Source organism: Agromyces aurantiacus (assembly GCF_016907355.1).
GTDB classification, from domain to species: domain Bacteria; phylum Actinomycetota; class Actinomycetes; order Actinomycetales; family Microbacteriaceae; genus Agromyces; species Agromyces aurantiacus.
Map to the genome: position 1 here is coordinate 2482135 of NZ_JAFBBW010000001.1, position 113878 is coordinate 2596012.

Sequence of the window (113878 nt, forward strand, 5' to 3'; positions counted from 1 at the left end):
GACGGCCTGCGGCTTCTCGATCTTCGCGATGACGGGCAGTCGCCGCTCCTCCTCGTGCATGATCTCGTGCACGCGGTGGATGTCGGCGGCGTTGCGCACGAAGGACAGCGCGATGAGGTCGGCGCCGAGCTTGAGCGCCCAGCGCAGGTCGGCCTCGTCCTTCTCGGAGAGCGCCGGCACGTTCACGGCCACGCCCGGCAGGTTGATGCCCTTGTTGTTCGAGACGGGACCCGCGACGATCACCTTGGTCGTGACCACGGTGCCGTCGGTCTCCAGCACCTCGACGCGGACCTTGCCGTCGTCGATGAGCAGGTGGTCGCCCGGCTCGACGTCGTGGGGCAGGCCCTTGAACGTCGTGCCGACGATCTCCTTGGTGCCGAGGATGTCCTCGGTGGTGATCTTGAAGATGTCGCCCTCGGCGAGCTCGTGCGGCCCGTCGGCGAACTTGCCGAGGCGGATCTTGGGGCCCTGCAGGTCGACGAGCACGGCGACGGCGCGGCCGGAGTCGTTCGCCGCCTTGCGCACGTTCTGGTAGACGCCCTCGTGGACGTCGTAGCTGCCGTGGCTCAGGTTCATGCGGGCGACGTCCACCCCCGCGTCGATGATCGCGCGGATCTGCTCGTAACTCGATGTTGCCGGTCCGAGCGTGGCGACGATCTTCGCTCTTCTCATGGTGGTGTCTGCTCCAGGGGTTGCGCGCCGAAGCGCTGGTACGGACTACGTGAGGCGCCGGATGACGCGGGTCAGACGGCGAAGGCTCGCGCCGTCGCGGGAATCGGGCTCGGCAGCTGCGTCTCACCCTCAAGGTAGCGGTCGACGGCTGCGGCCGCAGCACGGCCCTCGGCGATCGCCCACACGATGAGCGACTGGCCGCGGCCGGCGTCGCCGGCGACGAACACGCCGGGCTCGGCCGTGGCGTAGTCGGCACCGCGCGCGAAGTTGCCGCGGTCGGTGGCCTGCAAGCCGAGCTGCTCGGCGGCCGCCTCGGTCTCGGGTCCGGTGAACCCGAGCGCGAGGAGCACGAGGTCGGCCGGGATCTCGCGCTCGGTGCCCGCCTTGGGCACGCGGCGCCCGTCGAGGTACTCGGTCTCGGCGACGCGGATGGCGCGCACCTCGCCCGCGTCGTTCGCGAGGAACTCGACCGTCGACGCGAGGTACTGGCGCACGCCGCCCTCCTCGTGCGCGCTCTGCATCTCGAACAGGGTCGGATGCATCGGCCAGGGCTGCTCGCTCGGACGCGTCGTGCTCGGCTGCTTGCCGATCGCGAGGTTCGTGACCGACAGGGCGCCCTGGCGGTGCGCGGTGCCGATGCAGTCGGCGCCGGTGTCACCGCCGCCGAGGACCACGACGTGCTTGCCCTCGGCCGAGATCTGGTCGAAGACGTCCTCGCCCGCGACCCGGCGGTTCGCCTGCACGAGGTACTCCATGGCGAAGTGCACGCCGGGCAGGTCGCGGCCGGGGATGGGGAGGTCGCGCGGCTCGATCGCGCCGGTGGCGACCACGACCGCGTCGTAGCGCCGACGGAGCTCGTCCCACGAGAGGTCGACGCCGATCTCGACGCCGGCGCGGAAGCGGGTGCCCTCGGCGGTCATCTGCGCCAGGCGCGCGTCGAGGTGCTTCTTCTCCATCTTGAAGTCGGGGATGCCGTAGCGCAGCAGGCCGCCGATGCGGTCGTCGCGCTCGTACACCGCGACGGTGTGGCCGGCACGGGTGAGCTGCTGCGCGGCGGCGAGCCCGGCCGGGCCGGAGCCGACGACCGCGACGGTCTTGCCCGTCAGGCGGCCCGGGGGCTGCGGCTGGACCCAGCCGTTGCCGAACGCCTGGTCGATGATCGAGACCTCGACCTGCTTGATCGTGACAGCGGGCTGGTTGATGCCGAGCACGCACGCCGACTCGCACGGCGCGGGGCACAGCCGTCCGGTGAACTCCGGGAAGTTGTTCGTCGCGTGCAGCCGCTCGATCGCCGCGCGGCCCTCGCCCCGCCACATGAGGTCGTTCCACTCGGGGATCAGGTTGCCGAGCGGGCAGCCCTGGTGGCAGAACGGGATGCCGCAGTCCATGCAGCGGCCGGCCTGTCGGCGCAGCTGCGCCGAGTCGCCCGCCTCGTAGACCTCTTTCCAGTCCATGATGCGCACCGGCACGGGGCGCCGCTTGGGCAGCTCGCGCTCGGTGACCTTCAGAAAGCCCTTCGGGTCAGCCACCCGTCACCTCCAAGATCCGAGTCCACACCACGTCGCCGTCGGGGTCGAGTCCCTCGTCGACGGCGCTCTGACGCGTGCGGAGCACTGCGGCGTAGTCGCGCGGCAGCACCTTCGTGAAGCGGTCGAACGCGGCGTCCCCCTCGGCGAGGAGGGCCGCGGCGACCGCGGAATCGGTGTGCTCGAGGTGCTGCTCGAGCAGGTCGCGCACGATCTCGTGGTCGGCGCTGCCGAGCGGATGCAGCTGCAGCTCGCCGCTGGCGAGCGCCTCGCGGTTCACGCGCGACTCGGCGAGGTCGAGCACGTAGGCGGTGCCGCCCGACATGCCCGCGCCGAGGTTGCGTCCGGTCGCGCCGAGGATCAACGCGAGGCCGCCCGTCATGTACTCGAGCGCGTGGTCGCCCACGCCCTCGACGACGGCCGTGGCGCCCGAGTTGCGCACCAGGAACCGCTCGCCCACGATGCCGCGGATGAACATGCTGCCCTGCGTCGCGCCGTAGCCGATCACGTTGCCGGCGATCACGTTGCGCTCGGCGACGAAGCCGGCCTCGCGCGACGGGCGGACGATGATCTGGCCGCCCGAGAGCCCCTTGCCGACGTAGTCGTTGGAGTCGCCCTCGAGCCGCAGCGTGATGCCGCTCGGCAGGAACGCGCCGAACGACTGCCCGGCCGAGCCGGTCAGCGTCACGTCGATCGAGCCGGTCGGCAGTCCCTGCGCGCCGTGGCGCACGGTGACCTCGTGGCCGAGCATCGTGCCGACCGCGCGCTCGGTGTTGCGGATCGGCAGCTCGATCTCGACGCGGCCGCCCTGCTCGAGCACGAGCTGGCTGCGGCGGATGAGCTCGTTGTCGAAGTGCTCGTCGAGCTCGTGGTCCTGCGCGCGGCCGTTGCGGCGCGGGTCGGACTCGGAGAAGTCGGGGCCGACGAGCACGGGCGTGAGGTCGAGGCCCGACGCCTTCCAGTGCGCGACCGCGCGGTCGACGTCGAGCAGCTCTCGGCGCCCGATGATCTCGTCGAGCGAGCGGTAGCCGAGCTCGGCGAGGTACTCGCGCACCTCCTGGGCGATGAACTCGAAGAAGTTCACGACGAACTCGGGCTTGCCGGTGAAGCGCTTGCGCAGCTCGGGGTTCTGCGTCGCGACGCCGACCGGGCACGTGTCGAGGTGGCAGACGCGCATCATGACGCAGCCCTCGACGATGAGCGGGGCGGTCGCGAAGCCGAATTCCTCGGCGCCGAGCAGCGCGCCGATCACGACGTCGCGGCCGGTCTTGAGCTGCCCGTCGACCTGCACGACCACGCGGTCGCGCATGCCGTTGAGCATGAGCGTCTGCTGCGTCTCGGCGAGGCCGAGCTCCCACGGCGTGCCGGCGTGCTTGAGCGAGTTCAGCGGGCTCGCACCGGTGCCGCCGTCGTGGCCCGAGACCAGGATGACGTCGGCGAGCGCCTTGGCGGTGCCGGCCGCGACCGCGCCGATGCCCGACTGGCTGACCAGCTTGACGTGGATGCGGGCGTTCGGGTTCGCGCGCTTGAGGTCGAAGATCAGCTGCTTGAGGTCTTCGATCGAGTAGATGTCGTGGTGCGGCGGCGGCGAGATGAGCCCGACGCCCGCAGTCGCGTGACGCGTGCGGGCGACCCACGGGTACACCTTCGTCGGCGGCAGCTGCCCGCCCTCGCCCGGCTTGGCGCCCTGGGCGAGCTTGATCTGGATGTCCTCCGCGTGCGTGAGGTACATGCTCGTCACACCGAACCGTCCGGAGGCGACCTGCTTGATCGCGCTGCGCCGCTCGGGGTCGAGCAGCCGATCGAGGTCCTCGCCGCCCTCACCCGTGTTCGACTTGGCGCCGAGGCGGTTCATGGCGATCGCGAGGGTCTCGTGCGCCTCCTTCGAGATCGAGCCGTAGCTCATCGCGCCCGTGGAGAAGCGCTTGACGATCGACTCGACCGGCTCGACCTCGTCGATCGGGACGGGCGGGCGCACGCCGGTCTTCAGCGCGAACATGCCGCGCAGGGTCATCAGCTGCTCGGCCTGCGAGTCGACCAGGCCGGTGTACTCGCGGAAGACGTCGTACCGCCGGTTCCGCGTCGAGTGCTGGAGCCGGAAGACCGTCTCGGGGTTGAACAGGTGCGGCGAGCCGTCGCGGCGCCACTGGTACTCGCCGCCGGTCTGCAGGCGCTCGTGCGCGCGCACTGCGGCATCCGCAGGGTAGGCGACCGCGTGCCGCGCGAGGTTCTCGGACGCGATCACGTCGATGCCGACACCGCCGAGCTTGGAGGTGGTGCCCGTGAAGAACTCGTCGATGAACTCCTGCGAGAGCCCGACGGCCTCGAAGGCCTGGGCGCCCGCGTACGACGAGATCGTCGAGATGCCCATCTTCGACATGATCTTCAGCACGCCCTTGCCGAGCGCGGTGATGACGTTGCGCACGGCCTGCTCGGGCGTCACGGCCGCGAGCACGCCCGATCGGACGAGGTCCTCGCAGGTCTCCATCGCGAGGTACGGGTTCACGGCCGACGCGCCGTAGCCGACCAGGAGCGCCACGTGGTGCACCTCGCGCACGTCGCCCGCCTCGACCACGAGGCCCACCTTCATGCGGGTCTCGGAGCGGATGAGGTGGTGGTGCACGGCCGACAGCATGAGCAGCGACGGGATCGGCGCGAGGTCCTTGGTCGAGTCGCGGTCGCTCAGCACGATGAAGGACGCGCCCTCGTCGATCGCCTCGTCGACCTCGCGGCACAGCTCGACGAGCCGCTCGCGCAGCCCGTCGGGGCCCTCGTCGACGCGGTAGAGGCCGCGCAGCGTGCGCGTCGCTCGCGCGCCGGACGCCGCGGTCATGTGCACGATCTTCGCGAGCTGGTCGTTGTCGATCACGGGGAAGTCGAGCGAGACCTGGCGCGCGTGCTCGGGGCCGGCCGAGAGCAGGTTGCGCTCGGGGCCGAGCGAGGTCGCGAGCGAGGTGACGACCTGCTCGCGGATCGAGTCGAGCGGCGGGTTGGTCACCTGCGCGAACTGCTGGGTGAAGTAGTCGAAGAGCAGGCGCGGGCGCTCGGACAGCACGGCGATCGGCGTGTCGGAGCCCATCGCGCCGATCGGCTCCTGGCCGGTGGCCGCCATGGGCGCGAGGAGGATCTTGACCTCTTCCTCGGTGTAGCCGAACGTGCGCTGGCGGCGGTTGACCGACGCCGGCGGGTGCACGATGTGCTCGCGCTCGGGCAGGTCGGCGAGGCGGATGCGCCCCTCGTCGAGCCACTGGCCCCATGGGGCGGATGCCGCGAGCTCGGACTTGATCTCGTCGTCCTCGATGAGCCGGCCGGCCTCGGTGTCGACGAGGAACATGCGGCCCGGCTGCAGCCGGCCCTTGCGGACCACCTTGCGCTGCGGCAGGTCGAGCACGCCGATCTCGCTCGCGAGCACCACGAGGCCGTCGTCGGTGACGAGGTAGCGGCCCGGACGGAGCCCGTTGCGGTCGAGCGTCGCGCCGACGAGGGTGCCGTCGGTGAACACGATCGCGGCGGGACCGTCCCACGGCTCCATGAGCATCGAGTGGTAGTCGTAGAACGCCCGTCGGGCGGGGTCGATCTCGGCCTGCTTCTCCCACGCCTCGGGCACCATCATCATGACGGCGTGCGGCAGGCTGCGGCCCGCGAGCGTGAGCAGCTCGACGACCTCGTCGAAGGAGGCCGAGTCGCTCGCGCCCGGCGTGACGATCGGCATGAGCGGGTCGAGCTCGCCGAGCAGCTCGGAGTGCAGCTGCGACTGGCGCGCGCGCATCCAGTTGCGGTTGCCCTGGATGGTGTTGATCTCGCCGTTGTGCGCGATCATGCGGAACGGCTGCGCGAGCGGCCACGACGGGAACGTGTTGGTGGAGTAGCGGGAGTGCACGAGCGCGAGCTTGGAGGCGAAGCGCTCGTCGGAGAGGTCGGGGTAGAACGGCTCGAGCTGGAGCGTCGTGACCATGCCCTTGTAGACGAGGGTGCGGCACGAGAGCGACGCGAAGTAGAGCTCGAGCTCGCGCTCGGCGCGCTTGCGGAGCCGGAAGGTGAGCCGGTCGAGCGCGATGCCCGACACGTGCTCGCCCTCGGACGTGCTCGCCGAGCTGCGCACGTACAGCTGCTGGACCACGGGCATCGCGGCGCGCGCGAGCGTGCCGAGCTCGTCGGGGCGCACGGGCACCTCGCGCCATCCGAGCACCTCGAGGCCCTCGGAGGCGGCGATGCGCTGCAGCTGCTGCTTGACGGCGCTGCGCGCGGTCGGGTCGACCGGCAGGAAGGCGTTGCCCACCGCGTAGCTGCCGGCGGGCGGCAGGGGGAAGCCGACGACCTCGCGCAGGAACGCGTCGGGCACCTGCGTGATGATGCCCGCTCCGTCGCCCGTGCCCGCGTCGGAGCCGACCGCGCCGCGGTGCTCGAGGTTGCGCAGGGCGTCGAGCGCCGCCGTGATGATGTCGTGGCCGGCCGTGCCGCGCAGCGTCGCGACCATGGCGAGCCCGCAGGCGTCCTTCTCGTCGGCCGGGTCGTACATGCCCTGCGCGGGCGGTACGGTTCCGAACCGTGAGTGGGGAGGGGGAAGCGACACGTTGGACCGTCCTCGGTATCTCGGTAGCAACGGGGACGTCGTCGGCCCACGAAGGAGGATTCGCGGCGCGAGGTGCGGCGCCAGCGGCGGAGAACGGGGTGGTGGCGTGGCCCCTAGACGGAGGCCGAGCGGCTCGAGCTTGTGGCAGCCGTCTCGCCGGGTTCGTTCTCACCCTCGACGCCGTCGTCGAGAGAGTCTGAGTCGGACTCGGTGTTGTCGTCCGAGTCTACCTCAGCATCGGCGGGCTTCCATTCACGGCCCGGCCGGTACACGCTCGGCTCGACGCCGGGGTGCCGGCGGCGCTGGACGAGGATGATGACGAGGCCGATCACGATCGCGGCGAAGGACGCCCAGACGTTCGACCGGATGCCGAGGAACATCTCGCTCGGGTCGACGCGGATCGTCTCGAAGACCGCGCGGCCCGCGCCGTACCAGATCAGGTAGGCGCCGAACATCATGCCCCAGCGCAGGCGGAAGAACCGCTCGAGGCCGAGCAGCACGACGACCCCGACGACGTTCCAGATGATCTCGTAGAGGAAGGTCGGGTGGAACAGCGTGCCGTCCTCGAGGCCGGCCGGGAACGCGGGGTTGCTCGATTCGATCTCGAGGCCCCACGGCAGGTCGGTGGGCCAGCCGAAGAGCTCGTGGTTGAACCAGTTGCCCAGGCGCCCGATGGCCTGGGCGAGCAGGAGGCCCGGCGCGACGGCGTCGGCGAACGACCAGAAGCGCAGGCCCGTGAGACGGCAGGCGATGATGACGCCGATCGCGCCGCCGATGAGCGAGCCGTAGATGGCGTTGCCGCCCTCCCAGATCGCGAAGACCCTCCACCACTCCTGACCGGCGAAGTAGTCGTCGGGGTGGGTGACGACGTGGTAGAGCCGGGCGAAGACGATGCCGAGCGGCACGGCCCACAGCACGACGTCGAGCACGATGCCCGGCTCGGCCCCGCGCTTGGTCAGGCGTCGCGAAGTCCAGATCGTGGCGATGATGATGCCCGCGAGGATGCAGAGCGCGTACATCTGGATGTTGAGCGTGCCCCACGGGACGGGGATCTCGAGGGTTCGCCACTCCGGGTCGGGGCTCGGGATGCTGATCGGTGCGATCACGCCGGCGTCTGCCTTTCGTCGATGGTGCGGGGGCGCCGTGGGCGGCGGCCCCGTCGAGACTACTTCACTTGCGTGCGGTGCCGCGCGCGAGCTCGGCCGCGAGCCGCCCGGCCCCGGCGACCCCGCCGTCGGCGAGGGCCTTCACGAGCGCCGAGCCGACGATCGCGCCCTCGGCGTACTCGAGCACCTCGGCGACCTGGGCCGCGGTCGAGATGCCGACGCCCACGCAGGCCGCGTCGGATCCGGCCTCGTGGAGCCGCGCGACGAGCGTGCGAGCCGCTCGGTCGACATCGGCGCGCGCGCCCGTGATGCCCATGGTCGAGACGGCGTACGTGAAGCCGCGGCTGGCGGCGACGGCGCGTCGCAGGCGCTCGTCGGTCGAGGTCGGTGCGGCGAGGAACACGCGGTCGAGCCCGGTCCGCTCGGATGCCGCGAGCCAGTCGCCCGCCTCGTCGGGGATGAGGTCGGGGGTGATCAGGCCCGCTCCGCCGGCGGCCGCGAGATCGTCGGCGAAGCGATCGACGCCGTACTGCACGACGGGGTTCCAGTAGGTCATGATCAGCACGGGCGCGTCCACGCGCTCGGTGATGCGTCGCACGGCCTCGAACCCGTCGGCGAGTCGGAACCCGTTCGCGAGCGCCTGCTGGGTCGCCGCCTGGATGACGGTGCCGTCCATGACGGGATCGGAGTAGGGCAGCCCCATCTCGAGGGCGTCGACGCCGTTCTCGACGAGCGCCACGGCGGCCTCGACGCTCTCGTCGAGCGTCGGGAAGCCCACCGGGAGGTACCCGATCAGGGCGCCCGCGGCCTCCTCGTTGCGGCGGCGGATGACCTCGCCGACGTTCCTCACTGCTCGCCTCCGTCGTACAGGCTGAAGTACTTCGCCGCGGTGTCCATGTCCTTGTCGCCGCGCCCCGAGAGGTTCACGAGGATGGTCGCGTCGCGCCCGAGCTCGCGGCCGAGGTCGATGGCGCCCGCGAGCGCGTGCGCGGACTCGATCGCGGGGATGATGCCCTCGGTCCGCGAGAGCAGCCGGAGCGCCTGCATCGCGGCGTCGTCGGTGACCGGACGGTACTGCGCGCGGCCGAGCGCGGCCAGCCACGAGTGCTCGGGCCCCACCCCGGGGTAGTCGAGGCCCGCCGAGATCGAGTGCGACTCGATGGTCTGGCCGTCCTCGTCCTGCAGGAGGTAGCTGCGCGCGCCGTGGAGCACGCCCGGGCGCCCCTTCGAGATCGTCGCGGCGTGCCGCGGCGTCTCGACGCCCTCGCCGCCCGCCTCGAACCCGTAGAGCGCGACGTCGGCGTCGTCGAGGAACGCGTGGAAGATGCCGATCGCGTTGGAGCCGCCGCCGACGCACGCGGCGACCGCGGTGGGCAGTGCGCCGGTGAGGTCGATGACCTGCTGGCGCGCCTCCTCGCCGATGATCTTCTGGAAGTCGCGCACCATCTCGGGGAACGGGTGGGGACCTGCGACCGTGCCGAAGATGTAGTTGGTGGTCTCGACGTTCGTGACCCAGTCGCGCATGGCGTCGTTGATCGCGTCCTTGAGCGTGCGCGACCCGGTCTTGACCGCGACCACCTCGGCGCCGAGCAGCCGCATGCGCGCGACGTTCAGCGCCTGGCGCTCGGTGTCGACCTCGCCCATGTAGATCGTGCAGTCCAGCCCGAACAGGGCCGCCGCCGTCGCGGTCGCGACGCCGTGCTGGCCGGCGCCGGTCTCGGCGATCACGCGCTTCTTGCCGATGCGCGTGGTCAGGAGCGCCTGGCCGAGCACGTTGTTGATCTTGTGCGAGCCCGTGTGGTTGAGGTCCTCGCGCTTGAGGACGACCCGCGCACCGCCCGCGTGCTCGGCGAACCGCGGCACCTCGGTGATGATCGAGGGCCGGCCCGTGTAGCTGCGGCCCAGCTCGTCGAGCTCGCGCTGGAACTCGGGATCGAGCTTGGCGAGCGTGTACGCCTCGGAGAGCTCGTCGAGTGCGGCGATCAGGGATTCGGGGACGAACCGCCCGCCGAACTCGCCGAAGTAGGGACCGGTCTGGGCACGGAGGGCCATGTCATACCGCCAGGAATGCTGAGAGGTTCGCGATGGGGTCGCCCGTGACGAGGGCCTCGCCCACGAGCACGGCGTCGGCGCCCGCGGCACGGTAGTGCGCGACATCCGCCGCCGACAGCACGGCCGACTCGGCCACGCGGATCGCCCCGTCGGGGAAGCGATCGACGAGGCGTCCGAACAGGTCGCGGTCGAGCTCGAACGTGGAGAGGTCCCGGGCGTTCACGCCGATGAGCCGGGCGCCGAGCTGGGCGGCGCGGTCGAGCTCGTCGGCGGAGTGGGTCTCGACGAGGGCCGTCATGCCGAGCTCGGTGATGAGCCCGTGCAACTCGGCCAGGGTCGCGTCGTCGAGCGCGGCGACGATGAGGAGCACGAGGTCGGCGCCCGCGGCGCGCGCCTCGAACACCTGGTACGGCGTCGCGATGAAGTCCTTGCGCAGCACGGGCAGCGAGACCGCGGCCCGCACCGACTCGAGGTCGGCGAGCGAGCCGCCGAACTTGCGGCCCTCGGTGAGCACGCTGATCGCGCTCGCGCCGCCGAGCTCGTACGTGCGCGCGAGCGCGGCCGGATCGTCGATCGACGCGAGCGAGCCGCGCGAGGGGCTCGAGCGCTTGATCTCGGCGATGACCTTCACGCGCGCTCCGGGCGCGAGCGCGTCGAGCGCGTCGATCGCGGCCGGGCGGGCGAGCGCGGCCGCCTCGACGTCGGCCAGCGACCGCTCGGCGCGGCGCGACTCAGCGTCGGCGACGGCGTTCGCCGTGAGCTCGGAGAGCACGCGTCAGTGCGCCTTGGGCGCGGTCTTCGCGCCGTCGACGCCGTAGCCCGCGCGGGCGAGCGCCCACCCGGTCAGCGCGCCGACGACGAGCAGGCCCGCGGACGCCCACACGAGCCACTGCAGGTCGAGGAAGAACGCCAGCGTGCCGATGGCGAAGGCCACGAGCATGATCGTCACGGCGGTCCACGCCGCGGGCGAGTGTCCGTGGCCGGGGTCGGCGTGCTCAGTGCTCATGGTGCTCCTTCTCGTGCTTCGGATCGTGGGAAAGTCTAGCGGGTGCCGTCGTGCGGCTCGTCCGCGGCGTCGGTCGGGTCGTCGCCGCGACTGAGGCCGTCCCAGTCGTCGACGGCGCGGTCGGAGGCGGGGGCGGGCTGCGCGCCGTCGGCCGCGAGCCGGGTGCCGCCGCCGTACCGGCGGGAGGTCGGCCACGCCCGGCCGGTGACGACCACCGCGAGGCCCGCGAGCGCGACCAGCGCACCGCCGACGACGGCGACGACCGGCCACGCCGTCTGCGTGAGACGGTCGACGAGCGCGGCGGTCGGCTCGGCGCCGGCGACGCCGGTCGCCTCCGCGATCGCGCCGGACGCGGCGCCCACGGGATCGGCCATCGAGAGCGAGGCGGCCAGCACGAGGCATCCGCCCAGCACCACGGCGAGCAGGCCGAGGACGAGCCTGATCAGGGGCCCGGCGATGGCGAGGGCCCCCGCGAGTGCGAGGCCGGCGAGCGCGAGGGCCGCGATCGCCGGTGAGGCGACCGCGCCGCCGACCTCGAGCGTCGTGGCTCCGCCGGCGGCGGCGCCCGCGACGAGGACGACCTCGAACCAGGTCTGGCTCCACGAGAGCAGCGCGAGCCCGGAGCCGGCGAGAATGCCGAGGATCGCGGGCAGCTTCATGCGTTCCGGTCTCACGCGGGCTCCGAGCCGACGCGCCGCATGGCGTTGGCGACGGCGACCGCGCGCAGCGGGGCCGCGGCCTTGTTGACCGACTCCTGGTACTCGGACTCGGGGTTCGAGTCGGCCACCAGGCCGCCGCCCGCCTGCACGCGCGCCACGCCACCGGAGATCGTCGCGGTGCGGATGGCGATCGCCAGGTCGGCGTCGCCGCCGAAGCCGAAGTAGCCGACCACTCCCCCGTACACGCCGCGCTGGGCGGGCTCGAGCTCGTCGATGATCTCGAGCGCGCGAGGCTTGGGTGCACCCGAGAGCGTGCCGGCGGGGAACGTCGCGCGGAACACGTCGATCGCGTTCGCGTCGGCGCTGAGGTCGCCCTCGACCGACGACACGAGGTGCATGATGTGGCTGAACCGCTCGACGCGCATGAACTCCGTGACCTCGACCGAGCCCGCGTCGCACACCTTCGCGAGGTCGTTGCGCGCGAGGTCGACGAGCATGAGGTGCTCGGCCTGCTCCTTGGGGTCCGCGACGAGCTCGGCCTCGAGGTCGGCATCGTCCTCCGGGGTGGCGCCGCGCGGCTTCGACCCGGCGATCGGGTGCGTGTACACCCGGCCGTCCTCGACCTTGACGAGCGCCTCGGGCGACGAGCCGACGATCCAGTAGGGCTCCCCCGCCGAGTCCTCGAGGTGCAGCAGGTACATGTACGGGCTCGGGTTGAGGCTGCGCAGCACGCGGTAGACGTCGATGGGGTGGGCCGTTGCCTCCTGCTCGAACCGCTGCGAGATGACGACCTGGAAGATGTCGCCCTCGCGGATGTACTCCTTCGAGCGCTCGACCGCGGCGAGGAAGTCGGCCTTCTCGGTGCGGTGGCGCGGCTCGGCGGCGCGCGACAGGTCGATCTCGGCGAGGTACGCCTCGGCGGGCTGCGCGAGCGCGGCCTGAAGCCGGTCGAGCCGAGCCTGCGCGTCGGCCCACAGCGCCTCGGCCGCCTCGCCGAGGTCGTTGAGCACCGCCGCGACGAGTTGCACGGTGCCCGTGCGGTGGTCGATCACCACGAGCTCGGACACGAAGGCGAACGCCTGCCCGGGCACGGCGAAGTCGGCGGGCGGGCGATTCGGCAGGTGCTCGATCTGGCGGATCGCCTCCCACCCGATGAAGCCGACGAGTCCGCCCGTGAGCGGCGGCGCGCCCGGCACGTCCGCGGTGGCCCACCGCTCGTAGAGCGCCTCGAGCGCGGCCAGCGGTGCGAGCCCCTCGGATGCGTCGCCGAGTGCGCGCTCGCGCGGCAGGCCCGTGTCGATCCAGTCCACCGTGCCGTCGCGCTCGGTGAGCACGCCGTACGAGGCGGCGCCGACGAACGAGTAGCGCGACCAGATGCCGCCCTGTTCGGCGGACTCGAGCAGGAACGTGCCGGGACGGTCGCGCGCGAGCTTGCGGTAGATGCCGACGGGCGTCTCGCCGTCGGCGAAGAGCTCGCGGACGACCGGGACCACGCGGCGGCCGGGCAGCAGCGCGGCGAAGTCGTCGAAGCGGGTGCTGGCGGTGCGTGCGGCCGTCATCGGGCTCCTCCGGGCGGGGCGGGATCGGGGGCGTCGGTCGCGCCGGCCATGCCCTCGACCACCGGGAGCGGATCGCCGTCGAAGCACGTGCGCGTGCCCGTGTGGCAGGCGACCCCGACCTGCTCGACCTTCACGAGCAGCGTGTCGGCGTCGCAGTCCAGCGCGGCGGCCTTCACGTACTGGGCGTGGCCGGAGGTGTCGCCCTTGCGCCAGTACTCCTGGCGCGAGCGCGACCAGAACGTCACGCGCCCCTCGGTGAGGGTGCGGCGCATGGCCTCGCGGTCCATCCAGCCGAGCATGAGCACCTCGCCGGTGTCCCACTGCTGGATGACGGCGGGCAGCAGCCCGTCGGAGTTGAACGCGGCGCGGTCGACCGCGGTCGCGTCGGGCGCCCACGTCTCGGTGTCGAACTCGAGCTCCTCGTCGCCGGTCCCGGTCATCGGACGATCCTCCCGTCGGCCGCGAGTGCGTGCTTGACGTCGCCGATCGTCAGCTCGCCGTTGTGGAACACCGAGGCCGCGAGCACGGCGTCGGCGCCGGCGGCGATCGCGGGGGCGAAGTGCTCGACCGCGCCGGCGCCGCCCGAGGCGATCACCGGCACCGACGAGAGCTCGTGCATGAGGCGCACGAGCTCGAGGTCGAAGCCCTGCTTGGTGCCGTCGGCATCGATCGAGTTGACCAGCAGCTCGCCCGCGCCGAGCTCGATCGCCCGGCGCGCCCACGCGAGCGCGTCGAGGTCGATCTCGGTGCGGCCGCCGTGCGTGGTGACCACGAAGCCCGACTCGGTGCGGTCGGAGCGCTTGACGTCGAGCGAGAGCACGCACACCTGCGCGCCGAAGCGGTCGGCGATCTCGCCGATGAGCGCGGGGCGCGCGATGGCGGCGCTGTTCACGCCGATCTTGTCGGCCCCGTGGCCGAGCAGCCGCGCGACATCCTCGTTCGATCGCACCCCGCCGCCCACGGTGAGCGGGATGAAGACCTGCTCGGCGACCTGGCGCACCATGTCGTAGGTGGTCGCGCGGTCGTCGACCGTGGCGGTGACGTCGAGGAAGGTGAGTTCGTCGGCGCCCTGCTCGGCGTAGCGGGCCGCGAGCTCGACGGGGTCGCCGGCATCGCGGAGGTTCAGGAAGTTGACGCCCTTGACGACGCGGCCGCCGGCGACGTCGAGGCACGGGATGACACGGACGGCGAGGCTCATGCGCGGCTCCCTACAGTCGTGCCGCGTGGATCGCGCTGACCAGGATCGCGCGCGCGCCGAGGGCGTAGAGCTCGTCCATGACGTGGTTCATCTCGGTGCGCGGGATCATGACGCGCACCGCGACCCACTCGGGATCGTGCAGCGGGGAGACCGTCGGCGACTCGAAGCCGGGCGCGACCTCGGTCGCCGCCTCGAGCTGCGCCACGGGCACGTCGTAGTCGAGCAGCACGTACTGCCGGGCGACGAGTACACCCTGCAGGCGACGCACGAGCGTCTGCGTGCCGGGCCGCTCGACGCCGGAGCCGATCAGCACCGCCTCGGACTCGAGGATGACGGGCCCGAAGATCTCGAGGCCGGCCTTGCGCAGCGTCGACCCGGTCGAGACCACGTCGGCGACCGCGTCGGCCACGCCGAGCCGCACCGCGGACTCGACCGCGCCGTCGAGCTTGACGAGCTTGGAGGTCACGCCGTGCCGGGCGAGGAAGTCGCCGACGAGCCCGGGATAGCTCGTGGCCACCCGCACGCCCTCGAGGTCGGCGAGCTCGGCGAACGCACCCGGCGCACCCGCGAAGCGGAACGTGGAGTCGCCGAACCCGAGCGGGGCGATCTCGGTGGCCTCGGACCCCGAGTCGAGCAGCAGGTCGCGGCCCGTGATGCCGACGTCGAGTGCGCCCGAGCCGACGTAGGTCGCGATGTCGCGCGGACGGAGGTAGAAGAACTCGACCCCGTTGCGGGGGTCGGCGACGATGAGCTCCTTCGGGTCGCGACGGCCGGTGTACCCGGCCTCGTAGAGCATCTGCGCGGCGGTCTCGGAGAGCGAGCCCTTGTTGGGCACGGCGATTCGGAGCATTCCCTGGCTTTCGTGTCGACGGAACGGATCTGCGGTCATGTGCGTGATCACAGATGTCGGTACACGTCGGCCGGGGTGAGTCCCTTCGCGAGCATGAGCACCTGGAGGTGGTAGATCAGCTGCGAGATCTCCTCGGCCGTCTCGGCGTCGCTCTGGTACTCGGCGGCCATCCAGACCTCGGCGGCCTCCTCGACGATCTTCTTGCCGATGGCGTGCACGCCGGCGTCGAGCTGGCGGACGGTGCCACTGCCCTCGGGGCGGGTGCGGGCTTTGTCCTCGAGCTCGACGAAGAGGTCGTCGAAGGATTTCACCCGTCCAGCCTACCGATGCGCGTGCGGGTGCGACGCCACGGCGTCGCGCAGGAGCGTGATCTGCTCCTCGGGCACGCCCCGGAACACCGCCGAACCCGCGACGAACGTGTTCGCGCCCGCTTCGGCCGCGATCCCGATGGTCTCGGCCGCGATGCCGCCGTCGACCTGCAGCCAGACGTCGAGGCCGGCGTCGGCGACCGCGTCGGCGACGCGCCGGAGCTTCGGCATGGTCTCGGGCATGAACGACTGCCCGCCGAAGCCGGGCTCGACCGTCATCACGAGCACCTGGTCGAACTCGTGCAGCACCTCGAGGAAGGGGTCGACGGGCGTGCCGGGCTTCAGGGCGATGCCCGCGCGCGCGCCGATCTCGCGCAGCCGGCGGGCGAGCGCGATCGGGTCGCGCGCGGCCTCGGCGTGGAAGGTGACCGACGCGGCGCCGACCTCGGCGTAGCCGGGGGCCCAGCGGTCGGGGTCCTCGATCATGAGGTGCACGTCGAGCGGGATGGGGGTCACCTGCACCAGCCGCTCGACCATGGGCAGCCCGAACGTGAGGTTGGGCACGAAGTGGTTGTCCATGATGTCGACGTGCACGAGGTCGGCGCTCGAGATCCGGCCGAGCTCGCGTTCGAGGTTGGCGAAATCGGCGGCGAGGATGCTCGGGTTGATGCGCGTCGACATGGCACCGAGCCTACCGGCGCGGCAGGGCCGGATGCGGAGATCAGCGCTTGCGCACGAGCGCGATGAACATCGCGTCGGTGCCGTGCCGGTGCGGCCACAGCTGCACCGTGCGGCCGTCGCCGGCGAGGTCGAGCGGAGGTCGCGACAGCGCCTGCACGATTCCTGCCGTGTCGAGCTGCTCGGCCGCGGCACCCCAGCGCTCCAACGCGCGACCGAGCGTGCCGTGGGTCTCGGCGGTGTGCGGCGAGCACGTGACGTAGGCGAGCACGCCGCCGGGCGCGAGCGCGCGGAACGCGGCATCCGCCAGGTCGCCCTGCAACGCCGTGAGCTCGGCGACGTCGGCCGGCGTCTTGCGCCAGCGCGCCTCGGGCCGGCGCCGCAGCGCGCCGAGCCCGGTGCAGGGCGCGTCGAGCAGGATCCGGTCGAAGCCGCCGGGTGCGCCGAGCGCGGCCGGGTCGAGTTCGCGTCCGTCGCCCTCGTGCACGGGCACCTCGAGGGGCACGGGCGCAACGGCTCGGCGCACGAGCTCGGCGCGCGCGGGCACGACCTCGTTGGCGACGAGGCTCGCACCGCCCGCGAGCGCCTCGGCGGCCAGGAGCGCGGTCTTGCCGCCGGGGCCGGCGCACACGTCGAGCCAGCGTTCCCCGTCGCGCACGGGCGCGACCCGGCTGAGCGCGAGTGCCGCGAGCTGCGAGCCCTCGTCCTGCACGCGCACGCGACCGTGGTGCTCGGCGACGAGCGCGAGCGGACGGTCGGCGGTCAGGCCGACCGGCGAGTACCGATCGGGCTCCCCCAGCGCCTCGGGGTCCCCGGCGAGGCCGGGCAGCGCCGCGAGGTTCACGCGCGGCGACGCGTTGTCGGCCTCGAGCAGCGCGACGAGCTCGTCGCCGCGGCCCTCGCGCTCGAGGCCGGCACGGAGCGCGCGGACGACCCAACGCGGGTGGGAGTGCACGGCGGCGAGCGCCTGGTCGGGCGAGCCGGCCTCCTCGGCGACGAGCTCCCGCCACCCGTCGGACTCGCGGCGCGACACGGTCCGCAGCACGGCGTTGACGAAGCCGGCGGCGGCCGGGGCGACGCGGCGCGCGAGGGCGACCGACTCGTTCACCGCGGCGTGCGTGGCCACGCGCGTCGAGAGCAGCTGGTGGGCGCCGAGGCGGAGCACGTCGAGCACCGGCGCGTCGACGGCATCGACGGGTCGTCCAGCGGCGATCGCGATCACGGCGTCGTAGAAGCCCTGGCGCCGGAGCGTCCCGTAGGTCAGCTCGGTCGCAAGGGCCGCGTCGGCCTCGGAGAGCCGCGCGCGCTCGATCCGCGCCGGGAGCAGGAGGTTGGCGTACGCGTCGGAGTCGCGCACCGCGGCGATCACGTCGTACGCCACGAGGCGTGCCGGCGACACGGCGTCGCCGCGGCGTCCGCCGCGATCACCGGGTCGGCGTCGGTCGCCGCCCGCCCGCCGCCCCGCTTCGCTCACCGCGCCACCGCCCGCTCGACGCCGAGGCCCCGCCACCAGTCCGACGCGGCCATCGCGGTGCGGCCCGCCGGCTGCACGCGCCGCAGCTCGAGCGCGCCGTCGCCGGTGCCGACGAGCAGTCGGCGGGCGACGAGACGCAGCTCGCCGGGTGCCAGCACCGGCGTGTCGCCGTGCGTCGCCACCGGCACGGCGTCGAGGACCTTCAGTCGCACGCCCTCGACCTCGGTGTGCGCGCCGGGCTCCGGCGTCACGCCGCGGTAGCGCGCGTCGACCTCCGCGGTCGGCCGGGCCCAGTCCAGTCGGGCGTCGTCGATGGCCAGCTTCGGCGCGAACGTCGCCTCGCCCTGCTGCGGCACCGCCACGGCGCGGCCGGCGGCGATCGCGTCGACGACCTCGGCCACCAGGTCGGCACCCGACGCGGCGAGCGACTCGAGCGCGAGTCCCGCCGTCTCCCCCGGGGCGACCGGACGCGTGCGCACGGCGTAGACGTCGCCCGCGTCGAGCTCGGGCACCAGCCGGAAGACGCTCGCGCCGAGCTCGGCGTCGCCCGCGATGAGCGCGTGCTGCACCGGCGCCGCGCCGCGCCAGGCCGGGAGCGCGGAGAAGTGCAGGTTGATCCAGCCGTGCGCCGGCGTGGACAGCAGCGGTTCGCGGACGAGCCCGCCGTACGCCACGATCACGCCGAGGTCGGGCCCGAGCGCGGCGATCCGCTCGGTCGCCTCGGCGTCGAGCCGCCGCGCGTCGATCACCGGGATGCCGAGCCGCTCGGCCGCCTGCGCGACCGGCGACGGCGTGAGCACGCGCTTGCGGCCGAGCGGGGCGGGAGGCCTCGTGACCACCCCGACGACCTCGTGCGGCGACTCGGCGAGCCGGTCGAGGGTCGGCACGGCGGCGGCGGGCGTTCCCGCGAACACGATCCGGAGGTGACGCATCCGTCCATCATCCCAGTCGGGCGGACGGCGCGCGCCGCAGGCCCGCGGTGACCGGGCGGGGTCAGGGCAGGTCGGGGTCGTCCATGCGCACCCGCAGGGTCGGCGGACGGCCCGGACGCCGGCCGGCGACGGGGCGCCTGCGCTCGGTCGCCGCACGGATCGCCTCGGCCTTCAGGCCCGCCGCGACCTCGGCGCCCTGCGCGTACCCGAACCGCACGATCGCCCGCTCGAGGCCCTCCTCGGCGGGCGCGGGGCCGAGCACGTCGACGCCGTCGATGCCGTGAAGGCGCTCGAGTCCCTCGGCGAGGCGCTCCGGACTCGAGACCACCGACGCCATCCGGACAGCCGGGGGGAACCGCAGCGCCCGGCGGGTCTCGAGCTCCTCGGCCGCCCACGCGGGCTGGGTCCAGGTCGCGAGCGCCGTGCCGATCGCACCGCCCACGCCCACGAGGAACACCGGGGCGCCCGGCGCCGCGAGGGCGGCCGCGTCGGACCACCAGCGCAGGCAGTCCTCGGCGACGCGCAACGACTCGCGCAGCAGCATCCGCTCGCCGTCGAGCAGCAGGACCGCACGGTAGCCGCCGTCGGCGATCGGCTCGGCGCCGCGCGTGGCCACGACGAGCTGCGGCTCGGCCGTGACGCGCAGGAGCGGGCGCTCCCCGTCGGAGACCACCACGCGCGAGCGCGGGAACGCCCGGCCGAGCTCCTCGGCCGTGCGACTCGCGCCGACGACGGCCGCGCGCAGCCGCGTGCCCTCGCACACGCGGCAGCGCCATCCGCTCGCCGACGTGCCGCACAACGTGCACTGCGCGGGGCCGCCCGCCCGCGGGACCGCCAGGGCCCCGCCGCACGCCGTGCAGCGCGCGGGCTCGCGGCAGCGGTCGCACACCAGCAGGGGCGCGTGCCCCGGACGGGCGACCTGGACGAGCACGGGTCCGTGCGCGATCGCCTCCTGCGCCTCGCGCCATGCGGCGGACGGGATGCGCGCACCGCCGCTCTCGGGCGCCGCCTGCTGCTCGGTGAGCACCACGCGCGGCCGGGCGCCGCGCCGGAGGGGCACGTCGTGCACCCAGCCCACCTCCACGAGGCGCTGCACGTCGACGCTGCGCGTGTGACCGAGCAGCACCAGCGCGGCGCCCGACTGCTCCTGCCGGATCAGCGCGGCATCGCGCGCGTGCACGCCCGGCGCGAGCGGCTCGGACTGCAGCGGGTCGCCGTCGTCGAACAGCGCGATCAGGCCGAGCCGGGCCGCCGGGGCGTACACCGTCGACCGGTTGCCGATCACCACGCGCGCGGCCTCGCCGGTCGCGTCGAGGAACGCCCGGTACCGATCGGGACCGGACTGCCGGGCGTCGGTGCGCAGCACGCGCCGGCGATCGACGAGCGCGGCGAGCGCCGCCTCGAGCTGCTCCTGGTCGCGGTAGTCGGGCACCGCGAGCAGCGAGGACCGGTCGTGGGCGAGCACGTGCGCCGCGGACTCGGCGAGCGTCACCGCCCAGGCGCCGACCCACGTGCCCGAGGGCAGCCGGACGGGGCGTGCATCGGCGGCCAGCGCCATCCGCTCGCCCGCCGCGAGGCCGCGCTCGACGCGGCCCGGCTCGTACCCGTCGATCGCCGGTGCCGACCCGGGCAGCGGCCCGGGATCGACCGGATCGGCGCGCCACGCCTTCTCGGCGCGCACGTAGCGGGCGGGGATGGCGATGCGCAGGATGTCGCTCGCGTTGCCGGCCGCCCGGTCGGCGGCCGCGCGGGCGAGCCGCCACACGTCGGGCATCAGCAGCGGCACGTCGGTCACGACGTCGTCGACCTCGCTCAGCTCGCCCCGGTACTCGGAGCGCTCGGCGAGTTCGACGACCCACGCGTGCGCGATCCGCCCGCCGGAGCGCAGCGGCACGCGGACCCGCACCCCTGGCGCGACCGCGCTCGCGAGCCGCTCGGGCACGCGGTAGTCGAGCAGCGTGTCGAGCTGCGGCAGCGGCGAGTCGACGAGCACCCTCGCCACCGGCCCGCCGGCCACGTCAGAGCCCGGCGGCGGCGCGGAGGTCGTCGACGCGGTCGAGCCGCTCCCACGTGAACGCGGGCAGCTCGCGGCCGAAGTGGCCGTAGGTGGCCGTGTCGGCGTAGATCGGCCGCAGCAGGTCGAGGTCGCGGATGATCGCGGCGGGACGCAGGTCGAACACCTCGCGGATCGCCCCGATGATGCGCTCCTCGGGCACGTGCCCGGTGCCGAACGTCTCGACGTAGAGGCCCACGGGCGCCGCCGCGCCGATCGCGTACGCGACCTGCAGCTCGAGCCGGTCGGCGAGGCCCGCGGCGACGGCGTTCTTGGCGACCCAGCGCATCGCGTACGCGGCCGACCGGTCGACCTTCGACGGGTCCTTGCCGCTGAACGCGCCGCCGCCGTGCCGGCTCGCGCCGCCGTAGGTGTCGATGATGATCTTGCGGCCCGTGAGCCCGGCATCGCCCTGCGGGCCGCCGATCTCGAAGCGGCCGGTCGGGTTGATCAGCACCTTCAGGTCGGGGCGCGACAGCTCGACGCGGTCGAGCACCGGCCGGATCACCAGCTCTTCGACCTCGGCGCGCAGCTGCTCGGTCGACACGCTCGGCGCGTGCTGGGTCGAGAGCACGACCGTCTCGATGGTGCGCGCGGTCTGCCCCTCGTACCCGACGGTGACCTGCGTCTTGCCGTCGGGGCGCAGGTAGTCGAGCTCGCCGTCCTTGCGGACGCGAGCGAGCCGCTCGGCGAGCCGGTGGGCGAGCCAGATCGGCACGGGCATGAGCTCGGGCGTCTCGCGCACGGCGTAGCCGAACATGATGCCCTGGTCGCCCGCGCCCTGGCGGTCGAGCTCGTCGATGCTCGCGCCCTCGCGCGACTCGTAGGCGTGGTCGACGCCCTGCGCGATGTCGGGCGACTGGCCGCCGATCGACACCGACACGCCGCATGACCGGCCGTCGAACCAGACGTCGGACGAGTCGTAGCCGATCGAGGTGATCCGGTCGCGCACGATCGCGGGGATCTCGACGTACCCCGACGTCGAGACCTCGCCGGCCACGTGCACGAGCCCCGTGGTCACGAGGGTCTCGACGGCGACCCGGGCATGCGGGTCGACCGCGAGCAGCGCGTCGAGGATCGCGTCGGAGACCTGGTCGCAGATCTTGTCGGGGTGGCCCTCGGTGACGGATTCGGAGGTGAACTGGCGCAGTGCGCTCATGCGGGGTGGGATTCCTTCGTCGTGGATGCGGCGCGGGCGTCGTCTCCCCGGGCGAGCCGGGCGGCGACGACGTCGAGGATGCCGTGCGCCACCGACATCTTGCTCCCGGAGGCCTCGGCGAGGACCTCGTCGGACGGGCCGATGATCGAGACCGCGTTCTCGTCGGCGGCGAACCCCTTCGACCAGCCGACGTGGTTGACCACGAGGAGGTCGGCGCCCTTCGCGCGCCGCTTGCCGCGGCCGAGCTCGAGCAGGCGTTCGGAGTCGGGCTCGGTCTCGGCCGCGAACCCCACCAGCAGGGTGCCGTCGTGCGGCGCGGCGCCGAGCTCGGCGAGGATGTCGGGGTTGCGCACCAGTTCGAGCGTCATCCGCTCTTCGCCGTCGACCTTCTTGATCTTCGCCTCGCTGACGCTCGCGGGCCGGAAGTCGGCGACTGCGGCGGCCATCACGACCACGTCGGCGGCGGCGGCCGCCTCGACCATGGCCTCGCGCAGCTCGAGCGCCGTCGACACCGCGCGCACGCGGCATCCGCCGGGCTCGCCGACCTCGAGGTTCGCGGCCACGAGCGTGACGTCGGCGCCGCGCGCCGCCGCCGCTTCGGCGATCGCGACGCCCTGCTTGCCGCTCGAGCGGTTGCCGAGGAAACGCACGGGATCGAGCGGCTCGCGCGTGCCGCCCGCCGAGACGACGATGCGGCGACCGGCGAGGTCGCGTCCGTGCGGGCGCGGCTCGGACGCCGAACCGGACGAGGGCGACGCGTGCCGGTCGGCGACCTCGAGTGCGGCCGCGACGATCACATCGGGCTCCTCCAGCCGGCCGGGGCCGCTGTCGCTGCCCGTCAGCTGGCCGACTGCGGGTCCGACGATCGTCACGCCGCGCGCGCGGAGCGTCGCCACGTTGGCGCGCGTCGCCGGATGGTTCCACATCTCGGTGTGCATCGCCGGGGCGATGACGACGGGCGCCTCGCTCGCGAGCACCGTGTTGCCGAGCAGGTCGTCGGCCAGGCCCGCGGCGAGCTTCGCGATGCTGTTCGCGGTCGCCGGGGCGATCACGATGAGATCGGCCGCCTGCCCGATGGCCACGTGGCGCACCTCGGCGACGCCCTCGTAGAGATCGGTGTGCACCGGGTTGCGCGAGATCGCCTCGAGCGTCGGCCGCCCGACGAACCGCAGCGCCGACTCGGTCGGCACGACGTGCACGTCGTGGCCGGCGAGCACGAGCGAGCGCACGACCGACACGGCCTTGTACGCCGCGATGCCGCCGGTGATGCCGACGACGATGTTCAGCGCCATGCGCGCCTGCCGGCTACTCGCCGATCGGGCGGAGGCGCAGCTTGTCCTCGTTGATCTCGTGGAGGGCGACCGTGAGCGGCTTGTCGTCGATCGACGAGTCGACGAGCGGGCCGACGTTGTCGAACAGGCTGCCCTCGTGGAGGTCGGCGTAGTAGTCGTTGATCTGGCGGGCCCGCTTGGAGGCGAAGATGACCAGCTGGTACTTCGAGTCGACCTTCGACAGCAGGTCGTCGATCGGCGGGTCGATGATGCCGGACAGCTTCTCAGCCATGGAGGGCTCCTTCTGGGTGAGGCGCACCGTCGGTGCGCGGAAGATCGTGGCGCGAGGCAGGCTGACGCCGGCCCCGTCGAGGCCGCATCAAGTCTACGACCTTCTGGGCGGCCTCGCGGACCTCGTGGTTGACGACCTGGTGGTCGAACTCCTCGACGGCCGCGAGTTCGACCTTCGCGGTCTCGAGCCGGCGCTGCTGTTCGGCTGGGCTCTCGGTGCCGCGACCGACGAGCCGGCGAACGAGTTCGTCCCAGGTCGGCGGCAGCAGGAAGACCAACGTCGCCTCGGGCATCGCCCGGCGCACCGAGCGCGCACCCTGGATGTCGATCTCGAGCAGCACGCTGTGGCCCGCGGCGATGGCCTGCTCGACGGGCCGGCGCGGAGTGCCGTACCGCGACGCGTTGTGCACCGTCGCCCACTCGAGGAGCTCGCCGTCGGCGATCATGCGGTCGAACTCGTCGTCGGTGACGAAGTAGTAGTGCTCGCCCTCGACCTCGCCGGGGCGGGGCGGCCGGGTCGTCGCCGAGACCGAGAGCTTCACGTCGGGGTGGTGCTCGCGGATGTACCCCGCGACCGTGCCCTTGCCCACGGCGGTGGGGCCCGCCAGCACGACGAGGCGGTCGCCCGTGCCGCCGTGCTCGGCGACCCACTCGGCCGTGAACTCGCGCAGGCGCCGGCGCTGGAGCCGCCCGAGGCCGCCGAGGCGCTTCGAGTTCGCGATCTGCAGGTCGTCCATGATCCGCGTGCACTTGGTCTGCCCGATCGCGGGGATCGAGGTGAGGAACTCGGTGACGCGCAGGCGTCCCTCCACGCCCTCGGGCTCCTCGAACGCGGCCCGCAGCACGTCGAGCGGGCTCCGCGCACCGGACGCGACCTCGTGCTTCACGGCGGCTCGCGCGCGCCGGGCGGCGACGGCCGCGCGCGACGCGGCGACGCGGTCGACCTCGGGCGGAGCGGATGCCACGGGGCGATCAGACACGGGCGGCTCCGATCTCGTCGACGCGGCGCACGATCGCCTCGGCCAGGCCGTCGGGGCCCTCGCCGAGCAGCGAACGCGACTCGCTGACGATCACGCCCGCCGCCAGCGAGCCGTAGATCGCGTCGAGGTCGCGCACGTCGGCCCCCTGGTGGCCGAAGCCCGGCGCGAGCACGGGCAGCGTCGGCACGGCCGGATCGGCCGAGGTGTCGATGCCGGTCGAGCCGAGGTCGACGGTCGCGCCGAGCACGACGCCGATCGAGCCCATGGGCCGGTCGGTCGCATCCTCGCGGGCGGCGTTCCACGCCGCGACGCCCGCGCAGATCGCGCCGGCGACCGTGTCGCCCTCGCGGCTGGACTGCTGCAGCACCGCGCGCTGGATCGCGGCCGCTTCGGGGTTGGAGGTCGCCGCGAGGACGAACAGGCCCTTGCCCGCGCCATCCGCCCGGCGCATGACCGACTCGATCGAGCCGAGGCCCTGGAAGGCGCTGATCGTCATGGCGTCGGACTCGAGGCTCGAGCCGGGCCGCAGCCAGGCCTCGCCGTAGGCGTCGACGCTCGTGCCGATGTCGCCGCGCTTGACGTCGGCGATCACGATGAGGCCGGCGTCGCGCGCCTCGGCCAGCACGCGCTCGAGCGCAAGGTAGCCGGCCGCACCGTGGCGCTCGAAGAACGCCACCTGCGGCTTGACGATCCCGGCTCGCCCGGCCGCGGCGTCGATCACCCGCAGGCCGAACTCGCGCACGCCGCCCGCCGAGTCGTCGAGGCCCCACCGGTCGAGCAGCGACGCATGCGGGTCGATGCCGACGCACAGGCGGCCCCACGCGGCGAACGCGCCGTGCAGGCGCTCGCCGAACGAGACGGTTCCGTTCACGCGACCACCTCGGCGGCGGCGCGACGCGCCGTGTACTCCTGCAGGCTCGTCACCTCGAACCCGCCCTTGACGGCGTCGAGCGAGGCGACGGCGGCCGAGAGCTCGGCGATCGTGGTGAAGAGCGGGATGTCGGCGGCGACGGCTGCGGCGCGGATCTCGTAGCCGTCGGCCCGCGCGGATCGTCCGCTCGGGGTGTTCACGACGACGTCGATCTCGCCGCGGTGGATCAGCTCGACCACCGAGGGCGCGGACTCGTCGTGCTTCTCGCTGAACTTCAGCACCGTGCCGGCCTGGATGCCGTTGCGACGCAGCACCTCGGCGGTGCCCTCGGTCGCGACGAGCTCGTAGCCGAGCTGCAGCAGCCGCAGGGCCGGCAGGACGATCGCGCGCTTGTCGCGGTCGGAGACCGACACGAACACGCGGCCCGAGAGCGGCATGCCGCCGTAGGCGGCCAGCTGGCTCTTGGCGAACGCGGTCGGGAAGTCCTTGTCGATGCCCATGACCTCGCCCGTCGAGCGCATCTCGGGGCCGAGCACCGAGTCGACCATGATGCCCTCGCGGGTCCGGAACCGGTGGAACGGCAGCACGGCCTCCTTCACGGCGACCGGCGCGTCCAGCGGCACGCGCGAGCCGTCGACCTCGGGCAGCAGGCCCTCGGCGACGAGCTCGCGGATCGTCGCGCCGACCATGATGCGCGAGGCGGCCTTCGCGAGCGGGATGCCGAGCGCCTTGGAGACGAACGGCACGGTGCGGCTCGCTCGGGGGTTCGCCTCGAGCACGTAGAGCACGCCGGCGCCGATCGCGAACTGCACGTTCAGCAGGCCCTGCACGCCGATGCCCTCGGCGATCGCGCGGGTCGCCTCGCGCACGCGGTCGATCTCGGCACGGCCGAGCGTCACGGGCGGCAGCGTGCAGCTCGAGTCGCCGGAGTGGATGCCGGCCTCCTCGATGTGCTCCATCACGCCGCCGACGTAGAGCTCGGTGCCGTCGTAGAGCGCGTCGACGTCGATCTCGATCGCGTCGTCGAGGAACCGGTCGACGAGCAGCGGATGCGTCGGGCCGACGATGCCCTGGCCCTCGATGCGCGCGAAGTAGTCGTGCAGGGAGGCCGTGTCGTACACGATCTCCATGCCGCGACCGCCGAGCACGTAGCTCGGGCGGACGAGCACCGGGTAGCCGATCTGCTCGGCGACCTGCACGGCGCCCGCCAGGTCGGTCGCGGTGCCGTTGCGCGGGGCCAGGAGGCCTGCGGTCTCGAGGATGCCCGCGAACTGGCCGCGCTCCTCGGCCAGGTCGATCGCCTCGGGGCTCGTGCCGAGGATCGGAACGCCCGCGGCCTCGAGGCCCTTCGCGAGGCCGAGCGCCGTCTGGCCGCCGAGCTGCACGACGACGCCGACGAGCTCGCCCGACTGCGCCTCGGCGTGGATGACCTCGAGCACGTCCTCGAGCGTGAGCGGCTCGAAGTAGAGGCGGTCGCTCGTGTCGTAGTCGGTCGAGACGGTCTCGGGGTTGCAGTTGATCATGATCGTCTCGAACCCCGCGTCGGAGAGCGCGAACGACGCGTGCACGCACGAGTAGTCGAACTCGACGCCCTGGCCGATGCGGTTCGGGCCCGAGCCGAGGATGACGACCTTGCGGCGCTCGCTCGGCGCGACCTCGGTCTCGAGGTCGTAGCTCGAGTAGTGGTACGGCGTGAGCGCCGGGAACTCGCCCGCGCACGTGTCGACGGTCTTGAACACCGGTCGGATGCCGAGGATGTGCCGCACCTCGCGCACGTCGGCCTCGCCGAAGCCGCGGAGCTGGCCGATCTGCGCGTCGGAGAACCCGTGCTCCTTCGCGAGCAGCATGGTCTCGGTGTCGAGCGCCGGAGCGGCCGCGACGTGCTCGGCGACCTCGTTGATCAGCGCGATCTGGTCGAGGAACCACGGGTCGATCTTGGTGGCCTCGAAGGCCTGCTCGATCGTGGCGCCCTTGCGCAGCGCCTGCTGCACGAGCACGATCCGGCCGTCGGTGGGCACCTGCGCGGCCTCGAGCAGCTCGTCGGCCGAACGGGGCTCGTCCTCCCAGTGGAAGCTCGAGCCGCGCTTCTCGAGCGAGCGCAGCGACTTCTGCAGCGCCGTCGTGAAGTTGCGCCCGATGGCCATCGCCTCGCCGACCGACTTCATGGTCGTCGTGAGCGTCGGGTCGGCGGCCGGGAACTTCTCGAACGCGAACCGCGGCACCTTGACGACGATGTAGTCCAGCGTCGGCTCGAAGCTCGCCGGGGTCACCTTCGTGATGTCGTTGGGGATCTCGTCGAGCCGGTAGCCGATCGCGAGCTTCGCGGCGATCTTCGCGATCGGGAAGCCCGTCGCCTTGGACGCGAGCGCGGACGAGCGCGACACGCGCGGGTTCATCTCGATGACGATGATGCGGCCGTCGACCGGGTCGACGGCGAACTGGATGTTGCAGCCGCCGGTGTCGACGCCGACGGCGCGGATGATGTCGATGCCGATGTCGCGGAGCTTCTGGTACTCGCGGTCGGTCAGGGTGAGCGCCGGCGCGACCGTGATCGAGTCGCCCGTGTGCACGCCGACCGGGTCGACGTTCTCGATCGAGCAGACCACGACCGTGTTGTCGGCGGTGTCGCGCATGAGCTCGAGCTCGTACTCCTTCCAGCCGAGGATGGACTCCTCGAGGAGCACCTCGGTGGTCGGCGAGTCGTGCAGGCCCTGCGTCACGATGCGGACGAGGTCCTCCTCGGTGTATGCGAAGCCCGACCCGAGGCCGCCCATGGTGAACGAGGGGCGGACCACGAGCGGGTAGCCGAGGTCCTGCGCGAACTCCTTGGCCTGCTCGAGCGTCGTGGCGACGTGCGAGCGGGCGACATCCGCGCCGGCCTCGATCACGAGGTCCTTGAAGAGCTGGCGGTCCTCGCCCTTGCGGATGGCGTCCACCTTCGCGCCGATCAGCTCGACGCCGTGCTTGTCGAGGATCCCCGCGTCGTGCAGCGCGATCGCCGCGTTCAGCGCGGTCTGCCCGCCGAGCGTGGGGAGCACGGCGTCGGGCCGCTCCTTGACGATGATCGACTCGATCACCTCGGGGGTGATGGGCTCGACGTAGGTGGCGTCGGCGAAGTCGGGGTCGGTCATGATCGTCGCCGGGTTCGGGTTGACGAGGATGACGCGCACCCCCTCGGCGCGCAGCACCCGGCACGCCTGGGTGCCCGAGTAGTCGAACTCGGCCGCCTGGCCGATGACGATCGGGCCCGACCCGATCACGAGGACGGAATTGATGTCGTCGCGCTTGGGCATTACTGCGCGTCCTCCTGGCTGGTCTGCTGGTTCTTGCTCGCGATGACCATCTCGCGGAACCGGTCGAAGAGGTAGTTCGCGTCGTGCGGGCCGGCGGCCGACTCCGGGTGGTACTGCACGGAGAACGCGGGGATGTCGAGGCAGTTCAGTCCCTCGACGACGTTGTCGTTGAGGCCGACGTGGCTGACCTCGACGCGGCCGAAGCCCTCCGCCGAGTCGCTGACGCGGTCGGTCGGCGCGGCGACGGCGAAGCCGTGGTTGTGTGCGGTGATCTCGACCCGGCCGGTCTCGCGGTCGAGCACGGGCTGGTTGATGCCGCGGTGCCCGAAGGGCAGCTTGTAGGTCTCGAAGCCCAGCGCACGCCCCAGCAGCTGGTTGCCGAAGCAGATGCCGAAGTACGGCAGGCCCGCTCGCAGCGCGCTGCGCAGCAGCTCGACGTGGCGATCGGATGCGCCGGGGTCCCCGGGGCCGTTGGAGAAGAACAGCGCGTCGGGGTGCAGCGCCAGGACGTCGTCAGCGGTCACGGTCTGCGGCAGCACGTGGACGTCGAAGCCGCGTTCGGCGAGGTACTTCAGGGTGGACGTCTTGACGCCGAGGTCGAGCACGGCGACCGAGCCGACGCGCTCGCCGACCGCGTCGAGCGAGTAGAGCTCGGCGGTCGACACCGCGCCCGAGAGGTTGCGGCCGGCCATCTGCTCGCCGCCCTGCACGAGCTCGAGCTGCTCGCCGGGCGAGAGGAACGCGTCCTCGCCCGAGAAGATCCCGGCGCGCATGGCGCCGAGCGAGCGGATGTGCCGCGTGACGGCGCGCGTGTCGATGCGGCTGATGCCGACGATGCCGGCCTCGGCCAGGTCGTCGTCGAGGCTGCGCTGGGATCGGAAGTTCGACACGACGCGCGAGGGGTCGCGCACGACGAAGCCCGCCACCCAGATCCTCGCGGACTCCATGTCCTCGTCGTTCATGCCCGTGTTGCCGATGTGCGGCGCGGTCATGAGCACGATCTGCCCGGCGTACGACGGGTCGGTGAGGGTCTCCTGGTAGCCGGTCATGCCGGTCGCGAAGACGGCCTCGCCGAAGGTGCGGCCGCGCGCGCCGTACGCACGGCCCTCGTAGCGCGTGCCGTCCTCGAGCACGAGCACGGCCCGGTCGAGGTCGATCGGGACCGGAACGGACCCGGCGTCGGTGGTGGTGGCGTCGTCGGGAAGGGGGTTCGGGGTCTCAGGCATCCGAGGCCTCGCTCTCTGCGTTCGATGCGTCGGGCCGCGGCGCCTCGGGCGCGGCGGCGATGTCGTTCAGGGCGGCGACGAGCCGGGACGAGTCGCCCGGGTAACGGCACCGCAGGTAGCTGTCGACCCTGGTCGGCGCCTCGGGCTCCGACCGGTCGTCGACGATCCAGGTGAGGGCGACCAGGCCCTCGGGCTCGACCCCGCGATCGATCGCGTAGGTCGCGGTCCCGGCCGCCGCGAGGCGCTCGGCCGGGATGAAGCTCGGCAGCTCGCCCGCGACGCGCAGCAGCACGCCCTGGGGGTGCAGCTCCACGCGCGCCGAGCCGCGGAACGCCAGCCCCTCGACCGCGAGCCGCTCGAGCGGCTGGGCCTCGGGGGTGGTCGCGACGTAGAGCGCCTCGACCTCGAGGGTCGGCGTGCCGAGCCCGGCGGGCGTCGGGTACGCCGCGAGGGTCTCGTCGCGGACGGTCCGTCGGCGCCACGAGCGCAGCATGAGCCAGCCGGCGACGCCCACGAGCGCCACCGCGATGACCGTGCCGACGATCCAGCCGCTATCCACGTGCGACCTCCGCGGTCCCCGCGAGGCGGGCGGCCGCCGCGGCGATCTCGTCGGCGGGGCGGACCGTGCCGTCGAGCACGGTCGGCACGCCGCGGTGGAACGTCGCGACGACGCGGCCGGGGAGCGTGCGACCGAGGTAGGGCGAGTTCGCGCTGCGGCCGGCGAGCCGGTCGACGGCGAACTCGGCCGAGGCGGCGGGGTCGACGAGCGTGAGCTCCGCGCTCGATCCCGCCGCGATCGGCTCGCCGTGCCCGCTCAACCGCCCGATGCGTGCGGGCGTCGTGGAGAGCACGCGCGCGACGTCCGCCCAGCCGAGGAGGCCGGGGTCGACCATCGTCTGCTGCACGACCGAGAGCGCCGACTCGAGCCCGACCATGCCGTTGGCCGCGGCATCCCACTCGCACTCCTTCGCCTCGACCGGGTGCGGCGCGTGGTCGGTCGCGACGATGTCGATCGTGCCGTCGGCGAGCGCGGCGCGCAGCGCCTCGACGTCCTCCTGCCGGCGCAGCGGCGGGTTGACCTTGTAGCGGGGGTCGTAGCCCGCGACGAGCTCCTCGGTGAGGAGGAGGTGATGCGGCGTGACCTCGGCCGTGACGTCGATGCCGCGGGCCTTCGCCCAGCGGATCACCTCGACCGATCCGGCGGTCGAGACGTGGCACACGTGCAGGCGCGAGCCGACGTGCTCGGCGAGGAGCACGTCGCGCGCGATGATCGACTCCTCGGCGACCGCGGGCCAGCCGGCGAGGCCGAGCTCGCCCGAGAGCGCGCCCTCGTTCATCTGCGCGCCCTGCGTGAGGCGCGGCTCCTGGGCGTGCTGCGCGATCACGCCGTCGAACGCCTTGACGTACTCGAGCGCGCGGCGCATGAGCAGGGGGTCGAACACGCAGAAGCCGTCGTCGCTGAAGACCCGGACACGGGCCCGCGAGGCGGCCATCGCGCCGAGCTCGGCGAGCTGCTCGCCCTTCAGGCCGACGGTGACCGCGCCGATCGGCTGCACGGTCGCGTACCCCGCGGCCTCGCCGAGCGAGAGCTCCTGCTCGACGACGCCCGCGGTGTCGGCGACGGGGAAGGTGTTCGCCATCGCGAAGACGGCGGTGAACCCGCCCGCGGCGGCCGCCTGCGTGCCGGTCAGCACCGTCTCGCTCTGCTCGTAGCCCGGCTCGCGCAGGTGCGTGTGCAGGTCGACGAGGCCGGGGAGGGCGACGAGCCCGTCGGCGTCGATCACCGTCGCGCCCGCGGCATCCGCCACCGAGCCGACCTCGGCGATGCGCCCGCCGTCGAGCAGGATGTCGGCGCGCTCGCCCGTGGGCAGGGCGGCGCCGCGGAGGAGGAAGGACTCGCCCATCACGCCTCACCCCGCTCGCCGGACAGCAGCAGATAGAGGGCGGCCATTCTCACTGATACTCCGTTCGCAACCTGCTCGCGCACCGTGGACTGCGACGAGTCGGCGGCGCGGGCGGCGATCTCGAGCCCGCGGTTCATCGGGCCGGGATGCATCACCATGGTAGTCGTCGGCAGCTGGGCGAATCGGTGGTCGTCCAGCCCCCAGGTGCGCGCGTACTCCCGGCTGTTCGGGAAGAACGCGCCGTGCATGCGCTCCGCCTGGATGCGGAGCATCATGACGACGTCGGGCGCGGCCGCGAGCGCGCGGTCGAGGTCGTACTCGATCGCGGCGGGCCACCCGGTCACGTCGACCGGGACGAGCGTGGGCGGCGCGACGAGGGTCACCTCGGCGCCGAGCGTCTCGAGCAGCCACACGTTCGAGCGCGCGACGCGCGAGTGCAGGATGTCGCCGACGATCACGACGCGCACGCCGTCGAGGTCGCGACCGCGCGACGCCGTGCCGTGCAGGCGCCGGCGCATGGTGAACGCGTCGAGCAGCGCCTGGGTGGGGTGCTCGTGCGTGCCGTCGCCGGCGTTGACGACGCCCGCGTCGATCCATCCGCTCGTCGCCAGGGTGAACGGAGCGCCCGATGACGGATGCCGGATCACGACGCCGTCGGCGCCCATCGCCTGCAGGGTCTGCGCCGTGTCCTTCAGGCTCTCACCCTTCGAGACGCTCGAGCCCTTGGCGCTGAAGTTGATGACGTCGGCCGACAGGCGCTTCGCCGCGGCCTCGAACGAGATGCGCGTGCGCGTCGAGTCCTCGAAGAAGAGGTTCACGACCGTGCGGCCGCGCAGCGTCGGCAGCTTCTTGACCTCGCGCTCCTGCACCGCCGCCATGTCCTCGGCGACGTCGAGCAGTGCGATCGCGTCGTCACGCTCGAGGTCGCGCGTGCTCAGCAGGTGCCTCATGCGTCGCCCCCCTCGATGGTGACGGCGTCCTCCCCGTCGACCTCGGCGAGCCGCACGTTGATGCGCTCGCGCGCGGAGCTCGGCAGGTTCTTGCCCACGTAGTCGGCGCGGATCGGGAACTCGCGGTGGCCGCGGTCGACGAGCACGGCCAGGCGCACCGCGCGGGCGCGGCCGAGGTCGGCGAGGGCGTCGAACGCGGCGCGGATGGTGCGGCCGGAGTAGAGCACGTCGTCGACGAGCACCACCACCCGGCCGTCGACGCCGTCGCCGGGCACCTGGGTGGGGTGCGGCGCGCGCACGGGATTGCGGCCGAGGTCGTCGCGGTACATCGTCACGTCGAGCGCACCGGCGGGCACGTCGACGCCGGCGATCCGGGACACGATCCGGGCGAGTCGCTCGGCCAGCACCACGCCGCGCGTGGGGATGCCGAGGAGGACGAGATCGTCGGCGCCGCGATTGGCTTCGAGGATCTCGTGGGCGATGCGGGTCAGCGCCCGCTCGAGGTCAGCCTGCTGCAACACGGTGCGCACAGCGATGCGGACTCCCTTCTCCGCCTCACGGGACGGGCTTCAAGGTTGTCGGTCGATCGATCCTACCAGCGGCGACCTCCGCATGACGGACGCCCCCCGGACGGGTGCGGTCGCGACGACCCCGCATTCCGATACGGTTCGGGAATGCGATCGCTCCCGGGCCGACCCGTTGCCGTGACCCTGGCGCTGATCGCCTCGGCGTGGGCGTTCCTCCTGCTCCCCCCGCAGCAGCTCGCGTTCTCCGGTGCGTACGCGATGCCACGCTGGCTGTTCGAGCTCGACCGCCTTGCAGGCTACGACGGCGTGCGCGAAGCGCTCGCCGCACTCGGCTGGAGCGACTTCTACCTCGTGTTCGGCGCCGCCGCCGCACTCTCGTTCCTGCTCATCTGGTTCGCGACCGGGCCCGCGTTCGCCGCGCTGGGCTGGTCGGGACGCGTGCTCGGCGGGCTCGTGCTCTTCGGCGGCGTCGTCACGGTGCTCAGCTACCTGAACCATCCGGCCGATGCGCCGCTGCGCTGGATCTGGGGCGGCGAGGCGTTCGTGCTCATGGCCGTCGGCGTCTGGGCGCTGGTGGTCGCGTTCGTCGCGCCTCGCGACGCGTCGATCCCGCGGTGGGAACGGATCCTCCTGGGACTCACGCTCCCGATCCTCGTCGCCGCGACCCTGCTGCTCTCCTACTGGCCGCACGGCACGCTGGTGGGGCTCGGCCTCGAGGCGGCCGCCCTCGCGGCCTGGGGCGCGCGCGCCGATGCGCCCACGGTCGCCCGGGCGGACGAGCCGAAGGCGGTGGCCGCGCGCTGATCCCGCACGTCATCCGCCCCTCTTCGGGGGCCGCGCCCGGGCGGCAGGGCGTGATGCGATCGTGCATGGCCGAGATCATGCTGGCCGTGATGCCGTTCGCAGGCCATGTCGCACCGCTCGCCGCGGTCGCGTCGGCGTTCATCGACGCCGGCCACGGCGTGCGGGTCTACACGGGCCGCGCCTATGCGGAGCGGTTCGCCGCCACCGGCGCCGAGGTCGTGCGCTGGAGCCGCGCCCCGGATTTCGACGAGCACGACCTGCCCGCCACCTTCCCGGCGCTGCGCGGGCGCAAGGGCGCTCGCCAGGCGCTCGCCAACGTCGAGCACGTGTTCATCCGGACGGCCGCCGCACAGGGCGATGACCTTTCGGCTGCGTACCGCGCGCGGGCGTGGGACGTCATCGTCGCCGACGGCCTGAGCCTCGGCGCGCGCATCGCATCCGAACACACGACGACGCCGTGGGTGACCGTGAGCATCGTGCCGCTCACCATCCCCACCCCGGAACTGCCGCCGCCCGGATTCGGCCTGCCCCCGGCACGGAGACCGCTGGGGCACGCCCGCGACCGGCTCCTCCACGCGGCTCTCCGCCTGGGCACGCGCGGACTTCGCCGCGCCTACGACGAGCAGCGCGCGGCCGCCGGACTGGCCCCGTCGTCGATCCCGTTCGAGGTGGTGTTCTCCTCACCCGACCTCGTCTGCGCTTCCGGGATCCCGGAACTGGACTGGCCCAGGCGCTCCTGGCCCGTGCCCGTCGAGTACGTGGGCGCACTGGCGCCGACCGGCCACGGCGACACGGCGCCGCCCGAGTGGTGGGCGGACCTCCCCGAAGACCGCCCCATCGTCCTGGTGACCCAGGGCACGCTCAACGTCGACCCCGACGACCTCATCCGGCCGACGCTCGCCGCACTCGGCCGGCAGCCGGTGTCGATCGTGGCGACCACGGGTCGCGCCGACGCGCCCGGCCTGCCCTTCCCGGCCCCGCCGAACGCGTACGTCGCCGGCCTGGTCGACTACGCAGCGCTGCTCCCCCGCATCGACGCGATGGTCACGAACGGCGGATGGGGCGGAGTGCTCGCCGCGCTCTCGCACGGCGTGCCCCTGATCGTGGCCGGCGGCGACCTGGACAAGCCCGAGATCGCGGGCCGGGTCGCGTGGAGCGGAGCCGGAGTCGACCTCCGGACCGGGACGCCGAGGGCGGGCGCCGTGCTCGCGGCCTGGCGACGGGTGTCGGCCGACCCGCGCTATCGCGAACGGGCCGAGGCGCTCGGCCGCGCACTGCGGCAGCACGACGGGCCGCGAGAGGTCGTCAGCCGCACCGTGGACCTCCTGGATCGGCGACGCGCGGAGGGGCGACGATGACGCCCGAGCGTCAGCCCTTCGCGTGCGAGATGGCCGCGAGCAGCCCGTTGACGAAGCCCGCGGAGTCGTCGGTCGAGAGCACCGTCGCGGCCTCGACCGCCTCGCTGATGGCGACCGGGTCGGGGACCTCGTCGTTGTAGACGATCTCCCACACGCCGATGCGCAGCAGCGCACGGTCGACCGCCGGCATCCGCTCGAGGGTCCAGCCGCGCGAGTGCGTGGTGATGAGCTCGTCGATCTCCTCGCGGTGGTCGACCACGCCGTCGACGATCTCGCGGGCGTACAGCCAGGAGGCCTGGCGCTCGGGCTCGTTCACCGCGCGCTCGGCCTCGGCGGCGAGCAGCTGCTCGACCGGCACCTGGCGCATGTCGGCCGCGTAGAGCAGGTCGAGGGCGCGCTTGCGCGCCTTCGTGCGGGCGCTCACTAGTCGTTCACGCGGCCGAGGTACTCGCCCGAGCGGGTGTCGACCTTGACCTTCGTGCCGGTCTCGAGGAACAGCGGCACCTGGATCTCGTAGCCGGTCTCGACCGTGGCGGGCTTCGTGCCGCCGGTCGAGCGGTCGCCCTGCAGGCCGGGCTCGGTGTAGGTGATCTCGAGCACGACCGACGCGGGCAGGTCGATGTAGAGCGGGTTGCCGTTGTTCAGCGCGATCGTGACGGCCTGGTTCTCGAGCATGAAGTTCGCGGCGTCGCCGACGATCGCGGCGGGGACCGTGACCTGGTCGTAGTCGGTCGTGTCCATGAACACGAAGCCGTCGCCGTCGTTGTAGAGGTAGGTGAAGTCGCGACGGTCGACGTTCTCGATGTCGACCTTCGCGCCGGCGTTGTAGGTCTTGTCGACGACCTTGCCGGTGACGACGTTCTTCAGCTTGGTGCGCACGAACGCGCCGCCCTTGCCGGGCTTGACGTGCTGGAACTCGACGACGCTCCAGAGCTGGCCGTCGATGTTGAGGACGACGCCGTTCTTGATGTCAGCGGTGGATGCCATGGGTGTTTCCGTTCGATGGAGGACGGGAAGTCGAAGGCGCACGAGCGGGCGTGCGACCGATCGAGTCTAGTCGAGACCTATTGATGACGCAGGATCCAGTCGACCGCGAGGCGGTAGGAGTCCGCGCCGAATCCCGCGATCACGCCCGTCGCGACCCCCGAGATGACGCTCGTGTGCCGGAACGTCTCGCGCGTGTGCGGGTTCGACAGGTGCACCTCGACGAGCGGCACGCCCGCGGTCCTCAGCTGCGCCGCGGCATCCCGCAGCGCGTAGCTGTAGTGCGTGAAGGCCGCCGGGTTCAGCACGACGGGCAGGCGCCGGTCGACGGCCTCGTGGATCCAGCCGATGAGCTCGGCCTCGTCGTCGGTCTGGCGCAGGTCGATCTCGACGCCCTCGGGCACGGATGCCGCGAGGCCGGCGCCGATGTCGGCGAGCGACTGCGATCCGTAGACCTCCGGCTCGCGCGAGCCGAGCCGGCCGAGGTTGGGCCCGTTGAGGACGAGGATGGCGGTCACGACGCGATCTCCTGGTAGGCGGCGAAGAGCAGCGACTGGTCGGGCGCGAGCATCACGGTGGGCTTCGCGAGGTCGTCGAGCACGATGAAGCGCAATTGGCCCGCGCGGGCCTTCTTGTCGCGCTGCATGGTCGCGAGCAGCGTGTTCCACCGCCCGGCGGGGTAGCTCGTCGGCAGGCTCAGCAGCTCGAGCACGCGCTTGTGCCGGTCGGCGACGTCGTCGGAGAGCCGGCCGGAGAGGCGCCCGAGCTCGGCGGCGAACGCCAGGCCGACCGCGACGGCGGCGCCGTGACGCCACTGGTAGCGCTCGGCGTGCTCGACCGCGTGCCCGAGCGTGTGACCGTAGTTCAGGATCTCGCGGAGGCCCTGCTCGGTGAAGTCCTCGCTCACCACCTCGGCCTTCATGCGGATGGCGAGCTCGACCACGCGCCGGAACTCGGGCGTTGACGGGTCGGTCGCGACATCCGGGTCGGCCTCGATGACGTCGAGGATCTCGGGGTAGCGGATGAACCCCGCCTTCACGATCTCGGCGAACCCCGCGAGGATCTCGTTGCGCGGCAGCGTGTCGAGCAGCTCGAGGTCGCAGAGCACGGCGGCGGGCGCGTGGAACACGCCCACGAGGTTCTTGCCCTCGTTGGTGTTGATGCCGGTCTTGCCGCCGACCGCGGCGTCGACCATGCCGAGCACGGTCGTCGGTACCTGCACGATGCGCACGCCGCGCAGCCACGTGGCCGCGACGAACCCGGCGAGGTCGGTGACGGCTCCCCCGCCGAGGCCGACGATCACGTCGGTGCGCGTGAAGTCGGCCTGGCCGAGGATCTGCCAGCAGAACGCGGCGACCTCGACGCGCTTGGCCTGCTCGGCGTCGGGCACCTCGGCGAGGAGCACCTCGTACCGGCCGAGGAGCGACTCGCGCACCGCCGCGGCGCGCGCGCCGAGCGTCGGCGGGTGCACGATGAGCACCTTCGCGGCGGCCGTGCCGATGGCGTCGGCGAGGCCGTCGAGCACGCCGCGCCCGATCACGACCTCGTAGCCGGCCTCGCCCCCGACGCGGATGGTGGTGGCCTCGTCGGTCATGCCCTCGCTCCTGCCCACTCGGTGATCTCGTCGACGATCCGCGCGACCGAGCGACGCGAGGTGTCGATGGCGAGCCCGGCGACCTGCTCGTACAGCGGCCGCCGCTCGTCGCGGATGCGGATCCAGCGCTCGACGCCGCCCTCGGCGAGGAGCGGTCGCGTGCCGCCGGTGAGTCGCGGGGCGACCGCCTCGGCGGACACCTGCAGCCACACGACCGCGAGATGCGCGAGGTCTGCCCTCGTGTCGGCGTCGAGCACGGCGCCGCCGCCGAGCGAGACGACCGCCTCCTCGCGGAGCGCCTCGGCGACCACCTCGCGCTCGATCACGCGGAAGTAGGCCTCGCCCTCGCGGGCGAAGATCTCCTCGATCGGCCCGTAGCGCTCGGCGATGCGCTGGTCGGTGTCGACGAACGGCGCGCCGACGGAGGACGCGAGCCGGGCGCCCACGCGCGACTTGCCGGCCCCCATGGGCCCGACGAGCACGATCGGCAGCGGCACCGCGCGCGTCGCGCGCGCGGCCGCCGGCTCACCCGGGACGCCCGTGTCAGGCACGGACGGCGTCGGGCGTCGCGACCTCGCTCGTGAGCGCGTCGGGGATCGCCGCCAGGTAGGCCTCGAGGTTGCGGCGGGTCTCGGCGACCGAGTCGCCGCCGAACTTCTCGAGCACGGCGTTGGCGAGCGTGAGGGCGACCATGGCCTCGGCGACGACGCCGGCCGCGGGCACGGCGCACACGTCGGAGCGCTGGTGGTGCGCGGGCGCCGGTTCGCCGGTCGCCACGTCGACGGTGGGCAACGCGTGCGGCACGGTCGCGATGGGCTTCATGCCGGCGCGCACGCGCAGCACGGTGCCGGTGGACATGCCGCCCTCGGTGCCACCCGCGCGGTCGCTCGCGCGCACGATGCGCCCGTCGGCCAGGTGCAGCTCGTCGTGCGCGGCCGAGCCCCGCCGAGTCGTCGTGAGGAAGCCGTCGCCGACCTCGACGCCCTTGATGGCCTGGATGCCCATGAGCGCGGCCGCGAGCTGCGCGTCGAGTCGGCGATCCCAGTGCACGTGCGAGCCGAGCCCGGGCGGAAGCCCGTAGGCGAGCACCTCGACCACGCCGCCGAGCGTGTCGCCGTCCTTGTGCGCCGCATCGACCTCGGCGACCATGCGCGCACTCGTCTCGGGGTCGAAGCAGCGCAGCGGGTCGGCGTCGAGGGCGTCGACGTCGGCGGGAAGCGGCAGCGCGCTGCCCTCGGGCACGCGCACCGGGCCGATGGCCACCGTGTGCGAGACGAGCCGCACGCCGAGCTCCGCAAGGAATGCGCGCGCCACGGCGCCGAGGGCGACGCGCGCGGCGGTCTCGCGCGCGCTCGCGCGCTCGAGCACCGGACGGGCCTCGTCGAAGCCGTACTTCTGCATGCCGACCAGGTCGGCGTGACCGGGACGCGGGCGCGTGAGCGGCGCCCCACGCCCCTTGCCGAGCGTCGCGGGGTCGACCGGCTCGGGGCTCATGACCTGCTCCCACTTGGGCCACTCGGTGTTGCCGACGCGCAGCGCGACCGGGCTGCCGAGCGTCAGGCCGTGCCGGACGCCGCCCGAGATCGCCAGCTCGTCCTGCTCGAACTTCATGCGCGCGCCACGGCCGTAGCCGAGCTTGCGTCGCGCGAGGTCGGCGCGGATGTCGTCGAGCGTGACGGGGATGCCGGCGGGGAGTCCCTCGAGGATCGCGACCAGCTCGGGGCCGTGCGATTCACCGGCGGTGAGCCAACGGAGCATGCCCACCATCCTCCCACAGCGGGGTCAGAGGCTCCGACGCATGACGTCGAGCACGGCCGCCTCGTCGGGCAGTCGGGCGAGGGGGTCGTCGTTCACGAAGATGCGCACCTGCAGCAGCGCCTGGTGCAGGAGCATGTCGAGTCCGTGGGCGACGCGACCGCCGTGCTCGAGCCAGGAGGCCGCGAGCGCGGTCGGCCATGGCGCGTAGGCGACATCGAGCAGCGGGCCCTGCGCGAGCTCGGCGGACGGGACCACGCCGAGGTCGGTCCCGCCGGGCACCGTGCTGACGACGAGGTCGGCGGGCACCGGCTCGGCGAGCCGCGAGATCGGCCGTACCTCCATGACGAGCCCGAGCGCGTGACCGAGGTCGACCACGGATGCCGCGCGCCCGGCGTCCCGCACGCACACCTCGACGCCGACCGCGCCGAGTTCGGCCATCGCGATGAGCGCCGACGCGGCCGTCGCGCCGCCGCCCACGAGGACGCCGTGCCGGATGGCGTGGACGCCGGAGTCCGCGAGTGCCCGGACGATCCCGCCGATATCGGTGTTGAACCCGAGACGCCGGCCGTCGTCGGCGAGCAGCAACGTGTTCACCGCCCCGGCGCGCTCGGCGAGCCGTTCGACCTCGTCGGCGATCGCGAGCGCCTCGGGCTTCAGCGGCATCGTGAGCGACAGGCCGCGCCATTCGGGTCCGAGGCCGTCGAGGAAGGCCGCGAGGCCGCCCTCCCCCACCTCGACGCGCTCGTAGGTCCAGTCCGTCAGGCCGAGCAGGTCGTAGGCGGCACGATGCAGGCCCGGGCTCTTCGAGTGCGCGATGGGCGACCCGAGCACGGCGAGCCGGCGCGGTCCGGCCGGGGCGTCCGGAACGGCGCGCCCCGCGGCATCCGGTGCCTCGCCCGTCACCCGTTGTCCTCCAGGTACTGCAGGAACCGCTGCACCGCGGCCTCGTGCTCCTCGAGCGTGGCGGAGAAGACCGTCTCGCCGGTCTCGAGGTTCACCGTGACGAAGTAGAGCCACGGTCCGTCGGCCGGATGCAGCGCCGCGTCGATCGCGACGTCGCCGGGGTTGCCGATCGGGCCCGGCGGCAGCCCGGGGTGCACGTAGGTGTTGTAGGGGTTCGACGCGTCGGCTCGCTCGGCATCGGAGGTCTCGACGGTCGAGTCGTCGCCCAGGCCGTAGTGCACGGTGGAGTCGAACTGCAGCAGGCCGCTCTCGAACAGCGCCGGGTCGAGGCGGTTCTTGATGACGCGCGACACCTTGTACGAGTCCTCCTCCGATCCGGACTCGCGCTCGATGAGCGAGGCGACCACGATGGTCTCCCAGCGCTGCTCCGCGGGCACGCCCGCCTCGTCGAGCGCCTGGAACGTGCGGTCCACGAGCGTCTTCACGACCTGCTGGGCGGTGACATCGGGCGGGAAGGTGTACGTCGCGGGGAACAGGAAGCCCTCCACCGAGGTCGCCTGCGCCGGCAGACCGAGCGCCTGCGGGTCGGCCGCCGCGGCCTGCAGCTCCTCGAGCGGGATGCCCGTGGCCGCCGAGGCCGCCGCCAGCGCGTCGCGCGCCCAGAGGCCCTCCTGGATCACGAACGTGTTCTCGAGCTTGTTCGCGGGGTCGAGCAGGGCGTCGAGCGCGGACTTCGCGCTCATCTCGCTCGCGAGCCGGTAGGCGCCCGGATAGAACGTGGGGTGCGGCGAACGGCTCGTCACCTCGTCGATGAACGCCTCCGCCGAGGCCACCACGCCCTCGTCCTCGAGGTTCGACGCGATCGTCACTCCGCCATCGCCCTCGTTGATCATGAACACGACCTCGCCGGAGCCCGAGCCGGAGTAGTCGGCCGGGGGCTCGAAGCGCTCGAGGAACGCGGCGACGGGCGCCTGGAGGAAGAAGAACCAGGCGCCGGCGCCGATCGCGACGAGGACGAGGAGGGCCACGAGACAGCCCATCGCGCGGCGGCCCCGACGGCGGCGCGGCCGGCCGTGCTCGTCGACCTCGTCGGCCGCGGCGGCGCGGCGGTCGGCGCGCGAGGGCCGCGGCGCGGGGTCGTCGTCCCACGGCGCGAACAGGTCGGACGCGTCGGTCGCCGGGTCGCCCTGGCGGGCGGCGGGTCTCCGGCCGTCCGCGGCGCGGACGCGCTCCTCGCCCTCGACGACGGGCTCCTCCCACGGGGCACGCTCGTCGGGTACGGCGCCGCGGGCGGCGCGCTGCTCGTGGGCGAGGCGCTCCTGCTCGGCCCGCCACTCGGCCTGGGCCTGACGCTCCTGCTCAGCCCGCCACTCGGCCTCCGCCTGACGCTCCTGCTCGGCCCGCCACTCGGCCTGGGCCTGACGCTCCTGCTCGGCCCGCCACTCGGCCTCCGCCTGACGCTCCTGCTCGGCCCGCCACTCGGCCTCCGCCTGACGCTCCTGCTCGGCCCGCCACTCGGCCTCCGCCTGACGCTCCTGCTCGGCCCGCCACTCGGCCTCCGCCTGACGCTCCTGCTCGGCCCGCCACTCGGCCTCCGCCTGACGCTCCTGCTCCGCCCGCCACTCGGCCTCGGCACGCCGTTCCTCGAGCTCGGCGATCCGACGGCGCTCGGCCTCGGCGGCGGCGGCGCGTTGCTGCTCCAGCTCGCGCAGCTCCCTCCGGCTCGGCGGTGCCGAGCCGCCTCGCGCGCCCGCCTGAGCGGCGCCCGGCTGGGTCGCGGAGGGATACGGCTGATCGGTGCCGCCGTGTCGCCCTGGGGGGAGCTGGGTCACGGGGTCAGAGCCCTTCGTCGGGGAGGATGGTGCGTCCGGGAGCGGAGCCCGACGCCCGTTCGGCGTCGATGGCATGTTGCAGAATGATAACGGCTGCGGCTTGGTCGATGATGGGACGCTGCTTCCGACTCGACTTCCCCGCCGCTCGGAGCGCCTGCTGGGCGCTGACCGTCGACATCCGCTCGTCGACCAGCCGGACCGGCAGCCCGCGGGCGGCCAGTCGCGCCGCCACGTCGACGGCGTCGGCGGTCGACGCCGTCGGCTGGCCCGACAGCGACAGCGGATGACCCACGACGAGCTCGATCGCCGCGTGCTCGCCCGCCAGCTCGAGGATCCGTCGAACGTCGGCATCCTCGCCCTCGGGGCTGCGCGGCACGGTCTCGACCGGCACGGCGAGGATCGCGGACGGGTCGCAGCGCGCGACGCCGATCCGCGCGCGACCGACGTCGATGCCCAGCCGCGCACCGGGGCGCACGGTCAGCGCCCGATCGACGCGCGCGCGGCCGTGAGCGCCGCCGGGATCGCGGACAGGTCGTTCCCGCCGCCCTGCGCGAGGTCGGGCTTGCCTCCGCCCCCACCGCCGAGGGCCGCCGCCATCGCCTTCGCGACCGCGCCGGCGTTCGCACCGGCGTCGCGCGCCGCCGGCGAGGTCGCCGCGATCGCGAGGGGCTTTCCGCCGACCTCTCCGACGAGCGCGACGACCGACGCCGCATCGCCGAGCCGGCCGCGCACCGCCGTCGCGAGCGAGCGCAGCTCGTCGCCGGAACCGAGGCGGCCGACCGACTCGAGCACCACGAGCAGGTCGCCGACGCGTTCCGCCTTCGCAGCGAGATCGGGCACGCGATCGGTGAGCGCCTTGGCCTCGTAGGCCTGGATCTTCTTCTCGGCCGCCTTGAGGCTCGCGACGAGCTCGCCGACGCGATCGACGAGCGACTCCGGCCGGGTCTTCAGCGTCGAGGTGAGCTCCTGGACGAGCGCGCGCTCGGCGGCGAAGCGCCGGAACGCGTCCTGTCCGACGAGGGACTCGACACGGCGGTTGGAGGCGCCGACCGAGGACTCGCCGATGATGTTGATCATGCCGACCTCGGCGCTGCGGGTCACGTGCGTTCCCGCGCAGAGCTCGCGCGACCACGGGCCGCCGATGTCGACGACTCGCACGACATCGCCGTACTTCTCGCCGAACAGCGCCATCGCCCCGAGCGCCTTGGCCTCGTCGATGGGCATCTCTCGCGTGACGACCTCGAGGTTCTCGCGCACGGCGCCGTTCGCGATCTCCTCGATCTCGCTCCGCGTCTCGGCCGAGAGCGCCTGGTTCCATCCGTAGTCGAGGCGGAGGTAGCCCGCCTTGTTGAACGAGCCGGACTGGTGCGCCTGCGGGCCCAGCACTTGTCGCAGGGCCGCGTGGACGAGGTGCGTGCCCGAGTGGGCCTGGGTCGCGCCGCGCCGGTAGTCCTCGTCGACGAGCGTGGTCGCGGGCACGCCGACGCCCACCTCGCCCGCGGTGACGCGGACGGTGTGGCTGATCAGGCCCTTCACCGGCTTCTGCACGTCGAGCACCTCGAGCTCGAAGCCGTCGCCGACGATGCGACCCTGGTCGGGCGCCTGCCCACCGGACTCGGCGTACAGCGAGGTCTCCGCGAGGATCACCTCGGCGGTCTGGCCCGCCGTGGCCGCGAGCGCCGGCCGGCCGTCCACGAGGATGCCCAGGACGGTGGAATCGGTCGTCAGGTCGGTGTAGCCCGTGAAGACGGTCTCGCCCTTCGCGCGGAACTCGCTGTACACCGACAGGTCGGCCAGCACCTTCTTCTTCGACTTCGCGTCGGCCTTCGCGCGCGAGCGCTGGTCGGCCATGAGGGTGTCGAAGGCGGGACGGTCGACCGCGAGCCCGGCCTCCTCGGCCATCTCGAGCGTGAGCTCGATCGGGAATCCGTACGTGTCGTGCAGCAGGAAGGCCGTGTCGCCCGCGAGCCGGTCGGAGCCGGACTCCTTGGTCTTGGCCACCGCGGTGTCGAGGATCGACGTACCCGCGGTGAGCGTGCGCAGGAACGTCGCCTCCTCGCCGACCGCGAGGCGCTCGATCTGCGCGTAGTTCGTCGCGACCTCGGGGTAGGCGGCCTTCATCGCGTCGCGCGAGGCGGCGAAGAGCTCGTGGAACGTGGGGCCCTCGACGCCGAGCAGGCGCATGGCCCGGATGCTGCGGCGCAGCAGGCGACGCAGGATGTAGCCGCGGCCCTCGTTCGACGGCGTTACGCCGTCGCTCATGAGCATGAGCGACGAGCGGATGTGGTCGGCGATGACGCGCATGCGCACGTCGTCCTCGTGGTCGGCGCCGTACCGGCGGCCGGAGAGCTCGGCGGCCCGGTCGAGCACCGGGCGCACCTGGTCGATCTCGTACATGTTGTCGACGCCCTGCTTGATGAAGGCGACGCGCTCGAGTCCCATGCCGGTGTCGATGTTCTTCTTCGGAAGTTCGCGCACGATCGTGAAGTCGGTCTTCGACTTCACGTCGGCGATGAGGTACTGCATGAACACGAGGTTCCAGATCTCGACGTAGCGGTCGTCGTCGGTCGCCGGCCCGCCGTCGATGCCATACGCAGGCCCGCGGTCGAAGAAGATCTCGGAGCAGGGGCCCGCAGGCCCGGGCTGGCCAGTGTGCCAGTAATTCGTGTCCTTGCCGAGGCCCTGGATGCGCTCGTCGGGCAGGCCCGCGACGCGCCGCCAGATCTCGCGCGCCTCGTCGTCGTCCTCGTAGACGGTGACCCAGAGGTCCTTCGGGTCGAAGCCGTACCCGCCATCCGCCTCGGGCGTGGTGAGCAGGTCCCACGCGAACGAGATGGCGCCCTCCTTGAAGTAGTCGCCGAAGGAGAAGTTGCCGTTCATCTGGAAGAACGTGCCGTGGCGGGGGGTCTTCCCGACCTCTTCGATGTCGTTCGTGCGGATGCACTTCTGCACGCTCGTGGCGCGGTCGTACGGCGCCGGCACCACCCCGGTCAGGTAGGGCACGAACGGCACCATGCCGGCCACCGTGAACAGCAGCGACGGGTCGTCGGACACGAGCGAGGCCGACGGCACGACCGTGTGGCCGCGCGCGGCGAAGAAGTCCAGCCAGCGCTGGCGGATCTCGGCAGTCTGCATGGTTCCGTTCTGGTTCCTGGGGAAGGTGGAGCGCCCCGCGGATGCGGGCGTCGACGGGGGTGCGGGCTAGCGGCCTTCGACGGGCTGCGCCTCGGCGGCACGGAGCTCGGCCTCGCGGGCGCTGTACCCCTCGGCGACGGCACGGCCGAAGGCGCGCGCCTTCGCGTCGAGGCCGGCGAAGAACTCGCGGCCCTGCGCGGTGCGGTTGACCTGGTGCGCGACGGCGAAGCCCGTCGCGACGCCGACGGCGAACCACAGGATGCTCTTCACGTGTCACTCCTCGATGGGGTCGGGGCCCGGCGGCGTGCGGATGCGCACGCGTCCTCCCAGTCTAGGGCGTGGAGCGCACCGCGCGCCGGGACGACGAACGGGGCCGCGGCGAACCGCGACCCCGTTCGTGCAGCCGTGCGACTAGCGCGCGGCGTAGTACTCGACGACGAGCTGCACGTCACAGGTGACGGGCACCTCGGCGCGCTTCGGGCGACGCACGAGCGTGGCCTGCAGCTTGTCGAGCTCGACCTCGAGGTAGCCCGGGGTCTTCGGGAGCACGTCGACGTGACCGCCGGCCGCGGCGACCTGGAAGGGCTCGGTGCCCTCGGAGCGCTGCTTGACGCCGATGACCTGGCCCGGCTTCACGCGGAACGAGGGGCGGTCGACGATCTTGCCGTCGACGGTGATGTGGCGGTGCACGACGAACTGGCGGGCCTGCGAGATCGTGCGGGCGAAGCCGGCGCGGAGCACGAGCGCGTCGAGGCGCATCTCGAGCAGCTCGACCAGGTTCTCACCGGTCAGGCCGTCGGTGCGGCGGGCCTCGTTGAATGCGATGCGCAGCTGCTTCTCGCGGATGCCGTACTGCGCGCGGAGGCGCTGCTTCTCGCGGAGGCGGACGGCGTAGTCGGAGTCCTGCTTGCGCTTGGTGCGGCCGTGCTCGCCGGGGGCGTACGGGCGCTTCTCCATGTACTTGGCGGCCTTCGGGGTGAGGGCGACGCCGAGCGCACGCGAGAGGCGGGTCTTGCTTCGGGACTGGCTGGTCACGATGTCCTTTCGGAGGATTCTCGAACGGTGTGGTTCCGGGCGCGCGAGGCGCCGGAAAGACTTGTCAGAGGGGTTCGCCACGGGAGGACCGGCTACAGGTCGCACCCCTTCGCCGTGGAATCCGCGCAGCCGCACGCGAGAACCTGGCTTCAGGCCAGCGACGATCCTATCACGGCGGGTCGGTCAGCGCTCGCCGCGCACGATGCGTCGCAGCTTGGCGAGCCGCGCCGAGACGTCGCGCTCGTTGCCGTGCTCGGTGGGCGAGTAGTAGACGGCACCGCGCAGCGGGTCGGGCAGGTACTGCTGCGGCACGACGCCGATGGGGTCGTCGTGCGGGTAGGCGTACCCCTTGCCGTGCCCGAGCCGCTTGGCCCCGGGGTAGTGCGCGTCGCGGAGGTGCTTGGGCACGCGACCCGCCTTGCCCGCCCGCACGTCGGCGATCGCCCGGTCGATGCCGAGGTAGGCCGCGTTGGACTTGGGTGCCGTCGCGAGGTGCACGACCGCCTGCGCGAGCGGGATGCGCCCTTCGGGCATGCCGATGTACTGGACCGCGTCAGCGGCGGCGACCGCGACGCCGAGCGCGGTCGGATCGGCCATGCCGATGTCCTCCGACGCGAGCACGATGATGCGGCGCGCGATGAAGCGCGGATCCTCCCCCGCCTCGATCATGCGCGCGAGGTAGTGCAGCGCCGCATCGACGTCGCTGCCCCGGACCGACTTGATGAACGCCGAGATGACGTCGTAGTGCTCGTCGCCGTCGCGGTCGTAGCGCAGCAGCGCGCGATCGACCGCACGTGCCACGACCTCGACCGTGATGAGCGGTCGGACGTCTCCGGGAGTCGCCTCCCCGCCCTCTGCACCGTCGCCGCCCTCCGCCTCCTCGGCGGAACCGGCCCCCTGGGCGGCTTCACTGAGCGCCGAGACGGATGCCGCCTCGAGCGCGGTCAGCGCCCGTCGCGCGTCGCCCGAGGCGAGCCGGACGATCGCGGCCCGGGCCTCGGGCGCGAGCTCGACCCTGCCGCCGAGCCCGCGCGGGTCCTCCACCGCGCGGTCGACGAGCATGGCGAGGTCGTCGTCGTCGAGCGTCTCGAGCGTGAGCAGCAGCGAGCGCGAGAGCAGTGGCGAGATGACCGAGAACGACGGGTTCTCGGTGGTCGCGGCCACGAGGATCACCCAGCCGTTCTCGACGCCGGGCAGGAGCGCATCCTGCTGCGCCTTGGTGAAGCGGTGGATCTCGTCGAGGAAGAGCACCGTCGACACCCCGTAGAGGTCGCGATTGGCGCGCGCCTCCTCCATCACCTGCCGGACGTCGCGGACGCCCGCGGTGACGGCGGAGAGCTCGACGAACTTGCGGCCCGACGACCGGGCGATGGCCTGCGCCAGCGTGGTCTTGCCGGTGCCCGGCGGCCCCCAGAGGATGACGGAGACCGCGCCGGACTCGCCCGTGCGGTCGGCCGCGAGGGCGACGAGCGGCGAGCCGGGCGTGAGGAGGTGCGACTGCCCGGCGACCTCGTCGAGGCTCCGCGGGCGCATGCGCACCGCGAGGGGGGTCGCGCCGGAACGCAGCCCCGGAGCCGAATCCACCATGCGAACCAGCGTAGCCGCGGCATCCGACACCGCCGTCCCGACCGGGACCGGGATTGGCACGCCGGGCACGCCGGGCCGTAGAGTCCTCGGCAGGATCCCCCCGAAGGAGCAGCGTGGCAGCGAACGACCGTCAGGCGCGCGAGGAGCGTGCGCGCCTCCGCACCTACCAGGCCCGCCAGGAGGTGCACCGCCGCTCGGTGCGCCGTCGGAAGCGCGACGACGTGATCGCGGGCATCGCCCTCGTCGTCGTGCTGGCGCTCGCGACGGGAGCGCAACTGCTCTACTTCAGCGCCGGACCGGGGGCCCCCGAGGCCGCCACGCCCACCCCGACGCCGACCGCCACGCCCGTGCCGGTGCCGTCGGCCGACCTCGCCGAGGACCGCACGTGGGTCGGCGCGCTGACCCTGAACGACACCGCCCTCTCGATCGAGCTCGACGGTGCCGCTGCGCCGCAGGCCGTCTCGAGCACCATCAGCCTCGTGCAGTCGGGCTTCTACGACGGCCTCACCTGCCATCGCCTCACGACCGAGGGCATCTTCGTGCTCCAGTGCGGCGACCCGAACGGCGACGGGTCGGGCGGCCCGGGCTACAGCTACGGCCCGATCGAGAACGCCCCCGAGGACGGCGTCTACCCCGCCGGCACCATCGCGATGGCCCGCCAGTCCGGCAACGCCGAGAGCCAGGGCAGCCAGTTCTTCATCGTCTACGAGGACACCACGCTGCCCGCCGACGCGGCCGGCGGGTACACCGTCATCGGCCGCGTGACCTCCGGCCTCGACGAGCTCCGTGCGGACATCACCGACTACGGCACCGCCGACGGCTCCACCGACGGCGCCCCCGTGCGCCCGGTGAGCATCACGGACTTCGCGGTCGAGTAGCGGCCGCGAACGGGTCCCGCCACCGCCGGCACGCGGTCCCCTCACGGGGCGGACGCGCTTCCGAGGGTGCAATAGGCTTGATGCCGTCATCCGCCGCGCACGCGGCATCCGACGAACGACAGGGTGAATCAGTGACCGATTCAGCACAGCAACCGTGGGGCCGCGTCGACGAGACGGGCACCGTCTTCGTGCGGACCAGCGAGGGCGAGCGCGAGGTCGGGCAGTACCCCGATGCCACGCCCGAGGAGGCGCTGGCGTACTTCGAGCGCAAGTACGCCGACCTCGCCGGCGCGGTCGGGCTGCTCGAGCAGCGGGTGCGTCGCGGTGCTCCGGCGGCGGATGTCGCGAAGGCCGTGGCCACGCTCCAGGAGAGCGTCGCCAACGCCCACGCGGTCGGCGACCTCGAGTCGCTCACGCGCCGCCTCGACGCCCTGTCGGGCACCACCCAGGAGCTCACGGCGCAGCAGCAGGCCGAGGCGAAGGCCGCGCTGCAGGAGGCGATCGCCGAGCGCACGCGCATCGTCGAGCAGGCCGAAGCCCTCGCCGCGCAGGACCCGGCCAAGACGCAGTGGAAGCAGACCAGCGCCGAGCTCGATGCGCTCTTCGCGCAGTGGCAGCAGCACCAGCAGAACGGTCCGCGCCTGCCGAAGGGCGAGGGCAACGAGCTCTGGAAGCGGTTCCGCACCGCCCGGTCGACCATCGAGGCGCACCGCAAGGCCTTCTTCGCCGAGCTCGACGCCGCCCACCGCGACGTGCGTCAGCGCAAGCAGCGGCTCATCGAACGCGCCGAGGCGCTCGCACCCCGGGGCGCCGACGGCGTCGCGGAGTACCGGTCGCTCCTCGACGAGTGGAAGCTGGCGGGCCGCGCCGGCAAGAAGGTCGACGACGCGCTGTGGGCGAAGTTCAAGGCCGCCGGCGACGTGCTCTTCCAAGCGAAGGCCGAGGTCGACGCGAAGGACGACGAGGAGTACCGCGCGAACCTCACCGAGAAGCTCGCGCTCCTCGACGAGGCCGAGAAGCTGCTGGCCTCGAAGGACGCCCGAGCCGCGCGCAGCGCACTGAACGGCATCCAGCGCCGCTGGGACGAGGTCGGCCGCGTGCCGCGCGACCAGGTCCGTCCGGTCGAGGACCGGCTGCGCAAGGTGGAGAACCACGTGCGTGCCCTCGAGGACGAGCGCTGGGAGCGCGAGGACCCCGAGAAGAAGGCGCGGTCCGAGGGCATGCTCGGCCAGCTGCAGGAGGCGATCGCGAAGCTCGAGTCCGAGCTCGCGGACGCCGAGGCGGCGGGCGATGCGAAGGCGGCGGCCTCGGCGCGCGAGGCGCTCGACGCGCGGCGTGCGTGGCTGAAGGCCGTGGGCGGCTGACGACCGGCGAGTCCCACTCCCCCGCGTCGCACGCCGGCTGCGGAGGTTCTCCACAGGTTCCGGCGGCCGCGGGTCCCTCCTGCGCCGGATGGCGGAGCATGGGCGCATGGCCAGGCTTCCCGCGGTGCTCGGCACCGACGACCTCCCCCTCGCCGAGCTCTGCGCGGCACGCCTCGACGGCGAACTCGTGCGCATCGGCACCGGATGGTGCCCGGTCGACGAGCCCGACCTGCCCGCGCTGCGCGCCGCAGCGGTGGCCTCGCGCCTGCCGCCGCCGCTGATCGTCGAGCGTCGATCGGCGGCGTGGGTGCACGGGGGCCTGCCCGCCCCGCCCGCCGTCGCGCAGTTCTGCGTGCCGCACGAGTCGCGGGTCGCCGCGCGCAACGATCCGTCGAGCACGGTGCGCGAGGTGACGATCACTGCGGCCGAGGTGGTCGAGCTCGGCCGGATCCGGTGCACGAGCCTCGACCGCACCGTCTTCGACCTCGCGCGCGACACGTCCGAGGACGACGCGGGCGCCATCGCCGTCGTGCGGGCGCTGCTGGCCGTCGACCCGACATCGGCAGGTCGCGTCCGCGCGCGGATCGGATCGGCGCGACGGTTGCCGCACCGGGCGGTGGCGCAGCGGCGCCTCGACACCGCCGCCGGGCCGGTCGATCAGCCGTCGCTGACGCGGTAGACGTCGTAGACGGCGTCGATGCGCCGCACGGCGTTCAGGACCCGGTCCAGGTGCGTGGTGTCGCCCATCTCGAAGACGAACCGGCTGAGTGCCAACCGGTCGGTTCCGGTCGAGACGTTGGCCGAGAGGATGTTCACGTGGTGCTCGGAGAGCACGCGCGTGACATCCGAGAGCAGGCCGGCGCGGTCCAGCGCTTCGATCTGGATCTGGACGAGGAACACGCTCTTCGAGCTCGGCGCCCACTCGACGTCGATCATGCGCTCGGGCTCGCGCAGGAGCGACTGCACGTTGTGGCACGAGGACTGGTGCACCGACACGCCGGAGCCGCGCGTGATGAAGCCCACGATCTCGTCGCCGGGCACCGGCGTGCAGCAGCGTGCGAGCTTGACCAGGATGTCGGGCGCCCCACGCACCAGCACCCCCGAGTCGCTGTGGCGCGGGAGCGGACGGGTCCGAACCGGGATCGGCAGGTCGGGCTCATCGACATCGTCGACGTCGCGGACGAGCGCGACGACCTTCTCGATGACCGACTGCGTCGAGACGTGCCCCTCGCCGACGGCGGCATACAGCGACGACACGTCGTCGTAGCGCAACTGCGCCGCGACCTCGGCGAAGGACTCCTGGCTCATCAGCTTCTGGAGTGGGAGGTTCTGCTTTCGCATCGCCCGCGCGATCGCGTCGCGGCCGTGCTCGATGGCCTCGTCGCGGCGCTCCTTCGTGAACCACTGCCGGATCTTGCTGCGCGCCCGCGGGCTCTTGACGAAGTTCAGCCAGTCCTTGCTCGGGCCGGAGTCGGGGTTCTTCGACGTGAAGACCTCGACGACGTCGCCGCTGTTCAGGGTGCTCTCGAGCGGCACGAGCCGGCCGTTGACCTTCGCGCCCATCGTGCGGTGACCGACCTCGGTGTGCACCGCGTAGGCGAAGTCGACCGGCGTCGCACCGGCGGGCAGCCCGATCACGCGGCCCTTCGGGGTGAAGACGTAGACCTCCTTCGCGCCGATCTCGAAGCGCAGCGAGTCGAGGAACTCGCCCGGATCGGCGGTCTCGGCCTGCCAGTCGGAGATGTGCGCGAGCCACGCCATGTCGGCCTCGTCGCGCGGAGGCGTCGCCTCGGCACGCCCGCCCGCCATCCGCTCCTTGTACTTCCAGTGGGCCGCGACGCCGTACTCGGCGCGCTGGTGCATGTCGTGCGTGCGGATCTGGATCTCGACGGGTCGGCCCTTCGGGCCGATCACGGTCGTGTGCAACGACTGGTAGAGGTTGAACTTCGGCGTCGCGATGTAGTCCTTGAACCGGCCGGGAAGGGGCGTCCAGCGCGCGTGGATCGACCCCAGCACCGCGTAGCAGTCGCGGACGGAGTTGACGAGCACGCGGATGCCGACCAGGTCGTAGATGTCGTCGAAGTCGCGGCCGCGCACGATCATCTTCTGGTAGATCGAGTAGTACTGCTTCGGCCGCCCGACCACTTTGCCGCGGATGCGCGCCGCCTTGAGGTCGTCGGAGACCATGTCGATGACCGACTGCACGTACTCCTCGCGCTGCGGCGTGCGCTGCTTCACGAGGCTCTCGATCTCGGCGTAGAGCTTGGGGTAGAGCACGGCGAACGAGAGGTCCTCGAGCTCCCACTTGATGGTCTGGATGCCCAGTCGATGCGCCAGCGGGGCGTAGATCTCGAGCGTCTCGGTCGCCTTGCGGGCGGCGGACTCGGCGGGCACGAAGCCCCACGTGCGCGCGTTGTGCAGCCGATCGGCGAGCTTGATGATCAGCACGCGGATGTCCTTGGACATCGCGACGATCATCTTGCGGACGGTCTCGGCCTGCGTGGAGTCGCCGTACTTGACCTTGTCGAGCTTGGTGACGCCGTCGACGAGCATCGCGATCTCGTCGCCGAAGTCGGCCCGGAGCTGGTCGAGCGTGTAGGCGGTGTCCTCGACGGTGTCGTGCAGCAGCGCCGCCGCGACGGCCTTGGAGCCGATGCCGAGGTCGGCGAGGATCTGCGCGACCGCGATCGGGTGGGTGATGTACGGCTCGCCGCTGCGGCGCTTCTGGCCCTCATGCGCCCGTTCGGCGACGGTGTACGCGCGCTCGATGACGGAGAGGTCGGCCTTGGGATGGTGCATGCGCACCGTGCGCATGACCGTGTCGACCGCGCCGGTCGGCAGCGCCTTCGAGAAGATCCGGGGCACCAGACGGCGCAGCGACGCCGTCGAGTTGACTCCGGTCTCCGTCATCGCCGCACCTCCAGACCTCAATTATCACCGCTCCCGAGACGGGCGCGCGCCACCGAGGCGGAGGCGAGCGGGCTCAGGCGACCGGAACGGCCTCGACGTCGGAGCCTGCGGCGCCACCGGCGCGTGCACGCTCCTTCAGCACCTTCTGGTCGTGGCGCTTGATGTCGGGCTCGCCCTCGCGCAGCTGCGAGTAGAGCGGCGCGGCGATGAACACCGTCGACCAGGTGCCGACGATGATGCCGATGAGCAGCGCGAGCGAGATGTCGCGCAGCGTGTCGGCGCCGAGCACGCCCGCACCGATGAACAGGATCGCGGCGACGGGCAGCGCGGCCACCACGCTCGTGTTGATCGATCGCACGAGGGTCTGGTTCACCGCGAGGTTCACGGACTCCGCGAAGGTGCGCCGCGACTCCTTGCCGTCCTCGGCGGTGTTCTCGCGGATCTTGTCGAAGACCACGACGGTGTCGTACAGCGAGTAGCTGAGGATCGTCAGGACGCCGATGGTCGCTGCGGGGCTGATCTCGAAGCCCACGGCGGCGTAGATGCCGACGGTCGCGATGAGATCGCCCATGAGCGCGAGGATGGCCGCGAGCGACATCTTCCACGTGCGGAAGTAGAGCGCCATGATGATGCCCGCGAGCAGCACGAAGGCGACGAGGCCGATGACGGCCTGCCTGGTGACGTCAGCGCCCCAGCTCGGTCCGATGAACGAGGACGTGACCTCGGACTCGGGCACGTCGTACGCCTCCGCGAGGGCCGTCGTGATGGCCCGCGACTCGGACTGCTCGAGCTGCTCGGTCTGCACCCGGACGCCGTCGCCGCCCACGATCGTGACGTGCGAGACCGCGCCCGGCACGACCGAGGCGACCGCGTCGCTGGCCGGCTGGGTGGTCGCGTTCTCGACGCCCGCGATCTGGAACTGAGACCCGCCGCGGAACTCGATGCTGAAGTTCACGCCGCGTGCGATCGGGATCGCGATGGCGAGGATGATGAGCACGCCGGCGATGGCGTACCACTTCTTGCGTCCGCCGACGAAGTTGAACGAGCGCTTGCCCGTGTAGAGGTCGTTGCCGAACTGGGTCAGCCGGTTGGCCATCAGGACTCCTTGCCTTCGCCGGCGCCGACGGTGGCGTCGACCTGCGCTGCCTTGCGCTCCGCGATGGTCTGGCGCTTCTGCGCCTCGCGCGAGCTCGATGCGGCCTTCTTCGCCGGGACGGCGACGGGCTTGCGGAACTCGGCGCGACCGCGGTAGACCGCACCCAGTGCCTGCGGGTCGAGGCCCGACCAGGGGTGCCCGCTCGAGAAGAACCGCGTCTGCGCGAGCAGCTGCAGCATCGGATGCGTGAACAGGATCACGACGATGACGTCGATGATCGTCGTGAGGCCGAGCGTGTAGGCGAAGCCCTTGACGCTGCCGACCGCGAGGATGAACAGCACGATCGCCGCGAGCAGGTTGACGCCCTTCGAGGCGAGGATCGTCCGGAAGGCGCGCTTCCATCCGGCCTCGACGGCGCCGACGAGCGGACGGCCGTCGCGCAGTTCGTCGCGGACGCGCTCGAAGTAGACGATGAACGAGTCGGCCGTGAAGCCGATCGCGACGATGAGGCCCGCGATGCCCGCGAGCGAGAGGCGGTAGCCCTCGCGCCACGACAGGATCGTGATCATCAGGTAGGTGATGAGCGCGGCGATCACGAGCGAGGCGATCGTGACGCTGCCGAGCGCCCGGTACTGGAACAGCGTGTAGATGACGACCAGGATGAGGCCGATGAGGCCGGCGATCAGGCCGGACTGCAGCTGCGAGGTTCCGAGCGTGGCCGAGATCGTGTCGGAGGACTGCACTTCGAAGCTGATCGGGAGCGCGCCGAACTTGAGCTGGTCGGCGAGGGCCTTCGAGCTCTCCTGCGTGAAGCTTCCGGTCACCTGCGGGCGCCCGTCGGTGATCACGCCGTTCATCTGCGGTGCCGAGAGCACCGCACCGTCGAGCACGAACGCGAATTGGTCGCGGGGCGTCTGGCCGTTCAACGCGAAGAGGCGCTGGCTGACCTTCGCGAACTCCTCGGTGCCGCGCTCGTTGAACACGATGTTGACGGCCCACTGGCCGGTCGATGCGCCGGACTGCGTCTGGACCTGGCCGTTCGTGGCGTCGACGATGTCCTCGCCGCTCACCTCGACCGGGCCGAGCAGGTACTTGATCTGGCGATTCGTGTCGCAGGTCACGAGCGGCTGGTCGGAGGGGGCGACGTTCGTCTGGCCCGCGTCGAGGCTCGCGCAGTCGAAGTTGTCGAACTGGTCCTGCAGGGCGGGGGTCACCCAGTTGGGGTCGCTCGCGTCGGTCGGTTCGATCGAGGGCGTGGCCTGGAGCTCCTCCTGGGCCCCGTCGGTCGGCTCGGGGCTCGCGCTCGGGTCGATCGACTGGTTGGTCGCCGCGTCGGCGAGGAGCACCGGGCGGAGCTCGAGCTTGGCCGACGACTCGATGCGGTCGCGGGTCTGCTCGTCCAGCTCGCCCGGGATGCGGACGACGACGTTGGAACCCTCGGTGTTGATCTCGGCCTCGGCGACGCCCGAGGCGTCGACGCGCTGGCGGATGATCGACACGGCCTGGTCGAGCTGCTCCTGCGACACGCTCTCGTTGTCGGCGAGCTGCGGCGCGAGGATGATCTGCGTGCCGCCCTCGAGGTCGAGCGCGAGCTTCGGCGTCCAGGAGCCGCCGCCCCAGATCACGCCGGCGGCGTTGATGCCGAACAGCGCGACGATGATGACGCCGAGCCAGGTGAGCGAACGCACGGCCTTGCGGACGGGCGTGGGTCGCGAGGACCGCTTGGTTGGTGCAGCCACGAATTCTGCTTTCTCTGCAGGAGCCCGCGCGTCATCGCGTGGGCCGAGCGTTGGGTCGTTCGCCTAGTCGTCCGACTTCTTGACGTCGGGCGTCTCGTCGCCGGGCGCCTCGTCGACGCGCTCGCCGAACTCGGGCTCGCCCTCGACCACGGCGGTCGACGCCGCGGTCTCGTCGGCCGCGTCGACGACGCGCGCGATGGTCTGGCGGTGGACGGTCAGCACCGTGCCCGGGCCCGCCTTGAGCTCGACCCGGTTCTCCTCCTCGTCGATCGCGAGGATGGTGCCGAACAGCCCGAAGTTGGTCATGACCTTCGCGCCCGGGACGATCTTCGACTGCAGGTCGCGCATGTCCGCCTGGCGCTTGCGCGAGTTGCGGAACATGAAGAAGATCAGCACCGCCAGGACGGCGAGCATGATGATGGTGAACGGGTCGAAGACCATGGGGTGGGTACCTTCCGGGGTGCGCCGCTGCGCACGATCAAGGGCGGGGCGGCCGAGGCCTCCAAGGATTATAGGTCATCGATCGGAAGCGTCGCCGGGCTCTCCCCACCCTCGCGGACGAGCCCGAAGTGGCGCCATGCGGCGGGGGTCGCCACACGGCCGCGCGGCGTCCGCGTGATGAGCCCGATGCGCACCAGGAACGGCTCGACGACCGCCTCGATCGTCTCGGCCTCCTCGCCGACCGAGACGGCCAGCGTGTTCAGCCCCACCGGTCCGCCGCCGAATCGGGTGAGGATGGTCAGCATGACCGCCCGGTCGAGCCGATCCAGCCCGAGCGGATCGACGTCGTAGAGCTCGAGCGCCGCGCGCACCGACTCGACGTCGGCGCGACCCGAGCCCGAGGCGTGCACGAGGGCGTAGTCGCGCACGCGGCGCAGCAGTCGGTTCGCGATGCGCGGCGTGCCCCGGCAGCGCCCGGCGATCTCGGCGACGGCCTCGCGGTCGATCGCGAGGCCGAGCATCGCGGCGGCCCGCGAGAGCACCTGCTCGAGCTCGGACTCGTCGTAGAACTCCAGGTGCGCGGTGAAGCCGAAGCGGTCGCGGAGCGGATTGGGCAGGAGCCCCGCGCGCGTGGTGGCGCCCACGAGCGTGAACGGTGCGAGGTCGAGCGGGACCGAGGTCGCACCGGCCCCCTTGCCCACCATGATGTCGATGCGGAAATCCTCCATGGCGAGGTAGAGCATCTCCTCCGCGGAGCGGGCCATGCGGTGGATCTCGTCGATGAAGAGCACCTCGCCTGGCACGAGCGACGACAGGATCGCGGCGAGGTCGCCTGCATGCTGGATGGCCGGCCCGCTCGACATGCGCAGCGGCCGGCCGCCCTCGTGCGCGACGATCATCGCGAGCGTGGTCTTGCCGAGGCCGGGCGGGCCGGCGAGCAGGATGTGGTCGGGCGTGCGCTGCTGCAGCGCTGCCGCCGACAGCAGCAGCTGGAGCTGGCCGCGGACGCGCGTCTGCCCGACGAACTCCTCGAGGCTGCGGGGTCGCAGTGCGCCCTCGAAGGCGAGCTCGGCCTCGGAGGCGAGCACGGGGTCGGTGAGGTCGAGATCGGCGTCGCTCATCGCGCCCTCGTGGGCTGCTGGGCGGGACCGAGTCGCGCGAGCGTGAGGCGCAGCAGGGTGGGCACCGAGGTCGCGGCGGCGGGGTCGACCGACTCGAGCGTCTCGCTGAGCGCCTCGCCCGCGAGCTTCTCGGACCACCCGAGGCCCGTGAGCGCGGCGAGCACGTCGTCGGCGACGCCCCCGGCGGCGACCGGCGCCCCGGAGGAGGCGGGGGGCGGCGCCACGAGCTTGCCGGCGAGCGAGACGGTGATCAGCTTCGCGGTCTTGGGACCGATGCCGCTCACCCGCCGGAACGCCGCATCGTCGTCGGCGTCGATCGCGCGCGCGACGTCGGCGGGCGACATCGCGGAGAGCACGCCGAGCGCCGATTTCGGGCCCACCCCGGTGACGCCGATGAGCAGTTCGAACACGTCGAGCTCGTCGCGCGTGGCGAAGCCGAACAGCGTCAGCGAGTCCTCGCGGACGATGAGCGAGGTGTGCACGAAGACCTCCTGGCCCTCTCGGCTCGCGAGCACCAGGGCCGGGGTCGCGTTGACCAGGTAGCCCACGCCGCCGACCTCGACGACCAGCGAGCCGCCGGATGCCACGGACACCCGGCCACGGAGGGAGGAGATCACTCCTTCACCCTACGGGCAGCCCCCGACACCGTTGCGGCACGCTCCGCGGCGAGCCACGCGCGCTGCGCCGGGGTGAGCGACGCGGCGGCCGCACGCTCGCGCGGGCTCGCGGCGGCGTCGGCGATCGCCGCGCCCGCGACCCCGCCGGTGCGCCACGCGTGGCAGATCGCGAGGGCGAGGGCGTCCGCGGCATCCGCCGGCTTCGGGACGGCCTCGAGCCCGAGGATGCGGGCGACCATGGCGCCCACCTGCTTCTTGTCGGCACGGCCGTAGCCGGTGATCGCCGCCTTGACCTCGCTCGGCGTGTGCAGGGCGACCGGCAGCGCGCGGCGCTCGGCGATGAGCATCGCGACGCCCGAGATCTGCGCCGTGCCCATGATCGTCGACACGTCGCTGCGCGCGAAGACGCGCTCGAGCGCGACCGCGTTCGGCCGGTGCTCCTCCACGATCGCCTCGAGGCCGTCGGCGATGCGCGCGAGCCGACCCGGCGTCGCGAGCTCCGCGGGCGAGCGCAGCACGACCACGTCGACGAGGGTCGCGGTCCGGTCGGGCGCGACGTCGACGACGCCCACGCCGCAGCGGGTCAGCCCGGGGTCGATGCCGAGCACCCGCACCGCGGCTACTCCGACTCGTTCTCGAGCTCGGCCTGCACCTCGGGCGTGAGGTCGAAGTTGCTGTAGACGTTCTGCACGTCGTCGCTGTCCTCGAGCGCGTCGATCAGGCGGAAGACCTTCTTCGCGGTCTCGGCGTCGATCTCGACCTTGAGGTTCGGCACGAACTCGATGTCGGCCGACTCGTAGTCGAAGCCGGCCTCCTGCAGCGCCTTGCGCACCTCGACCATGTCGGAGGGGTCGGTGACGACCTCGAAGCCCTGCGCGTGCGGCTCGATCTCCTCCGCGCCGGCCTCGAGGGCGGCCATCATGACGTCGTCCTCGGTCGTGCCCTCGCCGCTCACGACGATGACGCCCTTGCGAGTGAAGTTGTAGGCGACCGAGCCGGGGTCGGCGAGCGTGCCGCCGTTCCGGCTGAGCCCGGTGCGGACCTCTGCGGCGGCGCGGTTCTTGTTGTCGGTCAGCACCTCGATCATGAGGGCGACGCCGTTGGGGCCGTACGCCTCGTACGTGATGTTCTGGTACTCGACCGCCTCGCCGCCGATGCCGGCACCGCGCTTGATCGCGCGGTCGATGTTGTCGTTCGGGACCGAGGTCTTCTTGGCCTTCTGCACGGCGTCGTACAGGGTCGGGTTGCCGCCCAGGTCGGCGCCCCCGAGCTTGGCCGCGACCTCGATGTTCTTGATGAGCTTGGCGAACGACTTCGCGCGGCGCGCGTCGATGACGGCCTTCTTGTGCTTGGTCGTCGCCCACTTGGAATGCCCGGACATGCGTCTCCCGTGATGGTGGTCGGTACCCCGACATTCTAGGCCAGCGCGTGCGGCGGGCCGCCGCGCGGTCCCGGCGGGCCGCCGCGGGCCGGATGCCGCGGGCCGGCGCCTCAGGCGAGGAGCTTCTCGAGCGTGCGGAGGTTCCGGTTCGTGGTGGTGGTCTTGAAGACGGGCTTGGCGAGCACCTTGGCGAACGGCGTGTCGACCGTGGTGCCCTTGACGGGGTTCCAGTAGGCGACGCCGTCGCCGCGCTCGATCGGGTCGACCCGCGGGTCGGGCTCGCCGATGGCCTTGAGCAGGGCATCGATCGCGGCGGGTTCTGAGGCGAAGACGACGTAGGGCTGACGTCCGCCGTCGTGGGCGTCGAAGGGGAAGGCCTCGACCACGGCACGCAGCCGCTCGGCGGTCAGCAGCACGATCCACGCCTCGTACCCGAATCGCTCGGAGAGGGCGCGCTCGATCTCGCGCTTCAGCCGCGCGGCGGCGCTCGTGCCGGTCTCGAAGGCGACGTTGCCGCTCGCGAGCACCGTGCGCACGGCCGAGAACCCGAGCCCCTCGAACACCTCGCGCAGCTCGGCGGACCTGATCGTGACGCCGCCCACGTTGACCCCGCGCAGCAGGGCGATCCACTCGGTCATGCCGCGAGCCTACGGCGAGGGTCCGTCACGCGGCGGGCGCGCCGGGGAACCGCACGCCGACCGCTCGCGCCTCGAGCGCGGCCAGCGCGCGGATCGCGTCGGGCTCGCCGCGGCGCCAGGCTCCGACCGCGTCGGGTTCGGCGGCGAACACGGCGGCCGGATCGCGCACGGTCAGGGCGCGCAGCGCGAGCAGGTCCGCGCCGCCGGGGCGTTCGAGCGCCGCTGCCGTCCGCCCGGCGCGCAGCGCGCGCACCAGACGCGGCACGACCCAGGCGAGCAGCACCGCCGCGACCGGCAGTGCCGCGACGCCGACCGCGGCGAGGAGCGCGATCCAGCCCACGGCGTCCTGCTGCCCGCGGCCCACCGACTCGAGGGTCGCCCCCGCGGCGCTGGCCCCGTCGAAGGGTTGGGCGATCCCCGGCCCGATCAGCGGGACGTCTCCCAGGGCGGTCCCGATGTCGGTCATGCTGCCGCGGAATCCGGTGCCCGCCGCCTCGAGCTGCCGGCCGAGGTCGCCGAAGCCCGTCACGAATCGGTGGACGGCCACGGCGGCCCACACCGAGAGGACAACCACGGCCAGCGCGATGACGTCGCCGACGATCTGCCCGGCGCGGCGTCCATCGAAATCCGAGTACGGCTTCATGCCCCAACTCTGGCGTGGGGCGCGGCTCCGGCGCTACGCGGCCGAGGAGGGCGATGCCGACGCGGCGCCGGCAGCGGCCGCCCGCACCTTCCCGAGGAAGTACTCGTGGAAGCGCCGGTCGCCCTGGATCTCGGGGTGGAAGCTCGTGCCGACGAGGTTGCCCTGCTCGACCGCGACCACGCGCCCGTCCGGGAGGGAGGCGAGCGGAGTCGCCTTCTCCCCCACCGACTCGACGACCGGTCCGCGGATGAAGACCGCGTGCACGGGCTCGTCGCCGAGCGCGGGCACGTCGAGGTCGGTCTCGAACGACTGGTTCTGCGAGCCGAACGCGTTGCGGCGCACGACCACGTCGAGCCCGCCGAGGTTCTGCTGTCCGGCGATCGTGTCGAGCAGCGTGTCGGCGATCATGATGAGGCCGGCGCACGTGCCGTACACCGGAAGGCCCTCGGCGATGCGTCGCTTCAGCGGCTCGGCGACGCCGAACGCGCGCGACAGCTTGTCCATCACCGTGGACTCGCCGCCGGGGATCACGAGGCCGTCGATGCCCTCGACGTCCTCGGGGCGCCGGACGAGCACGACGCGCGCGCCGAGCTCCGCCAGCACGCGCGCGTGCTCGCGGAAGTCGCCCTGCAGGGCGAGCACGCCGACCGTGGGGCCCGCGGCATCCGCAGGCCCCATCGACTCGTCGCGGAGAGTCACCATCCGCGCTCGGCGAGGCGGTGCGGCGCGGCGAGGTCGGCGACGTTGATGCCGACCATGGCCTCGCCCAGGCCGCGCGAGACCTCGGCGATGACCTTGGGGTCGTCGTAGAAGGTGGTGGCCTTCACGATCGCGGCGGCGCGCTGCTCGGGGTTGCCCGACTTGAAGATGCCCGAGCCCACGAACACGCCGTCGGCGCCGAGCTGCATCATCATGGCCGCGTCGGCCGGGGTGGCGACGCCGCCCGCGGTGAAGAGCACGACCGGCAGCTTGCCGGTCTCGGCGACCTCGAGCACGAGGTCGTAGGGAGCCTGCAGCTCCTTGGCGGCGACGTAGAGCTCGTCGCGCGTCATCGACTTCAGCTGGTTGATCTCGGCGGTGATCTTGCGGATGTGCTTGGTCGCCTCGGAGACGTCGCCCGTGCCGGCCTCGCCCTTCGAGCGGATCATCGCGGCACCCTCGTTGATGCGGCGGAGCGCCTCGCCCAGGTTGGTCGCGCCGCAGACGAAGGGCGTCGTGAACGCCCACTTGTCGATGTGGTTGACGTAGTCGGCCGGCGAGAGCACCTCGGACTCGTCGATGTAGTCGACCTCGAGCGCCTGGAGCACCTGCGCCTCGACGAAGTGGCCGATGCGGGCCTTCGCCATGACGGGGATCGAGACCTCGGCGATGATCGCCTCGATGAGGTCGGGGTCGCTCATGCGGGCGACGCCGCCCTGGGCGCGGATGTCGGCGGGAACGCGCTCGAGTGCCATCACGGCGACGGCGCCGGCATCCTCGGCGATGCGCGCCTGCTCGGGCGTGACGACGTCCATGATGACGCCGCCCTTCAGCATCTCGGCGAGGCCGCGCTTCACGCGGTTGGAGCCGGTCTCGGCAGTGCTCATCACGGGGTCCCTTCGACGGATGGTGCGCTGTCGCGCAAACTCTCGGACAAGACGCTTGCTTGACCTAGGCCAAAAGATAGCATGGTCCGAGCCCTACCATCGGAGCAGCCATGGAACATGACGTCGCCCTCGCGATCACCGGCCGATCGGCCGCCGACATCGCGGCGAGCGTCCGCGCCCTCATCGAGCGCGGCGAGCTGCTCCCCGGCGACCCCCTGCCGCCCGTGCGCAACCTCGCCGACGACCTCGGCGTGAATCGCAACACCGCGGTCGCGGCCTACCGGCAGCTCACGCTCGCGGGCATGGTCGTCACCCGAGGGCGCGGGGGCACGCGCGTCGCCGACCGGTCCGTGGTCGCCCAGGAGGGGTTCGCGGCCGACAATGTGCTCCGCGATGTCGCGACCGGCAATCCCGACCCCGACCTCATCCCCGACCCGTCCCGCGCGCTCGCCGGCATGGCCGGTAGGCCCGTGCTCTACGGCGAACCGGTCATCGACCCCGGCCTGGAGCGATGGGCCGGCGAGTGGATGCGCGCCGACCTCGCCCCGTCGGACCTCCGGCTGACGATCACGAGCGGCGCGGCCGACGCCGTCGAGCGGCTCCTCGCGCAGGCGCTGGTCCGCGACGACGCCGTGGCGCTCGAGGACCCCTGCTTCCTGACGAGCATCCACACCGTGCGCGTCGGCGGGTACCGTCCCGTGCCGGTCCCGGTCGACGACGAGGGCATGACGGTGGCGGGACTGCGGTCGGCGCTGGAGCAGGGCGTGCGCGCCGTCGTCTGCACGCCGCGCGCGCAGAACCCCACGGGTGCGAGCCTCTCGGAGCGCCGCGCCGCGGATCTCCGCGAGGTCCTCCGAGCCCACCCGTACGTGCTCGTCATCGAGGACGACCACTTCTCGATGCTCTCGCGCCGGCCGTTCCGCTCGCTGATCGGCCCCGACCACAAGCGGTGGGCGCTGGTGCGGTCGGTATCGAAGTTCCTGGGCCCCGACATGTGCCTGGCCGTCACGGCGTCCGATCCCGAGACCGCCGAGCGCCTCGCGATGCGGCTGACCCCGGGAACGACCTGGGTGAGCCACCTGCTCCAGCGCCTCACGCTCGCGCTGGTCACCGACCCCGAGGCGATGGCGGCCGTCGCCGCGGCCGGCCTGCACTACGCCGAGCGCAACGACGCCTTCGCCGAGCGGCTCACGGCGCTCGGCCTGCCCACGACCGCCGGTGACGGGCTGAACCTCTGGGTCCCGCTGCCCGTGCCGGCGCGCGCCGTCTCCGAGCAGCTCATGCGACGCGGATGGCTCGCACGCGCCGGGGACGAGTTCGTCCTCGCCGGCGCGGCGCCGTCGCGGCGCCTCCGGCTCACCGTGCACGACCTCGCCGACGCCGACGCCGATCGCCTCGCCGCCGACATCGCCGCCGCCGTCCGCGCGGCGGGCGGACGGCTCATCCCGGCCGGGATGGAATGATCGAGGGGTGAAGGTCCTCTCGATCCAGTCCGCCGTCGCCTACGGCCACGTCGGCAACTCCGCGGCCGTGTTCCCGCTCCAGCGCATCGGCGTCGAGGTCATGCCGGTCTACACGGTCAACTTCTCGAACCACACCGGCTACGGCGCGTGGCGCGGGCCGCTCATCGACCCCGACGACGTGCGCGAGGTCATCACCGGCATCGAGGAGCGCGGCGCGTTCCCGAAGATCGACGTGATCCTCTCCGGCTACCAGGGCTCCGAGGGCATCGCCGACGTCATCCTCGACGCGGTCGCGCGCATCAAGGCCGCGAACCCCGAGGCGATCTACTCGTGCGACCCCGTCATGGGCAATGCGAAGAGCGGATGCTTCGTGGCGCCGGCGATCCCGGTGCTGCTGCGCGACCGCGTGGTGCCGGCCGCCGACCTCATCACGCCGAACCAGTTCGAGCTCGGGTACCTCACCGGCACCGAGCCCGGCTCGCTCGAGTCGACGCTCGAGTCGGTCGACCTGGCTCGCGCGTCGGGCCCGCGCACCGTGCTGGTGACGAGCGTCGAGCGGCCCGACCGCGAGGAGGGCACGATCGAGATGCTCGCGGTCGACGACCGCGGCGCCTGGATCGTGCAGACGCCGCTGCTGCCGATGAAGGCGAACGGCTCCGGGGATGTCACGGCCGCACTGTTCACGGCGCACTACCGTCGCACGGGCGATGCGGCCGACGCGCTCGCACGCACGGCGTCGAGCGTGTTCGACCTGCTCTCGAACACCCACGAGTCGGGTGAGCGCGAGCTGCAGCTCGTCGAGTCGCAGGAATCGTACGCGCACCCGCGGATGCAGTTCGAGGTGCGGCAGGTCCGCTGACCCAGCCGGGCGGGTCAGGAAGCCGGCCAGGCCTCCGCGATCTCCTGGCGCACCTCGCCGAGCAGGCGCGGGATCGCCTTCGTGCCCGCGACGATCGGGAAGAAGTTCGCGTCGAGGGCCCATCGCGGCACGATGTGCTGGTGCAGGTGCTCGGCGATGCCCGCGCCCGCGATCCGGCCCTGGTTCATGCCGAGGTTGAACCCGTCGCAGCGCGACACCTGCTTGAGCGTGCGCATCGCGATCTGCGTCAGCTCCCCGATCTCGGCGACCTCGTCGGCGCTCGCCTGGTCGTACGTGGCGATGTGGCGGTACGGGCACACGAGCAGGTGACCGCTGTTGTACGGGAAGAGGTTCAGCAGCACGAACGCGTGCTCACCGCGGGCGACGATGAGCGACTGCTCGTCGGAGAGCTTCGGCGCCCGGCAGAACGGGCACGTGTGCTCGTCGGGCTGCTCGCCCTGCTGGATGTAGACGAGCCGGTGGGGGGTCCAGAGCCGCTGGAACGCGTCGGGCACCCCGGCCAGCTCGCTCGAGACATCCGTCGGGATGCCGTCGAACTCGCCATGCTCGTAGGAGGTCATACGAACAGGCCGTCCCTCGTGGTCACCTGGCGGCGGTCGGCGATCGCCTCGAGGATGCGGCGCTCCGCCTCGGCGATCGGCACGCCGTTCTCCTGGCTGCCGTCGCGGAAGCGGAAGCTCACGGTCTCGGCCGTGCGGTCGTTCTCGCCGGCGATGAGCTGAATCGGCACCTTCTGGGTCGTGTGGGTGCGGATCTTCTTCTGCATGCGGTCGTCGCTCGTGTCGAGTTCGGTGCGCACGCCTGCGCCCTGCAGCTGGGTCAGGATGGCGCCGAGGTAGGGCGCGTACTCGTCGGCGACCGGGATGCCCACGACCTGCACCGGCGAGAGCCACACGGGGAAGGCGCCGGCGTAGTGCTCGGTCAGCACGCCGAAGAACCGCTCGATGGAGCCGAACTTCGCCGAGTGGATCATGACGGGCTGCTGGTGGGTGCCGTCGGCCGCGGTGTACTGGAGGCCGAAGCCCTCGGGCTGGTTGAAGTCGTACTGGATGGTCGACATCTGCCAGGTGCGGCCGATCGCGTCGCGCGCCTGCACCGAGATCTTCGGGCCGTAGAACGCGGCCCCGCCCGGATCGGGCACGAGCTCGAGGCCCGAGCGCTCGGCGACCTCGCGCAGCACGTTCGTCGCGACCTCCCACTGCTCGTCGGAGCCCTTGAACTTGTCGGAGTGCTCGTCGCGCGTCGAGAGCTCGAGGTAGAAGTCGTCGAGGCCGAAGTCGCGCAGCAGCCCGAGCACGAAGTTCAGGAGGTGCTCGATCTCGGCGGGCGCCTGCTCGGGCGTGACGTAGCTGTGCGAGTCGTCCTGGGTGAGCCCGCGCACGCGGGTCAGGCCCTGCACGACGCCCGACTTCTCGTAGCGGTACACGGTGCCGAATTCGAAGAACCGCAGGGGCAGGTCGCGGTACGACCGGCCGCGCGAGCGGTAGATGAGGTTCTGCATCGGGCAGTTCATCGCCTTGAGGTAGTACTCGCTGTTCTCGAGCTCCATCGGCGGGAACATGGTGTCCTTGTAGTACGGCAGGTGGCCCGACAGCTCGAAGACGTGCGCCTTCGTGATGTGCGGGGTCGAGACGTACTGGAACCCCTCCTCGATGTGGCGCCGGCGGACGTAGTCCTCCATCTCCCGCTTGATCACGCCGCCCTTGGGGTGGAACACGGGCAGGCCCGAGCCGATCTCGTCGGGGAAGCTGAACAGGTCGAGCTCGACGCCGAGCTTGCGGTGGTCGCGTCGCGCGGCCTCCTCGAGGCGGTGCTGGTACGCGCGCAGCTCGTCCTTGGTGGGCCACGCGGTGCCGTAGATCCGCTGCAGCTGCGGGTTCTTCTCGGACCCGCGCCAGTAGGCGGCGGCGACGCGCATGAGCGCCCAGCCGTTGCCGATCATGCGGGTGTTCGGCAGGTGCGGCCCCCGGCAGAGATCCTTCCAGGCGACCTCGCCGGTCTTCGGGTCGACGTTGTCGTAGATCGTCAGCTCGCCGCCGCCCACCTCGACGCTCTCATTGTCGTCGCCGGAGGCCGCGGCACCCTTCAGCCCGATGAGCTCGAGCTTGTACGGCTCCCCCGCCAGCTCGGCGCGCGCCTCGTCGTCGGTCACGGCGCGACGCACGAAGCGCTGGCCGGCCCGGATGATGCGCGCCATCTCCTTGTCGAGCGCCTTCAAGTCCTCCGGGGTGAACGGCTCGGCCACGTCGAAGTCGTAGTAGAAGCCGTCAGTGACGGGCGGGCCGATGCCGAGCTTGGCCTCGGGGTTCACGTTCTGCACGGCCTGCGCGAGCACGTGCGCCGTCGAGTGCCGCAGGATGGCGAGGCCGTCGGGCGAGTCGATCGTCACGGGCTCGACGACGTCGGCGTCGGTCACCGTCGTCGCGAGGTCCTTCAGCTCGCCGTTGACGCGCATCGCGACAACGGTCCGGTCGGTGAAGAGCTCGAAGCCGTCGGCCAAGTGGATCCACTCCCTGAGGGTTGAGACGAAACCCTTCAACTGTAGTCGGGCCGAGGACCCGCGGGCGGGCCTGCGCGTCACCCGTCGGCGCTGATGCGGAACCGATCCTCGAAGCGGCCGACGGCCGCGACGAATCGAACGTCGAGCGCGGACGGCGTGACCCGCACTATCAGGTTCCCCCAGGACGGATCCGCGTTCGCGCCGGACCACGAGGCGAAGTACGCCGCGTCGGGGTCATCCGGATGGACGTCGCGCAGCGTCGTCCCGCCGGTGCCGACGGTCACGAACACCGTCCCGTCGCCCCGGGCGAGTGCGGCCCCGTCGTCGGCGACGCACGCCGGCGTGATCGCGTCGGGCGCGATCGACTCGCACGCGCCGGAGAACCGGAGCTGGTCGGTGCGCTGGTAGAGGTGCTCGTGTCCGGTCAGCACGAGGTCGACGCCGCCAGAGACGAGCAGGTCGACGAGGTCGGCGCCGGGATCGCACGCGTAGTTCCCGGCCGACAGGCACGGCTTGTGCATGCCGACGACCACCCACGGGATCCCCGCGTCGCGCGCGCCGTCGATCGCCGCACGCGTCCAGTCGTAGCGTTCCGTGCCGGCCGCGTACGACCAGGCGCCCTCCGCACCGCGGAACGTGATGCCCGGCGAGATCACCACGAACCGCACGAGCGGCGCCTCCGCGGGCAGGTCGACGAGGTACTGCCGCGGATAGTCTCCTTCGAGTCCGGGGAGCCGGTTCGGCAGACAGTCGGCGAAGGCCTCGATCGCGCCGTTCCGCCCGTCGGACTCGTGGTTGCCCGCCACGAGCTGAACAGGGATGTCGGGGCCGACGTGCTCCTCGACGAACGCGCACCAGTCGCCCTCCTCGCCGGTCGTCCCGTACGAGAGATCGCCGAGTGCGAAGTGCACCGCGGGATCGAGTTCGCGCACCTGGTCGAGCGTCGCGGCGGCGTGCTCGCTCGATCCGATGTCGCCCTCCGCCGTGAACGTCAGCGCCGACGGCGTCGCGCCGGGCGTGCCGCCGATCCCCGCGCGGTCGGGCGTGCCCGACGGCGTGCATCCGGCCAGCGCGAGGAACCCCGCGAGCACGAGGACGGACGCGCCGATCGATGGTCGCCGTCGCATCCGCACCCCCATGGGCACTCTACGCGCGAGAGCGGAAACGACGAACGCCCCGGCGGACCGGGGCGTTCTCATGTGGTGGGCGATACTGGGATCGAACCAGTGACCTCTTCCGTGTCAGGGAAGCGCGCTACCGCTGCGCCAATCGCCCGGGTTGAGTGAGCTGCGAGGGGCTCGTCTCGAGGTGGATACGGGATTCGAACCCGTGTATACGGCTTTGCAGGCCGCTGCCTCGCCTCTCGGCCAATCCACCGTTGCTTTGGGTTCACCACCAACGAACAAACCGGCTTGCGCCGGCTTGATCAGAGCGGATGACGAGACTCGAACTCGCGACCCTCACCTTGGCAAGGTGATGCGCTACCAACTGCGCCACATCCGCGTTGTCGCTGTTTCGGCGACGTAGAGACTCTAACGGATGACGTGAACGAATGACAAACCGAGCGGGTCGTGTGGCACGTTCGGCCCGGTCAGGCGCGCAATCCGTGCATGCGTCCCGGGCGTGTCGCCGTGCTCGACGAGACCGCACGGCTGCGCTCACGGAGTGATCGGGCATGCGGCCCCCGCGCGTCGACGCCGACGCGCCCGGCCCGCCGGCCGATGTGCGTCGAGGCCGCCGCGTGGGCTAGTATCGACTTCGCGGCACGGCCCCGGTCGGTCCGCGAGACACCTCGGGCGATTGGCGCAGCTGGTAGCGCGCTTCCTTCACACGGAAGAGGTCGTCGGTTCGAGCCCGGCATCGCCCACCACCACGAAGCCCCCGGTCCATGGCCGGGGGCTTCGGCCGTCTCCGAGACTCAGCCGGCCGATCTCCACCCGTACCGGGCGGTGAGCGCGTCGACGACGCGCGCATACCGCTCGCGGTCGAGCGACGCCGCTTCGCGGCGCACACCGTCGGCGTGCACGCGGAACAGCCGGTCCAGGCGGGCCCAGCTCGGCCGGCCCTGCGGGTCCCCACGCGCCGGCCCCGAGGGCGATCGCGTCGCGGTCGTGGTCGTGCGGCGTGCTGGTCAGCTGCACGGCGAGGAACTCCCCCGGCGCGCCGGCCGCGACCACGACGACCGGGCGGTCCTTGCCGCGGCCGTCGCGCTCCTCGTACGGCACCCAGGTCCACACGACCTCGCCCGGGTCGGGCTCGCCGTCGCGCTCGGGCGTGTACGAGAACCGCACGCGCCGGACGGCGCCGGGGTCGAGTTCGACCGTGGCGGACGGGCCCGTGCGCCCCGGCCAGGCCTGCCCGTCCTCCGAGCGGGGCGGCTCCGCGACATCCGATCGCCCCTGGCCCCGCCCCGGGCCGGTCAGCGAGCGGAGCACACGCCCGAGGGCGGTGAGGAAGCGGCTGGTGTCTGGCACACCCGCACACTACCCTCACCGCCCTCGCGGTGATCGCAGCGATCAGACGGTCTCGAGCTTGTAGCCCTCCTCGCCGTGCACGACCGTGTCGATGCCGGCGACCTCGTCCTCGTTCTTCACGCGGAAGCCGATGGTCTTCTGGATGGCGAAGCCGATGACGTACGCGAGGACGAACGAGTAGATCATGACCGCGAAGGCCGCGATCGCCTGCACCATGAGCTGGGTCGGGTCGCCGCTGTAGATGAGGCCGGTGCCGTTGGCGAAGAAGCCGAGGTACAGCGTGCCGATGAGGCCGCCGACGAGGTGGATGCCCACGACGTCGAGCGAGTCGTCGAAGCCGAGCTTGAACTTCAGCTCGATGGCGAGCGCGCAGACCGCGCCGGCGATGACGCCGAGCACGATCGCCCAGATGGGGGTGACCGACGCGCAGGCGGGGGTGATCGCGACGAGGCCCGCGACGGCGCCCGAGGCGGCGCCGACCGAGGTGGGCTTGCCGTCCTTGATCTTCTCGACGACGAGCCAGGCGAGCAGCGCGGCGGCGGGCGCGGCGATCGTGTTCACGAACGCGACCGCGGCGGTGCCGTCGGCGGCGAGCTCCGAGCCCGCGTTGAAGCCGAACCAGCCGAACCAGAGCAGGCCCGCACCGAGGAGCACGAAGGGCGGGTTGTGGGGCACGTGCGCGCCCTTCGAGAAGCCGACGCGCTTGCCGAGGACGAGGGCGAGGGCGAGGGCCGCCGCACCGGCGTTGATGTGCACCGCGGTGCCGCCCGCGAAGTCGATCGCGCCGACGCCGAAGGCCTCCTGCATGCCGTAGGTGATCCAGCCGCCGTAGGCGAAGCTGCCGTCGTCGGCGAGGCCGAAGTTGAACACCCAGCTCGCGACCGGGAAGTAGACGACCGTCGCCCAGATGGCGGCGAAGATCATCCACGCCCCGAACTTCGCGCGGTCGGCGATGGCGCCGGAGACCAGTGCGACCGTGATGATCGCGAACGTGGCCTGGAACGCCACGAACGCGAGCGGCGGGTACGCGGCGCCCTCGGGGACCTCGAGGAGGCTCGTCAGGCCGATGGCGGACCAGTCGATCGTCCACGGGGCCACGAGGCCCTCGGAGCCGGGGAACGCGATCGCGTAGCCGTAGACGACCCACAGGACGCCGATCAGGCCCATCGCGCCGAAGCTGAGCATCATCATGCTGATCACGCTCTTGGCCTTCACGAGGCCGCCGTAGAAGAACGCGAGTCCGGGGGTCATCAGCAGGACGAGGGCTGCCGCGATCAGCAGGAACGCGGTGTTGCCTTGATCCATGTCGAACCTCTCTCAAGAATCTGGGGGGCAGGTGCTGAACAGTTTCTTGAGAGGACGTTTCCGAACGCGGCGTCGGATGTTTCGGGGTCGTTACGGCCCGCGCCGGGGCGTAAACAGCATGTTTCGGGGAACGGAGGATCGCCTGTGACGTCGCGCGGATCGGGCCGCCGGCGGCGGCCCGAGATCAGTCGTGCGGCGGCAGCTCGCCCGTCGTGAGGGCGATCATGCGCGACATCGAGCGCAGGTACTTCTTGCGGTAGCCGCCCGAGAGCATGTCGCCGCCGAACACCTCGTCGAGCGGCACGCCGCTCGCGACGATGGGCACCTCGGCGTCGTACACGCGGTCGATGAACGCGACGAGCCGGAGCGCGGCGTTCTGGTCGGTCAGCTCGTGCACGCCCGTGAGGGCGATGATCTCGAGGCGGGCGATGAGCTTGATGAACTTCGACGGGTGCACGGTCGCGAGATGCGCGATCAGCGCGTCGAACGTGTCGAGCGAGACCCGGTGACCGCGGCCGGCGAGGGCGGATGCCGCGTGCTCGACGGCCGCGTCGTCGGGCAGCGCCTCGGCATGCCCCTCGGTGTCGCGGCGGCGGTAGTCGAGGCCGTCGATGCGGAGGGTCTCGAAGTTCGACGCCAACCCGTGGATCTCGCGGAGGAAGTCGGCGGCCGCGAACCGGCCCTCGCCGAGCGCGTTCGGGGGCGTGTTCGAGGTGGCCGCCACGCGCGTGCCGCTCGCCATCAGCTCGCCGAGGAACCGCGTCATGAGCATCGTGTCGCCCGGGTCGTCGAGCTCGAACTCGTCGATGCAGATCAGCCGGGCCCCGCGCAGCAGCTCGACCGCGGGCGCGTAGCCGAGCGCGCCGACGAGCGCCGTGTACTCGATGAAGGTGCCGAAGTACTTCGGCCCGTGCGCGACGTGCCAGAGCGCCGCGAGCAGGTGCGTCTTGCCGACGCCGAATCCGCCGTCGAGGTAGACGCCCGGCAGCTCGATGCGCGCCGGGCGCTTGCGCGAGAAGAACCCGCCCGGGCGCTGCGCCGCACGCCAGGCGCCCGCGAACTCGTTCAGCCGGTCGAGCGCGGCCTGCTGCGACGGAAAGTCGGGGTCGGGTCGGTACGACTCGAACGAGGCGTGCTCGAACTGCGGCGGCGGCACCAGCTCCGAGGCGATCTCGGCGCCCGTGATCGAGGGGTTCCGGTCGACGAGGCGCTCGAGGGCGGATGTCGCTGCAGTGGTCATCGGCGAGGGGCTCCCGTGTTGCGCGTGGTGACGGGCCCGGTGACGCCGACCGGCGCGCCGCGTAGATTCGAGGTGGACAGGTGACCAGCCTAGTCCGCCACCCCGCCCGCCTCGTCCGACCCCGGACGCCCCCAGGAGGTTCCCATGCCCGTCGAGTCCGACCCCGCCGCGAAGCTGGCCGAGTACGCCCACCCCGAGCGGCTCGTCACGACCGAGTGGCTCGCCGAACGCCTCGGACGACCGGGTCTCGTGGTCGTCGAGTCCGACGAGGACGTGCTGCTCTACGAGACCGGCCACATCCCCGGGGCCGTGAAGGTCGACTGGCACACCGAGCTGAACGACCCGGTCGTGCGCGACTACCTCGACGGCGAGGGATTCGCCGCGCTCGTCGGCTCGAAGGGCATCGCCCGCGACTCGACCGTCGTCATCTACGGTGATCGCAACAACTGGTGGGCCGCCTACGCGCTCTGGGTCTTCACGCTCTTCGGGCACCCCGACGTGCGGCTCCTCGATGGCGGCCGCGACAAGTGGATCGCCGAGGGCCGGGCGCTCACGACGGAGCCGCCGAGCGTCACGCCGGTCGAGTACCCGGTCGTCGAGCGCGACGACACGACCGTCCGCGCGTTCAAGGAGGACGTGCTCGCCCACCTCGGCAAGCCGCTCATCGACGTGCGCTCGCCCGAGGAGTACACCGGCGAGCGCACCCACATGCCGGCCTACCCCGAAGAGGGCGCGCTGCGCGGCGGGCACATCCCGACCGCGGCATCCGTGCCGTGGGCCTGCGCCGCCGCCGAGGACGGCACGTTCAAGCGCCGCGCCGAGCTCGAGGCGATCTACCGCGACGAGGTCGGCCTGCGCGACGGCGACGAGGTGATCGCCTACTGCCGCATCGGCGAGCGTTCGAGCCACACCTGGTTCGTGCTCACCCACCTGCTCGGCTTCGAGCACGTGCGCAACTACGACGGCTCGTGGACCGAATGGGGCAGCGCGGTGCGCGTGCCGATCGCCGTCGGGCCGGAGCGCGGCGAGGTGCCCGGCCGCTGAGCCGGCGCGCGGCCGCTCGGTGGGAGAATGGATCCGATGGATGCCACGACCCTGCCCGCCGCGCTCGCCGAGACGCGCGAGGACTTCCTCGCGCTCGGCCTGAAGGACCGCCTGACGCTGCTGCTCGACTTCTCGAACGAGCTGCCCGAGCTGCCCGAGCGCTACCGCGACCACCCCGACCTGCTCGAGCGCGTCGAGGAATGCCAGTCGCCGGTGTTCATCTTCGTCGAGCTGGATGACGCGGGGCTCGTGCACATGCACGCGACCGCGCCGGCCGAGGCACCGACGACGCGTGGCTTCGCCTCGATCCTCGCGCAGGGGCTCGAGGGGCTCACGCCCGACGAGGTCATGGCGATCCCCGCCGACTATCCGCAGTCGCTCGGGCTCAACGAGGCGGTCTCACCCCTGCGCGTGCGCGGGATGTCGGGCATGCTGGCCCGCGCGAAGCGCCAGCTCGCGGAGCGCCTCGCGGGCTGATCCGGCGGCCGTTCAGCGCGCCGCGAGCCAGTCGCGGATCAGTCTCGTCCACCGCTCGGGGTCGAAGTTCCACAGCCGCGTGTGCCGCGCCTCGTCGAACACCTCGAACTGCACGAGGTCGGGGCGCACCGTCGCGAGGCGTCGCGAGCCGTCGATCGGAACGAAGCCGTCGTCCTCGCTGTGCATGAGCAGGATGGGGACGTCGAGCTCGTCAGCCCGCGCGACGGCGTCGAGCGCCTCGAGGTCGATCGGCGCCGCGAGCCCGGTGAGGGTGCCCGCGACGGGAGCGCTCAGCACGCGCGCCACGGCGCCGCCGAGCTCGTCGGGCCAGCCGAGCGCCCGGCCCTGGAATCGCAGGATGTCGGGCCAGTCGACCGCGGGCGACTCGAGGATCACGCCCACGAGGTGCTCGCGCACCTCGGCCGAGCGGAACACGGTCTGCAGCACGATCGAACCGCCCATCGACCATCCCATGAGCACGATCCGCCGGGCGCCGTGGGCCACCGCGAACCGGACGGCCGCGACGACGTCCTCCCACTCGGTGCCGCCGAGGCCGTAGCGGCGGTCCTCGCTCTCGGGCGCCTCGCCGTCGTTGCGGTAGGAGACGAGCAGGCTCGACCATCCCGCCTCGTGGGCGGGAGCGATCGCGCGCAGCGCCTCGTGCCGCTTGGCGCCACGGCCGTGGACTTGGACGACCCAGTCCGCCGAGTCGGCGCCGGACGCGTCGGCGGCCGGGACGAACCACGCCGGCGCCGGTCCGAGCGGCGTCTCGACGACGACGTTGCGGTACGGCTCGGCCACCTCCCACGGACCGAGGTGGTACCAGCCGCTCAGACGCCCGCGGGTCGCGCGGTCGAGCCGGCCGAAGTCGACGGACTCGATGCGCCGCCGCACGCGGTGGCCGTCGTCGTCGATGACCTCGCCGAGTCGCGCGTGACCGGAGTCGTGCTCGAACCAGAGCGCGTAGCGACCGCCCACCCTGGTCTCGGGGTTGGAGGTCAGGAGCACCTCCCGGGCGGCGAGGTCGACGTGGTCGATGCGGAGGTCGTCCTCGCGCTGGGGCTCCGGGATCACCACGCGTCGCGCGAAGACGACCGCGGTCGCCGCGGTGGCGGCCGCGAACGCGACGCCCACGAGCGCCACGCCGCCCAGCACTGCGGCGACCGGTCCGACGGTGCGTTCCAGCCGTGCCATGCTGCCTCCTCGAACCATCCGACCGCCTCGCCGCGAGGTCGCGGCGCGCCGCCGCCCACCCCCGTGATCCAGACTCTAGTCTGCACACGTGTCGGACTCGGCGTTGCCACCCCCGGAGTTCGCCGCGGCGCTCGCGTCGCTGCGTGCTGCGGCGCCGCGCCCCGAGCTCCGCGTGACGGAGATCGCGGCGCCGTCCTCGCTCGCACCGTGGGCGGTCGCGCTCGCGGCCGATGTCGCTCCCGGCCGTCACGCCGACGACTCCGACCTCGGCACGGGGAGGTTCGTGCTGCTCTACGACCCGTCGGAGCCCGAGTCGTGGGGCGGACGCTTCCGCGTCGTGTGCTTCGCGCAGGCCCCTCTCGAGACCGACATCGGCACCGACCCGTTCCTCGCGGAGGTCGCGTGGTCGTGGCTCGTCGACGCGCTCGACGCGCGCGGCGCCGGGTACGTCGCGGCGTCCGGCACGGTCACGAAGATCCTCTCGACCGGATTCGGCGAACTCGCGCGCCAGGGCGACGGCGCCGAGCTGGAACTGCGCGCCTCCTGGACGCCGCTCGATGAGAACGCGGCGCCGCATGTGGAAGGGTGGAGTGAGTTGCTGTGCATGCTGGCGGGGCTACCTCCTTCGACCGAGGGGGTGACGGCCCTTCCGCGACGGAGGAGGAGACGTGGCTGACGAGTTCCACGTGATCGACTCCCGCGAGGCGTACGACGAGGCCGTCGAGCGCATCGAGGGCGGATCGGGCCCCGTGGCCGTCGACGCGGAGCGGGCGAGCGGATTCCGCTACTCGCAACGCGCCTACCTGATCCAGCTCTACCGTCGGGGTTCGGGCACGTTCCTGTTCGACCCGACGATGCTCGGGGGGTTCGGCGAGGTGCAGGCGCTGATCCGCGACGAGGAGTGGGTGCTGCACGCGGCGAGCCAGGACCTGGCCTGCCTGCGCGAGGTCGGGCTCGACCCCGTCCGCATCTTCGACACCGAGCTCGCGGCGCGCCTGCTCGGCATGCCGCGCGTGGGCCTCGCATCCGTCGTCGAGGAGCTCCTGGACATCAAGCTCGCCAAGGAGCACTCCGCCGCCGACTGGTCGACGAGGCCCCTGCCGCAGTCGTGGCTCCGGTACGCGGCGCTCGACGTCGAACTGCTCGTCGACGTGCGAGACCGCCTCGCCGAGCGACTCGCCGAGGCCGGCAAGGCGGGGATCGCCGAGCAGGAGTTCGAGGCGACCGTGCGCCGCGAGGCGAAGCCGCCCGCCGCCGAGCCCTGGCGGCGGCTGAGCGGCATCCACGCGCTGCGCTCGCCCCGCAACCTCGCGGTCGCCCGCGAACTCTGGCTGGCGCGCGACGCCCTCGCGGTCGAGGCCGACGTGGCACCCGGCCGGCTGATCCCCGACGCATCCATCCTCGCGGTGGCCAAGAACCTGCCCGAGTCCAAGCGCGCGCTCGCCGACCTCAAGGCGTTCAACGGCCGCGCGAGCCGCACCGAGCTCGACCGGTGGTGGGCCGCCATCGAGACGGCGCGCACCGCCGAGCCGCCCGCGACGCGCGTGCCGAGCGACGCTCCCCCGCCGCCCCGCGCGTGGGCGGCGCGCAACCCCGAGGCGGACGCGCGGCTGCGGTTCGCGAAGGAGGCGGTCGCCGAGGTCGCCGAGCGGTTGGAGATGCCCGTCGAGAACGTACTCACGCCCGATCACCTGCGGCGCGTGGCGTGGCATCCGCCCATCGAGCCCACCGCGGGCAACGTCGCCGACGCCCTCGCCGCACTCGGCGCGCGGCCCTGGCAGCTTGAGGCAACTGCACAGATAATCGCCGATGCCTTTGTGCGAGCGGCACAATCGCTCGCGGACGCCGCGCACGAGGCTTCGTAGGAACCACCAACCGATTCCTCCCCCGCCGACGGCGTTCCTAGGATCGGGTCATTCCTCACTCGAAAGGGAGCTGCAGCGTGGCTGAACGAGCTGATGTCGTGTTCGTCGACGGGGTCCGGACCCCGTTCGGACGGGCCGGCGAGAAGGGCATGTACTGGAACACGAGGGCGGACGACCTCGCGGTCAAGGCCATCACCGGTCTGCTCGAGCGCAACCCGAACCTTCCCACCGACCGCGTGGACGATGTGGCCATCGCCGCCACCACGCAGCAGGGCGACCAGGGCCTCACCCTCGGCCGCACCGCGGCGATCCTCGCCGGGCTGCCGCTGAGCGTGCCCGGCTTCGCGATCGACCGGATGTGCGCCGGCGCGATGACCGCCGTGACGACGACGGGGTCGGGCATCGGCTTCGGCCAGTACGACGTCGTCATCGCGGGCGGCGTCGAGCACATGGGCCGCCACCCGATGGGCCTGGACGCCGACCCGAACCCCCGCTTCCTCGCGGAGAAGCTCGTCGCCGCCGACGCGCTGAACATGGGCAACACGGCCGAGCGCCTGCACGACCGCTTCCCCGAGCTCACCAAGGAGCGCAGCGACCGGTTCGGCGTGCGCAGCCAGCAGAAGGTGCAGGCCGCGTACGACGCCGGGCACATCCAGCCCGACCTCGTGCCGGTCGCCCTCCGCACCGCCGAGGGCTGGGGCCTCGCGACCGAGGACGAGGGGCGCCGCCCCGAGACCACCATGGAGGGCCTCGCCACCCTCAAGACGCCGTTCCGGCCGCACGGCCGCGTCACGGCCGGCAACGCCTCCCCGCTGACCGACGGCGCGACCGCGTCGATCCTCGCGAGCGCCGACGCCGCCAAGGAGCTCGGCCTGCCCGTGAAGATGCGCATGGTGAGCTTCGGCTTCGCCGGCGTGCAGCCCGAGGTCATGGGCATCGGCCCCATCCCCTCGACCGAGAAGGCGCTCACGCGCGCCGGCCTGAAGATCGAGGACATCGGGCTCTTCGAGCTCAACGAGGCCTTCGCCGTCCAGGTGCTCAGCTTCCTCGACCACTTCGGCATCGACGATGAGGACCCGCGCGTCAACCAGTGGGGCGGGGCGATCGCGATCGGCCACCCGCTCGCCGCGTCGGGCGTGCGCCTCATGATCCAGCTCGCACGCCAGTTCGAGCTGCACCCCGAGGTGCGCTACGGCCTCACGGCCATGTGCGTCGGCCTCGGACAGGGCGGCAGCGTCATCTGGGAGAACCCGCACCACAAGCGCTACGGAAAGGGCCGCTGAGCGAGATGACCGACTACTCGAAGATCGACTTCTCCGAGCTGGCCGCCGCCTTCGCCGACGACGAGGTCGTCACGCACTCGTACGTGCGCGACATCCGCCTGCCGTCGGGCAAGGTGCTCGCGCTCATCACGCTCGACAACGGGCGCGACCACACGCGCCCGTCGACGCTCGGTCCGGTGACGCTGCTCGAGCTGAACGACCGGCTCGACGAGCTGCAGGCCCGCGCGGCGGCCGGCGAGATCCAGGCCGTCGCCGTCACGGGCAAGCCGTACTTCCTCGCCGCGGGAGCCGACCTGTCGAAGGTGGGCGAGATCCCGAGCCGCGAGATCGCGCTGAAGATGGGCCAGCTCGGCCACATGGTCTTCGGCAAGCTCGGCGAGCTCGGCGTGCCCTCGTTCGCGTTCATCAACGGCCTGGCCCTCGGCGGCGGCCTCGAGATCGCGCTGAACAGCGACTACCGCACCGTGGATGCCTCGGCGCCGGCGATCGCGCTGCCCGAGGTGTTCCTCGGCATCGTGCCGGCGTGGGGCGGCGCCTACCTGCTGCCGAACCTCATCGGCATCGAGAACGCGCTGCGCGTGGTGATCGAGAACCCGCTCAAGCAGAACCGCATGCTGAAGGCGAAGGACGCGCTCGAACTCGGCATCGCCGACGCGATGTTCGCGCCGGTGAACTTCCTGGAGGATTCGCTGAAGTGGGCCGACGGCGTGCTCGGCGGCTCGATCAAGGTGAAGCGGCCGAACCAGCCCGGCAAGCTCGAGAAGCTCGCCAAGTGGGATGTCGCGATCGGCATCGCGCGCAAGAGCCTCGAGGGCAAGATCGGCACGACCGCGAAGTCGCCGTACGTGGCGCTCGACCTCCTCAAGGCGGCCAAGGGCGGCACGAAGGAGGACGCGTTCGCGCGCGAGGACGAGGCGCTCGCCGACCTCGTCTCGGGCGACCAGTTCGTCGCGTCGATCTACGCGTTCAACCTCGTGCAGAAGCGCGCGAAGAAGCCCGCGGGCGCTCCCGCGAAGGAGCTCGCCCGCAAGGTCACGAAGGTCGGCATCATCGGCGCCGGCCTCATGGCGAGCCAGTTCGCCCTCCTGTTCGTGCGCCGCCTGCAGGTGCCGGTCCTCATCACCGACCTCGACCAGGCGCGCGTCGACAAGGGCCTGGCCTACATCCGCGACGAGATCGGCACCCTCGAGCAGAAGGGCCGCATCGACGCCGACGAGGCGAACCGCCTTCGGGCGCTCGTCTCCGGGACCACCGACAAGGCCGACTTCGCCGACTGCGACTGGGTCATCGAGGCGGTCTTCGAGGACCTCGCGGTCAAGCAGCAGGTCTTCGCCGAGGTCGAGCCGCACCTCGCCGAGACGGCGATCCTCGCGACGAACACCTCGTCGCTCTCGGTCGAGCAGATCGGCGCGAAGCTGGCCCACCCCGAGCGCGTCGTCGGCTTCCACTTCTTCAACCCGGTCGCGGTCATGCCGTTGCTCGAGATCGTGAAGGCGCCCGCGACCGACGACGAGACGCTCGCCACGGCCTTCGCGGTCGCCGCGAAGCTGAAGAAGAGCGCGGTGCTCACGGCTGATGCGCCGGGCTTCGTCGTGAACCGCCTGCTCGCCAAGGTCATGGGCGAGGCCGCCCGCGCCGTCGACGAGGGCACGCCGGTGCCCGTCGTCGAGAAGGCGCTCACGCCGATCGGGTTGCCGATGGGACCGTTCGAGCTCATCGACCTCGTCGGCTGGGCAGTGGCCGCGCACGTGCAGGACACCATGGTGCGCGAGTTCCCCGAGCGGTTCTACTCGTCGGAGAACCTGCACGCGCTCGCGCAGCTCGACGGCCCGGTCGTCGAGAAGGACAAGCACGGCAAGGTCACCGACCTCACCAAGGAGGCGAAGAAGACCATCACCGTCGGCTCGTCGCCGGTCGACGCGGCCACGATCCTCCGTCGGGTGGAAGACGAGCTCGCGCGCGAGATCAAGCTGATGCTCGACGAGCAGGTCGTCGCCGCGGCCGAGGACATCGACCTCTGCCTGATCCTCGGTGCCGGATGGCCGTTCCCGGCCGGCGGCGCGACGCCCTACCTCGACCGGGTCGGTGCTTCGGAGCGCGCCTTCGGCGACACGTTCCACCACCCGCCGATCCGCGGCGTGGGCGCCTGACGCCTGACGCGACGACCACCGGACGGCCCCCGACGCACGATGTCGGGGGCCGTTCGTATGCTCGGGCGGTGACGAAGATCCAGTACTACGTGGCCTCCACCCTCGACGGATTCATCGCCGACGAGCACGACGACCTCGCCTGGCTGCTGCAGTTCGGCATGGACGACTTCACCGAGCACTACGAGCGGTTCTTCGCCCAGGTCGGCGCGCTCGTGCTGGGTGCGACCACCTACGAGTGGGTGCTCCGCGAGGGGGGCGGGTGGCCCTACGGCGCCATCCCGACGTGGGTGCTCACGCACCGCGAGCTCGAGGTACCCGAAGGCGCCGACGTGCGGTTCGCGTCAGGCCCGGTCGCGCCGGTCGCCGATGCTGCGGTGGCTGCAGCCGACGGGCGCAACGTGTGGGTCATCGGCGGCGGCCCGGTCGCGGCGCAGTTCCTCGAGGCCGGTCGGCTCGACGAGCTGCTCGTCACGTACATGCCCGTCGCGCTCGGCCGCGGCCGCCCCCTGCTACCCGTGGGCGCGGTCACGCCGCCGCTCGAGCTCGTCGAGGTCACGCGGCTCGGCGACGCGGTCGAGCACGTGTACCGCGTCGGCTGACGCCGACGTCAGACGCGGGGCTGCGAGCCCGTGTCGCTCGACACCGGCTCCAGGCCCGCCCCGCGCGCGTGCGGCAGCTTGCTGCCGAGCACCATCCCGGTGACGTCGCGCGCGATGTGCTGGGGCGTCAGCCCGACCCGCTCGAGGATGTCGCCGCGCGAGCCGTGGTCGAGGAACTCGTCGGGCAGGCCCACCTCGGTCACCGCGGTGTCGACGCCGGCCTCGCGCAGGTCCTGGCGGATGCGCGTGCCGATGCCGCCGACGCGGATGCCGTCCTCGATGCTCACCACGATGCGGTACTCGGCCGCGAGGCGCACGACGCTCTCGGGCACCGGCACGACCCAGCGCGGGTCGACCACGGTCGCCCCGATCCCCTGCGCCTCGAGCCGCTGCGCGACGTCGAGACCGATGCCGGCCATCGGACCGACCGTGACGATGAGCACGTCCTTGCGCTCCGACTCGAGGAGCACGTCGACGCCGTCGTCGGTCCGGCGCACCGAATCGTACTCGGTGCCGACCGTCCCCTTCGGGAAGCGCAGCACGGTGGGGCCGTCGTCGACCCGGACCGCCTCGCCGAGCTCCTCGGCCAGGCGCACCGAGTCGCGCGGTGCCGCGATGCGGATGCCGGGGACGACCTGCAGGATCGAGAGGTCCCACACGCCGTGGTGGCTCGGGCCGTCGGGGCCGGTGACGCCGGCCCGGTCGAGCACGAAGGTCACGCCGGCCTTGTGCAGCGCGACATCCATCAGCACCTGGTCGAACGCCCGGTTGATGAACGTCGCGTAGATCGCCACGACGGGGTGCAGGCCACCGAACGCGAGGCCGGCGGCCGAGGTCGCGGCGTGCTGCTCGGCGATGCCGACGTCGAAGACCCGGGCCGGGAACCGCTCGGCCATCCGGTGCAGGCCGGTCGGCCGGAGCATGGCCGCCGTGATGCCCACGAGTCGCTCGTCTCGCTCGGCGAGGCTCACGAGCTCGTCGGCGAACACGCCGGTCCAGGACGGCGCGGAGGCCTTCTCCATCGACTCGCCGGTCTCGGGGTCGATCTGGCCGACGGCGTGGAACTGGTCGGCCACGTCGCGTCGGGCCGGCTCGTAGCCGCGGCCCTTCTCGGTGATCGTGTGCACGATCACCGGGGCGCCGTACGACTTGGCCTGGCGCAGCGCCTCCTCGACGGCGCGTTCGTCGTGGCCGTCGATGGGGCCGATGTACTTGATGTCGAGGTTGGAGTAGAGCGCCTCGTTGCCGCTGAACCGGCTGAGGAAGCCGTGCAGGCCGCCCCGGACGCCGCGGTAGATCGCGCGGCCCGGCGAGCCGAGCTTGTCGAAGGCGCTGCGGCTGCGCAGGTGCAGCGTGCGGTACGACTGCTTCGTGCGCACCGAGTTGAGGAACCGCGCCATGCCGCCGATGGTCGGTGCATAGGAGCGGCCGTTGTCGTTCACGACGACCACGAGGTTGCGCGTGTTGTCGTCGGAGATGTTGTTCAGCGCCTCCCACGTCATGCCGCCCGTGAGGGCGCCGTCGCCGACGACCGCGACCACATGGCGGTCGCCCTGCCCGGTCATCTCGAACGCCTTGGAGATGCCGTCGGCCCACGAGAGCGAGCTGGAGGCGTGCGAGCTCTCGACGACGTCGTGCACCGACTCGGAGCGCTGCGGGTAGCCGGCCATGCCGCCGGTCTGGCGCAGCGTGGAGAGGTCCTGCCGGCCCGTCAAGAGCTTGTGCACGTACGACTGGTGGCCCGTATCGAAGATGATCGGGTCGCGGGGCGAATCGAAGACGCGGTGGATGGCGATGGTGAGCTCGACGACGCCGAGGTTGGGACCGAGGTGGCCGCCCGTCTTGGACACGCCGGAGACGAGCACCTCGCGGATCTCGCGGGCGAGTTCGTCGAGCTGGTCCTGGGTGAGCGCGTCGAGGTCGCGGGGTCCGCGGATCGTGTCGAGCAGCCTCATGCGTCGTGCCTTCCGGAGCTGTGGGCGGCGGGAGTGCCACGGTTTCGTTCGAGTGTACGCCGGGGCAGCTGGGAGCCCCGGCAGAGATCGGGGGCGGCGGGCCGAAGCCCGCCGCCCCCGGATCGGTGCGGCGCGTCAGACGAGGCTGCGCAGCACGTACTGCAGGATGCCGCCGTTGCGGTAGTAGTCGGCCTCACCGGGCGTGTCGATGCGGACGACGGCGTCGAACTCGACCGTCGGCTTGCCGGCCGGCGAGTGCTCGCTCGGCTCGGCGACCACGTGGACGGTCTTCGGCGTGACGCCGTCGTTCAGCTGCTCGAGGCCCGTGATCGAGACGATCTCGGTGCCGTCGAGGCCGAGCGAGTCGGCCGTCTCGCCCGCCGGGAACTGCAGCGGCACGACGCCCATGCCGATGAGGTTCGAGCGGTGGATGCGCTCGAAGCTCTCGGTGATGACGGCCTTCACGCCGAGCAGGTTGGTGCCCTTGGCCGCCCAGTCGCGGCTCGAGCCCGAGCCGTACTCCTTGCCGCCGAAGATCACGAGCGGGGTGCCCTGCGCCTGGTAGTTCATCGAGGCGTCGTAGATGAAGGACTGCGGACCCTCGGGCTTCGTGAAGTCGCGCGTGTACCCGCCCTCGACGCCGTCGAGCAGCTGGTTCTTCAGGCGGATGTTCGCGAACGTGCCGCGGATCATGACCTCGTGGTTGCCGCGACGCGAGCCGTAGGAGTTGAAGTCCTTGCGGTCGACGCCGTGCTCGGTGAGGTACTGGCCCGCGGGGCTGTCGGCCTTGATCGAGCCGGCCGGCGAGATGTGGTCGGTCGTGACCGAGTCGCCGAGCTTCGCGAGCACGCGGGCGCCCGTGATGTCGGAGACCGGCGTGGTCTCGAGCGTCATGCCCTCGAAGTACGGAGGACGGCGCACGTAGGTCGACTCGGCGTCCCACTCGAAGGTGGCGCCCGTGGGGGTCGGCAGGTTGCGCCACCGATCGTCGCCCTCGAAGACGCTCGCGTACTGGCGCGTGAACATCTCCTCGTTGATCGACTCGTCGATGGTCTTCTGCACCTCGGCGGCGTCGGGCCAGATGTCCTTGAGGTAGACGTCGTTGCCGTCGCGGTCGGTGCCGAGCGGGTCGGTCTCGAAGTCGAAGTTCATCGATCCGGCGAGCGAGTACGCGATCACGAGCGGCGGGCTCGCGAGGTAGTTCATCTTCACGTCGGGGTTGATCCGGCCCTCGAAGTTGCGGTTGCCCGAGAGCACCGCGGTGACGGCGAGGTCGTTCTGCTGCACGGCGGCCGAGACCTCCTCGATGAGGGGGCCCGAGTTGCCGATGCACGTCGTGCAGCCGTAGCCGACGGTGTAGAAGCCGAGGTCCTCGAGGTCCTTCGTGAGGCCGGCCTTCTCGTAGTACTCGGTGACGACCTTCGATCCCGGCGCGAGGGTCGTCTTCACCCACGGCTTGGCCTTGAGGCCCTTCTTGACCGCGTTGCGGGCGAGGAGGCCGGCGGCGAGCATGACCGACGGGTTGGAGGTGTTCGTGCACGAGGTGATCGCCGCGATGGTCACCGCGCCGTGGTCGAGCGTGTAGTTCGCGCCATCCGCCGTCTGCACCGGGGTCGGCTTGGAGGCCGTCTTCGGGGCGTGCGAGCGGTGGACGTGCACGTGGTGGCTGTGCTCGTCCTCCGGCGTGTTGCCGGGCGGGTCGGAGGCCGGGAACGACTCGGCGACCTCGAGGTCGACGAGGTCGTGCTCGACATCGGCGTAGTTCGTCAGGTCCTTCTCGAACTGCGACTTGGCGTCGGAGAGGACGATGCGGTCCTGCGGGCGCTTCGGGCCGGCGATCGACGGGACGACCGTGGAGAGGTCGAGCTCGAGGTACTCGGAGAACACCGGCTCGTTGTCGGCGTCGTGCCAGAGCTTCTGGACCTTCGAGTACGCCTCGACGAGGGCGATCTGCTCCTCGCTGCGGCCCGTGAGACGCAGGTAGTCGAGCGTGACCTCATCGATCGGGAAGATCGCGGCGGTCGAGCCGAACTCGGGGCTCATGTTGCCGATGGTCGCGCGGTTGGCGAGCGGCACGGAGGCCACGCCCGAGCCGTAGAACTCGACGAACTTGCCGACCACGCCGTGCTTGCGGAGCATGTCGGTGATGGTGAGCACGACGTCGGTCGCGGTCACGCCCGTGGGGATCTCGCCCGAGAGCTTGAAGCCGACGACCTTGGGGATGAGCATCGAGACGGGCTGGCCGAGCATCGCGGCCTCGGCCTCGATGCCGCCCACGCCCCAGCCGAGCACGCCGAGGCCGTTGACCATCGTGGTGTGCGAGTCGGTGCCGACGCACGTGTCGGGGTAGGCGCGCGTGACGCCGTCCACGTCGCGGTGGTAGATGACCTTCGCGAGGTGCTCGATGTTGACCTGGTGCACGATGCCCGTGCCCGGGGGCACGACCTTGAAGTCGTCGAAGGCGGTCTGGCCCCAGCGCAGGAACTGGTAGCGCTCGCCGTTGCGCTCGTACTCGATCTCGACGTTGCGCTCGAGCGCGTTCTCGGTGCCGAACAGGTCGGCGATGACCGAGTGGTCGATGACCATCTCGGCCGGCGAGAGCGGGTTGATCTTGGCGGGGTCGCCGCCGAGCGCGACCACCGCCTCGCGCATGGTCGCGAGGTCGACGATGCAGGGCACGCCGGTGAAGTCCTGCATGACCACGCGCGCGGGCGTGAACTGGATCTCGGTGTCGGGCTCGGCGGTGGGCACCCACGAGCCGAGCGCCTCGATCTGCTCCTTGGTGACGTTCGCGCCGTCCTCGGTGCGCAGCAGGTTCTCGAGCAGCACCTTCAGGCTGAAGGGGAGCTTGTCGTACCCGGGCACCGTGTCGACGCGGAAGATCTCGTAGGACTTGTCACCGACCTGGAGCGTGTCCTTCGCCCCGAAACTGTTCACTGCAGACACGATGTCCTCTCCTTCGCGGATGCCGCCGTCGCGACGTTCGTGGGCCGGATGCGGCCGTGGCTGCCGGGCCCGCCCCAGCAAGGCTAGCCCAACCCCGTCGCACGCCGACAGGCTCGCGCCGGCACCCGTGATTTATCTCGATATCGAGATAACTGTATCACTCGGCGGCGGGAGTCTTCGACGGGTACACGGCGCGGACGACGAGCCACGAGAACACGAGCAGGAGCGCGTACAGCGGCACGCCCATGAGCAGGCGCGTGGCGCCCAGCGCCTCGACGTTGCCGGCGAAGTAGAAGGGCAGCTGCACCACGAGCCGGGCGACGAACATCCCGAACCAGACGAGCGTGAGGAACTGCATCGCCCGATAGGTGCGCTTGCGCCCGCGCCAGGCCGTGCCATCCCCCATCAGGAACCCGACGACGAGCCCGACGAGGGGCCAGCGCACGAGCAGCGACACCAGGAGCGCGATCGCGTACGCCGCGTTCGTGTAGAACCCGATGACGTAGTTGTCCTCGGCGCGGCCGGTCCAGAGCGAGAGGGCCGCGGATGCCGCGACGCCCACGAGTCCGGCGATCGCCTGCGTCGGCTGGCTGCGGGTGGCCAGGCGCGCGATCGTGAAGACGATCGCCAGGCCCACCGAGGCCGCGAGCGCCCAGACGAGCTCGCGCGTGAAGGTGTAGACGATGAGGAACACGAGGCCGGGCAGGATGGCCTCCGCGAGCCCCCGGATGCCGCCCAGTGCGCCCACGAGGTCGGCGGGCGTGAGGGTCTCGTCGCGCGCGATGCGGCCGAGGCCCGAGCGCTCGGCCGCCGCAGCGAGCGAGCGCCCGACCTCGTCGACGGCCTCGGGCTCGCGCGGCTCGCCGGGATCGACCGGCTCGTCGCGCGCCTCCGGGCGGTCGTCGCTCACGCGGTCCTCGCTCACGCGGTCGGAGCGCCGGGCGCCGGGGCCGGCATCCGCAGCGGGATGAGGTCGCGCGGCGGCATCGGCGTGCTGCCACGGACGACGACGATCGAGCGGAAGAGGTCCTCGACCTTGGCCGCGGCCGCCGGATCGGTCGCCGCCTCGCCCGCGATCACGCCGCGCAGGAACCAGCGCGGCCCGTCGACCCCGATGAAGCGCGCGAGGCGCACCTGCCCGGTCTGCCCCTCGGCCGTCGTCACCGGGATCTGAGCGAGCAGCTCGGGACCGAAGGAACCCTCGCGCACGGTCGTCGTGCCGCCCTGGCGCGCGATCTGGTCGGCGATCTGGTCGCGGATCTCATGCCACAGGCCGCTCGACCGCGGCGCGGCGAAGGGCTGCACCTGCAGCGTGGAGTTCGCGTAATCGAGCCCGACGGCCACGACCCGCTTCGTGCCCTCCTCGACCTCGAGCCGCAGGTGGAGGCCCTCGCGGGGCAGCACCTTCACGCCGCCGAGGTCGACGTAGGGCCGGACCGGGTTCGCCTCGGACTCGTCCAGCGGGCCGTTGGCGGCCCGGTCGGCCGGTGCCGACTTGGGGTGGTCGACCGGCTGGTCGTCGATGTTCTCGATGTCGCTCACGCGTGTGCTCCTGACTGGTGTGCCCCGAAACCGGTGGACCCGAATCCCCCCTCGCCGCGCAGGCTGCCGGGCAGCCGCTCGACCTCGACGAACCGCGCGCGGCTCACCGGCATCACCACGAGCTGCGCGATCCGGTCGCCCGCCTCGATGCGGTACGCCTCGCGTGCATCGGTGTTCAGCAGCGAGACCTTGATCTCGCCGCGGTAGCCGGCGTCGACGGTGCCCGGCGCGTTCACGATCGTGATGCCGTGCTTGAAGGCGAGCCCGGAGCGCGGGACGACGAACGCGACGTATCCGTCGGGCAGCGCGATCGCGACGCCCGTGCCGACCGTGGCACGCTCTCCCGGCTCCAGCACGACCGCCTCGGCGGCGTGGAGGTCGGCGCCCGCGTCGCCCGGATGGGCGTAGACGGGGAGGCGGTCGGCCGTGATCAGCACATCGACGGAATCGGTCACCGTTCGAGGGTAGTGCAGAAGTCTGGTCTGATAGACCCATGCCCGAATACCGCGAACGGCTGTGGCCGACGCCCTGGATCTACGTCTCGAGCCTGCTGCTGATCCCCGCCAGCATCCTGGTGCTCGCGCCGGTGTCGTTGCCGGCCGGGATCGTCACGGGCATCGTCCTCTACGCCGCGCTGGTCGGCTCGCTCACCCTCACGGCGCCCGTGATCGAGGTCTCCGGAGGCCGGTTCCGGGCGGGCCGCGCCGAGGTCCCCCTCGAGGTGACCGGCACGGCGGTCGCCGCACTCGGCGACGCGGCGCGGATCGAGCGCGGCACGGGGCTCGATGCGCGGGCGTTCCTCGTCATCCGCGGCTGGATCCGCGACGTCGTCCGCGTGCCCATCGAGGATCCGGCCGACCCGGCGCCGTACTGGCTCGTCTCCACGCGCCGGGCAGACGAATTGGCCGCCGCGATCAACGGATCGCGACGGCCAGACGTCGAAGGGGAGCAGGCCTAGGCGGCGCACTCCAGGCAGATCGGCCCGAGCTTGGTCTCGTGGTCGATCTGCGAACGGTGCTTCACGAGGAAGCAGTTCACGCAGGTGAACTCGTCGGCCTGCGGCGGGAGCACGACCACGTCGAGTTCCACGTCGGACAGGTCGGCACCCGCGAGGTCGAAGCTGCCGGGGTTGTCGGCGTCCTCGACGTCGACCACACCCGACATCTTGTCGGGCACGCGCTCCTTGAGGGCCTCGATCGACTCGGAGTCGTCTTCGGTCTTCCGCGGCGCGTCGTAATCCGTTGCCATTCCCATCCTTTTTTCGGTGCCGAGGATTCGGCGGCCATAGTCTGCATCAAATCAATGGCGTAAGCAAACCACTTGCAGGGCCCCGATCCGGTGGAATGCACAACTTCCGGCACGCCCGCCGTATTCCCGGGGGCCGCCGCCGGGCCGTGGCATCCTTGGGCGGAGACGAAGGCACGGAAGGGCTTGTCGCGATGCAGGAACTGAAGGTGATCGGTGTCGAGAACGGCGCCCTCGTCGCCGCCTCGGATGACGGCGCGCGATTCCGGATCGAGATCGACGAGGTGCTGCAGTCGCGCATCAGGCATGCGGCCCCGGCCGCGGAGTCCGGGCCCAAGCTCTCGCCGCGAGAAGTGCAGGCGCACATCAGGTCCGGCCTGTCCGCTGAAGAGGTCGCCGAGCTCACGGGCGCCTCCGTGGAGTACATCCGGCGCTTCGAGGGTCCGGTCATCGCCGAGCGCGAGCACGTGATCACCTCGGCGCTCGCGGTGCCGGTGCACGCCGGCGACGCGGGCGACGGCGACGAACCCGCGTCCTTCGGCTCGATGATCCGCGAGCGGCTCGCGCACCTCGGCGCGCACGGTGAGCGGTGGGCGAGCTGGAAGGACGCCGAGCGCGGCTGGATGGTCAAGCTCGAGTTCACGGCGGACGGCATCGACCATGACGCCCGCTGGTCCTTCGAGCCGCGCAAGCAGGCGCTGCACCCGCAGAACTCCGACGCGGTGACCCTTTCGAAGCATGGCGAGGCCCGCTCGGGCATGATCCCCCGCCTGCGCGCCGTCGCGGCCGAGGAGGAGCACTCGCGCTTCGACAGCGGGGCCTTCACATTCGACTCGCCCGACGGCGCCGACGACGACACCGCGCCGCAGCCCGAGCTCATCGGGCCGCGGGCGCCCGCCCCCGCCTCGAGCCCCGCCGTCGCGCGCGCCGCGATCAAGCGGGCCGACGAGCCCGCTCCGCCGAGCGGGGAGACGGCCGACCTCCTCGAGGCCCTGCGTCGCCGGCGCGGCGAACGCGAGGCGAGTGCGGGCGAGCGGATGTCGCCGCCCTCGCCGGTCGCCCCCGCGCAGGTGCGCGCCGACGCCCCGGCCGAACCGATCGTCGCGTCGCCGACCCCGACGGCTGCGACCGCGCCGGCCTCCGACGCCGACGACTCGCCCGAGAGCCGGGCCGGCGCCGCGGCGCGCGCACTCTGGGGCGGTGGCAAGTCGTCCCAGTCGCAGCGCTCGAAGAAGGGCCGCGCGGCCATGCCCAGCTGGGACGAGATCGTCTTCGGCGCGCGCACCGACGACGACCTGGCGTAGTCCGACCACCGCTCCGAGGCGCGATCCGCCCCTCGCTCGCGTCAGCACGCCCTGCTACGATTCGAACATAATTTCGAATCACGTGGAGGTCCGGATGCCGCGCACCCTCGAACCCGCAGAGGTCTGGACCACCGAGTCCGGGGCACCCGAGCGACTCGTGTGGCGCGCGCGACGGTACCGCGTCGACGACACGCCCACCCCGCTCGTCGGGCCGGCCGACTGGTGGCTCCCGTTCGACGGCCACGACGTGGCGCCGGGGCGGCCACCGCTGGCGATCACCGGATGGCGCTTCCAGGCGAGCACCGCCGACGGCGAGACGCACGTGTTCGACGTCGGGCACGACGGCAGTCACTGGCACGTGCTGCGCGTCTTCGACTGACGATGATGCCGCGCAATGCCGCGCGTTCCGGGGGCTGCGCTAGGCGGACTTCTCCGCGCGCCGCGGCTTGGCCGGGACGATCGTCGGCGCCGCGTTGTCGATGACCGTCTCCTTGGTCACGACCACACGGGCCACGCCGGTGGTCGAGGGCACCTCGAACATGATCGGCCCGAGGACCTCCTCCATGATCGCGCGGAGGCCGCGGGCGCCGGTCTGACGCAGCACCGCGAGGTCGGCGATCGCCTCGAGCGCCGCGTGCTCGAAGTCGAGCTGCACCCCGTCGAGCTCGAACATGCGCTGGTACTGGCGGACCAGCGCGTTCTTCGGCTCGGTCAGGATCTCCATGAGCGCCTGGCGGTCGAGCGGCGTGACCGTCGCGACCACGGGCAGGCGGCCGATGAACTCGGGGATGAGCCCGAACTTGTGCAGGTCTTCCGGGAGGACCTCGCTGAAGAGCTCGGCCTCGTCCTGCTTCGAGTGCAGCGGGGCGCCGAAGCCGATGCCGCGCTTGCCGGCGCGCGAGGAGATGATGTCCTCCAGGCCGGCGAACGCGCCGGCGACGATGAACAGCACGTTCGTCGTGTCGATCTGGATGAACTCCTGGTGCGGGTGCTTGCGCCCGCCCTGCGGCGGCACGGAGGCGACCGTGCCCTCGAGGATCTTCAGCAGCGCCTGCTGCACGCCCTCGCCCGAGACGTCGCGCGTGATCGACGGGTTCTCGGCCTTGCGCGCGATCTTGTCGACCTCGTCGATGTAGATGATGCCGGTCTCGGCGCGCTTGACGTCGTAGTCGGCGGCCTGGATGAGCTTGAGCAGGATGTTCTCGACATCCTCGCCGACGTAACCCGCCTCGGTCAGTGCCGTGGCATCCGCCACCGCGAACGGCACGTTGAGCTGCTTCGCGAGCGTCTGCGCGAGGTAGGTCTTGCCGCAGCCCGTGGGCCCGATCAGCAGGATGTTCGACTTCGCGATCTCGACGTCGTCGTGCGCGCGATCGGCGGCGGTGATCGCGGCCTTCGCCCGCACGCGCTTGTAGTGGTTGTACACGGCGACCGCGAGCGCCCGCTTCGCCGCGTCCTGGCCGATCACGTACTCCTCGAGGAACGCGAAGATCTCCTTCGGCTTGGGCAGCTCGAACTCGCCCGACTCGGGTTCGCCCGCCTCGGCGAGGCGCTCCTCGATGATCTCGTTGCAGAGCTCGACGCACTCGTCGCAGATGTACACGCCGGGACCGGCGATGAGCTGCTGCACCTGCTTCTGGCTCTTCCCGCAGAAGGAGCACTTCAAGAGGTCAGCACTCTCCCCGATGCGTGCCATCGCGTCCTCCCTCGCAACGAAATCTGTTTCGAGCCTAGCCCGATGCGGGCCCGGTGGGGCCGATCCGCCACGGTTTGGCGGAAACGGGACGAACGAGGGGCGGATGCGTCATCCGCACCCGCCCCTCGATCGGCACCGTGGCTACCGGGCGGCCAGCGCCGGCAGAGTCTTGCGCGAGGTCAGCACCTGGTCGATGAGGCCGTACTCGCGGGCCTCCTCGGCCGAGAGGATCTTGTCGCGGTCGATGTCGGCGTTGACCTGCTCCAGCGTGCGGTTCGAATGCCGCGCGAGCGTCTCCTCGAGCCACGTGCGCATGCGCAGGATCTCGGCGGCCTGGATCTCGATGTCGGACGCCTGGCCGTGGCCGGCCTCGCCCATCGCCGGCTGGTGGATCAGCACGCGGGCGTTCGGCAGCGCGAGGCGCCGGCCGGGGGTGCCCGCGGCGGCGATCACGGCCGCGGCCGAGGCCGCCTGGCCCAGCACGACGGTTTGGATCTGCGGCCGGATGTACTGCATCGTGTCGTAGATCGCCGTCATCGCGGTGAACGAGCCACCGGGCGAGTTGATGTACATCATGATGTCGCGGTCGGGATCCATCGACTCGAGCACGAGCAGCTGCGCCATGATGTCGTCGGCCGAGGCGTCGTCGACCTGCACGCCGAGGAAGATGATGCGGTCCTCGAAGAGCTTGGCGTACGGGTCCTGGCGCTTGTAGCCGTAGGCGGTGCGCTCCTCGAAGCTCGGCAGGATGTACCGCGAGCCCGGAGCCGGCATGCCGTTGAAGGCGGCGCCGCCGAACGAAGGGATGTTCATTCGCATTCTCTCTTTCTCAGGCCTTGGTGTCCTCGGTGCCGGGCGCGGTGCCGCCGCCGCCGGACACGTCGAGGGCCGACTCGCGGATGTGGTCGACGAAGCCGTACTCGAGCGCCTCCTGGGCGTTGAACCAGCGGTCCCGGTCGCCGTCGCGGTTGATCTGCTCGACCGACTTGCCCGTCTGCGCCGCGGTGATCTCGGCGAGGCGCTTCTTCATGTCGAGGATCAGCTGCGCCTGCGTCTGGATGTCGCTCGCGGTGCCGCCGAAGCCGCCGTGCGGCTGGTGCAGGAGCACGCGCGCGTTGGGCGTGATGTACCGCTTGCCCTTCGTGCCGGCGGTGAGGAGGAGCTGCCCCATCGACGCGGCCATGCCGATGCCGACCGTGACGATGTCGTTCGGGACGAACTGCATCGTGTCGTAGATGGCCATGCCCGCCGTGATCGAGCCGCCGGGCGAGTTGATGTAGAGGTAGATGTCCTTCTTGGGGTCCTCGGCGGCGAGGAGCAGCAGCTTCGCGGCGATCTCGTTCGCGTTGTCGTCGCGCACCTCGGAGCCGAGCCAGATGATGCGGTCCTTCAGCAGTCGATCGAACACACTGGGCTGCAGTGAGGGTTCGGCCATGGATTTCGCTCCGTTTCCTTCGGCGTTGCAACGAATCTATCCGGTGGAACGCACGCGAACCGGGCTGTTCGCCGTCGGCGGATGCCGCTGCGCCGCGGCGCGGTTCAGCCCCCGGTCCCGACTCCGGCCGCCCCGTCGCCGAGCTCGCGGGCGTAGGCGTCGACGGCGCGGCGGTACTGGGCGAGGTGCGGCGCGAGCGCGATGAGGGCGACGGATGCCGCGGCGTCCGCCGCACCCGACGAGGCGAGCGCGAGCGCGCGGAAGGCCGCGACCGCGTCGGCGAGGTCGCCGGCCTCGTCGCGGACGGCGTCGAGCACGGCGAGGGATTCCGCTGGGCGGCCGAGGTTGCGGAGCGTGGAGGCGAGCTGGATGTGCGCCTCGACGCGGGGGCGACCGGCGAGGCCGAGCTCGAGCGCCCGTCGGTAGAGCGGCTCGGCGGCCTGCTCCAGGCCGGCCGCGTCGCGGGCGCCCGCCGCCTCGAACGGGCCGCGCGGATCGCCGGCGGGCAGTTCGGCGGCCAGGGCGTCGATGCGCTCGATCACCGCCCGCTCCCCCAGCTCGGATGCCGCCTCCCAGACGGCGTCGACACGCCGCTGCCACTCGTCCATGGGCTTCCCTCCTCCATCCCCGCGGAGACGACGGACGGGGCCGGGCACGAGTGCCCGACCCCGTCTCGCGATCGTGATGACCTGCCGGACTACTCGGCGTCGGCCTTCTTGGCGGCGCGCTTGCGAGCCGGCTTCGTCGTCTCGGCCGGAGCCTCGTCGGCGGCCTGCTCGGCGGGCGCCTCCTCGGCGGCCTTCTTGGTCGAGCGCTTCTTCGCCGGCTCCGCCTCCTCGGCGGGCGCCTCCGCGGCGGCCTCGTCGGTCTCGCCTTCCGCCTCGTCGGCGACGGCGGTGAACTCGGAGAGGTCGACGGCGTTGCCGGCGGCATCCTTCACCGTGGCCTTGCCGAGCGCGATGGCGAGCGCCTTGTTGCGCGCGACCTCGCCGACCATGGCCGGGATCTGGCCGTTCTGGCTGAGGATCTGCACGAACTCGTTCGGGTCCATGCCGTACTGCGCGGCGCCCTGGACGAGGTACTGCGTGAGCTCCTCCTGCGAGACCTGGACCTTCTCGGTCTCGGCGATCTTGTCGAGGATGATCTGCGTCTTGAACGCCTTCGTGCTGGCCTCGGTGACCTCGGCACGGTGCTCGTCGTCCTCGAGGCGACCCTCGGACTCGAGGTGGCGGTGCACCTCGTCCTCGATCACGCTGTCGGCGACGGGCACCTCGACGAGCTCCATGAGCTTGTCCACGAGGAGGTCGCGGGCCTGCGTGCCCTGACCGAACGACTTGTTCTTCGCGACCTGCTCCTTCAGGCTCGCGGTGAGCTCGTCGAGCGTGTCGAACTCGCTCGCGATCTGCGCGAAGTCGTCGTCGGCCTCGGGGAGCTCGCGCTCCTTGACGGCGGTGATCGTCACGGTGATCTCGGCGGTCTCGCCCTGGTGGTCGCCGCCGAGCAGCTTCGACTCGAAGGTCGTGGTCTCGCCGGCCGTCAGCGACTCGATCGCCTCGTCGATGCCCTCGAGCAGCTCGCCCGAGCCGACCTCGTACGACACGCCGCTCGCGGTGTCGACCTCGGCGCCCTCGATGGTCGCGACGAGGTCGAGCGTGACGAAGTCGCCGGTCTTCGCGGGGCGGTCGACGGTGATGAGCGTGCCGAAGCGGCTGCGGAGGCGCTCGAGCTCCTCGCTCACCTCGTCGTCGCCGACCTCGACCGAGTCGACGGTGAGCTCGAGGCCCGCGTAGTCGGGCAGCTCGATCTCGGGGCGCACGTCGACCTCGATCGCGAGGAGCAGGTCGCCGGAGAAGTCCTTCTCGTTCGGCCACTCGACGATGTCGGCCGACGGGCGGCCGAGCGGGCGGAGCTCGTGCTCGGCGACCGCTGCACGGTAGAAGCCGTCCAGGCCCTCGTTGACCGCGTGCTCGAGCACGGCGGCCTTGCCGACCCGCTGGTCGATGATGGGCGCAGGCACCTTGCCCTTGCGGAAGCCGGGCACGTTGATCTGCTCGGCGATGTGCTCGTAGGCGTGGGCGATGCTGGGCTTGAGCTCATCGGGCGTCACCGAGATGGTGAGCTTGGCGCGCGTCGGGCTCAGCTTCTCAACCGAAGTGGTCGGCATGGGGAAGTCTCTCCTGTTGTGTGAAGTACGTGGTCGAGCCGATGCGACTCGTCGGGGCGACAGGATTCGAACCTGCGACCTCCCGCTCCCAAAGCGGGCGCTCTAGCCAAGCTGAGCTACGCCCCGAGTCGCCGGCTTGACTCGCCGGTCCGGCGTGTCGGCGCGCCGGAGCACGACGAAGCGCGGATGGACCCGGGAAAGTCTACTGCACGCGCCGCCGCGCGCCCTGCCGCCCACTCGTCCGCGGCGGGGCTGTGGATGACACGATGGGTGTGGAGAGCGCGATCCGGGCGGCCGGCGCATGCCAGAGTGTGCGCATGAGCGATCCGACGCGCGGCGCAGAGCCCGGTCCGAGGCACTGGCCCGCCGATCCCGACCAGCTCGTCGACACGACCCGATGCCCCGCGTGCTTCGCGCCGCTCTCCCGGGCCTCATGCGACGTGTGCGGGCTCCGGCTCGACGTCGCGGCGGCCGACTCGCTGCTCGCCGCTGGCGCGCGGGTGCGCGACGCCGAACTCGAGCGGCAGGCGCTCATCGCCCGGATGCGGGCCGAGCAGGCGGCTGCGGCGACCCGCCTGGTATCGGTGCCGGTCCCCGTCCCGGTCGCGGTCTCGGCTCCGACCCCGTCGTCGGTCGCGCACTCCCCCGCCGGCTCGGCCGTCGCACCCCTCGCGCACGCATCCGCATCTCCATCCGCACCAGGGGCGACGGCGTCGACCGCCGCCTCCGTCGCCGCAGCCGTCCCGTCGTCGGGCTCGCCGGCGGTCCCTCCGGCGCCTCCCGCCGCGGAGGGCCACGGAGCGCCGGCCGACGCGACGCCGGCTCGACCGCGTCGTTCGGGAGTGCAGCTGTTCCTGCTGACCCTCGGCGTGGTGCTGCTCTCGGTCGCGGCGATCGTCTTCCTGTTCGTGGCCTACCTCGTGGCCGAACTCGAGGTGCGCTCGCTCATCACGGCGGTCGCGAGCGTGGTCGTGCTCGGCATCGCCTGGCTGCTGCGTGCCCGGCGGCTCCCCGGCACCGCCGAGGGCGTCGCCTCCGTCGCGGTCGTGCTGCTCCTTCTCGATGCCTGGATCCTCCGGGCGAACGAGCTCTTCGACACCGAGCGGCTCGAGGTCGCGACGTACTGGGGCGGCGCGCTGCTCGCGGTCGCGGCCGTGCTGACCGCGGCGCGCTCGATCACCGGAGTCCGCACCCCGGGCCTCGCGGCGGCCGCCCTCGCACCCGTCGGCGTCTTCCTCCTCGGCGTGGGGGCGGCGCCCGACGACGAGCTCGGCACCGCGCTCTGGGTCGGCGGGACGGCCGCGCTCGTCGCCGGCGCGGTGACGCAGCTCGTGCGCCCCGGCGTGGAGCGCGCCATCCTCGTCGGAGCCGGCGCCGTCGCGGGTGCCATCGGCCTCGTCGCGGCTCCATGGTCGCTTCCCGAGGTCGCGTGGGGCGCCGCGTGGGCGTTCGCGGTCGTCGGGGCGGCATGGTCGGCCTTCACCATCCTCCGTCTCCGCGCGACGGCCGGGGGCACTGATGCGTGGTCGATCTGCGGGGCGATCGCCGTCGGGGCCGCCTTCGCGCTGGCCCCGGGACTCGGCGCGTGGATCGAACTGGATCCGCGCGAGGCCGTCTGGCTCGCGCCCGCGGCAGCCGGCGCGGTGGCGTGCGCGGCCGCCGCGCTCACCCGGCGAGGCGCCGCCCCGCACCTCGCGTGGTCGGCGTTCGCGTCCGCCGCGGTCATCGCCGGGGCGGTGGCGATGCCGGCGTTCATCGTTCCCCTCGCCCTCGTCGCCGACCTGCCCGCGACGGTATGGGCGCTGTGGAGCGCCGATGCGTGGGCCGCGCGCCGGGCCGGCTCGGCCCTCGGGTTCGACGAGCTGCGGACCGGCGCCGTGTTCGGGCAGCTCGCCATCGCGGCGGGCGCCGTCCTCACGGTCGCCGCGCTCGGCCGGATGCGACGCCTCGCGTCGCTGCCCATCGCGCTCGCCTCCTCCGCCGCACTCACCTTCGCCGTCGGCGCGCCGACCCTCGGCGCGGTCACGGCGGTGCTGCTCGCGATCGCCCTCGTGGCGCTCGTGCTCGCCGCGGTCCCGGCGAGCCGCACCCTGCCCGGCGTGCGGATCGTGCTGGCGGTCTTCGGCATCACGTCGGCGGCGGGCGCCTGGGCGCTCGGCCATGCCGCGGTCGGCCTGTGGTGGTGGATCGTGCCGGCCGTGCTCCTGCTGGCCGTCACCGGCCGTGCCCTGGCCACGCGCATCTGGCGGCCCGAGACCGCGCCGATGGCGGGCGCGCTGCACGTCGGCATCGCGGCGGCGCTCGCCATCGTCGGCGCGTACACCCTGCCGGGTTGGGCGGGCGCCGCCGGTTCGGCGCTCGTCTTCCCGTGGGACTCCGGGGTCTTCACCGCCGGACTCGTCAGTGCGGCGCTGTTCGCGGTTGCCGCCCTGCTCCGGCGGATGGCGCCTCCGGACCGGCTCGCCGTGTCGATCCCGTCGTTCGGCGCCGCGGTCGCGTCGACCACGATCCTCGCGGCGACCCTCGAGGAGCCGTTCGGCTGGGTTCCGGCCATGGTGCTCGTCGGCGCGGCGACGGCATGGCTCCTCGACCGCACGACGTCGCTCCGATCGGTGCACCTGGTCGCCGCACTGGCGTCGCCCTTCGCGCTCGCCTTCGCCGGCGCCGGGCTGGTCGCGCAGTACGGCGAGACGGACCGCATCGCCCTCGGGCTCGCCGCCGCGACGCTGGCGGCCGCGGGACTCGCGAATGTGCTCGTGTCCCGCGATCCGGTGCTGCGGCACGCGTGGGCTGCGGCCGTCGGCGCCATGGGCGCGGTCATCCTCCTGACCTCGGCGGGGTCGCCCGCCGTTCCCGAGGACCTCTGGCTCGTGCTGCTGATCCTGACGCCGGTGCCGATGCTCATCGCGGCGCTCGAGGGCGACCCGATCGGCGGCGACTCGCCGATACGGCATCTCTCGTGGGCGAGCCTCGCGCTCGCGATCGCGAGTGCATGGGCGTGGGTCGCCCGCGAGGGGGTCGAGGAGGTCGAGCCCTACACGATGCCGGTCGCCGTCGGCCTGCTGGTGGCGGGAGGGCTCATCGCGTGGCGGCGGCCGACGTCCGACGAAGCGGCCTCGGGCCGCACGGCGGTGTTCGCGGCAGCGGCCGCGGTCGCCGTGCTCCCGAGCGTGGCCGTCGCGGGCGACTCCGAACTGCGCACCCTGATCCTCGTCGCCGTCGGCGCCATCGCGATCCTGGCGGGCGCCGCCCTGCCCGAACGCATGCGCGCCGTCCCGGTGCGCCTGCTCGTGATGGGCGCGGGCTGGACCGCCGTCACCGGAGCGGGGCTGGTGCGCGGCGCCGCGGTGGCCTTGGGCGAGCCGAGTCGCCTCGTCGTCGAGTTCTGGCCGCTCCTCGCACTCGCAGCCGGCGTTGTCGCCGTGCTCATGTGGGCGCGCACGTCGTCGCAGCCCGGGCCGCTCGCCGAGTGGGGGTTCGCCGCCTCCCTCGCCGCGGCGTCGGTGCCCACGACCATCGCGATCGTCGAGGACGAGCGAGCCCTTCTCCGCGCGGCCGTGCTGCTCCCGGTCCTCGCGGGCGTGCATGTCGCCAACGCGGCGAGCACCGCTCGGCCGCTCGCCGGACCTGTCATGCGCTGGACGAGCCTCGCCACCCTCGTCGTCGTGGCGACGGTGTCGCTCGCCGCCGACACGGTGGAGCCGTTCGACGTCACGACCGTGCCGGCGGGCCTCGCGCTCGTCATCGCGGGCGCGATCCGCATGCGCCGCGACGACCGGCTTCGCAGCTGGCCGGCCCTCGGGCCCGGCCTCGCCGTGCTCCTCGTTCCGGGGCTCATCGCCGACTGGACCGATCCCCAGCTCTGGCGGCTCGTGGCACTCGGCGCGACCGCGGTCGCCGCGGTGCTCGTCGGTGCGCTCATGCGACTGCAGGCACCGTTCGTGCTGGGCGGCGCGGTACTGCTCGTGCACGCGCTGGTCCAGCTCTGGCCGTGGATCAGCCGTCTCTACGAAGCGGTCTGGTGGTGGCTGTGGCTCGGCATCGCGGGCGCCGCCCTGATCGCGCTCGCGGCGACATACGAACGCCAGCTGAGGCTTGCGCGCAGCGCGGTCCGGGCGATCGCCGCCCTCCGGTGATGCCGCCACCGCGTGGCACAGGCGGGCTGTGCGCGTGTACTACGATGATCGGGTGCCCGAGAGGGCGCGCGGGGATGTAGCTCAATGGTAGAGCCTCAGTCTTCCAAACTGATGGTGCGGGTTCGATTCCCGTCATCCCCTCCGTGTGATGTCTCAGGACATTGTGAACGGCTGAACCCGCGGATGACGCGGGTTCAGCCGTTCTTCGTTGCTGGCTGGTAGGTCCGTTCTGGGTCGATTCGGTGTTCGCTGAGCACGGTCCCGTCCGGGTCGATGACTGTGACGTTCGTGTTGTGGATGAGCAGAATGACGTCGGTGCCGGCGTGTGGTCGTCCGATGCCCAAGTGCAGCATCCTGTTGGCGTAGCGCAGGGAGACTTTCCCGCCCGGGTCGACCCGGTCGTAGCGGACTCGCCACAGGTTCGGGTCGTCCGGCGCGGTCGGGGCGGCTTTCGGGATCAGCTCGTACGCGAACGCGGGAGTGCGCCGGTTGATCGACCGGTGCGGGCGGTGCTGGTTGTAGTAGTCGCGGAAGCCCTCGAGCACGGCCTGCAGCTCCTCGAGCGTCGCGGCCGGGCGGGTAGCGAGGTGTTTCTTCAGGGTCTGCCAGAGCCGTTCGATCTTGCCCTGCGTGGTGGGCTTGTACGGCAGCCCGTTCTTCTGGACGATGCCGTAGAGCGCTAGCAGGGTCTCGAACGCGTTCGGGTTGCCGGTGCCGGTGATGGTGCCGGCGTACCGGGTGGTGTAGACCATGCCGTTGTCGGTGAGCGTCGACGCCGGATACCCGTGCAGGTCGCCGGCCGCGGTGAACGTGTCGGTCACGGTCTTCCCGGTGACGCGGCGGTGGGCACTGAGGTGCAGCAGGTAGCGGGAGTGGTCGTCGAGCCAGCCGATGATCTCCACTCCGGCGCCAGTGCTGAGGGTCCAGTGGGTGAAGTCGGACTGCCACATCTGGTTGGGCCGGTCCGCGGCGAACCGCAGCAGCGAGCTCTTGGGCCGCTTCTGGCGTTGCGGGGTGACCTTCCCGGCACGGGTCAGGATCCGCCACACCGTGGTCCGGCCGATCCGATGCCCCTCGCGAAGCATGTGGGTGTGGATCGTGTCCGGTCCGGCGTCCAGGCCGTCTGCGGTGAGCTGGTCGCGCACCTCGAGCACTCGCGCCTGGACCGGTTCGGGGACCCGGTTCGCGTTCGAGTGCGGCGCTGACGACCGCGGCCGGAACGCGGCATCGCCTTCCTCGAGCCACCGGTGATGCAGCCGATGCACCAGCGACTTGGCCACCCCGTACCGGCGGGCGACCTGCCCATAGGAGAGTCCCTGGACGGTCACGGCCTTGATCAGCACCTCGGGCTTGCTCACCCTCCGACCGTGCCGCGAAGCCGTTCACAATGACGCGGGACATCCCAGCCCGCACATCCCAACCGTTCACAATGTCGCGGGACACCCGTTCACAAGGTCGTGGAATCAGACACCGTCATCCCCTCCGTGTGACCTCACCCCGCCTCGCGCGATCGCCGCGGAGTACGCTGGATACGACAGCAGGCATCGTGGCGTCGAGGAGGATGCGCCGTGACCTCAGGGCGGTCGGAGCGGACGCGGGTCATCGCCGATCTGGCGTGGCTCGGCGGCGTGATCCAGGTCGCCTTCGGCGCGGCACTGCTCGCGACATCGGAGGCGCCGGTCGTGGCGGCGACGCTCGCCATCATCGGCGGATCGGCGACGGTCCTCGCCGGCACGCTCGTGTTCGTCAGGGCGCGCGCGTCGTGGACGACCGCGATGCTCGCCTTCGCGCTCTCGCTCGGCGCCGCGGCATATGCCGCGTGGGTCGCCGCCCCGTACTGGCGGGGGGCGCTCGTGGCCGGTGTGCTGGCCCTCGGCGGCCTGCTCGCCGAGTGGACCGACCGCCTGCCCGCGTCGGCGGGCCCGCGCAGCGGCGGGCGGCGATGAGTGCGGCATCGAGCACGCCGTCCGGTTCCCGGCATCGTTCGCGACTGCACCCGAGCAGACCCGAATCGGCGCTCGCGGGGCGGTGGACCGAGATCGACGGCCTCGAGGTGTTCTACCGCGAGTCGCCGAGCCAGCCCGACGCTCCCGCGATGATGCACGTGCACGGCTTCGGCCTCTCGGGCCGCTACCTGCTGCCGACCGCCGAGCTCCTGAGTGACGAGTTCCACACGCTCGTGCCCGACCTGCCCGGCTTCGGGCGCAGCCAGGGCGCCTCGATGGGCCTCGACGTCCCCGACCTCGCGCATGCCGCCGCACGGTTCCTCGACGACCGCGGCGTCGACCGGGTGACGCTCGTGGGCAATTCGATGGGATGCCCCGTCATCACCGAGTTCGCCCGCCTCCACCCCGATCGCCTCGAACGCGCCGTGCTCGTCTCCCCGGCCGGCGGCATGTACAACCAGCCGCTCCGACGAGCCGTCGCGCAGCTCACACGCGACGGCCCACGCGAGCCGACGCGCATGGTCGGCGTCGCCGTCCCGGACTACCTGCGCTTCGGGGTGCCCAGCACGCTGAAGATGTTCCGCGCACTCACGCAGTACCCGTCGCTCGAGCGGCTGCTCGAACTCGAGGTCCCGACGCTCGTCGTCATCGGCGACCGCGATCCGCTGATGCCGCCGACGCGGCGCGTGCACGAGGTGGCGTCGATGACCGACACCCACGTGCTGCTGGTCGGCATCCGTGGCGCAGCGCATGCGATCAACTTCAGCCATCCCGGCGAGCTCGCCCACGTCATCCGCCAGTTCATGGCGGACGAACCCATCACCGACGACCCGGACTCGCCGGGTCTTGCACGCGTCGTCGAGATCCATCGCGGAGCGCACCACCCGCGCGCGAAGGGCACCTGACGGGGCACGGACCGCAACGCGTCCGCGTCCGCGGACTCGATAGGCTCATCCGGATGATCCCCTCCGGCCAGCGTCACCACTGGATGGACGCGCTGCGCGGCGCCGCCGTGCTCCTCGTCGCCCTGTGGCATGCGTTCTCGATCCCCTACCGGGAGACTCCTCCCGGGATCGAGTGGGCCTTCGACTTCCTCTCGGTCTATCGCATCCCGCTGCTGATGTTCCTCTCCGGCCTGCTCCTGGACCACTCGCTCTCGAAGCCGGTCTCGGCGTACGTCGGCGGGAAGCTGCGGCGGATCGCCTGGCCGTTGCTCGTCTGGTCGCTGGTGCTCATCCTCATCGCATGGCGAGCCGCGAAGCCCGACTCGGTCGGCTTCTGGTTCGGCGAGGACTCGCACCTCTGGTATCTCGGGGTCCTGCTGGTCTGCTACGCCATCGGATTCCTCACGAGGTGGGTCCATCCCGTCGTCTTCCTCATCGTCGGCGTCCCCGCGATGGAACTCGTGCAGACCGAGAACTGGCTGATCAACAGCACGCTCTGGTTCGGCCTCTTCTTCTTCGCGGGCGCCACGATGTCGCGCTGGCTCGCCTGGTGGCTCGCGCGCGGCCCGGTGCTGCCCTCCATCGCACTCCTCGCGGCATCCGCCTGGGCGGCCTACTCGGCGACCGTGCACGGCTACGCGCCCGTCGCGCACTGGCGCCCGCTCGCCTTCTCCCTCGCCGGCGTGATCGGCCTCGTCTGGTTCGCCGCGCGGATGCGACGCGCACGGTGGCTCGAGTGGGTCGGACAGCGCTCGATCGTCTTCTACGTCGCCCACGTCCCGTTCATCTGGATCGTGACCGTGCTCGCCGTCGGGTCCCTGCCGCCTCCCGTCACGTACGCGCTCGTCCTGGTGGTCACGGGAGCAGGGTGCTGGATGCTGGCGAGGCACCTCGCCGGAAGCATCCTGTTCGTGTTCCCGCGCCTGCCGGTGCGCCGTCGCCCGGAGGCGGCCGGAGAGCCGCTGGCGACGCCGCCCGGTTCCTGACGACGGGTCCCCCGAGCGGATCGCGCCGGGCGCGCGTCGACGGCGGACGGAGCGTGGCGCGCCTCGTCAACCCCCTGTGCATCCGGTGCGAATGCCCGGCCCGGTCACGCCGATCGGCGTAGCGTGGCTGGGGTCACGTCGATGAGTGGAAGGGGACCCGATGACCGACTCGAAGACCGCAGCCAAGACCACGGCCAAGAAGCCCAAGGCGCCCATGAAGGGCGCGGACCCCGAGGTCGCCTCGGGCGTCTCGCAGTTCTTCACGCCCATGGTCCACGAACTGACGGCCCTCGCCCTCAACGGCAAGCAGGCGCATTGGAACGTTCGCGGCCGCGACTTCCTGGAGGTGCACGAGTTCCTCGACACCGTCGTGGAGCACGCGCAGGAGTGGGCCGACCTCGCCGCCGAGCGCGTCGTGGCCCTCGGCTTGCCGATCGACGCCCGGCTCGCGACGATCGCGAAGGAGAGCGACGCCGTCAATCCGTCGGCGGGCTTCAAGCAGGCCGACGAGACCATCGCCGACGTCGTCGCACAGATCGACGTCGCCACCGAGAAGGTCAACGCCGCGATCGAGGGCCTCGAGGAGCTCGATCCCGTGAGCCAGGACGTCGCGATCGAGATCCGCCGCGGCCTCGACAAGGACCGCTGGTTCCTCGCGGCGCACATCAGCGTGAAGTAGGCGCGAGCGCCTCGTCGTCCGCCGGCAGGTGCGGCGACCTCGGGCCCGGGTGCACAATGCCGGTATGGCGGATGCGCCCGGGCCCGACCCGTCTGCGCCGGCATCCGGCGGCGATCCGGAAGCCGACGCGCTCACCGACGCGCAGAAGGCGCTGAGGGCTCAGCTGCTCGCCACCGAGCACTGGAGCCTGCTCGCCTCGCGGTCGACCACGCAGGCCGAGGTGCTCACCCGCATCGCGATCTTCCTCACGCTGGTCTCCGCGGGTCTGATCGGCCTCGGCATCCTCGGCAATGCGACCCGGTTCCGCGGATGGTTCGGGGTCGCCGCGCTCGGCGTCCTCTTCCTGTTGCTCCTGCTCGGCCTGATCACGATGCTGCGCGCCTTCAACACGGCGACCGAGGACCTGATGTACGTCCTGGCGATGAATCGACTTCGCGCCGCGTACCTCGACCTCGACCCCGGCCTCGAGCCGTATCTCATGATGTCGCCCCACGACGACCTGCGCGGCTCGGAAGTGACGTACCACGTCTTCTTCCCACGGCCCGCCTCCCAGATCCTCGGCAGCTCGATGATGGTCATCTCGGTCGTGACGTCGACCGTGGCCGGCCTCTTCGCCGGCGGGGTGGCGGCGGCGTTCGGCGCCCCGATCGGGGTGAGCGTCGCGTTCGGCGTGGTGGCCGGCATGGCGGCGTTCGTCTGGATGCTGCGCCGCGGCTACCGCCTCTACCTGCGCGTGTGGAAGGAGCACACGCCCCTGCGGCCGACGCCGCCCGACCGCTGAGCCCGGTCAGCGCCGCAGCCAGGCGAGCACCGCGAGCACCCGCCGGTGGTCGGTGCCGGAGTCCTCGAGCCCGAGCTTCTGGAAGATCGAGGTGACGTTCTTCTCGACCGCGCCGACGCCGATGTAGAGCTGCGACGCGATGCCGGCGTTCGTGCGCCCCTCGGCCATGAGCTCGAGCACCTCGCGCTCGCGGGGTGTGAGCGAGGCGAGCGGGTCGCCGCGGCGCGAGAGCAGCTCGCGAACGACCTGCGGGTCGAGCACGGTGCCGCCTTCGCGCACGCGGAGCACCGCGTCCTGCAGGTCGTCGAGCGAGGCGACGCGGTCCTTCAACAGGTAGCCCATACCGCCGTCGGCCGACGAGAGCAGCTCCTGCGCATACGTGCCCTCGACGTACTGGCTGAGCAGCAGCACTCCGAGGCCGGGTGCGCGGCGCCGCAGCTCGATCGCCGCGCGGACGCCCTCGTCGCGGAAGGTCGGCGGCATGCGCACGTCGAGCACCGCGACATCCGGAGCCGCGCGCTCGAGGTCGGCGAGCAGCGCGACCGCATCGCCGTAGGCGCCGACGGTCTCGAAGCCCGCCTCGTCGAAGAGGCGCACGAGCCCTTCGCGCAGGAGCATGGAATCCTCGGCGAGCACGACGCGGACGGGTGCATCGGACGGTGCGGTCACGCGCCCACCATAGCGTCGGGCACGTACGGGAAGTGGGCGCCGATCACGGTCGGTCCGCCGGCCGGGCTGTCGACGAGCAGCACCCCGCCGAGGCCCCGGACACGCTCGTCGAGGCCCGCGAGTCCGTGGCCCGGGGTCGCCGTGGCGCCGCCGTGGCCGTTGTCGGTGACCCAGAGGTCGAGCCAGTGCCCGGACGCGCCGGTGTCCCGCGTCGCCAGACGCAGGCGGATGGCGCTCGCGCCGGAGTGCTTGGCCGCGTTCGTGAGCAGCTCGGCGGCGATGAAGTACGCGTTGCGCTCGATCGCGGCCGGCAGCGCGGCGTCCGCGGGCAGCGCCAGCTCGAGCGTGACGGGCACCGGGCTCCGGCCCGCGACCGATTCCAGCGCGCTGGCGAGCCCACGGTCCTGCAGGAGCGGCGGGGCGAATCCGCGCGAGAGCGCGCGCAGCTCGTCGAGCGTGTCGCGGGCCTGGTCGCGGGCCTCGCCGAGCAGGGCCCTGGCTGCGTCGGGGTCGGTCTCGAGCTTGCGGTCGATCGCGGCGAGGTCCATCTGGAGGCGCACGAGTCGCTGCTGCGGGCCGTCGTGGATGTCGCGCTCGAGACGCCGCAGCGCGGCATCCTCGGCCTGGACGGCCGCGCCGCGCGAGGCCGCGAGCTGCTGCACCTGGCGCTCGAGCGCCTCCGATCGCCACGCCCCGAGCATGCCGCGGCCGATCCGGTCGTGGATCCAGGTCAACCCGGTCGTCACGAACGGGAGCGCGAGCAGGAACACCGCACCGAGCACGAACTGCGCGATCGACTCCCCCACGAGCGGCTGCACGTCGACCGCGGCCGATCCACCGGGCCAGACCCGGTCGAGCACCCATTCGTGCGGCCAGAAGTCCCGCCCGCCCGTGGGCACGAACATCGCCCAGAACCAGTAGGTGACGCCGCCGAGCCCGACGGCCAGCCACACGACCGTGACCGTCCAGCTGAACAGGGCGACGATCGGCGCGACCACCATGCCGTGCAGCAGGTACAGCCAGTAGTGGCCGTCGACGAAGGGCGCGAAGAACGCGCGCCACGGCCCCTCACCGGCGGGCGAGGCCGCATCCCAGTTCGGCCGGCGGATGGCGGTCCGGCCCGCCCACTCGAGCCGGACGAGCTCGAGGATGCCGAAGCCCCGCGCGGTGTAGAGCGCCGCGACGACGACCGCGAGGCCGACGACGATCACGAGCAGGCTCGCGCCCGTCGAGAACAGCGTGACGAGCACCGTGAACGCGACGATCGCGATCGGGAAGCCGAGGAGCAGGTATCCGAGCTCGCGCGGCACCGCCGCCCACAGGCGGCCGTAGCCGCGACGGCGTCGCGATGCGGCATCCGCCGCCGGTTCGGTCGGGCGCGCGGCGCCCGCGGTGTCAATGGTGGTCATGGCTGGTCTCCTCGGTCATCGTCGCACGCTGACCGGGTTCGACGACGGCGAACTGGCCCATCATCCCCTGGTCCTCGTGCCACAGCAGGTGGCAGTGGTACATGTACGGCGTGTCCGGGTCGGCGTAGTCCTCGAACCGCATGACGAGCGCGTACTCGGTCCCAGGCCGGGCGAGGATGGTGTCCTTCCATCCGGCCAGCTCCGGGGGCGGCGGTGCGCCGTCGATCGACGCGACGCGGAACTGCGTGTCGTGCACGTGGAAGCTGTGCGGCATCGAGCTGGTGTTCTCGACGATCCAGCGCTCGGTGGTGTCGACGGTGGAGGCGTGGTCGATCCGGTCCATCCGCATGGCCGCCCCGTTGATCTGGAATCCGTCGAGCCGGAACATGCGCGTCTCGGCGATGTCGGTCGCGACCGCCGGCATCTCGACCAGCCGTTCCGGGAGCGCCGGCGCCGGATCGAGGGCGTCGGCCGCGCGGAGCTCGAGCACGTCGAACTCGTCCGTGGCGCCGTTCATGCCACCGATGGCGGGTTGCAGGCCGGCGGCCTCGGGCGTCATCACGGAACGCAGCGTGACGCGCTCGCCGGGCGACATCCGGACCAGCACCTCGGCCCGCTCGCCCGGTGAGAGCACGATGCGGTCGAGGTCGACGGATGCCTCGAGCAGGCCGCCGTCGGTCGCGATGAACTCGATCGGGCGGCCGTCGCCCCAGCCGAAGGCGTAGGTGCGGGCGGTCGAGGCGTTGAGCAGGCGCAGCCGGACGAGCTCGTCGCGCACCTCGGCGTACGGGCCGAGCGCGCCGTTGACGATGAGCTCGTCGCCGAGCCGTCCGGCGAAGCCCTGCGCGGCGCCCTCGAGGCGTCCGTCGTCGGTGAAGGCGGCATCCTGCACGATGACGGGCAGGTCGTCGACACCGTATTCGCGCGGGAGCGGGAGCGCGGCCTCGGCGTCGTCGCGGACGAGGAACAGGCCGGCGAGCCCCCGGGCGACGTGCTGCTCGGTCTCGCCGTGCGGGTGCGGGTGGTACCACAGCGTCGCGGCCTGCTGGTCGACCGTCCACTCGGGCGCCCAGGTCTCGCCGGGCTCGACCATCTGGTGCGGGCCGCCGTCCATCTCGGCGGGCAGGTGCATGCCGTGCCAGTGCACGGTCGTGGGCACGTCGAGCGCGTTGGCCACGTCGACGCGCACGCGCTCGCCGCGCTCGGCGACCACCGTGGGGCCCAGGTACGCGCCGTCGAACCCCCAGGTCTCGCTCGCGGCGCCCGGCACGAATTCGGTGGTGCCGGACTGCGCCTCGAGCGAGAACACGCGCGTGCCGTCGGCGTCGACGGTCGACTCGGCCAGCGGCGGGATCGGCAGCGGCGTGTCGAAGTCGACCTCGCCGACCGTGGAGACGCGTCCCGGTCCGGCGAATCCGCAGGCGGCGAACGCGACGGCGACGAGGACCCCGGAGGCGACGACGCCGAGCGCGGTCGCGGCGGCGCGCGGCCGCCGGAGGCGGGGTCGACGACGGGGCGCGGGAGTGTCGGAAGTCATGCATCCAGCCTTCCGGCGGGATGCGGCGGGCCACAGCCGGCGGGCAGCCGGATCGGCACGGGGGAAAGCCCCCGCGCCGACGGGGGTCGACCGGAACGACCGTGCCGCCGGGCGGGTCAGCGCCCGTCGTGCGTGACGCGCCCGCCGAGCAGCGTCAGCGCCACGGGCATGCCCCGAAGCTGATCGGCCGGCGCCGCGACGGGGTCGCGGTCGACCACGACGAGGTCGGCCGCGAGCCCGTCGCGCACGTCGACGCCGGCGCCGTCGGTCGATCCGGCGAGCGCGATGCGCACGTCGACCGCCTGCTCGGGATGCCACGGCTCGCGCCCGTCGCGCGTGCGGCCCACCGCGGCGGCGATGGCCACCCACGGGTCGAGCGGGGCGACGGGCGCGTCGGAGCCGAGCGCGAGCTCGACGCCGGCCGCCGAGAGGTCGCGCAGCATGAACGCGCGGTCGGTCCGGCCCGCCCAGTAGCGTTCCGCGACGTCGCGGTCGTCCATCGCGTGCTCGGGTTGCACGCTCGCGACCACGCCGAGGCGCGCGAACCGCGCGAGGTCCTCGCGGCGCAGCAGCTGCGCGTGCTCGATGCTCGCGCGTCCGTGCCATCCGCTCGGCTGGACGGCCTCGAGCGCGTCGAGCGCGCGCTCGTTCGCGCGGTCGCCGATCGCGTGCACGGCGGGCTCGAGCCCGATCTCGCGCGCGCGACGCAGGTGCGGCACGAGCTCGTCGTAGGGCACGTTCGCGACGCCGTACGGGTGCTCGTCGGGTGCGAGCCCCGGGTACGCGTCGACGCACCACGCCGTGCGCGTGTTCAGCGAGCCGTCGGTGATGACCTTGTAGCCGCCCACGTGGACCAGGCCTCGGGTGCGCTCGACGGGATCGCCCGTGCGGAGCCCGGCCTCGGCGGCGCGTTCGAGGTGCTGCGTGTAGACGCCGAACCGCACGCGCAGCGCGTCGAGCCCGCCGGACGCGCGTCGCGCCCAGTCGTCGCGGTTCCAGCGCATCTCGTAGTCGACGACGCCGACGACGCCTCGAGCGGCCGCGGCGCGCGCGGCATCGGCGACCCACGCGTCGAGCACGGCGTCGGCGACGTCGTCGAGCTCGCGCACGAGGCGGAAGCAGTCGTCCTCGCGCAGCACGCCGCTCGCGCCGGCCTGCTCGAGCAGGCCGTGACGACGCGCGGCAGCCGAGTTCACCCAGCACGAGTGGAGGTCGCCCGAGACGAGCACGACCGGCACGTCGCCCGAGACGCCGTCGAGCAGGTCGATGCGCTGCCGGTCGGGCCAGAGCCCGTCGCGGTAGCCCATGCCGACCACCTCGTCGGCGCCGTCGCGCACGGCCGCGGCGACGAGCTCGGCCGCCTGCGCCGCCGAACCCACCGCGGCGAGGTCGATGCGGCGCGCCGCCATCGCCCACTGCGCCATGTGCACGTGCCGGTCCCACAGGCCGGGCACGATCCACCGGCCGTCGAGGTCGAGGCGTTCGGCATCGGATGTCGCGGCGGCGACGTCCGCGTCGGGTGTCGCCCCCGCGGGCACGATCGCGCGCACCGTGCCATCAACGACGTGCACGTCGACCGCCGCGTCGGCTCCGGGCCGTCGCACTCCGGCGAGCACGAGCGCGGCCGCGGCCGCGGAATCCGCCCGGCTCATCCGCGCGCCGCCCGGAGCGCGTCGTGGGTGCGGCGCATCTCCGCGGCGAGCGCGGGGCTCGCGTACGGGCCGTCGCCCTCGAGCTCGGCGATGATCCGGTCGACGGTCTCGGCCGGCTTGTTCTGGCTCATCTTGTTCTTCGCGACGAAGCGCGTGATCGGGATGCGCAGGCCGACGGTGCCAGCCGAGATGCGCTCGGCATAGGCGGCGTTCTCGGGCGTCGACCGCATGCCGCGCGGCTCGGGCAGCTCGCGCTCGAAGTGGTCGACGAGGGCCTCGAGCACGCGCAGGTTCTCGTCGGCGTCGAGCAGTTCGGGCGTGCCGTGCAGGTGCGCGGTCACGAAGTTCCAGGTCGGCACGGCGGGGTTCGCGTCGTACCAGCCGGGCGAGATGTAGCCGTGCGGGCCCTGCACGATCACGAGCACCTCGTGACGGCCGAGCTCGTGCACCTGCTCGTCGGGCCGGCCCACGTGCGTGAGCAGCACGATGCCCTCCGCGGTCTCGTCGAGCAGCACCGGGTAGTGCGAGGCGACGAGCCCCGCGGCCTCCGTCATGCTCACGATCGTCGCCCACGGGTGCTCGCGGACCAGGCGCTTCACGCCCTCCTCGCTCGCGAGGGTGAAGCTCGGGTTCTGTCTCATTCCGCTCCTAGGCCTGGCAGTAGGGGCACCAGTACAGCTTGCGCCCGGCCATCTCCTCCATGGCGATGTTCGTGCCGCACACCCGGCACGGCAGCCCCTCGCGCTTGTACACCCAGTGCCGGTCGGCGCGGTTGGCCATCGCGGCCCGCCACGCCTCGTCGTCCAGGTCGTCCATGGTCATCATCTGGCCGGTCTCCACGCCGATGCGCAGGAGCTTCGCCCAGTCGTGCCAGAGATGGCGGACGTGCTCCTCGGGCACGAGCCGGCCGGGCGTGTGCGGGTTCTGCTTGGCGCGGAAGAGCAGCTCGGCGCGGTAGACGTTGCCGATGCCCGAGACCACGTTCTGGTCCATGAGCAGCAGGCCGATCGGCGTGGGCTTGCGTCGTACGACGTTCGTGAAGCGCTCCTCGGCCTCGGGTCCGTCGTCGATGAGCGGGTCGGGACCGAGCCGGTCGACGACCTGCTCGACCTGGGCCGGGTCGAGCACCTCGCACGCGGTCGGCCCGCGCAGGTCGGCGACGACCGTGTCGGTGAGCAGGCGCACGCGCACCTGTCCGACGGGCTCGGGCGGGAACGTCTCGAGCTCGTCGCCCTCGCGCTCCGACTCCGACATCCGCAGGCGCGTGCGACGCGGCGCGCCGATCGAGGTGATCGAGTTCTCGCCGGCCGCGTCGAGCACGACCGCGTCGGGGTTCGGCCCCTCGAGGAACGTGCCCTTCTGGTTCGTCTGCCCCATGCGGCCGTTCGACGACGCGATCGTCGCATCCATCAGGATGTCGCCCGCGAAGTCCCACGCGCCGTACATGCCGAGGTGCACGCGCAGCCAGCGGTCGCCCTCGAAGCCGAGGAACATCTGCTTGCCCACGGCGCGGGCATCCGTCATCCGCCGCCCGTCGAGGTCGGACGCGCCCTCGGCGAACCGGCCCTGTGGGCTCGAGGCGTGCACGACGTGCCCGACGAAGTTGCGCTCGAACTGGCGGGTGATGCGGTGGACGGAATGGCCCTCTGGCATGCGGCGCTACTCCCCCGCGCGCGCCTCGACGTCCACGCCCTTGCCCGCGATGTCGCCGGTGGTCTCGTACTCGGCGAGCTGCGCGATGCGGCGCACGTGCCGCTCGTCGCCCGAGAACGGCTCGGCGATGAACGCGTCGATGTAGCGGATCGCCTCTTCGACCGTGTGCTGGCGCGCGCCGATCGAGATCACGTTCGCGTCGTTGTGCTGGCGCGCGAGGATCGCGGTGTCCATGCTCCACACGAGCGCCGCGCGGATGCCGCGCACCTTGTTCGCGGCGATCTGCTCGCCGTTGCCCGAGCCGCCGAAGACCACGCCGAGCGTCCGCACGCCCGCCGCCTGGTCGCGCGCCACCGCGAGCGCGGCGTTGATGCAGAACGCCGGGTAGTCGTCGAGGGCGTCGTACTCGGTCGGGCCGTGGTCGATCACCTCGTGGCCGCCGTTGGCCAGGTGCGCCTGCAGCGTCCGGCTGAACTCGAGGCCGGCGTGGTCGGTCGCGATGTGGATGCGCATGGGGCAAGTCTAGGGAGCGCCGAACCCCTCCCGAGCCGGATGACGCGGGGCTAGGCTGTTCGGGTTGCCCGCGTCACGAACGCGTGGCCGACGCATCCGTTCGACGCAGATGGAGACCCGCGTGCCTGGAGAGAACCTCACCCGCATCGAAGCCGAGGAGCGCGCCGCGCTCGTCACGGTGCACCACTACGACGTCCGGCTCGACGTCACGACCGGCCCGGAGGTGTTCCGCACCGAGACGACCGTGCGGTTCGCCGCACGCGAGGGCGCGTCGACGTTCATCGACGCGATCACGGCCGCGGTGCACTCGGTGACGCTGAACGGCGAATCGCTCGACCCGGCCGAGGTGAGCGACGGCGTGCGAATCCAGCTGCCGGAACTGAAGGACGAGAACGAGCTGACGGTCGTCGCCGACGGACGCTACATGCACACGGGCGAGGGCCTGCACCGCTTCGTCGACCCGGTCGACGACGAGGTCTACCTGTACACGCAGTTCGAGGTGCCCGACTCGCGCCGCATGTTCGCGGTGTTCGAGCAGCCCGACCTCAAGGCCGCGTTCCGGTTCACGGTGACCGCGCCGGCGCACTGGCAGGTCGTGTCGAACTCGCCGACGCCCGAGCCGGTCGAGGCGCACGAGGGCGCGAAGACCTGGGCGTTCGAGCCGACCCCCCGTATCTCGAGCTACATCACGGCCCTGATCGCCGGCCCCTACGACGCGGTGCGCAACGAGCTCACGAGTGCCGACGGCCGCGTCATCCCGCTCGGCGTCTTCGCGCGCAAGAGCCTGTCGGAGTACCTCGACGCCGACTACATCTTCGAGAAGACCAAGCAGGGCTTCGCCTACTTCGAGGGCAAGTTCGGGGTGCCGTACCCGTTCGCGAAGTACGACCAGCTGTTCGTGCCCGAGTACAACGCGGGCGCGATGGAGAACGCGGGCGCGGTGACGTTCACCGAGTTCTACGTGTTCCGCTCGAAGGTCACCGACGCCGTGAAGGAGCGTCGCGTCGTGACGATCCTGCACGAGCTCGCGCACATGTGGTTCGGCGACCTCGTAACCATGAAGTGGTGGAACGACCTGTGGCTGAACGAGTCGTTCGCCGAGTGGGCCTCGACGATCGCGACGGCCGAAGCCACCGAGTGGCACGGCGCGTGGACCACGTTCAACGCGATGGAGAAGAGCTGGGCCTACCGCCAGGACCAGCTGCCATCGACGCACCCCATCGTCGCCGAGATCCGCGACCTCGAGGACGTGCTCGTCAACTTCGACGGCATCACCTACGCCAAGGGCGGGTCGGTGCTCAAGCAGCTCGCCGCGTGGGTCGGCGTCGACGCGTTCTTCGCGGGTGTCTCCGCGTACTTCCGGAAGCACGCATGGGGCAACACGACGCTCGCCGACCTGCTCGCCGAGCTCGAGGTCGCGAGCGGCCGCGACCTCTCGGACTGGTCGGGCCAGTGGCTCGAGACCGCCGGCGTGAACACGCTGCGTCCCGAGTTCGAGACCGACGACGACGGCCGCTTCACCTCGTTCGCGGTCCTGCAGTCCGCGATCGACGAGCACCCCACCATCCGCCCGCACCGCCTCGCGATCGGGCTCTACAACATGACGGACGGCAAGCTCGTGCGCGACCACCGCGTCGAGCTCGACGTCGACGGCGAGCGCACCGAGATCGCCGAGCTCGTCGGCCTCGCA

102 protein-coding genes, 6 tRNA genes and 1 pseudogene (2 of these 109 running past the window's edge) are annotated in these 113878 nt (G+C 72.1%); 26 read left to right on the forward strand and 83 right to left on the reverse strand.

Annotated features, from left to right (window positions below):
• From pyk to pyrR, 29 genes and pseudogenes are all read right to left on the reverse strand, one after another.
• Positions 1–672: the beginning of a pyruvate kinase gene (gene pyk, locus JOD46_RS11760; RefSeq protein WP_204394557.1), read on the reverse strand. 744 nt of this gene lie to the left of the window's left edge; the window shows 672 of its 1416 coding nt (coding positions 1–672); it begins with the start codon at positions 670–672; its stop codon lies beyond the left edge, outside the window.
• Between the two features lie 71 nt (positions 673–743).
• Complete coding sequence (locus JOD46_RS11765) at positions 744–2201, reverse strand: glutamate synthase subunit beta (RefSeq protein WP_204394560.1); 1458 nt, start codon at positions 2199–2201, stop codon at positions 744–746.
• Positions 2194–6717: a glutamate synthase large subunit gene (gene gltB, locus JOD46_RS11770; RefSeq protein WP_204396587.1), complete on the reverse strand. Its 4524-nt coding sequence runs from the start codon at positions 6715–6717 to the stop codon at positions 2194–2196. The genes JOD46_RS11765 and gltB overlap by 8 nt, the downstream gene beginning before the upstream one ends.
• A 167-nt stretch (positions 6718–6884) precedes the next feature.
• Positions 6885–7877, reverse strand: coding sequence for a prolipoprotein diacylglyceryl transferase (lgt, locus tag JOD46_RS11775; protein ID WP_204394568.1), 993 nt, complete (start codon positions 7875–7877; stop codon positions 6885–6887).
• A 64-nt stretch (positions 7878–7941) separates the two neighbouring features.
• Positions 7942–8727 carry a tryptophan synthase subunit alpha gene (trpA, locus tag JOD46_RS11780; protein ID WP_204394570.1) on the reverse strand — a complete coding sequence of 262 codons (786 nt, stop codon included), beginning with the start codon at positions 8725–8727 and terminating at the stop codon, positions 7942–7944.
• Positions 8724–9929: a tryptophan synthase subunit beta gene (gene trpB, locus JOD46_RS11785; RefSeq protein WP_204394572.1), complete on the reverse strand. Its 1206-nt coding sequence runs from the start codon at positions 9927–9929 to the stop codon at positions 8724–8726. Before trpB ends, trpA begins: the two co-directional genes overlap by 4 nt.
• Position 9930: 1 nt before the next feature.
• Positions 9931–10701, reverse strand: a complete 771-nt coding sequence (gene trpC / locus JOD46_RS11790; protein WP_204394574.1) for an indole-3-glycerol phosphate synthase TrpC — start codon at positions 10699–10701, stop codon at positions 9931–9933.
• Between the two features lie 3 nt (positions 10702–10704).
• Complete coding sequence (locus JOD46_RS11795; RefSeq protein ID WP_204394576.1) at positions 10705–10935, reverse strand: DUF6704 family protein; 231 nt, start codon at positions 10933–10935, stop codon at positions 10705–10707.
• A 35-nt stretch (positions 10936–10970) separates the two neighbouring features.
• Positions 10971–11609, reverse strand: a complete 639-nt coding sequence (locus tag JOD46_RS11800) for a Trp biosynthesis-associated membrane protein (RefSeq protein WP_307835019.1) — start codon at positions 11607–11609, stop codon at positions 10971–10973.
• The gene (locus JOD46_RS11805; RefSeq protein ID WP_204394578.1) at positions 11606–13153 is read right to left on the reverse strand and encodes an anthranilate synthase component I; all 1548 of its coding nucleotides are present in this window, start codon (positions 13151–13153) and stop codon (positions 11606–11608) included. Before JOD46_RS11805 ends, JOD46_RS11800 begins: the two co-directional genes overlap by 4 nt.
• Complete coding sequence (gene hisI, locus JOD46_RS11810; RefSeq protein ID WP_204394588.1) at positions 13150–13593, reverse strand: phosphoribosyl-AMP cyclohydrolase; 444 nt, start codon at positions 13591–13593, stop codon at positions 13150–13152. Before hisI ends, JOD46_RS11805 begins: the two co-directional genes overlap by 4 nt.
• Complete coding sequence (gene hisF / locus JOD46_RS11815) at positions 13590–14351, reverse strand: imidazole glycerol phosphate synthase subunit HisF (protein ID WP_204394590.1); 762 nt, start codon at positions 14349–14351, stop codon at positions 13590–13592. The genes hisI and hisF overlap by 4 nt, the downstream gene beginning before the upstream one ends.
• Positions 14352–14361: 10 nt before the next feature.
• Complete coding sequence (gene hisG, locus JOD46_RS11820; protein ID WP_204394592.1) at positions 14362–15201, reverse strand: ATP phosphoribosyltransferase; 840 nt, start codon at positions 15199–15201, stop codon at positions 14362–14364.
• A gap of 47 nt (positions 15202–15248) precedes the next feature.
• Positions 15249–15512 carry a phosphoribosyl-ATP diphosphatase gene (locus JOD46_RS11825; protein ID WP_204394594.1) on the reverse strand — a complete coding sequence of 88 codons (264 nt, stop codon included), beginning with the start codon at positions 15510–15512 and terminating at the stop codon, positions 15249–15251.
• A gap of 9 nt (positions 15513–15521) precedes the next feature.
• Positions 15522–16190, reverse strand: coding sequence for a ribulose-phosphate 3-epimerase (gene rpe / locus JOD46_RS11830; protein WP_204394602.1), 669 nt, complete (start codon positions 16188–16190; stop codon positions 15522–15524).
• Between the two features lie 40 nt (positions 16191–16230).
• The gene (locus JOD46_RS11835) at positions 16231–17586 is read right to left on the reverse strand and encodes an RsmB/NOP family class I SAM-dependent RNA methyltransferase (protein WP_204394604.1); all 1356 of its coding nucleotides are present in this window, start codon (positions 17584–17586) and stop codon (positions 16231–16233) included.
• Positions 17587–17657: 71 nt separating this feature from the next.
• Complete coding sequence (fmt, locus tag JOD46_RS11840; RefSeq protein ID WP_204394606.1) at positions 17658–18593, reverse strand: methionyl-tRNA formyltransferase; 936 nt, start codon at positions 18591–18593, stop codon at positions 17658–17660.
• A gap of 61 nt (positions 18594–18654) precedes the next feature.
• Entirely contained in the window at positions 18655–20610 is a 1956-nt protein-coding gene (locus JOD46_RS11845) for a primosomal protein N' family DNA-binding protein (RefSeq protein ID WP_307835020.1), read from the reverse strand.
• Position 20611: 1 nt separating this feature from the next.
• The gene (metK, locus tag JOD46_RS11850; protein WP_204394608.1) at positions 20612–21805 is read right to left on the reverse strand and encodes a methionine adenosyltransferase; all 1194 of its coding nucleotides are present in this window, start codon (positions 21803–21805) and stop codon (positions 20612–20614) included.
• Positions 21802–23103: pseudogene (gene coaBC / locus JOD46_RS11855) on the reverse strand (bifunctional phosphopantothenoylcysteine decarboxylase/phosphopantothenate--cysteine ligase CoaBC); the annotation flags it as partial. The pseudogene coaBC and the gene metK, both read right to left, overlap by 4 nt.
• A 7-nt stretch (positions 23104–23110) precedes the next feature.
• Positions 23111–23368: a DNA-directed RNA polymerase subunit omega gene (rpoZ, locus tag JOD46_RS11860; protein ID WP_204394616.1), complete on the reverse strand. Its 258-nt coding sequence runs from the start codon at positions 23366–23368 to the stop codon at positions 23111–23113.
• Positions 23361–24347 (reverse strand): guanylate kinase, encoded by a 987-nt coding sequence (gene gmk / locus JOD46_RS11865; protein WP_372432529.1) that lies wholly within the window; start codon positions 24345–24347, stop codon positions 23361–23363. The genes rpoZ and gmk overlap by 8 nt, the downstream gene beginning before the upstream one ends.
• Entirely contained in the window at positions 24340–25218 is an 879-nt protein-coding gene (gene pyrF, locus JOD46_RS11870) for an orotidine-5'-phosphate decarboxylase (RefSeq protein WP_204394618.1), read from the reverse strand. The genes gmk and pyrF overlap by 8 nt, the downstream gene beginning before the upstream one ends.
• Positions 25215–28511 (reverse strand): carbamoyl-phosphate synthase large subunit, encoded by a 3297-nt coding sequence (gene carB, locus JOD46_RS11875; RefSeq protein WP_204394625.1) that lies wholly within the window; start codon positions 28509–28511, stop codon positions 25215–25217. Before carB ends, pyrF begins: the two co-directional genes overlap by 4 nt.
• Positions 28511–29737: a glutamine-hydrolyzing carbamoyl-phosphate synthase small subunit gene (gene carA, locus JOD46_RS11880; protein ID WP_204394632.1), complete on the reverse strand. Its 1227-nt coding sequence runs from the start codon at positions 29735–29737 to the stop codon at positions 28511–28513. Before carA ends, carB begins: the two co-directional genes overlap by 1 nt.
• Entirely contained in the window at positions 29730–30296 is a 567-nt protein-coding gene (locus JOD46_RS11885) for a PH-like domain-containing protein (protein WP_204394634.1), read from the reverse strand. The genes carA and JOD46_RS11885 overlap by 8 nt, the downstream gene beginning before the upstream one ends.
• Positions 30289–31641, reverse strand: a complete 1353-nt coding sequence (locus tag JOD46_RS11890) for a dihydroorotase (RefSeq protein ID WP_204394636.1) — start codon at positions 31639–31641, stop codon at positions 30289–30291. The genes JOD46_RS11885 and JOD46_RS11890 overlap by 8 nt, the downstream gene beginning before the upstream one ends.
• On the reverse strand, positions 31641–32591 hold the full coding sequence (locus tag JOD46_RS11895) for an aspartate carbamoyltransferase catalytic subunit (protein ID WP_204394638.1): 951 nt from the start codon (positions 32589–32591) through the stop codon (positions 31641–31643). The genes JOD46_RS11890 and JOD46_RS11895 overlap by 1 nt, the downstream gene beginning before the upstream one ends.
• Positions 32588–33127 (reverse strand): bifunctional pyr operon transcriptional regulator/uracil phosphoribosyltransferase PyrR, encoded by a 540-nt coding sequence (gene pyrR, locus JOD46_RS11900; protein ID WP_204396597.1) that lies wholly within the window; start codon positions 33125–33127, stop codon positions 32588–32590. Before pyrR ends, JOD46_RS11895 begins: the two co-directional genes overlap by 4 nt.
• Before the next feature lie 138 nt (positions 33128–33265).
• Here pyrR and JOD46_RS11905 point away from each other — a divergent pair, with 138 nt between their 5' ends.
• Complete coding sequence (locus JOD46_RS11905; protein WP_204394639.1) at positions 33266–33922, forward strand: hypothetical protein; 657 nt, start codon at positions 33266–33268, stop codon at positions 33920–33922.
• Positions 33923–33987: 65 nt separating this feature from the next.
• Positions 33988–35280 (forward strand): glycosyltransferase, encoded by a 1293-nt coding sequence (locus tag JOD46_RS11910; RefSeq protein ID WP_204394641.1) that lies wholly within the window; start codon positions 33988–33990, stop codon positions 35278–35280.
• A gap of 10 nt (positions 35281–35290) precedes the next feature.
• Here the strand turns inward: JOD46_RS11910 and nusB are convergent, their stop codons facing one another.
• From nusB to JOD46_RS11975, 13 genes are all read right to left on the reverse strand, one after another.
• On the reverse strand, positions 35291–35704 hold the full coding sequence (nusB, locus tag JOD46_RS11915; RefSeq protein ID WP_204394643.1) for a transcription antitermination factor NusB: 414 nt from the start codon (positions 35702–35704) through the stop codon (positions 35291–35293).
• Positions 35704–36267 carry an elongation factor P gene (gene efp, locus JOD46_RS11920; RefSeq protein WP_204394646.1) on the reverse strand — a complete coding sequence of 188 codons (564 nt, stop codon included), beginning with the start codon at positions 36265–36267 and terminating at the stop codon, positions 35704–35706. The genes nusB and efp overlap by 1 nt, the downstream gene beginning before the upstream one ends.
• Positions 36268–36344: 77 nt before the next feature.
• Entirely contained in the window at positions 36345–36782 is a 438-nt protein-coding gene (locus JOD46_RS11925; protein WP_204394648.1) for a type II 3-dehydroquinate dehydratase, read from the reverse strand.
• On the reverse strand, positions 36779–37858 hold the full coding sequence (gene aroB / locus JOD46_RS11930) for a 3-dehydroquinate synthase (protein WP_204394650.1): 1080 nt from the start codon (positions 37856–37858) through the stop codon (positions 36779–36781). Before aroB ends, JOD46_RS11925 begins: the two co-directional genes overlap by 4 nt.
• Positions 37855–38409, reverse strand: coding sequence for a shikimate kinase (locus JOD46_RS11935; protein WP_307835021.1), 555 nt, complete (start codon positions 38407–38409; stop codon positions 37855–37857). The genes aroB and JOD46_RS11935 overlap by 4 nt, the downstream gene beginning before the upstream one ends.
• Positions 38402–39616, reverse strand: a complete 1215-nt coding sequence (aroC, locus tag JOD46_RS11940) for a chorismate synthase (protein WP_204394658.1) — start codon at positions 39614–39616, stop codon at positions 38402–38404. Before aroC ends, JOD46_RS11935 begins: the two co-directional genes overlap by 8 nt.
• Positions 39617–39640: 24 nt before the next feature.
• The gene (locus tag JOD46_RS11945) at positions 39641–40519 is read right to left on the reverse strand and encodes a shikimate dehydrogenase (RefSeq protein ID WP_204394660.1); all 879 of its coding nucleotides are present in this window, start codon (positions 40517–40519) and stop codon (positions 39641–39643) included.
• Positions 40516–42351 carry an endolytic transglycosylase MltG gene (gene mltG, locus JOD46_RS18945; protein WP_204394662.1) on the reverse strand — a complete coding sequence of 612 codons (1836 nt, stop codon included), beginning with the start codon at positions 42349–42351 and terminating at the stop codon, positions 40516–40518. The genes JOD46_RS11945 and mltG overlap by 4 nt, the downstream gene beginning before the upstream one ends.
• 4 nt (positions 42352–42355) lie before the next feature.
• Complete coding sequence (gene ruvX, locus JOD46_RS11955; RefSeq protein ID WP_204394664.1) at positions 42356–42826, reverse strand: Holliday junction resolvase RuvX; 471 nt, start codon at positions 42824–42826, stop codon at positions 42356–42358.
• A gap of 2 nt (positions 42827–42828) precedes the next feature.
• Positions 42829–45486: an alanine--tRNA ligase gene (gene alaS / locus JOD46_RS11960; RefSeq protein WP_204394666.1), complete on the reverse strand. Its 2658-nt coding sequence runs from the start codon at positions 45484–45486 to the stop codon at positions 42829–42831.
• A gap of 66 nt (positions 45487–45552) precedes the next feature.
• On the reverse strand, positions 45553–45756 hold the full coding sequence (locus JOD46_RS11965; protein ID WP_204394674.1) for a hypothetical protein: 204 nt from the start codon (positions 45754–45756) through the stop codon (positions 45553–45555).
• Between the two features lie 141 nt (positions 45757–45897).
• The gene (gene rpsD / locus JOD46_RS11970) at positions 45898–46521 is read right to left on the reverse strand and encodes a 30S ribosomal protein S4 (protein WP_372432537.1); all 624 of its coding nucleotides are present in this window, start codon (positions 46519–46521) and stop codon (positions 45898–45900) included.
• Positions 46522–46704: 183 nt separating this feature from the next.
• Complete coding sequence (locus JOD46_RS11975) at positions 46705–48108, reverse strand: replication-associated recombination protein A (protein ID WP_204394676.1); 1404 nt, start codon at positions 48106–48108, stop codon at positions 46705–46707.
• 113 nt (positions 48109–48221) lie between these two features.
• Between JOD46_RS11975 and JOD46_RS11980 the strand changes: the two genes are divergently transcribed.
• The 3 genes from JOD46_RS11980 (at position 48222) to JOD46_RS11990 (ending at position 51029) form a co-directional block, all read left to right on the forward strand.
• Positions 48222–48986, forward strand: a complete 765-nt coding sequence (locus JOD46_RS11980; protein WP_204394678.1) for a peptidylprolyl isomerase — start codon at positions 48222–48224, stop codon at positions 48984–48986.
• A 131-nt stretch (positions 48987–49117) separates the two neighbouring features.
• Positions 49118–50350 carry a DUF349 domain-containing protein gene (locus tag JOD46_RS11985; RefSeq protein ID WP_307835022.1) on the forward strand — a complete coding sequence of 411 codons (1233 nt, stop codon included), beginning with the start codon at positions 49118–49120 and terminating at the stop codon, positions 50348–50350.
• A gap of 106 nt (positions 50351–50456) precedes the next feature.
• Positions 50457–51029, forward strand: a complete 573-nt coding sequence (locus JOD46_RS11990; RefSeq protein WP_204394682.1) for a hypothetical protein — start codon at positions 50457–50459, stop codon at positions 51027–51029.
• On the opposite strand, the gene JOD46_RS11995 is transcribed toward JOD46_RS11990, so the two are convergent.
• The 12 genes from JOD46_RS11995 to pdxS all read right to left on the reverse strand — a co-directional run bounded on the left by JOD46_RS11995 (position 51008) and on the right by pdxS (position 62522).
• Positions 51008–53260: a RelA/SpoT family protein gene (locus JOD46_RS11995; protein ID WP_204394684.1), complete on the reverse strand. Its 2253-nt coding sequence runs from the start codon at positions 53258–53260 to the stop codon at positions 51008–51010. The genes JOD46_RS11990 and JOD46_RS11995 overlap by 22 nt on opposite strands.
• 73 nt (positions 53261–53333) lie before the next feature.
• Positions 53334–54356, reverse strand: a complete 1023-nt coding sequence (gene secF / locus JOD46_RS12000) for a protein translocase subunit SecF (RefSeq protein ID WP_204394686.1) — start codon at positions 54354–54356, stop codon at positions 53334–53336.
• Entirely contained in the window at positions 54356–56095 is a 1740-nt protein-coding gene (secD, locus tag JOD46_RS12005; protein WP_204394695.1) for a protein translocase subunit SecD, read from the reverse strand. Before secD ends, secF begins: the two co-directional genes overlap by 1 nt.
• A 63-nt stretch (positions 56096–56158) precedes the next feature.
• A complete protein-coding gene (gene yajC, locus JOD46_RS12010; RefSeq protein ID WP_204394708.1) occupies positions 56159–56536 on the reverse strand; it encodes a preprotein translocase subunit YajC in 378 nt (125 codons plus the stop codon).
• Between the two features lie 68 nt (positions 56537–56604).
• Positions 56605–57657 (reverse strand): Holliday junction branch migration DNA helicase RuvB, encoded by a 1053-nt coding sequence (gene ruvB / locus JOD46_RS12015; protein WP_204394716.1) that lies wholly within the window; start codon positions 57655–57657, stop codon positions 56605–56607.
• Positions 57654–58274: a Holliday junction branch migration protein RuvA gene (gene ruvA, locus JOD46_RS12020; RefSeq protein WP_204394718.1), complete on the reverse strand. Its 621-nt coding sequence runs from the start codon at positions 58272–58274 to the stop codon at positions 57654–57656. Before ruvA ends, ruvB begins: the two co-directional genes overlap by 4 nt.
• The gene (ruvC, locus tag JOD46_RS12025; RefSeq protein WP_204394720.1) at positions 58271–58888 is read right to left on the reverse strand and encodes a crossover junction endodeoxyribonuclease RuvC; all 618 of its coding nucleotides are present in this window, start codon (positions 58886–58888) and stop codon (positions 58271–58273) included. Before ruvC ends, ruvA begins: the two co-directional genes overlap by 4 nt.
• A gap of 5 nt (positions 58889–58893) precedes the next feature.
• On the reverse strand, positions 58894–59655 hold the full coding sequence (locus JOD46_RS12030) for a YebC/PmpR family DNA-binding transcriptional regulator (protein WP_204394722.1): 762 nt from the start codon (positions 59653–59655) through the stop codon (positions 58894–58896).
• A 110-nt stretch (positions 59656–59765) separates the two neighbouring features.
• The gene (locus JOD46_RS12035) at positions 59766–60293 is read right to left on the reverse strand and encodes a DUF1697 domain-containing protein (protein WP_204394724.1); all 528 of its coding nucleotides are present in this window, start codon (positions 60291–60293) and stop codon (positions 59766–59768) included.
• A gap of 25 nt (positions 60294–60318) precedes the next feature.
• Positions 60319–60936, reverse strand: a complete 618-nt coding sequence (locus JOD46_RS12040) for a hypothetical protein (protein ID WP_204394726.1) — start codon at positions 60934–60936, stop codon at positions 60319–60321.
• A 33-nt stretch (positions 60937–60969) separates the two neighbouring features.
• Complete coding sequence (gene pdxT, locus JOD46_RS12045; protein WP_239562742.1) at positions 60970–61638, reverse strand: pyridoxal 5'-phosphate synthase glutaminase subunit PdxT; 669 nt, start codon at positions 61636–61638, stop codon at positions 60970–60972.
• Complete coding sequence (gene pdxS / locus JOD46_RS12050) at positions 61632–62522, reverse strand: pyridoxal 5'-phosphate synthase lyase subunit PdxS (protein ID WP_204394734.1); 891 nt, start codon at positions 62520–62522, stop codon at positions 61632–61634. The genes pdxT and pdxS overlap by 7 nt, the downstream gene beginning before the upstream one ends.
• A gap of 110 nt (positions 62523–62632) precedes the next feature.
• Between pdxS and JOD46_RS12055 the strand changes: the two genes are divergently transcribed.
• Positions 62633–63985, forward strand: coding sequence for an aminotransferase class I/II-fold pyridoxal phosphate-dependent enzyme (locus JOD46_RS12055; RefSeq protein ID WP_204394743.1), 1353 nt, complete (start codon positions 62633–62635; stop codon positions 63983–63985).
• Positions 63986–63992: 7 nt separating this feature from the next.
• On the forward strand, positions 63993–64844 hold the full coding sequence (gene pdxY / locus JOD46_RS12060) for a pyridoxal kinase PdxY (RefSeq protein ID WP_204394746.1): 852 nt from the start codon (positions 63993–63995) through the stop codon (positions 64842–64844).
• 14 nt (positions 64845–64858) lie between these two features.
• Here the strand turns inward: pdxY and JOD46_RS12065 are convergent, their stop codons facing one another.
• The 6 genes from JOD46_RS12065 to JOD46_RS12090 all read right to left on the reverse strand — a co-directional run bounded on the left by JOD46_RS12065 (position 64859) and on the right by JOD46_RS12090 (position 68868).
• Positions 64859–65425, reverse strand: coding sequence for an HIT family protein (locus tag JOD46_RS12065; protein ID WP_204394747.1), 567 nt, complete (start codon positions 65423–65425; stop codon positions 64859–64861).
• Entirely contained in the window at positions 65422–67320 is a 1899-nt protein-coding gene (gene thrS / locus JOD46_RS12070) for a threonine--tRNA ligase (RefSeq protein WP_239563875.1), read from the reverse strand. Before thrS ends, JOD46_RS12065 begins: the two co-directional genes overlap by 4 nt.
• A 122-nt stretch (positions 67321–67442) precedes the next feature.
• Positions 67443–68492, reverse strand: coding sequence for a metallophosphoesterase (locus JOD46_RS12075; RefSeq protein WP_204394750.1), 1050 nt, complete (start codon positions 68490–68492; stop codon positions 67443–67445).
• Positions 68493–68565: 73 nt separating this feature from the next.
• Positions 68566–68640: transfer RNA gene (locus tag JOD46_RS12080), tRNA-Val, on the reverse strand.
• Positions 68641–68671: 31 nt separating this feature from the next.
• Positions 68672–68742: transfer RNA gene (locus tag JOD46_RS12085), tRNA-Cys, on the reverse strand.
• A gap of 53 nt (positions 68743–68795) precedes the next feature.
• Positions 68796–68868 (reverse strand) — tRNA-Gly (locus JOD46_RS12090).
• Positions 68869–69159: 291 nt separating this feature from the next.
• Between JOD46_RS12090 and JOD46_RS12095 the strand changes: the two genes are divergently transcribed.
• Positions 69160–69235: transfer RNA gene (locus JOD46_RS12095), tRNA-Val, on the forward strand.
• Positions 69236–69881: 646 nt separating this feature from the next.
• On the opposite strand, the gene JOD46_RS12100 is transcribed toward JOD46_RS12095, so the two are convergent.
• Together JOD46_RS12100 and zapE are read right to left on the reverse strand one after the other, a co-directional pair.
• Positions 69882–71144: an ammonium transporter gene (locus JOD46_RS12100; protein WP_204394752.1), complete on the reverse strand. Its 1263-nt coding sequence runs from the start codon at positions 71142–71144 to the stop codon at positions 69882–69884.
• Positions 71145–71328: 184 nt separating this feature from the next.
• Positions 71329–72384 carry a cell division protein ZapE gene (gene zapE / locus JOD46_RS12105; RefSeq protein ID WP_204394761.1) on the reverse strand — a complete coding sequence of 352 codons (1056 nt, stop codon included), beginning with the start codon at positions 72382–72384 and terminating at the stop codon, positions 71329–71331.
• A gap of 144 nt (positions 72385–72528) precedes the next feature.
• Here zapE and JOD46_RS12110 point away from each other — a divergent pair, with 144 nt between their 5' ends.
• Together JOD46_RS12110 and JOD46_RS12115 are read left to right on the forward strand one after the other, a co-directional pair.
• Positions 72529–73428: a sulfurtransferase gene (locus JOD46_RS12110; RefSeq protein ID WP_204394763.1), complete on the forward strand. Its 900-nt coding sequence runs from the start codon at positions 72529–72531 to the stop codon at positions 73426–73428.
• 36 nt (positions 73429–73464) lie between these two features.
• A complete protein-coding gene (locus JOD46_RS12115; RefSeq protein ID WP_204394765.1) occupies positions 73465–73905 on the forward strand; it encodes a SufE family protein in 441 nt (146 codons plus the stop codon).
• 12 nt (positions 73906–73917) lie between these two features.
• Here JOD46_RS12115 and JOD46_RS12120 read toward each other — a convergent pair whose 3' ends face one another.
• Positions 73918–75099 (reverse strand): alpha/beta hydrolase family protein, encoded by a 1182-nt coding sequence (locus JOD46_RS12120; protein WP_204394767.1) that lies wholly within the window; start codon positions 75097–75099, stop codon positions 73918–73920.
• A gap of 88 nt (positions 75100–75187) precedes the next feature.
• Between JOD46_RS12120 and JOD46_RS12125 the strand changes: the two genes are divergently transcribed.
• The 5 genes from JOD46_RS12125 (at position 75188) to JOD46_RS12145 (ending at position 80996) form a co-directional block, all read left to right on the forward strand.
• A complete protein-coding gene (locus JOD46_RS12125) occupies positions 75188–75775 on the forward strand; it encodes a DUF3000 domain-containing protein (protein ID WP_204394769.1) in 588 nt (195 codons plus the stop codon).
• Positions 75768–76964, forward strand: coding sequence for an HRDC domain-containing protein (locus tag JOD46_RS12130; protein WP_204394771.1), 1197 nt, complete (start codon positions 75768–75770; stop codon positions 76962–76964). Before JOD46_RS12125 ends, JOD46_RS12130 begins: the two co-directional genes overlap by 8 nt.
• A 77-nt stretch (positions 76965–77041) precedes the next feature.
• Positions 77042–78247: a thiolase family protein gene (locus JOD46_RS12135; protein WP_204394773.1), complete on the forward strand. Its 1206-nt coding sequence runs from the start codon at positions 77042–77044 to the stop codon at positions 78245–78247.
• A 5-nt stretch (positions 78248–78252) separates the two neighbouring features.
• Positions 78253–80397 (forward strand): 3-hydroxyacyl-CoA dehydrogenase NAD-binding domain-containing protein, encoded by a 2145-nt coding sequence (locus JOD46_RS12140; protein WP_204394774.1) that lies wholly within the window; start codon positions 78253–78255, stop codon positions 80395–80397.
• Positions 80398–80465: 68 nt separating this feature from the next.
• The gene (locus tag JOD46_RS12145; protein WP_204394776.1) at positions 80466–80996 is read left to right on the forward strand and encodes a dihydrofolate reductase family protein; all 531 of its coding nucleotides are present in this window, start codon (positions 80466–80468) and stop codon (positions 80994–80996) included.
• Between the two features lie 8 nt (positions 80997–81004).
• On the opposite strand, the gene dxs is transcribed toward JOD46_RS12145, so the two are convergent.
• The 5 genes from dxs to dut all read right to left on the reverse strand — a co-directional run bounded on the left by dxs (position 81005) and on the right by dut (position 87894).
• Positions 81005–82951: a 1-deoxy-D-xylulose-5-phosphate synthase gene (dxs, locus tag JOD46_RS12150; protein WP_204394778.1), complete on the reverse strand. Its 1947-nt coding sequence runs from the start codon at positions 82949–82951 to the stop codon at positions 81005–81007.
• A 135-nt stretch (positions 82952–83086) separates the two neighbouring features.
• A complete protein-coding gene (acnA, locus tag JOD46_RS12155; RefSeq protein WP_307835023.1) occupies positions 83087–85897 on the reverse strand; it encodes an aconitate hydratase AcnA in 2811 nt (936 codons plus the stop codon).
• Positions 85898–86054: 157 nt separating this feature from the next.
• Complete coding sequence (locus JOD46_RS12160) at positions 86055–86807, reverse strand: DUF3159 domain-containing protein (protein ID WP_204394780.1); 753 nt, start codon at positions 86805–86807, stop codon at positions 86055–86057.
• Positions 86808–86818: 11 nt separating this feature from the next.
• Positions 86819–87439: a DUF3710 domain-containing protein gene (locus JOD46_RS12165; protein ID WP_204394782.1), complete on the reverse strand. Its 621-nt coding sequence runs from the start codon at positions 87437–87439 to the stop codon at positions 86819–86821.
• Complete coding sequence (dut, locus tag JOD46_RS12170; RefSeq protein ID WP_204394784.1) at positions 87436–87894, reverse strand: dUTP diphosphatase; 459 nt, start codon at positions 87892–87894, stop codon at positions 87436–87438. Before dut ends, JOD46_RS12165 begins: the two co-directional genes overlap by 4 nt.
• Positions 87895–87932: 38 nt before the next feature.
• Between dut and JOD46_RS12175 the strand changes: the two genes are divergently transcribed.
• Positions 87933–88397 carry a DUF3093 domain-containing protein gene (locus JOD46_RS12175; protein ID WP_204394786.1) on the forward strand — a complete coding sequence of 155 codons (465 nt, stop codon included), beginning with the start codon at positions 87933–87935 and terminating at the stop codon, positions 88395–88397.
• On the opposite strand, the gene JOD46_RS12180 is transcribed toward JOD46_RS12175, so the two are convergent.
• Positions 88394–88687 (reverse strand): DUF4193 domain-containing protein, encoded by a 294-nt coding sequence (locus tag JOD46_RS12180; protein ID WP_092669728.1) that lies wholly within the window; start codon positions 88685–88687, stop codon positions 88394–88396. The two genes, JOD46_RS12175 and JOD46_RS12180, sit on opposite strands and share 4 nt — an antisense overlap.
• 191 nt (positions 88688–88878) lie before the next feature.
• Here JOD46_RS12180 and sepH point away from each other — a divergent pair, with 191 nt between their 5' ends.
• Positions 88879–89988, forward strand: coding sequence for a septation protein SepH (gene sepH, locus JOD46_RS12185; RefSeq protein ID WP_204394788.1), 1110 nt, complete (start codon positions 88879–88881; stop codon positions 89986–89988).
• Positions 89989–90082: 94 nt separating this feature from the next.
• The gene (locus JOD46_RS12190) at positions 90083–90367 is read left to right on the forward strand and encodes a hypothetical protein (RefSeq protein ID WP_204394790.1); all 285 of its coding nucleotides are present in this window, start codon (positions 90083–90085) and stop codon (positions 90365–90367) included.
• 39 nt (positions 90368–90406) lie between these two features.
• Here the strand turns inward: JOD46_RS12190 and clpX are convergent, their stop codons facing one another.
• From clpX to JOD46_RS12220, 6 genes are all read right to left on the reverse strand, one after another.
• Positions 90407–91684, reverse strand: coding sequence for an ATP-dependent Clp protease ATP-binding subunit ClpX (clpX, locus tag JOD46_RS12195; protein ID WP_204394792.1), 1278 nt, complete (start codon positions 91682–91684; stop codon positions 90407–90409).
• 141 nt (positions 91685–91825) lie between these two features.
• Positions 91826–92497: an ATP-dependent Clp protease proteolytic subunit gene (locus tag JOD46_RS12200; RefSeq protein ID WP_204394794.1), complete on the reverse strand. Its 672-nt coding sequence runs from the start codon at positions 92495–92497 to the stop codon at positions 91826–91828.
• A gap of 16 nt (positions 92498–92513) precedes the next feature.
• Positions 92514–93119, reverse strand: coding sequence for an ATP-dependent Clp protease proteolytic subunit (locus JOD46_RS12205; RefSeq protein WP_204394796.1), 606 nt, complete (start codon positions 93117–93119; stop codon positions 92514–92516).
• Between the two features lie 104 nt (positions 93120–93223).
• Complete coding sequence (locus JOD46_RS12210; RefSeq protein WP_204394797.1) at positions 93224–93727, reverse strand: tetratricopeptide repeat protein; 504 nt, start codon at positions 93725–93727, stop codon at positions 93224–93226.
• 89 nt (positions 93728–93816) lie between these two features.
• Positions 93817–95283 carry a trigger factor gene (tig, locus tag JOD46_RS12215; RefSeq protein WP_204394799.1) on the reverse strand — a complete coding sequence of 489 codons (1467 nt, stop codon included), beginning with the start codon at positions 95281–95283 and terminating at the stop codon, positions 93817–93819.
• Positions 95284–95334: 51 nt separating this feature from the next.
• Positions 95335–95409: transfer RNA gene (locus JOD46_RS12220), tRNA-Pro, on the reverse strand.
• A gap of 191 nt (positions 95410–95600) precedes the next feature.
• Between JOD46_RS12220 and JOD46_RS12225 the strand changes: the two genes are divergently transcribed.
• Complete coding sequence (locus JOD46_RS12225) at positions 95601–99419, forward strand: SCO7613 C-terminal domain-containing membrane protein (protein ID WP_204394801.1); 3819 nt, start codon at positions 95601–95603, stop codon at positions 99417–99419.
• Between the two features lie 70 nt (positions 99420–99489).
• Positions 99490–99560 (forward strand) — tRNA-Gly (locus JOD46_RS12230).
• Positions 99561–99613: 53 nt separating this feature from the next.
• Here JOD46_RS12230 and JOD46_RS12235 read toward each other — a convergent pair.
• Complete coding sequence (locus JOD46_RS12235; protein ID WP_204394803.1) at positions 99614–100777, reverse strand: integrase core domain-containing protein; 1164 nt, start codon at positions 100775–100777, stop codon at positions 99614–99616.
• Positions 100778–100987: 210 nt separating this feature from the next.
• Here JOD46_RS12235 and JOD46_RS12240 point away from each other — a divergent pair, with 210 nt between their 5' ends.
• From JOD46_RS12240 to JOD46_RS12260, 5 genes are all read left to right on the forward strand, one after another.
• Positions 100988–101365 (forward strand): hypothetical protein, encoded by a 378-nt coding sequence (locus JOD46_RS12240; RefSeq protein ID WP_204394805.1) that lies wholly within the window; start codon positions 100988–100990, stop codon positions 101363–101365.
• Entirely contained in the window at positions 101362–102270 is a 909-nt protein-coding gene (locus JOD46_RS12245; protein WP_204394807.1) for an alpha/beta fold hydrolase, read from the forward strand. Before JOD46_RS12240 ends, JOD46_RS12245 begins: the two co-directional genes overlap by 4 nt.
• 53 nt (positions 102271–102323) lie before the next feature.
• Positions 102324–103295, forward strand: coding sequence for an acyltransferase family protein (locus tag JOD46_RS12250; protein WP_204394809.1), 972 nt, complete (start codon positions 102324–102326; stop codon positions 103293–103295).
• Between the two features lie 214 nt (positions 103296–103509).
• Positions 103510–103974 carry a Dps family protein gene (locus JOD46_RS12255; RefSeq protein ID WP_204396617.1) on the forward strand — a complete coding sequence of 155 codons (465 nt, stop codon included), beginning with the start codon at positions 103510–103512 and terminating at the stop codon, positions 103972–103974.
• Positions 103975–104038: 64 nt separating this feature from the next.
• Complete coding sequence (locus JOD46_RS12260; RefSeq protein WP_239562744.1) at positions 104039–104755, forward strand: hypothetical protein; 717 nt, start codon at positions 104039–104041, stop codon at positions 104753–104755.
• Positions 104756–104761: 6 nt separating this feature from the next.
• Here JOD46_RS12260 and JOD46_RS12265 read toward each other — a convergent pair whose 3' ends face one another.
• From JOD46_RS12265 to JOD46_RS12295, 7 genes are all read right to left on the reverse strand, one after another.
• A complete protein-coding gene (locus tag JOD46_RS12265) occupies positions 104762–105424 on the reverse strand; it encodes a response regulator (protein ID WP_204394811.1) in 663 nt (220 codons plus the stop codon).
• Positions 105421–106833, reverse strand: a complete 1413-nt coding sequence (locus JOD46_RS12270; RefSeq protein WP_204394813.1) for a sensor histidine kinase — start codon at positions 106831–106833, stop codon at positions 105421–105423. The genes JOD46_RS12265 and JOD46_RS12270 overlap by 4 nt, the downstream gene beginning before the upstream one ends.
• The gene (locus tag JOD46_RS12275; RefSeq protein WP_204394827.1) at positions 106820–108370 is read right to left on the reverse strand and encodes a multicopper oxidase family protein; all 1551 of its coding nucleotides are present in this window, start codon (positions 108368–108370) and stop codon (positions 106820–106822) included. The genes JOD46_RS12270 and JOD46_RS12275 overlap by 14 nt, the downstream gene beginning before the upstream one ends.
• 116 nt (positions 108371–108486) lie before the next feature.
• On the reverse strand, positions 108487–110022 hold the full coding sequence (locus JOD46_RS12280; RefSeq protein WP_204394829.1) for an amidohydrolase: 1536 nt from the start codon (positions 110020–110022) through the stop codon (positions 108487–108489).
• A complete protein-coding gene (locus JOD46_RS12285; RefSeq protein WP_204394830.1) occupies positions 110019–110663 on the reverse strand; it encodes an FMN-binding negative transcriptional regulator in 645 nt (214 codons plus the stop codon). Before JOD46_RS12285 ends, JOD46_RS12280 begins: the two co-directional genes overlap by 4 nt.
• 7 nt (positions 110664–110670) lie before the next feature.
• Positions 110671–111675: an Fpg/Nei family DNA glycosylase gene (locus JOD46_RS12290; RefSeq protein WP_204394831.1), complete on the reverse strand. Its 1005-nt coding sequence runs from the start codon at positions 111673–111675 to the stop codon at positions 110671–110673.
• Positions 111676–111681: 6 nt separating this feature from the next.
• On the reverse strand, positions 111682–112188 hold the full coding sequence (locus tag JOD46_RS12295; protein WP_204394832.1) for a ribose-5-phosphate isomerase: 507 nt from the start codon (positions 112186–112188) through the stop codon (positions 111682–111684).
• Positions 112189–112309: 121 nt separating this feature from the next.
• Here JOD46_RS12295 and pepN point away from each other — a divergent pair, with 121 nt between their 5' ends.
• A protein-coding gene (pepN, locus tag JOD46_RS12300) for an aminopeptidase N (protein WP_204394833.1) crosses the window boundary here: on the forward strand, positions 112310–113878 show its 5' portion. The gene runs 984 nt beyond the window's last position; only the first 1569 of its 2553 coding nucleotides appear in the window; it begins with the start codon at positions 112310–112312; its stop codon lies off the right edge, out of view.

Excerpts from the sequence above, each read along its gene's own strand:
- JOD46_RS12205 (WP_204394796.1), bottom strand. The coding sequence starts at position 93,119 with ATGGCCGAACCCTCACTGCAGCCCAGTGTGTTCGATCGACTGCTGAAG.
- tig (WP_204394799.1), bottom strand. The coding sequence starts at position 95,283 with ATGCCGACCACTTCGGTTGAGAAGCTGAGCCCGACGCGCGCCAAGCTC.
- dxs (WP_204394778.1), bottom strand. The coding sequence starts at position 82,951 with ATGAGGCTGCTCGACACGATCCGCGGACCCCGCGACCTCGACGCGCTC.
- JOD46_RS12115 (WP_204394765.1), top strand. The coding sequence starts at position 73,465 with ATGGATGCCACGACCCTGCCCGCCGCGCTCGCCGAGACGCGCGAGGAC.
- JOD46_RS12225 (WP_204394801.1), top strand. The coding sequence starts at position 95,601 with ATGAGCGATCCGACGCGCGGCGCAGAGCCCGGTCCGAGGCACTGGCCC.
- JOD46_RS11905 (WP_204394639.1), top strand. The coding sequence starts at position 33,266 with ATGCGATCGCTCCCGGGCCGACCCGTTGCCGTGACCCTGGCGCTGATC.
- JOD46_RS11795 (WP_204394576.1), bottom strand. The coding sequence starts at position 10,935 with ATGAGCACTGAGCACGCCGACCCCGGCCACGGACACTCGCCCGCGGCG.
- JOD46_RS12035 (WP_204394724.1), bottom strand. The coding sequence starts at position 60,293 with ATGACCGAGTGGATCGCCCTGCTGCGCGGGGTCAACGTGGGCGGCGTC.
- JOD46_RS12120 (WP_204394767.1), bottom strand. The coding sequence starts at position 75,099 with ATGGCACGGCTGGAACGCACCGTCGGACCGGTCGCCGCAGTGCTGGGC.
- JOD46_RS11895 (WP_204394638.1), bottom strand. The coding sequence starts at position 32,591 with ATGAGGCACCTGCTGAGCACGCGCGACCTCGAGCGTGACGACGCGATC.
- JOD46_RS12040 (WP_204394726.1), bottom strand. The coding sequence starts at position 60,936 with ATGAAGCCGTACTCGGATTTCGATGGACGCCGCGCCGGGCAGATCGTC.
- JOD46_RS11890 (WP_204394636.1), bottom strand. The coding sequence starts at position 31,641 with ATGGGCGAGTCCTTCCTCCTCCGCGGCGCCGCCCTGCCCACGGGCGAG.
- rpe (WP_204394602.1), bottom strand. The coding sequence starts at position 16,190 with ATGTCGACGCGCATCAACCCGAGCATCCTCGCCGCCGATTTCGCCAAC.
- JOD46_RS12110 (WP_204394763.1), top strand. The coding sequence starts at position 72,529 with ATGCCCGTCGAGTCCGACCCCGCCGCGAAGCTGGCCGAGTACGCCCAC.
- JOD46_RS12275 (WP_204394827.1), bottom strand. The coding sequence starts at position 108,370 with ATGACTTCCGACACTCCCGCGCCCCGTCGTCGACCCCGCCTCCGGCGG.
- JOD46_RS12285 (WP_204394830.1), bottom strand. The coding sequence starts at position 110,663 with ATGAGACAGAACCCGAGCTTCACCCTCGCGAGCGAGGAGGGCGTGAAG.
- JOD46_RS12180 (WP_092669728.1), bottom strand. The coding sequence starts at position 88,687 with ATGGCAACGGATTACGACGCGCCGCGGAAGACCGAAGACGACTCCGAG.
- JOD46_RS12140 (WP_204394774.1), top strand. The coding sequence starts at position 78,253 with ATGACCGACTACTCGAAGATCGACTTCTCCGAGCTGGCCGCCGCCTTC.
- carB (WP_204394625.1), bottom strand. The coding sequence starts at position 28,511 with ATGCCCAAGCGCGACGACATCAATTCCGTCCTCGTGATCGGGTCGGGC.
- thrS (WP_239563875.1), bottom strand. The coding sequence starts at position 67,320 with ATGCGCGTCAACGGCGAGCTGAAGGACCTCGCGACGACGGTGACCGAC.
- clpX (WP_204394792.1), bottom strand. The coding sequence starts at position 91,684 with ATGGCACGCATCGGGGAGAGTGCTGACCTCTTGAAGTGCTCCTTCTGC.
- JOD46_RS11805 (WP_204394578.1), bottom strand. The coding sequence starts at position 13,153 with ATGACGGCCGCACGCACCGCCAGCACCCGCTTCGACGACTTCGCCGCG.
- hisF (WP_204394590.1), bottom strand. The coding sequence starts at position 14,351 with ATGAGCCTCGCCGTCCGTGTCATCCCGTGCCTCGACGTCGCCGGCGGC.
- JOD46_RS12100 (WP_204394752.1), bottom strand. The coding sequence starts at position 71,144 with ATGGATCAAGGCAACACCGCGTTCCTGCTGATCGCGGCAGCCCTCGTC.
- alaS (WP_204394666.1), bottom strand. The coding sequence starts at position 45,486 with ATGCAGACTGCCGAGATCCGCCAGCGCTGGCTGGACTTCTTCGCCGCG.
- fmt (WP_204394606.1), bottom strand. The coding sequence starts at position 18,593 with ATGCGTCACCTCCGGATCGTGTTCGCGGGAACGCCCGCCGCCGCCGTG.
- JOD46_RS11990 (WP_204394682.1), top strand. The coding sequence starts at position 50,457 with ATGGCCAGGCTTCCCGCGGTGCTCGGCACCGACGACCTCCCCCTCGCC.
- zapE (WP_204394761.1), bottom strand. The coding sequence starts at position 72,384 with ATGACCACTGCAGCGACATCCGCCCTCGAGCGCCTCGTCGACCGGAAC.
- JOD46_RS12270 (WP_204394813.1), bottom strand. The coding sequence starts at position 106,833 with ATGACCACCATTGACACCGCGGGCGCCGCGCGCCCGACCGAACCGGCG.
- JOD46_RS12065 (WP_204394747.1), bottom strand. The coding sequence starts at position 65,425 with ATGACCTCCTACGAGCATGGCGAGTTCGACGGCATCCCGACGGATGTC.
- JOD46_RS12075 (WP_204394750.1), bottom strand. The coding sequence starts at position 68,492 with ATGCGACGGCGACCATCGATCGGCGCGTCCGTCCTCGTGCTCGCGGGG.
- rpoZ (WP_204394616.1), bottom strand. The coding sequence starts at position 23,368 with ATGGCTGAGAAGCTGTCCGGCATCATCGACCCGCCGATCGACGACCTG.
- ruvB (WP_204394716.1), bottom strand. The coding sequence starts at position 57,657 with ATGAGCGACGCCGATCTCGACCTCACCGACCCCGTGCTCGCCTCCGAG.
- carA (WP_204394632.1), bottom strand. The coding sequence starts at position 29,737 with ATGCCTGAGACCCCGAACCCCCTTCCCGACGACGCCACCACCACCGAC.
- JOD46_RS11975 (WP_204394676.1), bottom strand. The coding sequence starts at position 48,108 with ATGGTGGATTCGGCTCCGGGGCTGCGTTCCGGCGCGACCCCCCTCGCG.
- JOD46_RS12250 (WP_204394809.1), top strand. The coding sequence starts at position 102,324 with ATGATCCCCTCCGGCCAGCGTCACCACTGGATGGACGCGCTGCGCGGC.
- JOD46_RS12175 (WP_204394786.1), top strand. The coding sequence starts at position 87,933 with ATGCCCGAATACCGCGAACGGCTGTGGCCGACGCCCTGGATCTACGTC.
- hisI (WP_204394588.1), bottom strand. The coding sequence starts at position 13,593 with ATGACCGGGACCGGCGACGAGGAGCTCGAGTTCGACACCGAGACGTGG.
- JOD46_RS12295 (WP_204394832.1), bottom strand. The coding sequence starts at position 112,188 with ATGCGCATCCACATCGCGACCGACCACGCCGGCCTCGAGTTCAGCCGG.
- JOD46_RS11995 (WP_204394684.1), bottom strand. The coding sequence starts at position 53,260 with ATGACGGAGACCGGAGTCAACTCGACGGCGTCGCTGCGCCGTCTGGTG.
- JOD46_RS12260 (WP_239562744.1), top strand. The coding sequence starts at position 104,039 with ATGGCGGATGCGCCCGGGCCCGACCCGTCTGCGCCGGCATCCGGCGGC.
- JOD46_RS12210 (WP_204394797.1), bottom strand. The coding sequence starts at position 93,727 with ATGGACGAGTGGCAGCGGCGTGTCGACGCCGTCTGGGAGGCGGCATCC.
- JOD46_RS12255 (WP_204396617.1), top strand. The coding sequence starts at position 103,510 with ATGAAGGGCGCGGACCCCGAGGTCGCCTCGGGCGTCTCGCAGTTCTTC.
- JOD46_RS12055 (WP_204394743.1), top strand. The coding sequence starts at position 62,633 with ATGGAACATGACGTCGCCCTCGCGATCACCGGCCGATCGGCCGCCGAC.
- aroB (WP_204394650.1), bottom strand. The coding sequence starts at position 37,858 with ATGACCGACGAGGCCACCACCATCCGCGTCGGGGGCGAGGCCGGCTAC.
- yajC (WP_204394708.1), bottom strand. The coding sequence starts at position 56,536 with ATGGTCTTCGACCCGTTCACCATCATCATGCTCGCCGTCCTGGCGGTG.
- pdxS (WP_204394734.1), bottom strand. The coding sequence starts at position 62,522 with ATGAGCACTGCCGAGACCGGCTCCAACCGCGTGAAGCGCGGCCTCGCC.
- JOD46_RS12200 (WP_204394794.1), bottom strand. The coding sequence starts at position 92,497 with ATGAACATCCCTTCGTTCGGCGGCGCCGCCTTCAACGGCATGCCGGCT.
- sepH (WP_204394788.1), top strand. The coding sequence starts at position 88,879 with ATGCAGGAACTGAAGGTGATCGGTGTCGAGAACGGCGCCCTCGTCGCC.
- JOD46_RS12030 (WP_204394722.1), bottom strand. The coding sequence starts at position 59,655 with ATGTCCGGGCATTCCAAGTGGGCGACGACCAAGCACAAGAAGGCCGTC.
- JOD46_RS12290 (WP_204394831.1), bottom strand. The coding sequence starts at position 111,675 with ATGCCAGAGGGCCATTCCGTCCACCGCATCACCCGCCAGTTCGAGCGC.
- JOD46_RS12280 (WP_204394829.1), bottom strand. The coding sequence starts at position 110,022 with ATGAGCCGGGCGGATTCCGCGGCCGCGGCCGCGCTCGTGCTCGCCGGA.
- gltB (WP_204396587.1), bottom strand. The coding sequence starts at position 6,717 with ATGTACGACCCGGCCGACGAGAAGGACGCCTGCGGGCTCGCCATGGTC.
- JOD46_RS12190 (WP_204394790.1), top strand. The coding sequence starts at position 90,083 with ATGCCGCGCACCCTCGAACCCGCAGAGGTCTGGACCACCGAGTCCGGG.
- JOD46_RS12245 (WP_204394807.1), top strand. The coding sequence starts at position 101,362 with ATGAGTGCGGCATCGAGCACGCCGTCCGGTTCCCGGCATCGTTCGCGA.
- aroC (WP_204394658.1), bottom strand. The coding sequence starts at position 39,616 with ATGCTCCGTTGGCTCACCGCCGGTGAATCGCACGGCCCCGAGCTGGTC.
- pdxT (WP_239562742.1), bottom strand. The coding sequence starts at position 61,638 with ATGGTGACTCTCCGCGACGAGTCGATGGGGCCTGCGGATGCCGCGGGC.
- metK (WP_204394608.1), bottom strand. The coding sequence starts at position 21,805 with ATGAGCGCACTGCGCCAGTTCACCTCCGAATCCGTCACCGAGGGCCAC.
- efp (WP_204394646.1), bottom strand. The coding sequence starts at position 36,267 with ATGGCATCCACCGCTGACATCAAGAACGGCGTCGTCCTCAACATCGAC.
- secF (WP_204394686.1), bottom strand. The coding sequence starts at position 54,356 with ATGGCCAACCGGCTGACCCAGTTCGGCAACGACCTCTACACGGGCAAG.
- trpB (WP_204394572.1), bottom strand. The coding sequence starts at position 9,929 with ATGGCCCTCCGTGCCCAGACCGGTCCCTACTTCGGCGAGTTCGGCGGG.
- hisG (WP_204394592.1), bottom strand. The coding sequence starts at position 15,201 with ATGCTCCGAATCGCCGTGCCCAACAAGGGCTCGCTCTCCGAGACCGCC.
- JOD46_RS11910 (WP_204394641.1), top strand. The coding sequence starts at position 33,988 with ATGGCCGAGATCATGCTGGCCGTGATGCCGTTCGCAGGCCATGTCGCA.